Raw genomic sequence first — 115,343 nt, forward strand, 5'->3', positions numbered from 1 at the left:
GAGACTTTTTATTTAGCTTTTGAGGGGGATGAAAAAAAGAGCCGGTATAACCAATTGTTACCCCAGTAGAACCAACGAATAAATAGTAATCCCGCCAAAATCACTGAATACATGACAGGCTCCCCAACATCAGTTCTGGAAAGCCAAAAAAAATGGACCATAACCAATACTGCTATAACATAGATAATGTTGTGTAGTTTTTTCCAAGATTTACCTAATCGTCGAACCATTGCTTTTGGGGAAGTCACACCCAAAGTAATTAACCCAAGCAGCGCTATAAAGCCAACAACAATATAAGGACGCTTAACCAGATCTTGTAGTAAATCATTCCATTGCCACGCCAGCATAAAAGCTAAATAAGCCAATACATGCAAAACCGCATAAAAAAGACTAAATAACCCCAGCATACGGCGATAACGAATAACAAAGGACTTTTTGAGTATTAGCTTGATGGGCGACAGTGCCAGAGTAACCCACAGAAAGTTTAATGCCCATGTTGCTAAAAAAAGCACAACCTCTTTAGCTGGATCGGGTCCTAACTGTTGTCCAATGATCAGCCAGATTAAATACCCCGCGGGGAAAAGTGCCAAACTAAATACGGCTATTTTATCAAGCTTAATGGTTAAACCCACATGACTCTCCCAGATTTTAAAACCCACTCAATTTAAAAGTATTTCCTTAAATCCATTCCTTTATAGAGAGACGCCACCTCATCGGCATATCCATTAAAAGGCATAGTATCGATATAATTTGGTGCAAAAAGGGACGACGGTAAGCGTCGTTCTCGCTTTTGGCTCCAACGTGGGTGATCTACAGCTGGATTAACATTGGCATAAAAACCATATTCATTGGGAGCCAGACTCTGCCATGTTGTCTTCGGCTGCATATCGGTGAAGGTAATTTTGACGATAGACTTAATACTTTTAAAGCCATACTTCCAAGGCAACATTAAACGAAGTGGAGCACCATTTTGCGGTGGCAGCGTTTTACCATAAAGCCCAACCACCATCATAGCCAGAGGATGCATAGCCTCATCAATACGCAGCCCCTCAACATATGGCCAGTCAATTAAACTAAATTGGCTTCTTTGACCAAGCATCTGCTCTGGATCATACAATGTTTCAAACAGTACATATTTTGCTTTTGAGGTAGGCTGAAATCTACGCAATAAATCAGCCAACGAAAAACCAAGCCAAGGCACTACCATTGACCAGGCTTCTACACAACGAAATCGATAAATACGCTCTTCAATGGCATGAACTTTTAAAATATCTTCTAATAAATACCTGCCCGTTTTTTCGGCCTCACCTTCCACTGTCACAGACCAGGGATCAGTAATAAAGTCCTTTGCGAGTCGAGCAGGATCTTTTTTACCAGTACCAAACTCATAAAAGTTGTTGTAGGAAGTAACATCCTGATAAGGCGTTAATGGATCGCTAGCTCGAAAGTGAGAGGGTTTGGCTTTTGATACGTGCTGTTGTAACCAATCTGGAGCAGGATATTGCTTTCCTGCCAAGTGAATTTTGTCCAATAGAGCTACCGGCGTTGCTTCAACTGCTTGTGAAGGCTCATCAGCTTCGCCACATCCAGCCAACACGGCAGAAGCACCTAAAATGAACTGACCACTACGCTGCATGAACTGTCGGCGGTTTACATAAGCTCGCTCAGAGGTTATTTCATAACTACGTACAGGGGATGGCTTCTTGATAATCATAAGCTTTAACCTAAAAAAAGGAGCAATGCTGCTCCTTTTTAAGAACGGGTTAAGGCTAATTATATTTCATGAAGTCGTTTTCGACCTTTTCCATAGCCGCCAAAGTGCTAGTGCAGGACCTGAAGTTGCGTAAAGCATAAATACTGAAAGCAGTGTTCTCGGTGGATCAATTGATACAACAGCAAATATCAGCACTAAAGCAAAAATCATCACAAAAGGCACACGCCCTTTGATGTCCAGATCTTTAAAGCTGTGATAGCGCACATTGCTAACCATCAAGATACCCACACCTGCGGTTATCAGTGCTGCCAATATACTGATTCCTGGTTCTGCTGGATAAAAGCCAAAATCAGTACATACCCAGGTCATTCCTGTTACTACAGCCGCAGCCGAAGGACATGGCAGACCTGTAAAGTAACGCTTGTCAGCCGAACTTATTTGCGTATTAAATCTTGCCAACCTAAGTGCAGTACACGCTACATAAATAAATGCGACCATCCATCCGGCCTTTCCAAGACTATGCAAGGTCCAGCTATAACACAAAATTGCTGGCGCAAAGCCAAAGGCAATCATGTCAGATAAACTATCGTATTCAGCGCCAAATGCACTTTGTGTGTTCGTCAGCCGTGCAACACGTCCGTCCAAACCATCAAGAATCATCGCCACAAAAATAGCTATTGCTGCATGCTCAAACTTAAATTGCGTGGCAGCAACAGCACTATAGAAACCACAAAACAAGGCTGCCGTTGTAAATAAATTGGGTAATAAGTAGACCCCACGACGTCTAACCTTACGACCGTTTTCCGCTACCTCTTCTACATGCTCATCAATGGGTAAAATGGTTTCTCCAATCTGTTCTTCATGCTCATCATTACTAGTAACAGAGTGCTTTTCCTCGTTCATAGGTCAATATCTTCTGCCAGAAAATGAATCAGGGATTATAGCAAACCCCACTCAAATGTATCGGTACTCATCACAACAAGTGCCGTTTTAACCGATTAGCTTATTCTGTAGATAAACATGCCACATCCCAAAATGCTTTAACCAAGGGGTCCTGCAGCCGTTTAGTCTGCACGCAGACACCAATAGCAAACGGCTCCAAAGGCGGATCAACAGTCAAAGTACGAATCTTAGCTGAAGCTGGGCTATTCACCACAACCAATTCAGGCACCACCCCCACTCCTAACCCTAAGTTCACCATACTTACAATGGCTTCATGCCCACCCACTTGCGCATAAATATTGGGTTTTATTCCTTTTATGCGAAACCAGTATTGTAGCCTTTTTCGAGACAGCCCTTGCTCAGCAAAAATCATTGGTACTTTTCGCCAGTCTATCTCGGACTGTTGTATTGTTAAATCTCTAACCAGCCCTGGTTGCTGGGGGGCAATAAACTGTAAGGGTGTATGAGCAATGGTTTTAAAGTATAAATTGCTAGAAAGATGATCTGGTTTAGCAGCAATAGCTAAGTCTTCTTCACCGTCCTGTACTTTTTGTAGCGCTAACGCCGCATCCCCCGTTCTTAACTTAATCTCAATACTTGGATAGCGTTGACGAAAGCGCATCAACAACTCTGAAAGGAAACTATAACTGGCCGTTACCGAGCAAAATAAATTAACCTCACCCTGTAGAAGCATGGTTTGCTCATGGACTCGACTTTGCATTTCCTGCCATAGCTGAAGGACTCGTTGTGCATAAGTTTGAAACTCCCTACCTGCAACGGTAAGCACAACCGATCGATTATCACGCTCAAATAACACTTCCCCAACTTCATCTTCCAATCGCCTAATGGCACGACTTAATGTCGAGGGACTGACATGGCAAGCTTGACTCGTTCGCGCAAAGTGAAGCGTATCAGCTAAGTGTAAAAATAACCTCAAGGCATGATGATCCATAACACAGGTATCTCACAATATTGCAAAATATGACATGTAGTATTTCAAATATATCATTTTACGCAATATTTGTTTTACGCTAGGCTACATACAGCTTTTAGCCCAAGGCTGTAGCCATATCAATCCTAAAATAACTTAGTCGTTCAGTTTTGACGCAACAAAACCGAATTAATAACTAAGGAGTGTCTACCACAGGTTACTGCACAGCAAAACTATAATTAGTGCAATTTAACTGTGGTGCTTTATGTCCTTGTCGAGGCAAGGCCAGTCACTTGCCTCGACAAGACTGCTTTTTACAAAAATTATCGCCACTACTTTTTATTGCCAGGAGCCCACTCATGAATTACTTCAATAGCCTGCCTCTGCGCATTCAATTAGAAGAGTTAGGTAAATGCCGTTTTATGGATCGCAGCGAGTTTGCGGATGAAACCCAAAAACTCCAAGGTAAAAAAATTGTTATTGTTGGCTGTGGCTCCCAAGGCCTTAACCAAGGACTGAACTTACGTGATAGCGGCTTAGATGTTTCTTTTGCGCTTAGAGAATCAGCGATCACAGAAAAACGCCAATCCTGGAAGAATGCTACAGATAATAGCTTTACTGTAGGCTCTTATGAGACATTGATTCCTCAAGCAGACCTTGTATGTAACTTAACGCCAGACAAACAGCACTCTAGTGTTGTTGAGCAAGTGATGCCCCTAATGAAGAAAGGTGCAACCCTTTCATACTCTCACGGTTTTAATATCGTTGAAGAAGGCATGCAAATTCGTCAAGACCTAACAGTTATCATGGTTGCACCTAAGTGTCCTGGCACAGAGGTTCGCGAAGAATACAAGCGTGGTTTTGGTGTTCCAACACTGATCGCTGTCCACCGGGAAAATGATCCACAAGGTGAAGGTCTTGAGTTAGCCAAAGCCTATGCAGCTGGCTTAGGAAGTCACCGTGCTGGCGTCCTGGAGTCTTCTTTTATTGCAGAGGTGAAATCAGATCTACTGGGTGAGCAAACTATTCTTTGCGGCATGCTGCAAACAGGTTCAATACTATGCTATGAAAAAATGATCGTCGAAGGTGTTGAGCCAAGTTATGCATCCAAGCTTATTCAGTACGGTTGGGAAGTCACAACTGAAGCGCTGAAAATTGGTGGTATCACCAACATGATGGATCGCTTAAGCAACCCAGATAAAATTCGTACTTTCGAGCTTTCTGAAGAACTTAAAAGCATCATGCGTCCACTGTTCCAGAAACATATTGACGACATCATTAGTGGACATTTCTCTTCTACCATGATGGCCGACTGGGCAAATGATGACGCAGACCTGCTTCGCTGGAGAGCTGAAACGGCTGAAACGGCATTTGAAAAGTCCACCTCAACAGATGCAGACATCCCTGAACAAGAGTACTTTGACCATGGCTTGCTGATGGTAGCAATGGTTAAAGCAGGTGTTGAACTGGCTTTTGAAGTTATGACTCAGTCAGGCATTATTGCCGAGTCTGCTTATTATGAGTCACTGCATGAAACACCACTTATTGCTAATACAATTGCACGTCGCAAGCTGTACGAAATGAATGTAGTCATTTCTGATACGGCTGAATATGGTTGCTACTTGTTTGCGAACGCTTGCGTACCTTTACTGCAAGACTTTATGAAAAAGGTTGATGCAACGATCATCGGCAAAGGTACAGCTCAAGCAAGTTTCTCTGTAGATAATGCAAAACTTGTTGAAGTAAATGATGCCATTCGCAACCATCCCGTTGAAGTAACTGGCCGTGAGTTACGCAGCTACATGAAGGATATGAAGAAGATTATCTGATAAACATTTCACTGATGTAATCAGCTTACCAATAGGCGTTAATTTAGCGCCTATAAAAAAATCCCTAAAAGTCTGACTGACCCTGAGCGCATTTATGCGCTCTTTTTTATCATTCTGAACTTTTAAAAATTAATACCCATAAAAAAGGCAGTGATTAACACTGCCTTTTTTATTTCTGTATTTTGCCTGGTAATAACACAAAAGCACTACAAACTGAGCACTTTTTCTCCTCTTGCTATACCAGAAACACCCGTACGCACTACTTCAAGAACAGTGGACGAGCCAATAGCCTGAATAAAGGCATCCAACTTAGCGCTATCACCCGCGAGTTGTACAACATAAGTATTCGCTGTGACATCAACAATTTGCCCACGGAAAATATCTGTCGTACGTTTCACCTCTGCTCGTTGTCCACCTGTAGCTTTCACTTTAACGAACATCAGTTCACGCTCAATGTGGGCACCTTCAGTCAGATCAACTACCTTCACAACATCAATTAATTTATTGAGTTGTTTGGTGATTTGCTCAATTTTATGATCAGCGCCAATTGTCGTGAGTGTTAGCCGAGATAATGTTGCGTCTTCAGTTGGAGCAACATTAAGGCTTTCAATATTGTAGTTACGCTGAGCAAATAACCCTACGACCCGAGATAATGCACCTGGTTCGTTTTCCATTAATACTGAAATAATATGCCGCATTAGGTTCGCTCCGTCTTACTTAACCACATATCTCTCATAGAGCCATCTTTAATTTGCATAGGGTATACATGCTCGTTAGGGTCAACCCGAATATCTAAAAAGACCAAGCGATCTTTTATCGACAGCGCTTTTTCCATAGCAGGCTTAAGCTCTTCAGGTTTTTCGACCCGGATGCCTACATGACCATAAGCTTCTGCCAACTTCACAAAGTCAGGTAGTGAATCCATATAAGAGTGAGAGTAACGGCTGTTGTACTGCATATCCTGCCATTGACGCACCATACCCAGCGCCTGATTATTCAAGTTAATAATCTTGATGGGCAAGTCATACTGCATACAGGTAGACAGCTCCTGAATATTCATTTGAATACTCCCCTCTCCTGTTACACAGACCACCATCTCATCAGGGAAGCTTAACTTCACCCCCATTGCGGAAGGTAAACCGAACCCCATCGTGCCAAGCCCACCAGAATTAATCCAATGATTGGGCTTATCAAATTTATAGTACTGTGCGGTAAACATCTGATGCTGACCAACGTCAGATGTTACATAAGCTTTGCCTTTAGTCACCTCACACAAAGTTTCAATAACCATTTGTGACTTAATGACTGAACCATCACCTTTATCATAAGGAAATGTGCCACGAGACGAACGCCATTCTTCGATTTGCTTCCACCAGGCATTAATTGCCTCTTCATTTAGAGCGCTTTTACCCTCTTTCAACAGTGAGAGCATCTCGCTTAAGACAGGTTGTACAGGTCCCACAATGGGTATATCTGCACGAACATTTTTAGAGATACTTGCCGGATCAATATCGATATGAATTATTTTTGCTGTTGGGCAAAATTTAGAAATACCATTAGTCACCCTGTCATCAAAGCGAACACCGACAGCTAAAATCAGGTCACTATGGTGCATAGCCAGGTTTGCTGAATAGCTGCCATGCATTCCTAACATGCCTAAAAATTGGTTGTCTGTGCCCGGAAAACCACCCAGCCCCATTAACGTATTGGTCACAGGTAAACGAAGCTGTTTAGCTAATTGAGTAAGTTCATTCGCTGCTTTGCCAAGGATTACGCCACCACCGCTATAAATAATTGGCCGCTTAGCTTCAAGCAGCATATTTAGTGCTTTGCGAATTTGTCCTGAGTGACCTTTAAGTGGTGGTGTATAAGAACGAAGTTTGACTTTTTTAGGATAAATATACTCGTACTTATCACTGGGATTGGTAATATCTTTTGGGATATCCACCACAACAGGCCCTGGCCGCCCAGATTGAGCAATATGAAATGCTTTTTTAATTGTGGCTGGAATGTCTTGGGCCTGTTTCACTAGAAAACTATGTTTAACGATTGGACGAGAAATACCCACCATGTCCGTTTCCTGAAACATATCTGTACCAATAAAATCTGAAGGTACCTGCCCAGAAATTATAACCATAGGTACAGAATCCATATAAGCCGTGGCAATACCGGTAATGGTATTTGTCGCTCCAGGCCCGGATGTCACTAATACCACTCCAGCCTTTCCTGAAGCACGCGCATAGCCATCAGCCATATGCGTCGCAGCCTGCTCATGGCGAACTAAAATATGAGTGACTTTATTTTGCTGGAATAAAGCATCATACACATGGAGTAAGGCTCCTCCAGGATAGCCATAAATATACTCCACTCCCTCATCCGCTAATGCGCGGATAACCATTTCTGCACCAGATAATAGCTCCACGAAATACCCCTTTCCAAACGTGATATTTTCCAACAAATACTACACTTGCATTCTATACTGCCAGATATAGTTGAGCGAGGCTGGGCTTGGTTAGGATAAACGGGTATCGCTTGCTCAGGAACTCACGCAACCTCGCTATAACTCATGAATGCTAATTATCCAATGGATTACCAGACACTATCATTTAAATGAAGTGACATATAATTAGCAGAGCTATTCAGTTAAAACAAATACACGGGTACGTACCTGTTTTCCCGACCCGAGGTAACGTGGTCTAGGGAATCAGCCAGATATCGGGTTACGACTCTGGGCCTGACAGAAAATTGATAACATAGCCATCAACACATACATGTTATTGTCCAGCAATAATATGTCAATAGAGGAAAAGAGCTATGTGTGTTTCATTATGATAGTAACCAAGCCCATAAAACATCTTGGCTTTTAGGTGAGTGGCAATGGTTTAACACAAATTCAGTTAGATCTTGCTTCACTATTTAGCAATAATTTTCTATACACTATACTTTAATCTGTCTGTACAGCTGCGTACTTCAGTGATAACAATAGGCCCCCGTATGAGACCATTTTTGTTAGCCAGCATTGCTTGCCTTGTTTTTTGCTTGCAAATTCAGCCATCCCATGCAGATACCTTTTATAAGTGGGTAGATGACCAGGGTGTAACCCACTATGGTACACGCCCTCCAGAAGGATCCAGTGCGGAATCAGTTAATACCCATGCTCAAAAACCTTCCAACCAAGAAAAGGCTACCAAACAGCTAGAAGAAACAAAGGCAGAACAAGCCTATCAAACAAAGGAAGAGGAAGAAGAAGAGCGCTTCCAAAAAGATTTAGCTGCGGCTAAACAGGAGCGTAAAAAACAGTGTGAAGAAGCAAGACAAAATAAAGTCCAGCTAACATTAAAAAGCCGAGTCAAAATGAAAATGGAAGATGGCTCAGTAAAAATGTTGAGTGAAGAAGAGCGTCAGAAGCAAATTAAACAGGCTGATAATGCGATTAAGGAGTTTTGCTTGTAACAACCTTTGACACTCATCTTGCAAGACACTCTTTAAAAGCTAAAGCAGAAGACTACCAAAACCACTAGAACTCAGTACCCTGGAGGACATTTCAGGGTTACAACAAGTTTACCTCGATAATAAATAGCCGGGTCAGTTTTAAGCGCAACACTAAAGTGCTTCGATTTCCCAGGTAATGGTGCAACTAACCGGGATACTTCCCAATTCATAGTTTTTTGTAGCCCCTTATTTTGGCTACTCACAACTTCTTGTAACCGATAATCCAATAAAAAAGAATCACATCCACACTGCTTGAGTGGCTCCATTGAATACAACACCCCTTCGAGAAAACTACCTTCTCTACGGTGTACAACCTGCCTTGGCGCCATGACTACACAATGATCAACATAATTTCGAATCGTTAGCTTTGAAAGCCATTGCTGATTTTTCCCCACTGTAGAAATAGGCTTGCTTGATGTTGGGAATAAACAACCAGTCAATGTAGAACAGATAAAACCCAGCAATAGCAAGCTCCTTTGCTTAATGATCATAGCGCTATCACTGAATAATGAGTTGATCGACTTTTTTGATTAAGACTAGCAGCTGAGTTGAATCGACCATCATCGACTTAAAATACTCTTCCGCTAAGACATGGATATCACTGGACTTGGGTAAAGCTGCATTGCGATCTAAAAGCGATTCTATTTTTGGTATGAAAACCCACTGTAGCCACTGGGTAAATTCCAAAGTATCAATACAAAAAGGCTGGTCACTAGCAAGTGCTTCTGCAGAAGGAGGCTCCACTTCCCAGAGTTGGAGTGCCTCCATTTCATCTTGAATAGCTTGGAGCAGGTGTCGTAAGTTTGTGGTTTTCATAATTTGCTCTGGCACTACCTTATGTATAACGATGTGACAGAGCAAATTATGTGTGCTTGCTTTACCCCTGAGTAGCAATAGTCTGCGATTCTCGAATTAAATCTCGAAAACGCGCTTTCATACCTGCATCCCGGGTCAAAGTTAAGCCTCTACGGGCTAATTGCTCTGCCTGACGGTAATTGTGCTGCATGAGTCTAACAGAAGCTAGCTCATAGTAAACATTTGGATCTTGAGGAGATACCCGAAGTGCTCGCTCAAGTGTTGCGGCTGCGCCACCTAAATTGCCTTCAGCACGTTGACGCTTCGCCGTATTAATTAACTTGCGAACTGCAGAATTACTTGATGTTGTTGACTCAGGACGAGACACATAAGCATAGCGGTCACGTTCTACCTGAGAAACACTGGCACGACGATCATACTGATCATAAGGCTGCTGTGAGTTGGCATTTTGCTCAACAGTATAACCACCATTGGTATCCCCTCGAGACTGTGGATACTCTTGAGAAGGTGGTGCCTGATTATAACGATCATCAGGATAACCCTGTTGAGGATACTGTTGCTGTGGTTGCTGTTGTGGGTAACGTCCATGCTGATCTGTTGGATAACGTGACTCAACTGGAGCCTGCTGATAACCACCTTGTCCTGGCACCATACCTGTTCCAGGATCACGATCAGCAGGCACCAGGTAAGGGTTTGATCGACAGCCAGCTAAAGCTACCAATATGCCCAACACAATCATTAGCTTTGAATGCTGTCCATGAATTGACTGCATTTGTCTTCCCCTTATCTAAAAATAGACTTAAACCAATCAATAACTTTATTTGAACGACGGCGCTGAGGATAACCGTTGCGTCTATCATAGCCATCATTAGCACGATAGCAGCCCGCCTCCTGAAGTGGCTCAAACCCTGACACAAAAGGCAGGTACCGAGCACCAGGGCAACGTTCTTCACTTCTTAACCCTGTTGCCTCATCAACCCATAAGTAGTTTACACCCTCAGGAGTAATAGGCTGCAAAGAACGTACATTTGCCTTCTTCATAAAATCAGCCCACACTTTTAGCGCTCCAGAACTACCTGTTAATGGTGTTGACTTATTATCATCTTTCCCTATCCAAACAACACTTAATAAATTCTCACCATACCCAGCAAACCAGCTATCACGCCTGTCATTAGTTGTACCCGTTTTACCTGCTAGCCTTAAGTTTCTTGGCAATACACTATAAGCTCCTCGCCCAGTGCCCTCACGCATTACTTCTTGCATAGCATATTGAACAAGGTGGACAAAACGCTCATCGACTTTCTGTTCCAACGCTAATTCATAACGTTGCAGTGTAATGCCATTCGCGGTTAATACTGCACGAATTGTTCGCATTGGGGTTTGGAAACCACCTGCTGCAACCGTTTGATAAACTTGAGCAACTTGTATGGGGGTTAAATTAATGGCGCCTAATAACATTGCCGGAAAAGGCTTAAGCTCTTCACCTACCCCAAGCTGTTGCAAGGTATGAATGACTTCTGTTAAGCCAACTTCCATACCAACTCGCACTGTACTTAAGTTATAACTTTTCGCTAAAGCTCGGTGTAAAGGCACCCAGCCATGACTTTTACGGTCATAGTTTTTAGGCTCCCACACATCGCCTGTATCAGACCTAATTGTTATAGTGTCATCATCAATTAAAGTGGCTAAGTTGAACTGCTCAGGAAAACTTAACGCTGTCAAATAGACTGCAGGTTTGACTAAAGAGCCTATGGAACGTTCAGCATCCAGTGCACGATTAAAACCTGCATAACCAGGTTTAACTGCACCAACAATTGCAAGCACATCTCCACTATTAGGAGCAGTAACTACCATAGCCCCTTGTAAGTCTTTATGTTTAGGATAAGCTTTTTTTAGTCTACCAATAGTTTGACTAACACTTGTTTGTGCTTTCATTTGGATAACAGGATCCAAATTAGTAAAAATGCTCAGTCCTTCTGAGGTTAAGTCTTCATCGTTGTATTCTTCACGAAGTTGTCTTTTCACAAGATCAAGGTAAGCATACGCATTAGCTAAGTAAGACTTATTGGACTTTACAATATCCAAGGGCTTTTCAATGGCTTTTTTGGCTTGCTCTTGTGTGATATGACCTAGTTTAGCCATAACCTTTAAAACAAGATTACGACGCTTGAGTACTTTTTCAGGATGACGTCTTGGGTCGTATTCTGAAGGACCTTTTACAATACCGACTAATAGCGCTACTTGATGTAATTCCAGCTCACTAATTGGCTTACCAAAATAAAATTGGCTGGCCAACCCAAAACCATGAATTGCACGTTTACCCTCTTGTCCTAGATAGACTTCATTAAGGTAGGTTTCTAAGATATCGTCCTTGCTGTAATGCATTTCCAGCAAAAAAGCCATAGCGGCTTCTGATAGCTTACGCTTTAACGATCGCTCACTACTTAGATAGAAGTTTTTAACCAACTGCTGCGTTAAAGTACTTCCACCTTGTACCGTTGATCCTGAGCGGAAGTTAATCCATGCAGCACGAGCAATAGCTTTAAATGAAACACCATAATGTTGATAAAATTTACGATCTTCTACAGCAAGCAGTGTAGGAATTAACATATCCGGAAGCTCTTCCAGCCGGGTAATAATCCGGTCTTCATTACTATCTGGATAAATTCCACCAATGAGTAAAGGCTCCAGTCTTAGCAAAGCAACTGGCTTTCCTTCAGTATTTTTAAGCGCCTTTACACTATGCTGGTTAAAGTTCACTGTAACCAGCTGAGCAGGCTCCGCACCATCTTCAAACTGAAAACCACGCGTATACAGCGTATATGTTGTGCCCTTTCTCATCACTTCACCAGGGCTATCAACAGTGTCTTTGCGTTGATAACCTAGCTGCTTAAGCTGAAGGGCAAATGTATCTGGCGACAGTTGTAATCCTTCATAAAGCTCTAAAGGGCGAGCATATACTTTGGCTGGAATATCCCACTTTTTGCCTTCAAACTTTGCTGTGACAACAGCATCAAGACGATAAAGGTATACCCCACCAACAACGCCTATCACTAACATAACCAGCAAACAAAGCTTGATCAGTGTACGGAAAAGACGGAATTTTTTTATGGGCTTTTGAGGTTGGGAATTTTTACTGTTAGGGTCTGATTTGCTCATGGGCTGGATTATACGGACTCAGTCACTTACTCCATAATGTTCTTAGCTGATTCGAGAACTTCTACCCGTTATTGGTTCCTTAAGCAGTGGCTCAAAATGCCACCAAACAGACATTAAAAATGCCTTACAACACCAATAACCGTTGAAATTATTAAGTTTAATTCACATACGGCTAGTCATAAAATCACCAATGCATCAAACAATCAACAAAACATCCTGACTAGTGATTTAGTCTATGAAGTAATAAAAATGTTTTAAACTCATGTGGTTATATAGAAACACCCTATCATCAGGGCATATTCTTGAAGGTTATTTTACCAAAATGAAATAAGAATTTAGTGTAATTAACAAACAGTTTTGAATTATTGGCTATTATTAGAACAAGAGTGCTCCCTGATCGCCTTATTCATAACAATAACTATACGCTTCTTCATTTGCTGGTTATTCATTCGGGCAAGGATAATGACAATGGCTACCGACTTAATCGAATTGAAAAACCTGGGTAAAACATCTGTACAGTGGCTTAATGCTGTAGGTATTAGAGATAAAGAAACCCTAGAACAGATAGGCTCAGTTGAAGCTTATCGAAAAATCAAAACTCGAGGCTTCAAAGTCTCTAAAGTATTGCTTTACGCACTGGAAGGTGCACTGCTTGATGCACACTGGAATCAACTAGCCCCTGACCTTAAAGCCAAACTAATTAAAGAGGCAGAAAGTAATGGGCAACACCAGCCAGAAAACTGAGCTAACGACATCTTTTCATTTTTAATAGGCCAAAAAGTCCTTATTTTTCACGACCTCAAAAAAAGTGTACTACATAAGAATTAATTGCTTGACTCTGATAATGAGAATTATTATCATTTAAACCGTTGTCACATGGCAACGGTAATCTGTAAACGGCTTTACTTGGCGGTAAACAGCTAAACAGATTATCTCCTCATCAGGCTAATCACGGTTTAAGCTGCCTCTAACCCAGGCAGCTTTTTTTTGCCTTAAAAATACTGCAAGTTTACCGTAATAAATATGGCCGAACCTTTAACGCTTCGCGCTTTCAAACTGTGTTAATAAGACTCTTCTTCCATATCATCAGCAAAAATTAGTTCATCATCAAATAACTCAGACTGGAAGACTTCCACATGACGTGCAATTTCTGAAACTTTCTCATAAAGCGCCACATGGAATAATGCTTCTCCTTCGTTAACGAGCGGTATATTGGTCCTTGCAATCACAATACCTGAAGCAGGAGCTAGTACAGTAAGCTCTGCGTCTCCAAAGGGAGCACTAATGGTTGCAAGTGGTTGATGTTTTTTAACACTGGCACCAAGTTCAACAAGGGGGCGAAATACACCATCTGTTTCTGCTCGCACCCACTGAGACTGGTTAGCTATGACGGGACTTCTATTCGATTTTTTCTTCGACTTATGAGACCGTAACATACCCAACATACGCATTACATTAATAATGCCTCGAATACCCGCATAAATAGACAGCTCATTAAAACGTAAAGCTTCACCCGCTTCATAAGTAATGACAGGTATATTAATACTCTCAGCAAAAGACCTTAATGATCCATCAGGTAGCGTGGCATCTAATACCACAGGTGTACCAAATGCGCGAGCCATTTCATTAGAGCCACTACTGTTCATGGCTCCCCATACTTGAGGTAAATTAGACCGGTGGACAGCACCTGTGTGTAAATCAACAACATGAGTACATTTACGCACAACACTTTCACAAAAAAGATTAGCGATTCGAGCACCCAGAGATCCTTTTTTAATGCCAGGAAAGCATCGATTTAAATCACGTCGGTCTGGTAAATAACGTGAGCGCTGAATAAAACCAAATACATTAACAATTGGTACTGCCACAAGTGTTCCCTTTAATTGAGACATCACTTTTAGCTTTAGTAAACGACGAATAATTTCGACGCCGTTCAGCTCATCTCCGTGAATAGCTGCACATACTAAAAGCACAGGACCATCTTGCCGACCATGAACAATTTGTACTGGTATATTAAGAGGGGTATGGGTATACAGCTGGGCCACAGCCAAGTCTACAGTTGCACGCTTGCCTGCCTCCACTTTTACACCATTTATTTCAAACGGAGCACGTTGCATCCCATCCATCCTATTACTTTCTTTTTTAAAGCACGTTAGTTACTGCGAGTTATCACCCAACTTTTATCTAGGTAAAACAAAACAACTGTCGACCATCCTCAACCATCAAAAACGGGCCTGATAGCATAACGAGTTATTATAGGGTTGCGATACAGTGAAAGAATTGAGTCATCATTAAGTGGTTCACAACTCTGGTAAATGATAATCAACTTTTCACATTAGTTGAGCAGTCTTTATACAAGTGGTGTTTAGTTGATCACGACAAATGAAAAATCTCTGTCTGGATGAGACATGATTGTCACATCAAGCGAGAAAACATTTGCGATTTGTTCAGGTATGAGGACATCCGCAGGCTTTCCCCAGGCAACAGCTTTACCTTCATTTAGCAATAAAACCTTATCGGCAAAACGCATGGCCATATTCATATCATGCAGTACCATTACCACTACATGACCCGCATGAGCAAACTGTCTTGCTTCATTCATAAGCTGCAACTGATGTTTAGGGTCCAGTGCAGCGAGTGGTTCATCTAGTAATAAGCATCTTGTATCAGTTTTTTCTGCCTGCAACTGTACCCAAACTCTTGCCAGCTGAACCCGCTGCTGCTCCCCACCAGAAAGTGAAAGGTAGTTACGATTTTGTAGATGGATAATATCAAAACACTGCAAGGCTAATTTAACCCATTGAAAGCTTTCTGTAGAAGATGTATTCCATGGCAAGCGACCTAAAGCGACCACTTCTTCAACGGTAAATGCAAACTGCAACTGATGCTGCTGCCCTAAAAGCGCAATATGCTGAGATTTAAACTGACGAGATAACTGTGTGTAAGGTTGTTGTTGCCAGTAAAGGTCTCCTGCGCTATCAGGTACTCCTCCTGCAAGACAATGTAATAGCGTTGACTTACCCGCTCCATTAGGCCCAAGTAATACAACAAGTTCACCAGGATTAAAGGTCACACTGACAGGGTGTAGTAAGGTTTTATTAAACCTGTGAACTGAAACATTTGTTGCTTGCAACATTTATTAACTAACCATGCGTTGCCGTTGTTGAATTAAAAGCCAAATAAAAACGGGGGCACCTATCAGCGCTGTTACAATTCCAATTGGTAACTCTAAAGGGGCAAGTAACCAACGCGATAAAGTATCCGCGATCAACAACAACCAAGCACCACCCAGTGTCACAGCTGGCAGTAACGTCTGATGGTTAGGGCCAGCACACTGACGCACAATATGCGGTACCACTAATCCAACAAATGCCACAATGCCCACTGCGGCTACAGCAACACCAACGCCTAACGAAGCAACACAAATCACCGTCCGCTTTAACTTCTCAACAGGAACGCCTAAATAACCTGCTTCCTGCTCTCCTAGCAATAAAGCATTCAACCCCTGGCCTAGCCATGGAATAAGCAAGACCTGTAAAACCAAAACGGCTAAGCATGTTGAAACTGCCCACCACTGTGCACCACTCAACTGCCCCAGTTGCCAGTACATAAAGGAACGAAGCGTTAAGTCATCAGCCAAATAGTTTATAGCGGCTAGAGCAGCCATAGCCATGGAAGAAATAGCAACCCCCGCCAACAGCATAGTGGGTACTGAAATACCCCAAATTGTTACTCCCAGTCGATATACCACCCAAGTAGCCAACGTGCCACCTAAAAAAGCAAAACAAGGCACAAGGAGGCTACCCAGCGTTATCGCCACTGAAGGAAAAAGCTGATTGAGAATTAACATCGCCAAAGCTGCACCCACAGCGGAGCCACTAGAAATACCCAAAACCCCTGGATCAGCCAATGGATTCCGTAGTAATCCCTGCAATAGGGCACCACTATTGGCCAAAATAGCTCCAACCACAAGTGCAAGCAGAACTCTTGGTAAGCGAATCTCAAAGATAATGGTATTAATATGGGCAGGTAGCTGCCCCCGGCTCTTCTCTGAACCAGGCATCAAAATACTGCTCCATGGCGTTTCAACCACTCCAATGCTAAGCGACCAAAAAACGGTTACTAACATCACAAGCAAAAATGAAATCCACCACCATCTTTTGTTATGACACAATCTCATAAAACATTTTTCTTTTAATTTGGCACATAAGCCTTTCGAATAATTACGCATTTTCTATGCATACATAAAATCCGAGCAATTACATTGCTAACCTAAATCAGCAGCGTCACAATAGTGAAAGATGCTCTCAAACAAACCGTTTTTTTATGAACGAAGAAACCATTACGCTGTGCACAATAGATGAGATTCCCACAAATTCCAGCAAGGGCTTTACCGTTGGCAAGCACACTATCTTTGTTGTGAACCATGCAGGGCAGTTTCATGCCTACCTAAACCGGTGCCCTCACTTGGGCATTCGCCTGGAGTGGCAACCTGATCAGTTTTTGGATACTGATGCACGGCTCATTCAATGCGCTACTCATGGTGCTCTATTTTTAATAGAAACAGGTCTCTGTATTGCGGGTCCTTGTGCAGGGCAACGCCTAACCAAGTTAGCTTGTCACTTAGCCAACCAGCAACTTTGTGTAACACTGCCCTGTTCACCTACTTAAGTTTTATTAAGCCTTATCGAATAAGGCTTTCAATTCCGGATCATAACTTAAATAAACAGGAAGCTGTCGATCTAAAACAAGTGAAGATAGGGTTATGTTAACGCCATAAGCATATACCTCAACGCCAGCTGCAACAGCCTCACGAAGCGCTTTGCCATAAGCACTGTCTATATGGTCAGCAGGAGCCACTTGCTCAATCAAGGTATTTTGCACACAAAAAACCAATACAGCTCTATGCCCTTCTGCACACATAGCTGACAGCTCACGAAGGTGCTTTGTTCCTCTTGCAGACACTGCGTCAGGAAAGAGCCCCCACCCATGGCCTACCGCCAAGGTAACACTCTTAACTTCTACATAGCATGAAGGCTTACCAACTGACTCAAGCAGTAAATCAATGCGGCTTTTTTCAGAACCATATTTAACTTCTTTGCGAATTGTTTCATAACCACTAAGAGGCTCAATAACACCCGCCTGAATCCCTTCATAGACAACAGTATTCGCCCGTCCAGTATTAATACAGGCGAGTCCTTTACTTTGGCCACTTTCACCTGGCTCAGCTTGAACTTCAACAAGCTCCCAAGTACCCGGATATTTGCGCTTTGGATTATCAGACCAGGAAAACCAAACCTGACTTTCAGGCTTGGCACAGTTCAACATAGAACCCGTATTTGGGCAGTGAAGTGTTAACTTTTTTCCACATGGTTGACTAATATCTGCTAAAAAACGTTTATAGCGTTTAATTAGTACACCGTTTTTTAATGGCTGCTCAAACTTCAAAATTAATTACCCACAAACTGAATTACAACCTAATTGAACAGTCTATAGCGTTTGTTATGAACAAAAAATATTGCAGCTATAGCAAAATGCGATTAACTATACATGATGTTTTTTGTTTGACGACAAAAAAATATTGAAATACCAGTAGCGTCTTTTAATGGTATCTGGTAATTTCACCGCTTCGTGAAATTTAAGCTGGTCATTTTTTCAGCATTTTCACGATTTTACTGCGCTATTAAAGTATTTAAGCGCGCCTTAAGGAAAATGTTCACTTTTGTGAGGCTGTAAAAATGTCAGCACAAAACAAAACTGAATCCAGTTATTTAATGAAAACATTCACACCTTACGAATTAAAAGAAGGTGAGGAATACATGAATGAGCAGCAGCGTGCTCACTTTTCAGACATCCTTCGTAACTGGAAACAGGAGCTCATGGAAGAAGTGGACCGTACGGTTACTCACATGAAAGACGAAGCGGCTAACTTTCCTGACCCTGCCGACCGTGCAAGCCAGGAAGAAGAGTTTAGCTTAGAGCTTCGCGCACGGGACCGTGAGCGCAAACTGATAAAAAAAATCGAGCAGACACTTACACGTATAGATGAAGACGACTACGGCTTTTGTGATACCTGTGGTGTTGAGATTGGTATTCGCCGTTTAGAAGCTCGTCCAACTGCAACATTGTGTATTGACTGCAAAACCCTGGCAGAAATAAAAGAAAGACAAGTCGGCGGCTAATAGCAGCTGTCACTTAACTTTTACAGGGCGTTATATTCATAGAGGCTATCAGCATCCTACGCTGAGGATTTGCTACAGATGCTGATTGAGACTAATTTACAATAACTTCACCCGTTATTAATAGAAGGGCTATGATAAGCCAAAAGAGCTAGCGCTCTTATCCAGGCAACCACTTCAATAAAACCTCATTTTTTATTATGGTAACGACCATGAGTAAGGTACGTTATCGAGGGCGCTTTGCCCCATCTCCAACAGGACCTCTGCACTTTGGCTCTCTGGTCAGTGCCCTTGCCAGCTATTTGGATGCTAAAGCCAACCAAGGTGAATGGTTGGTGCGTATCGAAGATATAGACCCACCCCGAGAACAAGCTGGTGCAACTGAATGTATTCTCAAAGCGCTGGAATGTTACGGTTTGCACTGGGACCATTCCATTATTTATCAGTCATCACGCCAAACCATTTATCAGGAGCACATTGATCAACTTTGTACACAGCAGCAAGCCTACCCCTGTACCTGCTCTCGCAAAGAACTAAGTGCTTATAATGGCCAATATCCAGGTACCTGTCGAAGTCAGCGTAAAACACCAACTACCCCATTTGCTATCAGACTCAAAACCCACCCCACCGCCATTGAGTTTGTTGATGGTATCCAAGGTAAGCAATCTTTTAACTTAGAAGAAGCTGGTGGTGACTTCATTATTAAACGTAAAGATGGCCTATTTGCTTATCAGTTAGCTGTTGTTGTTGATGATTTTCTACAAGAAATAACCCACATTATTCGCGGATCAGACTTATTGGACTCAACGCCACGACAATACTACCTTCAATCTGTCTTAGCGTTTTCACATCCAAATTATGCCCACATTCCAGCGATCATCGCCAATGATGGAAAAAAGCTGTCTAAACAAAACCTAGCCGATCCACTTCCACTGAAGCAACCCCAACCCTTGTTATTACGAGCACTACATGCGCTTAACCAACATCCTCTCCCAGAGCTTAGTGATGCAACAGTGTCTGAAATTTTACAATGGGCCACAACCCACTGGAATGCGAGTGCAATTCCACAAACTTTGACCATTCCAGAAGCCTGCTTGCCCACAATAGTCGTATAAAAATACTATTCTCAGTTCAATAAAATTTCTTCTGAGTCATTAGAATCAGTTGCAGCTTTGCAAGACAAACACTTCTTGCAGTACTATCGAAAGACTAATTATCTATATACGACACTTATGTATATATATCGCCTTGTTCTCTTATTGGTAGTAGGGATTTACTTGTTTTCCCCAGCCATCATGGAGTGGTGGATTGAAATGCCTACGCTTTGGTATAGACCCTATCTGTTGTGGATAGGCCTCATTATTGTCGGTTATATTCTACACCGGCAACGAGGTGCTGATGACATTTGAGCTAAGTCATCTGGTTATTATCAGTATCAGCTATCTGCTGCTGTTATTTTTAACGGCATTTGCAACTGAACGAGGTTATCTCCCAGCCAAAATTGCCAACCACCCTGTTACCTATGTTTTGTCATTAGGCGTTTATGCCAGTGCATGGGCTTTTTATGGCACGATTGGTTTAGCTCATCAATATGGTTTTTTATTTTTAGCTTATTACTTGGGTATATGCGGTGCTTTTCTATTAGCACCTGTCCTGTTAATCCCCATCCTCAGAATTACACAAACTTATCAGCTTACGTCTTTAGCTGACCTTTTTACTTTTCGTTTTCGTAGCAGCTGGGCAGGCACACTAACCACACTTTTTATGTTACTTACCGTGCTACCGCTTTTAGCGCTACAAATACAAGCCGTTACTGATACAGCACAAATCCTCACCCGACATGCTATGCCGGAAAAACTCGCACTGGGCTTTTGCCTAATTATTATCACTTTTGCGATTTTATTTGGGGCTCGACATATTGCCTGTGGCAAAAAACATGCTGGTTTAGTCGTAGCGATTGCCTTTGAAACACTCATTAAGCTCATCGCCATTTTGATTATTGGTGGTTATGCTTTATTTGTCGTGTTTTCAGGGCCTACTGACATGCAAGGCTGGCTAAATGACCATACAAGTGCACTTGCAGCGTTGCAAACACCATTAGATGAAGGGCCATGGCGCACTCTACTACTGGTCTTTTTTGCTTCAGCTATTGTGATGCCACATATGTTTCATATGTGTTTTACTGAGAATCAAAGTCGGAATGCGTTATCAGTCGCTAGCTGGGGTCTACCACTTCTTTTGTTACTCTTAAGTATCTCGATTCCTCCCATACTGTGGGCAGGACTCAAACTCAACAACCCAACACACCCTGAATACTTTACTATAGGTATCGGCTTAGCAAGTCAGGCTCCATGGCTGTCATTACTTGGCTATATTGGCGGATTATCTGCAGCAAGTGCGCTTATCATTGTGACCACACTAGCATTATCCGCAATGGTTCTTAACCATATTGTACTGCCAACAGTACAGCCTCAGGGCAACCAAAATCTTTATCAGTGGCTGCTCAATGTCAGGCGTATTCTCATAGTCCTCATTATTCTTGCAGGGTATGGTTTTTACCGCCTTTTAGGAGCAGAGCAAGACTTATCAAACTTAGGAATTGTTGCTTTTGTTGGTGCACTTCAGTTTTTACCTGGCGTACTCAGCGTACTGTATTGGCCTCAAGGTAATCATAAAGGCTTTATCTGTGGTTTAATCATTGGTTTTATTGTCTGGGTCATTACTTTACTGGCACCACTCCTAACTGACCTTCCACAACCCAGCCTAATAAATTCCTTATTGAATTACTGGGGACTGGGCTCAAATACTGAGCCTTGGCATATTGCGGCAATTGGCTCACTTCTAATTAATACCTTGGTATTCATAGTAGTATCGCTGATTACCCACATGCCTGATGCTGAACTCAGTGCCGCAAATGCCTGTGCTGTTGATAATATACATCGACCAGCCCGTAAAGAACTTGTTGTATGTACACCTCAGGATTTTCAAGCTGCTCTCAGCAAACCTCTGGGTTCTCACATGGCTCAACAGGAGGTTGACCGAGCGCTTGGTGACCTTAGCTATTCCTATGATGAAAGAAGGCCTTATGCATTACGTCGGTTACGGGATCGGTTAGAAGCAAATCTATCAGGATTAATGGGACCCGCTGTTGCAAAAGATATTGTTGATACTTTCCTGCCTTTTAAGCACAACAGCGAAGGCTATGTATCAGAGGACATTCAGTTTATTGAGAGCCGCTTAGAGCGTTATCGTTCCCAACTAACAGGCTTAGCTGCTGAACTTGATGGCTTACGCCGTTATCACCGACAAACTTTGGAATCATTGCCTTTAGCGATTTGTACGTTAGGTAAGGATAATGAAGTGTTGATGTGGAATGAGGCCATGAGCCAACTCACAGGTATTAAAACCCACCAGATTATTGGCTCCTATCTCGAAGATGTCAGTGAACCTTGGCAATCACTACTACATCGTACTATTCAAGATACCAACAACCATTTACACAAACAGCAGCTTGTCATCAATAACGAACCTCGCTGGATAAACGCACATAAAGCAGCAATTCCTTCAATAACAAGCTTTTCCAGCCAAAACTCAATGACCGCAAACTCTCATCAGGAAGCGCCTGACCAAAATACCTCTCTCCAACAAGTCAATATTGGAGGTTTTGTCATCCTATTAGAAGACCAAACAGAGGCTCAGCTCATGGCTGAAAAGCTACTGCACAGTCAACGACTAGCATCTATTGGTCAGCTAGCTGCGGGCGTAGCTCATGAAATAGGTAACCCCGTCACAGCGATTGCTTGTTTAGCTCAAGAGCTTGAAGCTGAATCAACAGACCCAGTAACAACAGAAATGGCAGGCCAGATTGTCACCCAAACCAAACGCATCAGTAATATTGTGCAATCTCTGGTCAACTTTGCACATTCAGGTTCAACCCCCAAGCTCATTCCTAATGTTGAACAAGTTAACTTATCCACAACCATTGATGAGGCAATAAAACTTATCTCATTAAAACAACAGGACAAAGTTGTTCATTTTACGAATGCGTGTGATCGATCCATTGTGATTAAAGGCATTGCCCAGCGACTACTACAAGTATTCATTAACTTACTTAACAATGCTCGGGATGCATCTCCTGATCAGGGAAAAATCACCATCACTAGTAGTATTTACCAACAAGGCTTATCTACACAGCTAAAGAAATACGCCATCATCAGTGTAATTGATCAAGGGGGTGGTATTTCTGAGGCCAATCAACGCCATGTTTTTGAGCCTTTCTTCACGACCAAAGACCCAGGAGAAGGCACAGGATTGGGACTTGCTATGGTATTCAACATTGTCCGAGAACATTCTGGTAGAATAACCATAAAGAGTCCATTACAGCAGACTTCCCCCTTAGGTACTCAGGTCAGTGTCTGGCTGCCTATTGACATGGAGCGTTAGAACCTGACTACTTAACTTTTGGAAAATATGTATCCCTAGCGACTTAACCTTTATTAGAGACAACAGGCTGTGGCTATGAAGCAAATTTTGATTGTCGAAGATGAAAAGGTTATCCGTGCAGCACTAAAGCGGTTATTAGAGCGGCACAAATATGCGGTTGAAGAAGCTGAGTCGGTACAACATGCACTCGAAACATTCAACCTGGATAGCTTCGACCTTGTGATTACTGACCAGCGGCTACCAGGTGGCCAAGGAACAAATCTGATTGCCCACGCAGGTGATACCCCTGTGTTGGTAATGACCAGTTATGCCAGTTTGCGATCAGCAGTGGAAGCCATGAAAAAGGGTGCCATTGATTATATTGCCAAGCCTTTTGATCACGATGAAATGATTACGACAGTTACAGGTATCATCGAGTCAAACCCCAAAGCACCTACTCAACATGGCACTCATAGCGTGGGTGAAACGGTATCAACGGGGAAAGACAATCAACAAACCAGTCAAAGCCATATTATTGGCAAGTGCCCTGCCATGCAGGAGCTTTCACGGCGCATACAAAAAGTCTCCCCAACAGATTCCACAGTACTTATTTTAGGAGAGTCTGGCACAGGAAAAGAACTAGTGGCCAAAGCCATTCATGACCAAAGTAAACGGCAGCATGCACCAATGATATCTGTAAACTGTGCAGCTATCCCTGAAACACTGATTGAGTCTGAATTATTTGGTCATGAAAAAGGGGCTTTTACAGGAGCCACTGCAGCACGCCATGGCTTAGTAGAAGCGGCTGATGGCGGCACCTTATTTCTGGATGAAATTGGTGAACTCCCCCTAGAAGCTCAAGCACGCCTACTTCGGGTTCTACAGGAAGGTGAAATTAGACGAGTCGGTTCTGTTAATTCACAACGGGTCAGTGTCCGGCTGATCGCAGCAACACACAGAAATTTAAAAAGTCTTGCGCAAAAAGGTGAGTTTCGAGAAGACCTATACTACCGGCTAAATGTTATTGAAATTCGCTTGCCTCCCTTACGTGAGCGCGGCAGTGATGTCACAGATATTGCCGAACGTTTTCTTGAAAGACAGTGCGCTAAACTTGGTCGTAAGAGACATTACTTCGCTCCTGAGACCTATCAAGCGATTAATGAGTACGACTGGCCAGGCAATGTAAGGGAGCTTGAAAACGCTATAGAACGAGCAGTGATTTTATGTGATAGCGACATAATCAGCCCTGACCTTCTAAGTATTGATATTATCAAACCAGCTACTGACTTCTCACCAGATATAACCAGAGTAGAACAGCATGAAGAACTCTCATTGGAAGACTACTTTCAGCACTTTGTTTTAGAGCATCAGGATCAAATGACTGAAACAGAACTTGCTCAAAAACTTGGTATCAGCCGAAAATGTTTGTGGGAGCGGCGCCAACGTCTGGGAATTCCACGCAAAAAAAACAGCCTGAACTAATACACATCGATTGGTCTCCTGCCCCAATATTTTCGGGGCAAACATTCCATATCAAATAACCAGTAAAATGAGACCAAGCACTCACTTTTATTCTGTTAAGCAATAGCATATTCCAAATTGATGCATGAAAAAACGCTCATTTGTTACCGTTGCAGCTGATAAGTAACACATACAAGCGTACAAGTACGTAGAAAGGTAACACTTAATAAGTATTTATACCTATAAGAGCGCTCGTTTTTTAGCTGTTTTTTATAACCCATTGTTTTTATTGAAAAATAAAAAACTGGCACACTGCCTGCAATATATTCAGTATAAAAACAATAAAAACAATACTTACTAACAATAAGAATAATAATTTGGACTCAGTAACAATAATAATAACAGGAGTCCGCAAATTGATTGTTTTGGCGAGCGGTCTTTTTAAGTGGTACGAAATCCTCACCACTCCGTCTCCAAAAGAATCCGTTTGCACTATGCAGGGAACCCCGCTTGGTTCCAGGATGAGGTCAAAATAACAGTAAGGGATGTAATTCCTGTTACCTATAAAAATAATAATGAAAACAATAACAACAGCTTTAGCTTTCCTCAAAAAGGGCATATGCCCTTTTTTTATTGCTTAAAACTTAGTAAATCACTTAGCTTATGAGTGATATCCTTCTGTATTTAGCATTCCTGGCGCCAGCGCTTACTATTAAGAGTAAACACTTCACTTAAAGAAAACTGGCATCCATCATGAACAGTGTTATCATAGCCGCTCTTTTTTTGAACCTTAGGTTATTTTTAGCGACACTGTGGATGTTTTCTGACTTTCATGAAGCTCAATGAACGGTTTGGCTGGCTGAATGCCCTGTTAAGTAAAATACCTGGTAAAACTGGCAAAACAGCCCCTCAACAGAAGCCTACTTTTACCAAGTTTACTCGCGAAAATCACTCTGTCTCTCGTAAGCAGATCAGTCATAATGCACTGAAGGTGATTTATCGTCTACAAGATGGTGGCTATGAAGCCTACCTAGTCGGTGGCTGTATACGCGACTTATTACTTGGTAAGCAGCCAAAAGACTTTGATGTAGTCACCAGCGCAACACCTGAAGAAGCTCGACGCTTATTCCGTAACTCCCGGCTGATCGGTCGGCGCTTTAAGCTAGTGCACGTGCAGTTTGGGCGGGAGATTATTGAAGTAGCGACATTCCGTGCCCATCACAGCACTAATAACGAGCTTGATCAAACCTCTTCTAAGCATGCTCTGCAAGCAGAAACTGGACGTATACTACGAGATAACGTCTACGGCACCATTGAAGATGACGCCATGCGTCGCGACTTCACCATGAATGCCTTGTATTACACAACACGAGGCTTTGCCATCCATGACTATGCTAATGGTGTCAAAGATATCCAGGCTCGCACAGTTCGCCTGATTGGTGACCCTACAACCCGCTACCAGGAAGACCCTGTGCGCATGCTACGGGCCATTCGCTTTGCGGCCAAACTAGACTTTACCATTGAGCGATCAACAGCAGCCCCGATCCCTGAGCTGGCAAGCTTGCTCAGTGATATACCTTCTGCTCGCTTATTTGATGAAGTATTAAAGCTTTTCCTTGGCGGCGCAGCAGAACAAACCTTTCACATGCTTCGTAAGTATGGGTTATTTAAACAGCTCTTCCCAATGACGGATGCACTGATTGATCAGGATGACGGGTTTGGTTTGCGCTTCATTACCTTGGCTCTAAAAAACACTGACCAGCGTATTCGCCAGAATAAAACCGTGCACCCTGCATTCTTGTTTGCAGCTTTATTATGGGTACCTATGGTTCACTATGCCCATGATATTCGCCATCAAGGTGTTCCACCGATTCCAGCAATGATTCAAGCCGGTCTGCATGTAATCGACAGTCAGTCAGCACATACTGCTATTCCTAAGCGGTTTGCGATCCCGATGAGAGAGATTTGGGAAATACAGCATCGCCTGACTGTTCGCCACGGCAAGCGAACAGAGGCAACTTTGAACCATCCCCGCTTTCGTGCTGGATATGACTTTTTACTCATTCGTGAACAAGCGGGTGAACAGCTGGATAACTTAGGACAATGGTGGTCTCAATATCAACAGGGTAATGAGCAACAACGCCGACAAATGCTGAAAAAACTCAATCCTCAGCCTAGAAAACGTCGTCGCACCACTCATCGTCGCCGTCCTTCACACCTTTCAAAACCTAGTTCATGATTAGTAGCTATATTGCACTAGGCAGTAACCTTGATGAGCCTTTAACCCATATTATTGCCGGACTTCAAGGCCTACACCAGTTACCTGACACCACGATTGAAGCGGTATCAGGGCTTTACTCTACCCCGCCATTAGGTCCAGAAGGACAACAAAATTACCTAAATGCTGTTGCTCAAATAAATACCACTCATCCACCACTAGCTCTGCTCGATGCATTGCAATCAATTGAACAGCAACAAGGTAGAAAGAGGCTAGTACGTTGGGGACCACGTACTCTTGACTTAGATATTCTGCTTTATGGTAATCAGGTGATTAACCACGAACGGCTTGTAGTGCCTCATGCTGAGATGAACAATCGGAGCTTTGTCTTACTTCCATTAGCGGATATAGCCAAAGACTTAGTGTTACCTTCGGGAACAACTGTCCGACAACTAGCCACAAACATAGATAAAACTGGCATTACTCTGTTACCAACCAATCTTATAACATTAATGAAGACAGCCCAGGAACAGTAACCCTATTACCAATGTAAAGGATTGCTTTTTCACGGGTGTATTGCTGTTAGTCAGTGTGTTTATTGGATCAACTGTTACCAGCCACTCGGAATCTGTAACATTTGGCGTATAATCAGCCTAATAAGCACAGTTACACATGAGAGTTAAGCATGGCCAAAATCACTCTTACCACATTAAATAAAATGAAAGCCAGCCGTGAGAAGTTTTCTGTACTCACCTCGTACGATGCCACATTTTCCCATGTCGTCAGTAATGCGGGCATTGAAGCTATATTAGTAGGCGACTCATTGGGTATGGTATTACAAGGCCATGATAGTACATTACCTGTCACCCTGGAGGCGATGGTATACCACACTGAGTGTGTAAGCCGGGGTAATCAGGGAGCTCTGATTATTGCCGATATGCCCTTTATGTCGTTTGCCAATCCAGAAATGACTCTTCTAAATGCGGCTAAACTCATGGCTGTAGGAGCCAATATTGTGAAGCTCGAAGGTGGAGCATGGCTCAAAGATACCGTTCAACAACTTAATCGCAATGGTATTCCCTGCTGTATTCATATGGGTTTAACCCCTCAATCGGTTAATGTTTTTGGCGGTTATAAAGTGCAAGGTCGAGGCGGTGCTGCAGCTCAATTATTAGCCGATGCAGAGCAACTAGCAGAAGCGGGTGCAGCTTTATTCGTTCTGGAGTGTGTACCCTCTCCATTAGCCAAACAAATCACTGAACGAGTCAATGTTCCCGTCATTGGTATTGGCGCAGGACCTGATACTGATGGACAAGTATTAGTACTACACGACATGCTCGGTATTTCTCCCGGAAAGCCTGCACGCTTTGTTAAAAACTTTTTAGCAGAAGCTGATTCTATTCCTGCAGCAATTAAAGCTTTCGCCCTGGCAGTGAAAAGCGGAACCTATCCTGCAGAAGAACATGGGTTTCAAGAATGAAAACAGTCCACTCCATTCAAGCCATTCGAGATTTTGTGCAAGCAGCTAAGGCTGAGGGGAAGAGCATTGCTTTTGTACCCACGATGGGTAATTTGCATGCTGGCCACTTATCCCTGGTTCATAAAGCACAAGAGCAAGCTGATGCGGTGATTGTCAGTATTTATGTGAATCCTCTGCAGTTTGGTGCCAGTGAAGACTTAGAGTCCTACCCCCGCACGCTGGCAGAAGATCAGGCCCAATTAAAAAATGAGAAAGTAGATCTACTGTTTGCACCCAGTACTGAAGAAATTTACCCAGAGGGTATGGATCACCATACCACTGTTGCTGTAGACAGTTTGTCCAATATGCACTGTGGCAAAAGCCGACCAGGCCATTTTACTGGGGTAGCGACTATTGTGTGTAAGCTGTTAAATATTGTTCAGCCTGATATTGCTGTATTTGGTATTAAAGACTTTCAGCAGCTAGCCGTTATTCGAAAAATGGTGGATGACCTCTACATTCCCATTAAAATTGTTGGCGCCGATATTGCGCGCGATGAGCATGGGCTTGCCTTAAGCTCTCGTAATGGTTATCTAACCCAAGAAGAATTAGCCATAGCCCCCAAACTATATGCCACTTTATGTGATGTAAAAGAAGCGATAAAAACCGGCATCCCTTTTGATATCATCCTTAAAGATGCAACTGCCAACCTGGCTCGGGCTGGCTTTAAACCCGACTACATAGATATCTGCAATCAGCATTCTTTATTACCCGCCTCCTCCAAAGATAAAGAACTCGTTGTCTTGGCTGCTGCTTATTTAGGTAAAGCTCGCTTAATTGACAATATTGTGATTAATCTGAACTAGTGGAAAACTAAACAATGCAAACAACGATGCTTAAGGCCAAGCTGCATCAAGCGCGTGTGACTCACGCAGTACTCGAGTATGAAGGCTCATGTGCCATTGATGGTAAATTACTAGATATGGCAGGTATACGAGAGTATGAGCAAATTCAGATTTACAATATTGAAAATGGTGAGCGTTTTACAACCTACGCTATTCGTGGTGAAGATGGCTCCGGCATTATTTCAGTAAACGGAGCCGCAGCACATAAAGCTCAGGTGGGTGATCGTGTAATTATTTGTGCCTATGCGCAATACGACGAGAGCGAACTAACAGAGTTTAAACCTGCCTTAATTTACCTGTTAGAAGACAACGCTGTCAGCCATAGTGCGAACGCCATCCCTGTACAAATTGCCTGAAATCAACTTGGTGGGTTTTGTTACTTAGTGTTACTAGGCCCACCCCCCTTCTGTTGCCTATAATCACCTTGCCTTCTACGCTTTCCCAGCTATTTTTATGGTTTTGTAGGGGCTTTTTTCTGCACACTCGTGCATTAATCCTGATTAACATAACCAAAGAGAAACTGTGTCAATGATGAACAATCGTACGCTGCAAGGGCCAACACCTCTTGATGCTTTTGCTCATAATGAGGACCTGTTAAAACAACGTGAGTTGCTCCAACAAACCACCCTCAAACAGTTATTTGCAGAAGACCCGGATCGCTTTAATCGATATTCATTACAAGCCGCATCGCTGTTTCTCGACTACTCAAAAAACCTGATTACAGAGGATACCTTCAAAGCCCTCATCAATCTTGCCAACGATGCTAAGCTCAGCGATGGTATTCAAGCGCTATTTAACGGCGAAAAAGTGAATAACACAGAGCATCGGCCAGCACTACACACGGCACTGCGTAATCGTGGTGACCGTGAAATCAAGGTTGATGGTCAAGATGTAATGCCAGCCATTAAAGACACCTTACGCCGTATGCAGGCTTTGACTGAAAAAGTGCATAGTGGCGAATGGTTAGGCTACACAGGCAAGCCTATTAAACACATTATCAATATAGGTATTGGTGGTTCTTTCCTTGGCCCGAAAATGGTTATTGAAGGACTGACCCCCTACATTAAAGAAGGCATTAAGCACCACTACATTGCCAACGTTGACCCCAGTGACGCAGCTGAAGTTCTCAAACAAGTAGATCCAGAAACGTCACTGTTCATCATCGCATCAAAATCGTTTTCCACCTTGGAAACTAAATTAAACGCCGAAACCTGTCGCCAATGGTTAATTGATCAAGGTGCTAAACAAGAAGATGTTCAAAAACATTTTCTTGCGGTTTCCAGTAATGTTGAAAAAGCCGTTGCTTTTGGTATTTGTGAAGAAAATATTTACCCGATGTGGGACTGGGTCGGTGGCCGCTACTCTTTATGGTCAGCTATTGGTATGCCTATTGCGCTAACCCTTGGCTTTGACAACTTCCTTGCGTTATTGGAAGGTGCTTATGCAATGGATGAGCACTTTCGTACCGCACCATTAGCTGAAAATATGCCAGTACTCATGGGCTTATTGGGTGTTTGGTATCATAACTATATGGGAGCAGCCTCTCATGCTGTACTACCCTATGACAAGTACCTCGGTGAGTTACCAAATCATTTACAACAGCTAGATATGGAAAGTAATGGTAAATCTGTCAATAAAGCAGGTGAAACCGTTACTTATACCACAGGTCCTGTCATTTGGGGTGATGTGGGTACCAATGGACAACACGCTTACCACCAGTTACTTCACCAAGGCACTGCTTTAATTCCAGTGGATTTCGTTGCACCTGTTGAAACTCACAACCCAATGGGTGAGCATCATCGTTGGCTTTACGCAAATGCACTAAGCCAAAGCCGTGCACTAATGACAGGAAAAAGTCTGGATGAAGCTAAAGCAGAACTTTTGGCTGCAGGGAAAAGCGAGACTGAAGCGGATCAAATTGCATCACACAAAGTTCACCCAGGTAACCGTCCAAGCAACATGCTAGTACTACCCAAAGTAACACCTGAAGTCATGGGTGCACTCGTTGCACTTTATGAGCACAAAGTCTTTGTGCAAGGACACATATGGCAAATCAACTCTTTCGACCAATGGGGTGTCGAGTTAGGTAAACAACTTGGTGACACCATCTACCCTACACTATTGGCTGGTGCTGAAGCCCCTGAATTTGACAGTTCAACCAATGCACTAATCAATATGTTTCGGGAAAAAAATGACTGATTGATGATTTAAAATAGTCAGTATTCTTTTTGAGAACGGCAGGTTAATTCCTGCCGTTTTTCTTTGCATTTCAGTTTTCTCTCGCTAACATGGAACACTCAGGCTCTGTTAACGCTTTCTACTCATAGGTATTTTATCGCTACCCCAAAAAAATATACACAATGATGGGTATACCTATAGTGTTAAATCATTCTATTACAAAGCAATTTTATTAAGTTATTTAGGTAATCTCAGCAGAGAACCACACTATATTTACACAACAAAGATTAAATAATTGAACACACAATAAACTAAAATAGTATTAACAGAACTTTTCTTAATAAAAATAATACATAAGAAATACAACGAGCGATGTAAACCCTCGCCAAGGGGTTAACAACAAGGATACGACATGTTTAAAATAAAAAATCATGCGATAAAGGAATCCTTTAAATCCGCATATATTAATGAGCAGAACTACCAAGAGCTGTACCAGGAATCAATCAACAATCCAGATGCATTCTGGGGCGAGCAAGCAAAAGTTCACCTCCACTGGTTTTCACCTTGGGAAAAGGTATTTGAAGGGGACTTTGCTCAAGGCAACGTGTCCTGGTTTGTTGGTGGCAAACTCAATATCACCTACAACTGTATTGACCGTCACTTACCCACCAAAGCCAATCAAACTGCGATTATTTGGGAAGCCGATGAACCCGGCCAGTCACTGAACATTACCTATCAGATGTTGTATGACAACGTATGCCGTATGGCTAATGTATTAAAAGAACGTGGTGTTAAAAAAGGGGATCGGGTTTGTATTTATATGCCCATGATCCCAGAAGCAGCCTATGCCATGTTAGCCTGCGCCCGCATAGGCGCTATTCACTCAGTGGTATTTGGTGGTTTTTCTCCAGAGTCCTTGAAAGAACGTATTTTAGATGCCGATTGCTCTGTCGTCATTACTGCTGACGAAGGCGTTCGTGGTGGTAAATTCATACCACTGAAACAAAATACAGATGCAGCCTTAGAAAGCTGCCCTGATGTTCATTCAGTGATTGTTATCAAACGCAATGGTGGGAACATCGCCTGGAAAGCGAATCGAGATGTGTGGTATCACGAACTTGCTGCAAAAGTAGCCTCCAGTTGCCCTCCAGAGACGATGGATGCTGAAGATCCACTATTTATTCTTTATACGTCAGGTTCTACAGGCAAGCCGAAAGGGGTGCTTCATACAACAGGTGGTTACCTGCTCCAAGCAACCATGAGTTTCAAATATATCTTTGACTATCAGCCTGGTGAAATTTACTGGTGTACCGCTGATATCGGTTGGGTTACAGGTCATTCTTATATTATTTATGGACCACTCGCTAATGGTGCAACCACCTTAATGTTTGAAGGTGTACCAACCTACCCTACTCCAGCCCGCTGCTGGGAAATCGTCGACAAACACAACGTTAATATTTTTTACACAGCACCAACAGCCATCCGTGCCCTCATGGCTCAGGGACATGAGTATGTAACCCCCTCATCTCGTGAGTCGCTTAGACTGCTTGGTACTGTTGGAGAACCCATAAACCCTGAAGCCTGGGAGTGGTACTACCATGTCGTTGGTGATGGACGTTGCCCTATTGTTGATACTTGGTGGCAAACTGAAACAGGCGCTATTCTGATCTCGCCATTCCCCGGAGCAAATACACTCAAGCCAGGTTCTGCTACTAAGCCTTTTTTTGGCGTAAAACCTGCACTTGTGGATAACAATGGTAAGCTTCAGGAAGGTGCAGCTTCAGGTAATTTAGTGATTACAGGTAGCTGGCCCAGCCAAATCAGAACAGTCTATGGCAACCACCAACGCATGCTAGACACTTACTTTTCCTCGTATCCTGGCTACTACTTTACAGGGGATGGAGCAAAACGTGATGAAGATGGAGATTACTGGATAACAGGGCGCGTTGATGATGTACTCAATGTTTCAGGTCATCGTATGGGTACAGCAGAAGTTGAAAGTGCACTCGTGTTACACGATGCCGTTGCTGAAGCGGCAGTGGTGGGCTATCCACATGATATTAAAGGACAAGGAATTTACGCATTTATCAGCCCAATGCATGATATTGAGCCAAGCCCACAGCTGGATGCAGAGTTACGGAGTTTTGTCGCCAAGGAAATTGGCCCTATTGCCAAACCAGACGTTTTGCACTGGGCACCTGCATTACCCAAAACACGCTCAGGAAAAATTATGCGGCGGATTTTACGAAAAATTGCCTGTAATGAACTCGACTCACTGGGCGATACTACTACACTTGCAGATCCTGATGTAGTAAACAACCTTATCGAAGAACGCCACGAATAGACTTAGCCTTGTTAGGTTTAAATAAGTGTGCCTGATACTCAACAGGCACACCTATTAAAGAAATCATCACCGATTAATTGCTAAAAGAACTCTAAATAAATGACTGATAATTTAAAAGCCAACCTAAATTATTGAGCACAATATTGCTGTACTTGCTCTCTCAACTGTTTAGCTTTCGCTTCTCGCTCTTTTTCCGATATATTTACAGGATTACCTTCTTTATCCAGTAGCTGAACAGGCCCTTCTAATGTCTTCAATCTACTTCTTAGTTTTTGACACAGATTGAGTTTTTGTTTTTCCTGTTTTTCCTGTTTGCCCTTTTCTTCACCAACAAGCTCATCACGTACACTTTTATTCTGCTCTTGTCGACGCAATGCTTCCATCCTGCTTTCATCCATGTAGTCAAAGTCATTATTTTTAACCCTGATATCAACTTTATCTACCTGTTGCTCAGCACTAGCAGGCGGCTTATCACTATAATGAACTCGCCCTTGTTCATCACGCCATTGATACATTTCTGCCTGAACCAAGCAGCTAGCCACTAATAGCAACACGGACACTACTACTTGTTGACAGCTTTTAGGCATTTTATTAACCACTTTGCCCTACTCCTGCACAAACTAATCTGGTCTTGCTGTTCTTGCCTACTTATAAAGTATGCTGACTCATTCCCATATTGCCAAGTAAAACTCGCTTTGATTTTTATAACTCATATTAATGAATCCTCAACAAACAATTTTAGGGGTTAGCTTGTTAAGTTATAGGAAGTTGCAACAGCCTAAAAGCATAGGGAGTTTAGAAGTAGTTCTCGAAGGATATAGTCTTAACTCAAACCGTTACTTTATAACATGCTCACTAATAAGCCATAGTAAACAAGTGTCCGACTTATTTTATAAATGAAGAATAATGGCAAGGCCATAAACATGCCAAATATGATGTAGGTTCGCGGAGAGTTCGGCTTGGGCAAAGGCCCAAATTGATTAATTTCACAAGAACCAGACCTAGCCAGAAGAAGATATAAAATATAAAGGTTATAACCTGGTATAAGTAACGTCCAAACCCACCACCCCGAACGATTAAGATCATGAAACCGCATCAAGGCAATAGGCAAGAGAAAAACAACCACATAACCCACAAGGTAAGGCCAAACAAGGTATAAATAAATCTCGACCAGTTTGCTGTACTGCGTTTCTTTAGCAATACTCGCCACATCCACCGCCATCAGCACTGGTGCAATGATAAGCAAAAAATAGGTTGCGAATCGTAATCTACCTATACGGCCAATTCTCAACCACTTTTGCGTATGGATATCACAATGATTATCAGACCTAGTTGCTGTGATCTGATCTGACTCACTGCCTAATACGGGATCACGGCGTACCACTACTTATTATCCACTTACCTTAATGTTATTACTTTTATTTAACATGCAGTGTTTGCTGTCTTGGTGTTACTTGGCAAGTGTATTCTATTCAGCTGTTCAAGAGAGATAATTGGCTAGCAAAATAAAAAAAAGGCTATCTGTTACAGATAGCCAAACATCAACGCTAGGTTTAGGGAAGTAAATAATTACAGGAGGAGGTTTAAAGCTAAAATACTTTAACAACGATTCATCAACTGGCTAGCTGATCTCTCTCAATCATCAGCTAATCCAAATTAGTAGTGAAATAAGTGCTACAAAAACAGTGATTAGCACTTCGAACCACCTGATAAACTATACGACAATTATAGTAGATCAGTGGGATAAAACCGCTAACCAGTTCAAATTATTGGCATTCGTTATAACTAATATCAATAAAAAACTTATTGTCCAAAAAATATACATATAAGTATTGCACATTTTCAAGAAGCTAAAGCATAACAACATGCTCCAGCTACAAGGAGTATAGTGGGTAATATGTTTACTCTGTGCTTTACTTATAAATACCTCAGCAAAAAAAAATTATGAGGAAACATTCTACATTCAATTATAAGAAACAGGGGTTCAATGTTATTATTTTTGATTAATGATTAAATCTTCAACTCATAAATATTTAACTCTATGTTCAAAACGGCTATTAATGCACTATGGTACCTTGGCAATATTCCTAACTCTTATGCATTCAGAAAAGCAGCACTTCATCCTGAACGAGTTCAACTTGCCAAATTATTCCACTACCTCAAAAGCAATGCATATACCGAATTTGGCCAGCAACATAATTTTAAACACATAAAAACCTTTAGCGATTATCAAAAGTGTGTTCCTATTAGGGACTACAATGAGTTTAGGCCTTGGATACAGAACATCATTGAAGGAAAAGCAAATATCCTAACCTCAGATAATGTACTTTGCTTAATGCCAACCAGTGGTGCAACTGGAGATATAAAACTAATTCCCTACACCCATGAGCTCCAAAAGGAATTTAGCCAAGGGGTTGCGCCTTGGATCAATAATGTTTTCAAATTAAAGCCAACCATTATGTCAGGTTCATCTTATTGGTCTATTGCACCTAATTTAATAGAATATAATCAAAAGTCAGCCGTGAAAATTGGTTACGCCGAAGAAAGCACTTACCTAACCAACAAAATCCACGAACTCATAAACTCTGTTATTGCTGTACCCAATTCACTTATTAAACTCAGCTCTGTTGATTCATTTAATTATTTGACATTACTTTATCTAATAGCATGCAATGATCTCCGTTTCATCTCAGTTTGGCATCCATATTATTTTTCTCAACTATTAGAACAATTAGAAGGTTACTGGCAATCCTTACTTCATGATCTTGCTACAGGGTCTATTTCACTCAATGAAAAAATAGATATTAAAGAGTTTCGAATTCAACCAGTACCAAAACGTAGTGAAGAGTTAGCTAAGCTTTCAGCCAACCAATACAGCCGCATTTGGCCAGAGCTTTCCTTAATAAGCTGTTGGGGAGAAGGTAACAGTGTCTATGCATTAAAAAGTTTAGCGCAAAAATTCCCTCAAGCGATTATCCAAGAAAAAGGGCTTATAGCTACAGAAGCATTTATTTCATTTCCACTAGGCGTTAACCAAAATATTAAACCTATTAGCGTGAACTCACACTTTTTTGAGTTTATTAATGATAAAGGACAATCAAAGCTCGTCAATGAGTTACGACAAGGAGAAGAATATAATTTGGTTGTCAGCACGGCAGGTGGACTATACAGATATTTTCTACAAGATCGTATAAAAGTCGTAGATTTTTTCTATAATTTACCCTGTCTTAGATTTATTGGAAAGCCTGCTGTAAACTAACTCTCACTCTATATACTCTTTATTGTTGATATTTTTTTGATACTGCACACTTAAACTAATAAATAAAGAATGCTGTATTTAACCCAAGATAATATGAGGTAAATAACGGGATAAATCCTGTGTCACCAAAGAACTGTCTTCTCGGACAGAAATACCTGCAGGTTCATCATTAATAAGCCATGAACCAATAAGCGTGTAATTGTCACCAAACTTTGGTAATGGATAATATCCTTGAATAATTTTTCCCTCTTCCCCATAAGGTCCATCTACAATAGCTGTTTGTTTACCATCTTGGTAAACTTCGATATTACTGCCTTCCCGTGAAAAAATGGGTTTAACCACATAATGTTGCAAATCTATATTCTTATCACCTTCAAAATAGCTAGGTAATAAATTGGGGTGATTGGGGAATAAACGCCAAAGCATTGGTAATAATGCTTTATTCGATAGAATAGACTTCCAGGGTGGCTCTAACCAAGCTGTTTTATTATCAAGTAAATGTGGCGCATATTCTTCCCTTAACATGAACTCCCACGGGTAGAGTTTAAACATCCAGCGCACAGCATGATCTTCAAGATCGGTGAAATCACCTTCCTCTGAAAGACCAATATCTTCCATATAGACAAAATAGGTATCAATGCCAGCCTGTTCTGCACAGTCTTGTAAATACTGTACTGTTCCTCGATCTTCATCAGTATCCTTACTACATGAAAAAAACAAGGGTGATCCCACACGCTCCTTTGCAAGTTCAACAAATCGGTTAATTAGTTTTTCTTGTAAAGAATTAAACTGATCAGCCTGGCGAGATAACTTACCAGAATTTACACACTCTTCTAACCACAGCCACTGCCAAAATCCCGTTTCATATAAACTGGTGGGTGTATCTGCATTATTTTCATATAACTTAGCTTCACCTTTTCCGTTGTAGGCAAAATCCAATCTTGAATACAGACAAGCGTCTTTTCGTTGCCAGGATGAAGCAATAAAATCCCAGTGAGTTTCTGGAATACAGAATCGCTGCATTAACGCTTCTGAGCGTATAACTTTATCCACCACATCAAGACACATTTCATGAATTTCTGCAGTCGGATCTTCTATATCTTGCTCAATTTGTTGTAGTGTGAATTGATAATAGGCTGTTTCATCCCAATAAGGCTCACCATACATAGTATGAAATTTAAAGCCAAACTCATCTGCTCTTTTTCGCCAATCGGCACGTTCTGCTATCGGAATCCGTAACATATAAATACAACCATTAAGCTTGTGTTACTTCACGTTATGGGTTGGCTGGAGACTAACCGCCCCAACCTCCACTCGATGATGAACGCGAACTCCAGGAAGACGTTGCTTTAGCTTTAGAGCCAAAACCACCACGACTAATCGTGCGTGTTACTTTAGGGGGTTCCTTTTTAAAGGAGTCTTTTGCAACATAAACGCTTTTGTTATATCGGCTACCATAAGTACGTCCATCCGTCGTCATCCAATGGTCCCGAATATCCGAATATGGCGAATATGATGTGATTAAAGGACGACTATAATGAAAGTCTAAATCCCTATCATTATTTAATGCTTTCGCCAGGGCAAAGCCTGCCATTAACGGAATCCAATTATCACTTTTCGGATGTTGAATACACTGTCCGTAGCCAAACTCATACTCACAATCAGCTAAGCTTGTATATTGGGGAGCTGTTTTATACAACGATTTTAATGCACGTTGATACGCAAATTCACATTGAGACTCATAATTTGGATTTGCTGTCTTACATTCATCTAAGGTTCGATAAACCACTGCGTTAGGTTGATCTGAGCAACCTACTAACAAACTCGTACCAAGCCCAATGCTGCCAAAAGTCTTAACTTTGCGCATCACCTCTAAATTTATAAAACGAGTGCGTTTCATGCTTCCTGCCTCCTCTTTAGTAAGTCATGCAGGCAGCATTAAGAATGCCTATTGCGATAGATACGCCCCCAAGCACAATACCTGCAGATACTTCAGCCTTTTCAATACGAGAAGCAATTAACGGCATAAGCACACGCACAATTAAATAAGCTAGCACTTGTGTAATTAGCGCAACGACAGCCCATACGATAAAATCAACATAATTTACCGAGTTTTTTGCTGCACTACCCAAAGCAATCGCATACCCAATGAGTGTTCCTGTTAAGGCAATCGCTGCTGCTGAATTATTACTCTTAACCAATGCCCACTCATCGTAAGGCGTAATCATCGTATAAATAAATTTAAATGCTAATAACACAACAACCGAGCTGATAAAGTAAAGCGCAAAGCCCCCCAGCCCTTGGATTGAGGTAATAATCATGTCCATGCTTGGTTCCCCTTAACCAATAATTTCAATATCTGATGATGTGATATTAATGCCTACTGATTCTACTAAACAACGACCATATTGATTATCAATAATTTTTTCTTCACCAGAAACTAACAAAAATTCAAATAAATTATCGTCAACCTCTCGCTCATAAAGCATGATAAACTGGTCAGTAATTGAGGTTGAACCATCTTGCATATACGTCTTTTCTGTCATCGCCACCGGCGGAGATGACTCCCCCATTTCTTCCCATACACGAGTAAATGTGTGGTTCTCTAATAAATAGGTAGGTTGACTAACATGCTCATCAAGCACCTTATCCCATTGACTTTGAGAAGAAATACCTTGTGTATTATGGAAAAAAAACAATTTCACATCATCAATATGATTTTCTGTTAAACCGCCTTTACACACAACTTGCAAAAAGCCATCATCATCCGTATAGAATCGTAATAATGTCGTACTTTCATCCAGTTTTACTTCGCCAATAGCTTGAATTAATTGATTCCGATGTGCATTAGCAAATGTCAGCTTATCTTCAATCAACCGTAACTTGAGATCATTTAACTGGAAAGATCCATTAATATATAAGCCCATTATTTCAGGTGCTTTAACCTCAGCAGACTCCTCTTTTTTCTTTTTCTTAAAGAAATCAAACATGACTTAACGTCTCCCAGTTAATCTGTAAAACTCTTTTTTCTGCAATATAGTAAACTCGATTACCTGGTAATACTTGATGATCTAGGGCAGGATTAACCATAAGCTGACCATCTTGTTCAAGACCAATAGCTGTTGCTTTATGCTTTTCTTTAAAAACATGAAATATTTTACTGAATGCAATAGAAGTGCATCCTTCTGGGTAGGTTACGGAATACTGGGTCATACCATGTGCTACGCTTAGTAATTGGTGGTGAAGCTGGCTTGAACCAGGATCCATCGCAGATTTGACCATTAATTCCGTCGCTATAGAAGGCATACATTCAGCCCTAGGGCAATGCAGTTTAAGCAGTTCGCTTAACTGTTCTTCTTGAAAATAAGCAATTAAATTAGCTGTGGTATTTACTTTTGCACAGTACAAAGCTGTCGTTAGTGTTGTATCATCCGCCTCAGTATCAAGAATAATAATGTCAGCATCTGCAACACAAGCTCTTTGTAGCTCTTTACTGCTACTGAAGCTTTCAACTTGAACGAATTGAACTCTATCAGGAAGTGGGTTTTCTATTGCTTTGTCTACACATAACACGACTTTTCTATGTAAGTTTTGCTGTGTCTCTCGCAATAACAGCTCTAATAAATGAATTGTCCGTTGCCCTCGCCACCCAAGGACAAGGATGTGATTTTTCATACTCAACGCTCTCAGTCCATTTATGCTTTTTTGCCACTGATCTAGTGCTAATGCTGCAACTTTTCCAACGGTCATGGCAAACATACTTAGCCCACAGGGTATGACAAAAGCTGCCGTAAATAACTGACCTCCTGAGGTAGTAGGTGAAAAATCACCATACCCGACAGTAGACGCGGTAACCAATAACCAGTAAAAAAATACAGGTATTTCAGTAATCGCTTTTTCTTGGAAAAAATTAAGCCCGATCCAGCTGATCAACATATAAGCAAAGAGGGTTAAAAATAACCCTCGTACGCTCATTTGAATTACATGATTTACAAAAAAGCTTCTTAATCGTTGTATAATAACCATTGATTACTGTTTTTTTGCTTTCAAGCGCTCTAAGACACTTTGTGCACTTTGATTTTCCACAATACCTGCAGCTTTAAGCTTTTCTTGTAAACCTCGCCCTTCTTCCTCAGAAGCAAGATCATTAGCCGCCTCAATTTCTGCCGCGCGTTGTTTCTGCTTTTCTTGAATCCGTTGTAGTGACTCAGCAGCCGTTTTCATCTTTGAGTTAGCGCCCAGGTGACGAGAAGAAACCGCTTCTTGCGCTTTATGTAACGAAGCTGTCGCTTTAATATTATCAACTTGGGTCTGCATCTGTCGTAGTTTTAATTTAGCATCTTTTATTGATGCTTTCAGTGATCTGACCGAACTATTTAACTGGTCAAGCATGCCTTGCTCAGTCGTCAAAGCGCCCTCAAACTCAGCAATTTTTTCAGCAATTTCAACCGCCAAGGCTTCATCGCCTTTCTCCATGGCTTGCATAGCATAATTTTCATGTTCTGCAATTGAAGCTTTTAGATCTTTTGTCTTCTGATCAGCTAACTTTTGTTTAGCCAGTATAGTGGTTAGTGACGCTTCCGACCTACGCAACTGTTCCTTTGCTTCTCTCATTTCCTGGTCAAGAATGCGCAATGCTTGGCTGTCAGCAACTGCCTCAGCCGCCTCATTTGCACCACCTTTAATTGCAGTAAATAACTTTTTCCAAACACTCATGACGACAACCTCAATTAAAAAAATTCTTAGATAAAGTTACTATTTCAAGAAATGCTCGTAACTTTCTAACATACCTTCAACATTGGTAAACAACATATCAAGCTCCAACACAATGCTATCTGCTTTGGAATTTGCTGATAAAGCCCCAAATGCTGAGTAATACTGTTCACCATTAATGGTTTCAAGTGAAATAGTTGTCAATGGGAACAGTTTATGTGTCTCAAGAATCGTTTTATTTAATTCGTCACAGTTATTAACTTGTGCGACAGGAAACAAAAGTGATTCAACTAATATTTGCTCTCCACTTACTGTCAAAAAAGCTTCAATTTCTTCTTCATTTTTAACTTTTATGACATCACCTTCCTGAGTAACACTCCAACGAGGATCTTCAGCAAGCAGCTTTTCAATATCGTTTAAAGTCCATGCCATTCTTGATCTCCTACTCTAAAACTAGAAATGAATTAAAAATATTTACACACAACAACGTTAGCTGAAAAGGATAGCATTCATGTTAAGCTCTACTTATTAGATGAAGAGAGTCTCTTGAAAATACATACTGACACGTCCGACATATTATGTCAACAACCGTTAGCCGCTAGTATTTCAAGCCCCAGCAGTTTATTAGCTTAAACTTAATAAGACTCTCCCCCCTCCATACACTAGGTATGCCTGTAACATGGCATTATTGACAGATAACTTAGAGAAAAGTTTTTAACCACCGTTTATCCAAAGAGCTCTACTTGGTTGTAATTGGGGACTCATTCTTGACGGCTGCCCCCTTGTGCCCTAAGGGTATAGATAACCTCTTCCCAATGATTTTTTTCAAAAACTGATGTAATTCAGTGCCAAACAATTAACTCAACTTGTTGAAAGTAGTATCTTCTGGATTATTATTCGTTTCTTAACTTTGAACTAAGCTCTAGGAATATCATGAGTGTTGGCAAACCTGGAGAGATAAGTTGATTTTTTTTATTCGCTTTAAATATTGGCTCAGCATATTATCTAAAACCATTATTAGCAATAACAGCCAACATTACGATCAAGGTGTGCTTAACATACATAAAAGCTAGTTTTTTGTACCAAATAAATATTTATGTAAGTTAATAAATATTGCAGTTATAGATGTTAGTTGAACGTATACCCACTGTAACTTCTTCACTGTAGGTATATTACGTCAATACCCGTTGCTATCCCTACAATACCATCGACAATGTATGACTTAAGAAAAATTTACTCACAGCTCAGGCATTATGCGCGGTGCACTTGTATCATAACTTTCACCTACATTATCACCTGCTCGACGAATGCAGGTGTTTATAAATGGGTTGATGAGCAAGGCAATATCCATTTTTCTGACTCTCATCCCGAAGCATCAAGTGCTGACCAAGGGTTTGAAACAGTTAGATCGAATAAAACACTCTCAAGATTACCCTCTGTCAAAGTATTTTATCCAAAAGCTTATAATAAAAATATCCCAGCTTCCCCCTTGGCTGTAGCGCCACTCAAAGTAGAACTACCTGATGCACAATATGGTGAAATTTCTGTTGGTACTCAATGGGCAGGGTACCAGTGTGATAAAAGAATAGGGCATTTCGTCTGGAAAGCAGGTAACAGTTATTTAGCCGATGAATCTCTACAAAAAATGATTAAGGATGCCCTTATCAAGAATAATTATAGAGTCACAGATAATTTCGAAACACGCTTTCTATTAGCAAGTAAACTAAAAAAAATTATTGTGGACACCTGTGATGACTATAATGAAGGCACCGTAACAAGTGATGCTTTTGTGCATATTGAGTGGTCAGTTTTTGATTCTTTATATAGGAAAAAGCTTGTCTCTATAGAGACAGATGGTGCGAGCTATGCCTCCTCATATGGAAATACAAATCAGAATACATCTCAGGCTATTCTTTCTGCAGCCCAAGTTGCCTTTGATAATTTTCTAGCAAATGAGCAAGTGGCAGACGCTGTTGCAATCAATATTAAATTATTGGATACCCCCAATAAATTTGAACTCATTAAAATTCCTTTAATTTATCCAGAAGAAGAATTCACCTTTAAGCAGCGCAGTGCAGTTATTAAAAAAACAGCGGCTACGATACGTAATGTTTCAGGTCATGGCAGTGGTGTTCTTATCAGTTCACAAGGGCATATATTGACCAATGCCCATGTCATTTCAGAAGGAGAACAGTTTTTAGTTTTTTTAAATAACGAAGAGTATATAGCACAATTATTAAGAAAAGATGTGAAGCGAGATGTTGCATTACTACAAACAACAACACCTCCTAACATAAACTCAACGGTTATTAGCCAAGCATTACCCGAAGTGGGAGATACAATTTATGTAGTTGGCTCTCCCCTTTCGGAGTCACTGAAATATACAGTAACCAGTGGTATTATTTCCGCACAACGAGAGCGAAAAGGCCTGAGCTACTATCAAACCGATACTGTTATTCATCCTGGTAATTCAGGTGGACCCGTTTACAATAAGCAGGGTGAACTCATAGCAATTAGTGTTTCAGGACTCATAAGCAAAGCAGGAACATCAATGGGTATTAATTACCTCATTCCCATTAATGATGCACTTGCGACCTTGGGCATAATTCAAGGAGAAGCTTCAGAAAAGGCTGGCTATGAAACAAACGGCATAGAAGGACAAGCTAAATCAGCATTTGGATTTAAAACAACTCATGCAGCTAAAACGAAAAGCCCCCCATCGAGCAAAACCCACAGTCAAAATACCTCGGAATCAACAACGTTATCCAGTAATAGCACGACTGCTGAAGATAAAGCCTTCGATCTATACCAAAGTGCACTGAACGCGAAAACAAATAAAGAGTTCCAACGTGCAATACATTTACTGCAACAGGCTTTAGAAGTTGCAACAATAAAACAAAGACAGGTGATCTTTGATGAACTGTATATCGATACGCCTTATGCGTACGGGCAGTATCTCATTCAGCAACGAAACATTGATGAAGTAACCGCTATCATACACAGGATGAAAAAATACGTTTCACAAACAAGAAACCGTATGGCAAATTTAAAGAAAATTGAGCAGTTAGAAACTACGTTACAACACCTTAGTTATGCTGCACAAACAAACATGAAGGCAACCTTATCTCCCGTAAAACTTACTATCATTGAAGCCTATTTAGCGACGGGTCTCACACCTCAAACTTTAAACGAAATGAGACTTTTTTTTATAAATAATATTAGTAATGATATAACCTCAAAATTCACGATTTCAAATTATGACCGTAAGGGCAACTCTATTCATATTACTTTTGCAGATCATTCAGGAAATGAAACGACACTTAACTTTACACTCCCTTCTCAATAAATCCCTGCTTACTACAGGTCATCGCTATTTAAAACTGCTGAAAAAATTCCCTCTTTTTTTGCTATTTTACTTCATTTAATTTCTATTCTCTCCTCCAAAATACCTTGGCAAAAAAAGAGCATACTGATGAATACGGATATTGATTATACTTCTAAAACTTGCGCAACCTGTGCTGACACAATGGTAAAAGCGTCGCCCATTTTAACACTGGTAAACTGTACATCTTATTTACCACTCGATATGTCATTACGGCATATTTTACTACCCCAAGGCATGGCATTAGCTAAAACACCGCGTTTAGTCGTCCCTAGTGGTGAAACCATTGAAACTTATATCGTTTCAAACAACGAGTCCAAAGTACAATTTTCCTTAAGCCATGTTGTATATGATTACCCAGCAAACTATAAAACTATTGTCTTCATTAGTTACGAGTGGCAACCAACATCAGGTGAACGGCTAGATGTACAGTATGATATATGGAAAGGCACAAACCGAATTGCCACCGAGAAAAGACGCGTACAAAAGAACTATATGGTAGATATGTACAATGATAATTATAACCTACGTATATTGACTATTATGTCAGTGGACCAGATTGCAGTTGCCCTTGCACCTTGGGACAAAAGCTGGCGTTAGAATTATCATTACTTCTAAAGCAAAAAAGAGCGGAGAACCGCTCTTTTTTATTGCAGCGCTTAAAAATTAACTACCCATTAAGCAGCCGGCTGCTTAGCAATAGGGATAGGATACTTAGTGACATCTGAACGCGCTACTAAGGCTAATCCTTCTCTAAAGTACTCAGTACTTTGCTGATGATCCCCCAAATGTGCTAACAAGCGTCCTAATTCATTATACACTTCAGGTGTCTTACGTATTTTTAATGTTGACTCAAAGTAATTTCTTGCTTTTCCCCACATTTCACTACGTAAACATAAGCGACCCAGTGCTAACATTATTTCTGGGTTATCAGAATAACTTGCCAATAACTGATCGCACAAAGCCAACTGTTTTTTCACATCTTTTCCAGCTGTTAACCCATAAAGCTTAATGAGTCGATCATCATACTTACGGTTAAGTGTCTCACGCACCACTTTTTCAGCAACAACATGAGCATTCAGTTTTAATAAACAACGTACATAGACTTCAACAACAGACACTTCATGCTTTGCTTGGCGTGGAAAACTATCCCAAACTGCTTGAATGGCAGATGCTCTATCTTCCTCCTTATCCTCAGCTTTATTGCGCTGACATGCTCGCTCAAGCAATGCTTTCCAAGTTCGTTGCTGTAAGTCTTTCAGCTCATCATCTGAAATCACTTTTCGGCGTTCTAATATGGGTAACAGTTCTGCAAGTTGATCCCAGTCATTGAGACGAATACATACCTGTTTCAAGAGTTTCAATACATATTGATGCCTGGGGACTTTACGGCGCAACTCTTGTAAAGTTGCCAAAGCTTGCTCAAATTGTCCTGCTGATAACTGGAGTTGTGCTTGGGCTATTCCTACCCCGACTTTAGCACCAGATACACTTTTATCTGCCTTTCTTAAATATTCACTGACACTGTCACTATCACCCGCTTCAAATGCTGCTCGCGCTGCAGCCAGATAATTAATTAAAGGGGCTTCACCTTGTTCTGCAGACTTTGATAGCAATCGTTGAGCATTATCCCACTGCCCATTTATAAGACAGTTTAATCCTCTGACTGACTGTCGCTTGGCACGTTGTTGACGGCTTGATGAAGTGATTGGCACAACCCAGCCCGTTGTGTTTAATAGCAGCGCTATAAGCCAACGCAGCACTTTGTAACCAAGAAAGGTAATGCCAATAAAGACAAAGAACATCCAGACAGTACTTTCAAAGACCATTCCATCCCAAGCTATGCGAACATAGCCTTGATCCTGGTTCATACCAGTAATAACTGCAGCTATAGACAGTAATAACAATAAAAAATAAAAGAATATTTTCATTTTACCCCGCCCTTAATTTAGTGTCCGTTGTACTTCAGACATTAAGGCGTTGCTATTGCTGGCCTCAGCAGAAGTGTCACTATCTGATTTGTTTTTAGGTAATTTACCTTCATGGTAACGGTGTAAATTATCAATATAAGCTTTTATAGCCTTCAAAGAACCAGAAATATCAGGCATTTTTTGTGTAAGCTTAACGTCTTGCAGTTCATCTAACTGCCCCAACATAGACTCTGCATCACGATTTGAAAGTGAGAAGTAAGTTTTTATCCACAGCTCAGCTTTACTTAAACTATTCAAATAGATTTCCTGCTGTCCCTGTAACAAAGCAAGCTGTGCCTGTTCCAGCATTAACCGTAAATTATGGCGTAAATAAAGCTCTTCGTTAGGGGTTAAAAGTAACTCTACTGGCTTATCGCGGTCTGTGGAAAAACGAAAATACTGTGTAAATCCATTCCATAAGCCTTCAATACGGCTTTTGGCGTGTTCTAATATGCCTTTCTCTCCACTTTCTTCATTGATAGCTGCAACTTGAGCCGGTGCTTCTGGCTCATAACCTGCGGGTGGTATCAGCGGTAACCTAGTAATGGCCCCTTCTAATGCTGACAACTGTAAATAGAGTCCTTCAAGATCAATACTGGGAATCGCACGAACCGCCACTAAATCCTTGGCAAGCGCTTCACGAACAGGATAAAGTGAGTAATTATCCAAACCCGCTAATATCTTATCTGCACTCGCCAGAATAGCTTCTACACCGTTAGCATCTTTTTCAGTCAGAAGCCTCTGATTCGCTAGTCGTAACATATACTCCACTTCAGCTAACTGCCAATCATCACGACTTGTGCCTTGCATTTGATTAAACTGTTGGCGCAGGTTGCTCAAACTTTCTGATAAATCATTTGCCTGATTACGCACCGATTGCGTTTGTTGCTGTTGCTTGTTCACCAGTTGTTGTAATTGTTGTTGCGATTGACGGCTCACATTTTTAATTTGCTGTATATCTCCACCCACTTTCTTATCTAATTGATCAACCGCTGTTGATGCCGCTAACTCAGGGTTGAACTTTGTCCCTTCATGCTTAAGGTAATAACCCACATCATAATCAATGTAAGCTATCGCACCCACCAAACCCAATGTGATGACACTGGTTGTAAGTGCAATAAAACTGACTAAATTACGTTTTTTAGGCAATTGCCCTGCTGTGACTGGCTGCTCAGGAGGCGTACTTTGTGCAGATGTTTGCTGATTAGTAGATACAGTTGACTGGGGCGTCTGTTGACTTGTAGTTTGCTCCCCTTGCTGTGGCTGATCGACCTTTTTTGGGTCTACTGTATCCGCCTGTTCATTGGCATCATGCTTTCCTTTTGCACCTGAACTCGATGCCTCATTCGGCGTGTTATTTCCATCTTTCTTCGTTGTCATGAGCAAATTACCAAACTTTACATTCAAAAAAACTGCTGAACAGGTTCAACAGATTCAATTGTACATTAATCTTTCACAACTCGATGTGGACATATTTTAACTCAGGAAAACTACACTCGCTGTGAAAGGCTGACCAAGCCTATCGCAAACTATACGCTTGCTTTTTTTATTCGCATGACTCTTACATACTATTACTGGCTGAACTGGGCAGCTAGAGAGAAATACACATTCCAAAAAGGTCAAATTTGGATTTAAAGAATATGTCGTTGTATGCATTTCAAAATAGCTTGGTCACTTGCCCCCTCTGCCACAAAAATATCAGCCCATTGCTGTTTTTGCTGGAGTAATGCCACACGCTCACTTGGTACAATGAGTTGCAAATTGGCAGCCATCGTCCCGTCAATATACTCTAATAAGTTACTGGCGATTTCTCCACTTGTGGCAATTATGGTTGTGACGCCTTGGTCTTTAATGAGTCGTTCAACATCTTGAACATGATATAAGGGCTCAACACGCTCATACACACAACACGTTGTCACATCAGCCCCTCTCGACTCAAGCGTTTGTTGAATCAGTGAACGTCCTCCTTTTCCCTTAATAAGCAGAACTCGTTGCTGTTGTACGTCTTGTAATACAGGCAAAGCTAACAATGCTTCGCTATCAACGCCTTGGTCTGATAAAGCACTATCAATTGACAACTGTCGCATAACAGCTGCCGTTGCTTGACCAATGGCAAACCACGCTAAACCAACAGGCCACTGTGGCCAATACTGCTCAGCTTGATACAAACCAATTTGTGCTGCAGCAGTACTGGTTACAATTACTTTATCGAACTGAGCTAAATTCTGCCAAGTTGCTCGTAGCTGAGCAGACTCTGGTAATGGCTGAATAGCAATCATGGGTAAAGCAAGCGCACAAAGTCCAGCCAACTCCATGCTATGGACCAGTTGACTGGCTTGAGGTTCGGGACGAGTCACTAAAAATACTGGCGTAGTCATAATTTTATCAGTTATGTGCTATCTTCCAGATTGAAGGCTTATTTTTTATCCAGTGGATTAGTCCAATTCTCCAATAATTTCTGCAAAATATCACCCGCTCCTTGCTTTATTAAATCTTTTGCGACAGTTTCACCTAGCAGTTTAGCTTGGCTGATATCGCCTTCAATCTCACTCATATGCACTTTACTAGCATCAGGCTCTGCAACAATCGCTGTCAAACTAAGCTTGTCATGGTGTAGGGTTGCGTAAGCACCAATTGGAACCTGACAGCCACCTTTCAAAAATGTCACGACAGCACGTTCTGCAGTAACACATGCGGCCGTCTCAGAATCATGTAAGACACTTAGTGCATTTTTCAGTTCGGTATCAGCTTCACGACACTCAATGCCTAAAGCACCTTGACCTGCAGCAGGAATCATATTATTTGGAGATAAATAATCCGTTATGCGCGCTTCCAGCTCCAACCTTTTCAATCCTGCGGCTGCAAGGATAATTGCGTCATATTCGCCAGCGTCCAGCTTACCCAAACGCGTATTCACATTACCACGCAAAAAATTAACTTTTAAATCGGGCCGGTGCATTAAAAGCTGACATTGTCGGCGCAGGCTGGATGTTCCTACAACAGCCCCTTGTGGCAACTCGTTTAAGCTGCTCGCACAGTGACTGACAAACGCATCACGGGGATCTTCTCGCTGACCAATGACCGGCAAGCACAGTCCTTCAGGAAACTCCATTGGAACATCTTTCATGGAGTGAACTGCAATATCCGCTTCTCCAGAAAGTAGTGCTTTTTCTAACTCTTTAACAAATAACCCTTTACCCCCTATTTTGGCTAAAGGCGCATCAAGCAGTTTATCCCCTTGACTCATCATTGCGACAAGCTCAACGTTTACTTCTGGATAAACATTTTCAAGTTGTTGTTTAACATGATTTGCTTGCCAAAGGGCAAGTGCGCTTTTACGGGTGGCAATTCGAATGGTTTTCACGTCAACACTTCCGGTTAAGAGCTATTCACACCGTTAGTGTAACAATTTGAGCCATAACAAACAGCCCAGGTAATTCTGAGCTGTTCAATAAACACAAACAAATATTAAGGAAGTGTTATAAAGACTTTAGCAATCGACGCATTTCTGCAACATGCCGACGGCTAACCTGTAACGGCTTCATAACATCACGTAAATGAATTTCATAAGAACCTTGATCATTACGCGTCATACTTTCAATTGCACGACGAGCAACTAAAGCATTTCGATGAATTCGAACAAATACATCAGAAAACTCATTTTCTAATTCTTTTAGTGTTTCATCAATTAGTACCTCACCTTTGATATGGTTTACGGTCACATATTTATTATCCGCCTGAAAAAAACGCACATCATTCAATGGAATGAGTTCAATGCCTTTATAAGTTCGTGCACTGATATGTGTTCTTTTTTGTAGCTCATTTTCTGAAAGTCGTTCATTTAAAGCTGCTAATTGGGAGCGGTTGGTACGTTGTGCATTTTGAAGTGCTTTGCAAAGGGCATCTTGCTTAACAGGCTTTAATAAATAGCCCACAGCCTGTACATGAAACGCTTCTAAAGCATACTGATCGTATGCAGTGCAAAAAATAATGGCTGGAGGGCAGTCCATTTGACACAACGCCATAGCAGCTTCCAACCCATCCATCATTGGCATACGAATATCTAACAGAACAACATCAGGTTTGCGCTGATGAGCAATTGCAATTGCCTCAGCCCCTGTTCGCGCTTCATCTTCGAGGACACAATACCCCTCAATGCCCTCTGTCATACGGCGCAAACGGTCCCTGGCTAAAGGCTCATCATCAGCAATCAACACTTTGATCATTACTGCTCACTCTCCCCGACCAGCCTCAACTCCTGGCTGGCATGGATATTTTAACTCCGTCACAAACATATTGTCGGACTTGCTAGCAGACAGCAGGGCTCGATACCCATACAGGGCTTGTAAACGGGCTTGAATATTAGCCATCGCTAAACGATTACCTTTTCCCGGCTGTTGTTGATAATACATAGCTAACGGGTTAACAACACGCAAGAGAAGTAGACCATTTAAATATTCTAACGTGACCTCTATCACACCTCCATCTGGGATTGGTTGAATTCCATGCAGTATCGCGTTCTCTAAAATAGGCTGGATGGTTAACAAAGGAATTGGTAAATCCATTGGCACACCATTCATATGCCATTTCACAGTTAAACGCTCCCCAAACCGGTGCTGTTCAATTCGAACATACTGCTGACAAATTTCAACTTCCCGCTGTAATGTGACTTCCAAGGTTACATCATCAAGTGTAGCTCGAAGCAACCCCGCCAAGTCCTCAACAGCTTGTTCAGCTTTATCAGGGTTTATTACTATCAGGCTAGCAATACTATTGAGACTATTAAACAAAAAATGTGGATGAATACGCGACTGAAGCGCTTGTAATCGAGCCTGCAACTCTGCTTGTTGTTGATAGTATAGTTGTTGGTGAACGTAAAAATAACGCAAAAATAAACTGGCTAATATCACTGCCAGCAGTACATGCTTACCCAGCTTTGTAAAATCAATGCCTTGCCAAAAAGGTTGAAACCCCCTTGGTAAATATAATGCCCATTCTGCTGCTAAGGCAAACGTTACAGTAACGAAAACCACAATGCTATAGCAGCACGCCAGTGTAAGCCATAATGGTTTTCTAGCTAACCAAGCACGAAGCCAACAAAGCAGTGCCGCACTCACCAACACAATCCACTGAACAAAAAAAGATGCCAACGCCAACCGATTCCAATCAAATGTAGCTTCCTGTGGAAGTGCAAGCACCCAAACAAATACAATGAGTTCTGCCAAAAGGACCAATAAAAATACAGCTTTTGTAGTGCACAAGTCTGGCAAAAAAAAGTCATCTTTCAATGTACCCGCTTGTTCTAAATCAGTTTTATGCGCCATAAAAAAATAACTTACTTAGTGGATGAGTGTTGGCTATAAATGGGTATTCTTTAGAACGAATATTCCAGTTAATAGCTTAGATACTCTGTTGTTTAACAGCGAAAGATATTCCACTTAGAGTACATAATGCATCTCAAAAGAGTTTCTACATGGATATTTTAATCGTGTTATAGAATAACTCTAAAAAATAACTAATTTTTCAAGGTGATATCATTGTCACCCTATAAAGACAGAATACCTTAGTGACCTGATGATCACCTAACAAAGCCACAAATAAAAAGCGTACTTTTAAAAGCTCCAAGGTTTTGGCAGATTAGAAATATACGTTATTATCATTCCTCTACGGTGGAGTGCGATCAGAACAAACGCAGATATAAAGGCCAACTTAATGAGTAACTCAAATAAAACACAAACCCATCAGTCTTCAACTAATCAGCAGTGGGGCGGACGGTTCAGTGAAGCAACTGACGCCTTCGTTGCCGCATTTACGGCCTCTATTCATTTTGATCATCGCCTCTACCGACAAGACATTAATGGCTCGATTGCTCATGCAAAAATGCTAACGAAAGTAGGCATCTTGACGGAGACAGAGAGTGACGCAATTATTTCTGGCTTACAAGAAATAGCAGATGAGATAGCCTCAGGTAAAATTGAATGGTCAATTGCACTTGAAGATATTCATATGAATATTGAGGCACGTCTTACTGATAAAATTGGTATTGCAGGAAAAAAACTTCATACCGGACGCTCAAGAAACGATCAGGTTGCTACAGATATACGACTGTACTTGCGGGACCAAATTAATGACATTTTGTTCGCTATTACACGAGTTCAGCAAGCACTTGTTGAGTTAGCAGCACAAGAAGCAAATACCATCATGCCAGGTTTTACCCATTTACAAACCGCCCAACCAGTTACCTTTGGCCACCACTTAATGGCATGGTATGAAATGTTAGAACGTGACTATTCACGACTTGAAGACTGTCAGCGTCGGATGAACCAATGTCCTTTAGGTGCTGCTGCGCTTGCAGGAACAACATATCCAATCGATCGGCATTATACAGCACAAGCACTCAATTTCGATCAACCCACTGGCAACTCACTAGACTCAGTAAGTGACCGTGATTTTGCAATTGAGTTTACGGCTGCCGCCAGTATCATCATGATGCATTTATCTCGTATGTCAGAAGAACTGATTATCTGGACATCAGCACAGTTTAATTTTATTGATTTGCCTGATCGTTTTTGTACTGGTTCTTCAATCATGCCACAAAAGAAAAACCCTGATGTGCCTGAACTTATTCGGGGTAAAACAGGCCGTGTTTATGGGCACCTCAATGCATTATTAACATTAATGAAAGCGCAACCACTCGCCTATAACAAAGATAACCAAGAGGACAAAGAACCTCTTTTTGATACAGTGGATACTCTGCTTGGTTGTTTGAGAGCCTATGGTGATATGATTCCAGCGATACGTGCTAACAATGACATTATGTACGAAGCTGCCCGCAAAGGCTTTGCAACTGCAACAGATTTAGCCGATTACTTAGTCAAAAAGGGTGTTGCCTTCCGTGATGCACATGAAATTGTCGGTCAATCTGTCGCTTATGCACTCAAAAAGCAACAAGATCTTTCAGAGTTATCCCTAGAAGAACTACAACAATTTTCGACAGTGATAACCAATGACGTTTACGATGTCTTGACACTAGAGGGTTCTGTCAGTGCACGTAATCATTTTGGCGGAACAGCACCCTCACAGGTAATAGAGGCTACACAACGTGCCGAAAAAAGCCTCACTAAACGTTTAGCTCCCCTCTCTAACAATTAGCATTATGGAATAGCGCCTTAACTTTAAATAATAGAAAAGCAACAAGAATACTCACTTTGAAGGGTATTCTTGTTGCTTGCTCAATAGCGCTACCATCAAAGTGTCATCATAATTTTATCTGAATGCAATATAGCACTATACTGTTAGTACAACCTCTCGTTGGAAAAATATTGATAGCAACAATCTTTTGTAACCAGGAGTAGTACGGTGTGAAACCGGCTCAACATCAAACGCAGATCCACGCTTTTTTAAATTTAAGCTCAACCCAAATTGATCGTTTTACCCTTTGTTCACAAGAACAAAGTAAGCTTCCTAAAGGCTTTTTAGCTATTGAACCTTATATACAGCAAAAAACACAAAAAGGGGTTCTTCAGTTTTTTTTCCAGACAGATAATCAACGCGCTTTCATTTATTGCAGTGATGAAATGGGTGAGTTTTATTATTTTCATGTGCCGTACATTAATCACCACTTATTTCTCAATAAACTACAACGCTTTATTAGTCACTGGCTAGAGCAAAGGGATGCTGATCTAAAGCCAGGAACACCCATACAAAAAGTACAGTTCTGGGAGATTGAGAGCTTAAATAATGACCAACCCAAGATTACACCTATCACCATAAAAGGCTTTTATGAAAATACTTACAATGAGTTTGATATACAAGTGAAAGTCATACTTGATCATACAAAAAAGATTTCATTAAAAATAAGCTGTGGTCATAAAGAGTATGATCAATATCACCTAGGAAAAGTGACATTCATTAAGGTCGCACAAGAAATTTTAAACCACCGAGAAATGTCTCTACCCTACCCAGTTTATATTGCTAAACTTGATTTGTCACCTTTACAACACACCGTATTTAAAGGAGTATTTCCCAGTATTATTGACCATATACAATACAAATTACTGGTTGAACAACTTCTCAATGCAGCCTTGCAAAAAGAGGCTATGCAAACGCCAAGCGATATTGAATTACCAGAATAAAGCCTAGTGGTTAGAAAGTCATTTTAACTGACAAGTAGAAAAGCTATTTGTAAAATAGCCATAGAATTAAAAAAAATAAAGTACATTTCTAATCAGTGCACAAACATTTCCCAATGAGGCCTATTACTAAATCTATTTCTCAAAAACTCCATTTGATCCACTAATACGTGGTGATTTGCTAAATATAAAAACTCATAAATATTAGGTTGAAAAGGCACAGCTAATAATTCCATATCAGCTTCTTCAGGCGTTTTATTGCCCTTACGCATGTTACACCGCTTACAAGCAGTAACAACATTTGTCCAATGATCTTTTCCACCTAAACATTTTGGTTTGACATGATCTCTTGATAAATCACTGTAGCCAAATTGTTTACCACAGTACATACAAATGAAGTAATCACGCCTGAATAGATATATATTTTTGAGAGGAGGTGCGTTACTTTTATCCTGCACTTTACCATCAACAGCCATAATACTTGGTAGGTAAATGATTGAACGCTGTCCAGTGCGAGATATCCCTCCTCTCATTACAAATGTTTTTTCACCTATGCTCCATAAAATTTGCTGCTTAACATGTAAGATAACGGCTTCTTCAGTTGTAAGCCATCGCACAGGTTTTCCTGATTTATCGAGTTTCAGTATTTTATGGGCCGTATCCATAACGCTACCTTTTATTTCACAAATAAGCACTCCAAATAAAAAAGCCCAGTGAGAAAACTCAACTGGGCCTTAAACAACAGCCAAGACAGATGATATGCCTGTAAGCATCATACTGGAGCATAACGATTTCAACTTGACTTAACATGTTTAAACCTACTTACTGGTATAACCACGTATTCCACTTATACACTCAGTGATGTACCTCTACTTAAAGGTATACCCTTCACGAATCATTTTTAGGGTTTGTTGTCAGCGTTCTTCACCCCAGTTCACTTATTAATATAAGCTCCTGAGGCTTCATCACTTGACGGCCACACCCTTGTGCCCTAGGGGTATAAAAACCCTTCGTTATGGATATATACATCATATCTTAGTTATTTTTTAGCGTTATTATTGCAACACTTATATTACATAAGTATATATTGCTTTTAGCTAGTCGTGTATATAGAAATCAGAAATATACCGGTTTTATCCGGTACATCTCTTTTTTATTACAATTTATTATCAGCAGCCATTTTCATATATTTATCTATAAAGCGAAGCTTAACATTCTTCTTATTACCTAACACTTCACCATTAGAAAATTCTATTCCGACAAAGTCTGGAGAAGAAGCATTTGCGCCAAATAAACCTTTATCAAATGAAAACTGTCTAACGTGCTCCATGGTCTTCTTCACATCACCACTGTTCGCTAGCTCTGAAGCTTCTTTTGCTGTATAAAACATGCGAGTTGTCTTTAACTGCGCATTAAACTCTGCTTCTGTAGCACCGGAATTACTCGCCATAAACTGTATAGCTTCTTTCCCTTCTTTATCACGCTTAGACATAATCGCCATTGTTTCATACCAGGCACCCGTTAATGCTTTCTTTAATCGCTCATCAGCGCCGGTTTTAACGATCATTAGATCTAAAATTTCACCTGGGATTTTTGAAGAGTCAAACACCAGGTTTGCACCTTTACTATTTCTTACTTGCTGCAAAGGTGGATTCCAAGTGACAGTCGCTGCATTTTCATTGGCTATAAAAAGTGAAGCTATATCAGAATCTGAAGTATTCACTACCTTAACATCCCGCTCTGACATGCCATTCATGTCAAGTGCTCTTGCTAAAAGATAGTGGGAAACAGAAAGCTCAACCAAAGTTACTTTACGATCTTTGAGATCTTTCACTGATTTGCCATTTTTAAGCACAATACCATCATTACCATTCGAGTAATCGCCAATGATAATAGCTGTTGAATCAATTCCACCTACGGCAGGTATAGTTAAGGCATCCATATTTGTCATCGAGCAAGCATCAAACTTACCTCCGGTATAGAGATTGATTGACTCTATATAGTCATTTACCAGGGTCAGTTTAATTTCAATGTCATATTTATCAGCCCATTTTTTTAAAATACCTTTTTCTTCTGCAAATGCCCAAGGCTCCCAGCCAGTGTAGTGAGACCAGGCAACATTAAACGTATCTGCAGCCTGTATTAATGTACTTAATAGCGATGCTGCGCCAAAGAGAATAGCCTTTTTACAAAATTTAATCATTTTTGCTCCTTAATTTTTTCATAAAATCTTTTAGCGACCATTTTCGACATCAACTATTTCTAGACCAAATTCTTGCTCAACAGCTTTACCTTTTTGGAGTTTTGCAATAGCTTTACCTGCTCTTTCATTTAATTGATCCATCTCCAATACTGTTTTTGCCATTTTTGGAAGTGCTTCTTGACGGAAAGTAGATAAGTCTTCAATTGCAGCATTCACATCATCAAATGCTTTTTTCAATGTTTCCATATTTAATTGCGTGGATGCTGCTTGCTTATGAATTTCAGCTCCCTGCTGACGTAAACGTGCGGCAGTACCTGCTATAAGGTTGTTGGTAGTTTCATTAACAGCTGCAACCTTCTTAAGCACTATACGCTGATTTTCCAATGCAAGCGCTAATGTCACAGCAACCTGCAATGCCTGTACCGTAACGCTTACAGCACGGTTAACACCACGAATTAATTCTTTATTATTTCGAATAATCACTTCAATGGTGAGAATACCTTGTTGATTAACAGCAAGCTGCTGTTGCAAGTCCATAATACGCTGAGTCAACGGAAACAAAATTTCTTCTTTAATAAAGTTATGTTTTGGATCATCTGTTGGGATTTCTGTTTCCAGCTTTTCATTCAGCTTATCTGCTATTGCTTGCGCTAACGAAATAGCTTTTTTCAAACGTACCGTGAGATCATGCATAGCTGTCTGATCTTTTTGCAGCGTAATATTATCTCGCTTCAGTTGTTCACGGCCTTTTTCCAAGCTTTCAACAATGTCATCAATAACACGTCCCGAGCTTTGATACATTGCAAAATAGCGCGCTAAAGGAGACCCCACAAAAGGCAGTTTACATAACAGTCGACGAATAAAACTGGATGAAAATTCAAACTTATTTGGATCAAGTGATTCTACTGTATTACGTAGCTGCAACAATGAATCAGCAACAGGCCCGCCATCTTCACCCGCTTGCGCTAAACTATGAATGGGTTGCTTTAACATATCAGAACGCGTAGCAGCTTCACGTTGAAGCTTTCCGCCAACCTGCTCAACTGCAGCTATTGCTTGATTTTTCTGATTTAAATCTGCAGGGCTCACGCTAAGTAAATTATCAACAACAGATGCCGCTTGTATCATTAACTCACTGGATACATCTGTTTTTTCCGCTTCATCTCCAGTCATTAATTCTTTACGAACGGTATCCACATCAAAGGTATTCAACGATTGCTCAGTTGACACTTGTACCATAACTATATGCTCCAACTATTGCTGCAAATTATAATCTGTTGCGCGCTCTGCTACTTGTTGTAACTCTTGCATTGCTATATCCATATCGACTTTGGCTCTCCCACTCGTTGTCTTAATATTTGCAAGCTGGGTCGAGACATTATCAATTTGAGTTAACGCTTGTTCATTCGTCACTAACAAATCATGCATTCGTTGCAACTGACTTTCATACATATCCAGACGACTTTGCAACGTTTTTCTTTCCAATTCAGAATTTGCTGAGCCGTCTTCATTTAACTTAACGATCTTTTTACGTAAGCTTTCAGTATCCATTGCACTTACACTTTTCAAGCCAAGTGCCACGCCTTCTAAGTTATCCAATCCAGCCAAAAATACCTGTTCAGCAATCGCCAAGTATCGACTAAACGTCAACTCGGTTGAAGTAAACTTTTTCTGTAAGATATCCTGAAAATTATCAAATTTCTTTTTAAATAATTCTAATTGTCTAATCCCCTCTTTTGAGTCAACGCTACTCAGTTCACTCTCCAGTTTTTTGAGCATTTCATTGCGTTTAACAACCATGGATTCATGGATTTGCCCTAAAAAAGCAATAATATGATTGTTCTCTTGGATAAAATATTCATATATCCACCCTAAGGATGCACCCGCAAAGCCCGTAATTGCACCCACTAATGCAATGGTTGAAAAGTCAAAAAATAACATTGCTGCAGTGGAGAGTACCCCCACAACGGTGGGGTATAATAAAAATGGACTTTGTAAAGAACGCTTTAAAACCGCTTTACTAATTGCCTTTTTAGATAGGTCTACTTTTTTACCTACCAACATGAGATATACCTACTGTTATATACTTCAGCAATCATCGCTTTCATAATGCCTATAATTTTTTTGTGTGATCTTTATAGTTCATTCTGCATGAAATTGCGTTAAAAATTCTCACCCACTAATACAAGTTCAACACGAGGTAACCTATAATAATAGGCTCTAGAAGACTCACCTGGACGCTTAGCAAGTGGTTTTGTTCCTCCAAACCCTTTTGCACGTATACGATGTTCATCAATGGCATGAGTAATTAATAAATAACGACGAACGGCATCAGCACGTTCTTGAGAGAGCCTTAAATTAGCCTCTTTGTCGCCTCTCGTAGATGTATGACCACGAACCTCAATACGAAAACGAGGATAGTGCTTTAAGTTTTCTGCAGCACGATCAAGTTGCTCTTTCCCTTCCAAGGTGAGTTGATCTGTACCCGACGAAAATACGACAGGACGCACTTTTAAGGTACCCACTCCCACCAAACGATCCCACTGCTTATCCGTTAATGCTGTAAATGTCGGGGTTGCCATATTTTGAGGTGCATGTTCCAGTTGCCCTTGCTGTGAAAACTGATCGAATAAGCTGGCTACAAACTGGCTGTTGGTAATCCGATAAGGGTCTTCATCTGGTAAAGGATTCTGGGTAACATCTCCATACTCCCGCAAGATATCAATTGTGCCTTCAATGGTATTGATTAATGCTTCATTCGCATAACCTTGAGCATGAGTACCAAACCAAATACGCGCATTATCAGTCAATGAAATCCAGCGCACCCCATCAAGCACAGTACTAATTTCATCGTCATCAAGCCGTAGGCTTTTTTTCAAATCTTTTTGTAACTGTTTAGGATTATCACGATAATACTTTTGTGTTTGATAGTAGGCTTGTAAAAATAATTTTACTTTTTCAGGTTGGTCTTTTGATAATTCTCTATTTACCAAAAGGACATCCACTATTAATTGCGCAGTTTGGTCACTCCCAAGTATTCGAATAATACCATCTTCTTTTAATGCTTTACTGACATGTGGTTCCCAAAGCACTGCAGCATCTACATCACTGTCTAACAAATGATCCAAAGCTTGTGATGAACCTTCCGCAGTTACTGCCCAATCATCCCTCTGGCGAAGATGGGGAATATCAAAGTGAACTGAAAGCGCCTTGAGTAAATGATCACTGGGTGAGTCAGGTGTAAATGCAATTCTTACATTAGTTTTCGTTTTTAATTCATCCAATGATGCCAATTTATTTTCTCGTGCAACCAGCGCATCTCCCCCCTTTGACTCATCAATCACATTGATAATGGTTCCAGGGTAATTCGCATCACTTCCAGTAAGTACATAAGCATCAACCGTAGCCACAGCAAAATCCAGCTTACCTTTAGCGAGACCTTTCATCCGTTGGGCATAATCGGCCTTATCATTTATACAGTTTAACCGATAACCTTCCTGACGCAGTCGTGACTTAATATGAGGTGAGCATAATGGAAAATAACCCACCCAGTCATCAACAGCAATACTGATTTCACCTTTAGTTTCCCGTGCATCACTTGTCTTCTTTTGCTCCCATTCCGAAAACCAGGGTTTTATCAGGCTGGTTATTCCCATAACAATCAGCCCTAAAATTATTAAAAAAATGGTTGCTTTAACGTGCTTTGACATAACTACTCACCAAACGTATCAAGCGGAAAATCCTCTGACTCAGCAAGCACTTGCTCTAAACTACGCTGTAAACTTTGCGGATTATTTGCGGCTTTATAGTCAATAATACCGGGTTGATTCAATGAGTGAGCTTCATTAATACAAAACCCTATAGTATGAATCATAATGGGAGATTCACGTCCAATTTTTTCAACTATTGACTCAGGTTCTTCACCAAGATTTGCTTCACCATCAGTAACAATCACTAAGTGATATTCACCGTACCCTAACTGTGCTTTTGCTTGTTGTGACAGCGCTTGATAACCCGTACGAATGGCTGATAGTAAAGGCGTACCCCCTTCAACAATGACAGACTTGACGGCTTTCACGAACTGATCGTTGTTATTAGAAGATAATGCAACCCGCTCAGAGAGCCCAGCTTTATCAAATACTAATAATCCCAAATTAGCACTGACGGGGATCTGGCTGGCAAATACTTCTAAAGCATCCATAGCTGCATATATTTTTAGTTTTCCACCACCGCATTCCCCACCCGCCATTGAGCCACTACCATCAAGCACAACATAATAATTTGTTTGTAATAAATCCTCAGCTACTCGATTATTTTCTGGCAGCGTTGGCCAAGTGTTGAGTAAAGGCTGCATATTATAGGGACGTCCATCATCACGCGTTGACTGGATAGACTGACTATCGCCCTCATGAGCAGCAGAAGTTGTTGCTGGACTACTTGCGGCTGAATTATTTTGTGCTGTGTTTGTTCCTGACTCTTCACAAGCCGTTAGCCAAAACGACAACACAAGCAGTATAAATAAGCGTTTATCCATGTGACCATTCCTTACCTTGACTACTTTTCAGATTGCCTATAATGGCCTAAACACGGATGACTCTGCTTCTACTTGCAAAATTCTAAACTGCACCCGCATATTTGACCGCCATTGCTTTTCTGTTTTTGGTACACAAGGATCAGCGCCACACACTCCTGTTTTTGGAGCACTAATACCATGGCCGATAACAGCAAACTGGGAAGGATCTAGTGAAACACCTTTATTTTTTGAAAAATCAATAATGTTATCACGCACTTCTTGCGCCCGACTCAAACTTAAATTACGTGCAGCTTGTTTTATCCGACCTAATACCATTCGCGAAGCATTAGCTTTTCGCTTTCGCAAATAATTCATCGGATCACTGTGCCCTTCTATGGTGATAATAGCGCCACCATAAGTACTGGCTAAATCCATTACCTTTTTAAATGCATCTTCATACAATTCAGCAGAAAAAGTTTTTTGGTTTGGCTTAAAGAATACTTCAAAAGAAAATAACTCTCCTTGATCAAGACTTCCCTGTTGCTGTTTTTGAGTAACCAGTGCAGCGACCTTGCTTTCATCAAACTTAGGCACTTCAGCCACATTTATTTGTGATAATCCCTTTTTAAGCTTGTCATAATCCCATCTTGCTTGTGCAACTTCTTGTTGTTGCTGTAATAAACCGACTTGATGTAATCCATGTTGACTTTCTTTAACAATAACTGCAAAGCGGCGAGGGTAAGCATTGTTTTTAAAAAACTTAACATTTCCATCATATCCCACATGGCGAGCATCCTGATACATGCCCTCAGCATCAGCAAGTGCCTGCTCACTATCCAGCAGCCCTTTCGCTGCTGCCCGCATCATTTGTTCATACGCTTTGCTATCCGCTGTACGTTGCTGGACAACATTACTCATAGACTCTTGTCCAAGTAATAAGCTGCGTGCAAATTTTTCTACCACATCACGATGTTGTTTGAAAAAATCGCTACGCACTGCATAAACATCTGCAATTACTGTATCTGCAGTTTTTGTAGATAATAAAATTTTTGCACCTTTAACTGAATCCTCTGCACCTGTTCCTACACTACCACCAGAGGTCAGTGCCAATGCATCAGGAATAATAACAAATGCAGCATCAATATCTTTTTCATATAATGCAGCCATAGGACTATTGTCAGTACCTGTTAGATCTTTGACCCAACGGACATTAATATCCTTAAACGTTAAACCTGCATCAGCAAGAATCCGTGATAAATAATCAACATGAGGACCATAAGCTTGTAATACGACTGTTTTGCCTCTTAAATCTTTAACCGTTTTAATCCCGGATTTAACGACAAGTGCATCCCCACCAGCTGAATCGGTTAATTTGTAAATAACAATGGGCTTTGTCTTAGCGTCTTTACTAATAACATCCATTGCCATGTTCAACATACCAATAGTGCCTCGGAGAAAAGGTGAATCACCCTTCAAATAATGTTGAACTTGTTTTGCAAAATCATCTTCACGGGTTAACTTTAATTTGAGTCCCTGCTGTGAAACAATCGAATTTGCTTGAGTAGAAAGGTTATTACCATTGGCATGAATAACGGCAATGTCTCCCCCCCAACTAATAAAAGGCACCTGCAATACATCACCTTCCACAGGCCCTACTTGGGCTGACACCACTTGGTTTAAAGGCTTAATATTTATGTATTCAACCGCTACAGCTAAACTGCTTAATAGTAGGCTTGCGGTCACTACTAATGCTCGCAGCATATGCCTCTCCTTCATTTTGAATCTTGTTGTTATCAATCTTTAATATGCAGTATTTTTTGCGGATACAAATTGATTTATTACAGCCTTTGTACTGACAGGCCCATTCTCAATCATGGTATTCAACCCTTCACATTGAGTATATGATCTACACTATAGCTGTTTTAAGGTACTTCTTAGCGAAATAAAACTGCGAAATCATACGCTGTTTACTTTTTTAAGACAGTGAAAGGCACAAATTTTTACATATTTCTTAATTTTTAATCGCAAAAAAGCAAATCTAAACAATTACTAACAATAACAGTGTATGTATGCTTAAAATATGTCACTTATTTCGTATCTAATACTCATTTAGCGTTCTAAATGAGTCAGGGTGATTTAAGTTAAAAGTATCAACGTGTTGTCTTATTTCTGGATTGAACCCTTCTCTCCGTACAGATTCAATAAGATCTCTAAACTCCATTTGATCTTTAATCACTGTACTGCCTGCAATATTTTTAAGTGGGTGATCGGCTACTATCTTGCCACCCCGGTTCACATCAGGATCATTACCTCGATCATCAGTATAATACTGAGACAACACTAATAGTCGTGAACCTAAAAAGCAGGCTTCTTCCAAGTCATGAGTCACAAAAAATATTGTTAGCTGCTCTTTTTCCCAAATATCCAATAAAAAAATCTGTAAATCTTCACGTGTATCAGGGTCTAAAGCACCAAATGGCTCATCCATCAACAATACGGGATGTTTCATAATGAGTGCTTGGGCAATGGCTGCACGTTGTTGCATTCCCCCTGAAAGTTCATGAGGGTATTTTTCTGCTGCCTCAGTCAGGCGTACTCTTTCAAGTAAACTCATTGCTTCTTCTTTCCACCCTGACTGACGTCGCCATGGCATCCACCAACGTTGATGAGTAAGGTGTTTTCCTAACAAAACATTATCTAAAACCGATAAATGAGGGAAAAGTGAATACCTCTGAAAGACAATCCCTCGATATGGATCAGGAAAACCAGCAGGTTGTCCTTCAACCAAAATTGATCCCTGATTGGCCTGTTCCTGTCCAAGTATCAGACGTAGCAATGTGGACTTTCCACAACCACTTGGTCCCACTAATGTACAAAACTCACCGTGTGATACGTGCAGGTCAATATCATCTAACACACACTTGGAGCCATAGTTTTTAACTACATCTGTTATTTCAAGCTTTTTGAAAGCTGCACCAGATCCTGTTGAAGTCATACGATTTACCTTTACTTTTTGCTCTCTGCGTACCAGCTAAACATTTTCCGATTAAGCAGGCTTAACAGGAAATCAAGGGTAAAACCCAGAAAAGTAATCCAGGCAACATACGGGATAATGACATCCATTGCTAAATATCGGCGCATAAGGAATATACGATACCCTAGCCCTTCTGTTGCAGCTATCGCTTCTGAAGCAATTAAAAAGAGCCATGCAGCACCAAGGCACAAACGTAACGAGTCAATAGCCCTAGGCAATACCTGCGGTAAAATAATGCGATAGGTTAAAGCCATTGACGATGCCCCCATAGTCAGTGATTTTACCAACTGCTCACTTGGAACCTTGATCACCGATAAATATATATCCCGAGTCATTATTGGAAACGTACCAATAAAAATAAGTGCAACTTTTCCAAACTCATCAACGCCAAATGCAATGAATAAAATGGGTAAAATCGCCAATGGAGGAACCATTGCAATCATTGTAATAAACGCTAACAATACAGACCTAAAACCAACAAACAAGCCAATATTCAAGCCTAATAAAATGGCAACAAGTAACGCACTACCTACTCCAATAACAATTCTCGTCAAACTGGCGAGCGTATCTTGCCACAACAAATAATCTCCAGTTCGACGGTCAGGAGCAAAAGCCATCCGCTGAATAGCATCTCCCATTTGCGATAAACTTGGCAGAATCTTATCTGCAGGGTTTTCAGCCAAACGTGCATCTGAGGCCCATAAGTAAACAACTATTACTAGGACAAAAGGTAATAATATTAGCAAACGCTTTAGCCATGCAGGTGGACTGGCATGTAGGCCTATGACTAATGGTGGTTTATTCATGAAATAACACCTTATAAACGATCACTATGTTTGTACATACTACACTATAAAGGTAGTCATTGATCACTCACTGAAGAAACTCATCAACATTTTGAGGTTACTCACATATTGTTTAAATAGCTTTTATCAATCCTCTTTGCGGTAAGCCACATCATGTGATGCCTAAATACTTCAATCACTCCAAAGCGAAGCAATTTTCAAACATTAAGAACGTGAATCTCTATTGAACGTGGGGCTAATCTACTAGAACTAATGAATATGAAAACGCTAGTCGGGGTTTATTAAGAATTAAGAAAATAATTAATATAAAAAGGTAACGTAATTATAATAATTAAAACGTTATGCTCTACGTAATAGAATGGTTACACTCTAAAACTCTGTAACAATAGAATGCCTACAATCCCCTGTTATGACAAACAAACTTCATCAAATCTTTATGTCACATTATTTTAACAAAAAATGTCGATTATGCGCAATAATTATAGAAGGAACTGACGCCACAAAAAAACAAAACCACCGTGCAGGGTATTGTGGTATTAGTCTTATAGCTGCTTATAACGTAAGGAGTAGTCCAATCACTACCTACAATAACAACTTTTACTCAATAACTATTGATCCAATCTCTACAAATAACACTTCCACTACGATCATAAACAAGAGGAATGCTAGAGATAACTGATTAATAATCAACCAACCCAAATACATACATAAAGTTAATTATACGTATTTAATAAACAAAGAAATAGGATATGGGATATCTGTAAAATATAAAAGCCTAAAATCGGTTCCACTGAAACAGTTTAATATACACATAAATACTTTTTACTCGGATTTATTCATATAAATATGTTTAACCTGAGCAAAGTTTCCCATTGGCTTCAACCACTTTAATTCTTTTGCAGTCAAGGTAGGTAAATTACTTGTGTCCATATTACTAATTAGCGCTCGATCAAAAACCATCCAGTAGTTTTTCTTATTGATAAAAATTACACCAGAATACAACTCACTATTTGCTAAAGCAAAACCTTGAACAAACTCTGGTAACGCCTTAGCCACTGTATCAGCTATAGTCTGAGCAATCACGCTGTATCCTGACAACACAGGATGACCATTTCCATCTTTTGGATATAACATAACGCGACGTGAAGCTGCCACCTGTAAGGGCTCAACAATATCCACATACTTACTGCCAGCCCCAAGCTTACTTAACTCACCACTTAACCATTTTATTCTTGTTTCTTCATTTGTGATTAGATTCTTATAATGGGCTGGAATGTCTAGCCCAACTTCTGCATTTATTTTATTTTTATAAACTAATTCTTTTGTAGGAATAATAGTGTAAAACACTTTAATATTTAAAGGTCTTAAAATGCTTCTTATATCTTTAGCGACTTGTAGCATTATTTTGTAACCTACATCAACTACAGGTGATTGTAGGTTATTCTCACCTCGCAATTTAGGAGTAAAAATGGTGGAAACACCATCAGAAAAATTAACTGGCCACTGATACTTTTTAGGCTCCGGAAATTCAACCATAGGAGCATCGCTAGAGGATAAGTTGGTATCAAGCCTATACCGTACCCAAAGGTCAGATCCATACGCCAAACTAAAGGACTCTAAAGGATCATTACCCGTATAAAAAGCGACAATAAGAATGATGGGCTGGAAAACTGAAGCATTTCTCGCAGCCTCAAAGTATTGAATTGCCCCCCAGCCACCAGTAGCCATTGCGTATTGAGTTACATATTTTTGATTAGATGCTAAGTAATTATTAAAGATATGTGGCCAATTATATATAATAGGAGCATTATTACCATAAGTTTGACTATCTCCTACAATCACTATTTCTGCTTGATTGGGTACCCCAAAGTTTCTAAACCCTAAAATATCATGAGGACCAACACCACTCACCTCAGGTAATAACGGCTTAGCTCTCACTTTGAAAACGGGATCTTGTATGAGAAAATCCACAGACTTAATGTCCTCTTCCCTAAAAATATTGTCAAAGAAAGGTGGGACTTTCTTATCTATTTGAACTAACTGTAAGTCAGTTCCTTTACCAAGCAGACCTGGCGACAAATACCTCAATATAAGCAAAGCGATAGCTAGTAACAGTAAAGTTATTAAGCCAATGGCCGTATACTCTTTTAGCTTTTCGTTCATAATCAAAATAATGTATAAATAAAAGGAGCAATAGCTGAGCCTTGGGATAGAACGATCAAGGCTCCCAATAATATAAATACTGTAATAATTGGCATTAACCAGTATTTTTTTCGGGTTTTCATCAATCCCCATAGGTCTTTCATTAAGTCCCACATTAGAAAGGCCTCTCAAAGTCAAATACTTTCATATGGTCAGACTGTACAATATAGCTATTTTTAGGCTCACCTTGATCAGGTATAATTTCTAGCTTATTCAACTTTCTCAAAACAAACCCAAAAGGTGTTATTACAATAAAAAAAAGTAACCCTAATATTAAGAAAGTATTAATTTTACCCAGAACTCCAGCAAACCTCATCCACCCATTAAATAACTTCTTTTTGATACCAAAGCTCGCAAATAGCACTAAACAAGATATTATAGCAATAATAAAAGGCCATACCGGAATACTATATTCAAAAAGCCATGGAAAGAAAAAGCCAAAAATCAGTATTACCACACCACCAAAGAGAACAAAAAAAGTATTGATCTCTTTCTTATTAATCTGGTTCATAGTTCTTTTTCCAATTTCTTGCTAAAAGTTCTTTGGACTGTTTATTTTTATAAATAACAACGTGCTCTAAAACCAATATATCCATATCTGTGGCCATAAAACATTCAAAGGCATCCTTTGGAGAACATACTGGAGGCTCTCCTCGCACATTAAAAGATGTATTAATTAGCATCGGAACACCTGTAAGTTGGTAAAAGCTATAAATAAGCTTATGAAATTTTGGGTTAGTTTCTTTATTGACTGTTTGCAATCTTGCTGAGTAGTCTGCATGAGTTATAGCAGGCACATCAGACTTTTCAATATTTAACAACTCTAACCCTTTTACATGATCAGGAATTTTTCTCCGATGATTTTCTTTTACTGGAGCAGTAAATAACATGTAAGGGCTTATCTGTGCGAAGTCAAAATAATCTTCAGTGTATTCTTCCAATACTGCAGGAGCAAATGGTCTAAATGACTCTCTAAATTTAATCTTCATATTCATTTTCATTTGCATATCAGGAGAACGAGGATCTCCAATGATAGACCTACCACCTAAAGCCCTTGGCCCAAACTCCATTGGCCCTTGATACCAGCCAACAACATTTTGATTATTAATTTCACTTGCTACTTCAACAAACAGCTCATCTTCAGATCTAAGTGAATAAACAGCATTAACACTATCCAGATACTGCGTTATCTCTGCTACTGAGTATGAATTTCCAAGAAATGCCCCCCTCATACTATCTTTATCATTAATACTTCTTTCTTTTTTAAAATGTAAATGCCACAACGCTAATGCCGCACCTAGAGAGCCTCCTGCATCTCCTGAAGCAGGTTGAACCCAAATGTTAGAAAAGGGTCCATTATTTAATAAAGCACTATTAGCAACACAGTTAAGTGCCACACCACCTGCCAAACAAATGGAATTTGTTGGCTCCTCTTTATTGACGGTATAGGCAAGTTTTAAAACAACATCTTCAGTCACTTCCTGTATTGATGCTGCAATATCAAGATCTAGCTGCCGAATAGGCTGATCCGACTTTCTTGGTTCAGCGTTAAATAACTTTGAAAATGAATCATTTGTCATCCTAAGCCCAGTAACATAATCAAAGTACTCCATGTTTAATTTATATGATCCATCTTTTTTTATCTCAATAATTTTTTCTCGTATTAATTTACTATACTTTGCCTCCCCGTAAGGAGCTAACCCCATTAATTTATACTCACCACTATTAACCCTAAAGCCCGTAAAATATGTAAACGCAGAATAAAGTAACCCAACAGAGTGAGGGAAATTTATTTGCCATAAAGGTGTAATTTTATCTTTTTCTCCTAACCATGCACTCGACGTAGCCCACTCGCCAACCCCATCGAGACAAAGAATAACTGACCGTTCAAATGGGGAAGGATAAAATGCTGAAGCGGCATGAGATAAATGATGTTCAGAAAAGAGTAATTTTCCTTTAAACTTTTCTTCGGCAATGCTATGAAGCTGCTGTTTAATTTCCTTTTTAAGATAAAGCTTTTCCTTAAGCCAGATAGGCATTGAGGTTTTAAATGACTGCCACCCCTTTGGAGCATATGCCAAGTAACTTTCCACCAAGCGTTCGAACTTCAACAATGGCTTATCATAAAAAACCACACAGTCAATATCCGACAAAAGAATACCTGCTGATGATAAACACATCTTTATCGCATTCACAGGAAACCCTGCATCATGCTTTACGCGACTAAATCTCTCCTCTTGTAAAGCATATAAAATCCTTCCATTTTTTAATAAGGCCGCAGCACTATCATGATAATAAGCAGAAATACCCAATATATATGTCATTACACTTTTCTTTCGTCCAAGCACTTATATTCATAAATATAGTTAATACTCTAGTTCAATGAATGACACCTGTTATATTTTTACAGAAACGTGAATAAAACGTATTAAAGAAATGAATAGCTATTTAGTACAGTATTAAAAAATAGTGTCACACTAATGAAAAAGGGGCCATAAGGCCCCTTTTAGAATAGCTAAACTAAATTGTTTAGATATTTTTACCCAGCGAAGTATTTTCAGAACGCAAGTCACGACATGCTTGAGCAATACGCTCAGCCATACCTTGCTCTGCAGCTTTACCCCAAGAGCGAGGATCGTAAACTTTCTTGTTGCCTACTTCACCTTCAACTTTCAATACACCGTCATAGTTTTTAAACATATGATCTACAACAGGACGTGTAAATGCATATTGTGTATCAGTGTCGATATTCATTTTAATAACACCGTACCCCAGTGTTTCATGAATTTCGTGTAATTCGGAGCCTGAACCACCATGAAATACTAAGTCTAAACGAGTATCTTCACCTAGCGCTTTTGCTACAGCATCCTGTCCATCACGCAAAATAGTAGGTTTCAGTTTAACGTTACCAGGCTTGTAAACACCATGTACGTTACCAAACGTGGCTGCTAACAAGAAACGGCCCATTGAACCAATTTCTTTCGCTGCCATAACCATATCTTCTGGAGTAGTGTAAAGCTTGTCAGCCGAAACACCTGAAGTGTCGTGGCCGTCTTCTTCACCACCCACAACACCTGTTTCAATTTCCAGAATAATTTCGTTAGCAACACAGTCAGCCATGATTTTTTTAGACTCTGCAATGTTTTGCTCCATTGGCAATGCAGAACCGTCATACATATGAGAGTTAAACAGATTTGGTAAACCTGCCGCGCGACGCTTTTTCGTTTCTTCAATCAGCGGTTTTAAAAATGAATCAACATACTCTGGGTGACAGTGGTCTGTATGCAGTGCAATGTTAATATCATATTCTTCAGCAAGAATATGTACATAAACAGCCAACGCAATGGCACCTTTAGCCATTGAGCCTACAGCCTGACCTGAAGCGAACTTTCCACCACCAGTTGATACTTGAATAATGCCATCAGAGTTTGCCATTTTAAAACCCAGCAATGCTGCATTAGCTGTTTCACTGGAAGACACATTAATAGCAGGATAAGCAAATTTATTTTTCTTGGCATTATCCAGCATTTGACAATACTGTTGGTAATTAACCACTGGCATGATGCGTTTTCTCCAATTATTTTAAAAAGTTGGCAGCGTAATGGATTCAGTTTAGTGAAAAAACCATTACCTTAAATTCTAACAACCAAGCGCAAAGCACTTGGTTATAGATGCTATCAATAATTAACTTTTTTGAGCACGCTCTTCAAGCATTGCTACAGCAGGCAGTTTTTTGCCTTCTACAAATTCTAAAAAAGCCCCACCACCTGTAGAGATGTAAGATACTTTCTCAGCAATATCATATTTATCAATTGCTGCAAGCGTATCGCCACCACCAGCTAAAGAAAAAGCATCACTATTCGCAATGGCAAGTGAAAGTGCTTTTGTACCTTCGCCAAACTGGTCAAACTCGAAAACACCTACAGGTCCATTCCAGATAATGGTTTTAGTTTCTGCCAGCAATGCAGCAAACTGTTTTGCAGTTTCAGGACCAATATCTAAAATCATATCGTCATCGGCAACATCATCCACAGACTTAATGGTGGCTTCAGCGGACTCAGAAAATTCTTTAGCGGTGACAACATCAACAGGCAATGGAATGTTGGTTTTTGCCATTAGCTTTTTAGCTTCAGAAATCAAGTCATGCTCACAGAGAGACTTACCTACTGGTTTGCCTGCAGCTGCTAAAAATGTATTAGCGATACCACCACCCACAATCAATTGATCAACTACATTTGATAGTGACTCAAGTACTGTCAGCTTAGTGGATACCTTAGAACCACCCACAATAGCAGCAACAGGTTTAGCTGGACTCAGCAGTGCTTTTGCTAAAGCATCCAATTCATTTGCTAGCAAAGGTCCTGCACACGCTACTGGAGCATATTGTCCAACGCCATGGGTAGAGGCTTGAGCACGGTGAGCTGTACCGAACGCATCCATAACGTATACATCACACAGCGCAGCCATTTTTTTAGCTAACGCTTCATCATTCTTTTTCTCGCCTTTGTTAAAGCGAACATTTTCTAGCAGTACAACTTCTCCAGCACTTAATTCTACGCCATCAAGCCAGTCTTTAACCAAGCGAACTGGTTGGCCTAGTTTTTCACTCATATATTCTGCAACAGGCGCTAAAGAAAACTCTTCAGCATATTCGCCTTCTGTTGGACGACCCAAGTGGGACATCAGCATCACTTTTGCACCGGCAGCGATGGCTTGCTTAACCGTTGGCAAAGAAGCCATGATACGAGCATCACTGGCTACCTTTCCATTTTTTACGGGAACGTTTAGATCTTCACGGATAAGTACTCGCTTGCCCGCCAGATCAAGATCAGTCATTTTCGATATGGTCATGCTGTTTCCTATATACCTTCTTGTTGCAACGTATTACTCGACACACATCTGTTATTTGCGACATTGTCTATGAAGGCTCCTTATTCACTGTATTTATTAGTTTATGTGATATCTCAGGAACACTCGACAACATCATAAGATGTAGTGTAATAGAGAATTTTTATGTTGTTTCAAGCCATCTGCTTAAGCCAATGTAAACTGACGTCCAGCATACGATTGGCAAATCCCCACTCGTTATCAAACCAGGTGACCATTTTCACCATCTGACCACGAATAACTTTGGTTTGGGTCAAGTCAACTATAGATGAGTGTGAATCATGGTTAAAATCACACGAAACAAGTGGCTCTTCAACATATCTCATCAGCCCTCTTAATGGGCCTCGAGCCGTTTGACGGATCATTTCATTAATTTCCGCCACGGTTGTTGTACGTTTTACCTGTACCGTTAAATCCATTGCCGACACATTAATTGTAGGCACACGCATTGATAAGGCAGCAAAGCACCCAGCTAAATGTGGCATCAGTCGATCAATGCCCTTAGCCAATCCAGTATCTCTCGGAATAATTGATTGCATAGCACTTCGCGTTAGACGTAAGTCTGTATGGTGATAGGCATCAATAACCGGTTGATCATTCATAGCTGAATGGATTGTCGTGATGGAGCCATGCTCAATACCAAAATGGTCGTCTAATGTTTTTAGTACAGGAACAATACAATTGGTGGTGCAAGACGCATTGGAAACAATTCTGTGGAAAGGTTTTAATTGTACTTCGTTGATACCGTAAACAATCGTGGCATCAACTGTAGGTTCTGCTGGTTGTGAAAACAGTAGCCGTTTAGCACCACTTTGCAGATGCACTTCGGCAGTCTCTCTATCCGAATAGGTGCCCGTACATTCCAAAACCAAATCAATCCCGAGTGCCTCCCAAGGCAAATTTTTAGGCTCAGGATGATTAAGTAGCTGAATTTGGTCCCCATTAACAACCAAAGAATTATTTTCTTGTCTGACTTGAGCAGGGAAATAACCATGCGTAGTATCAAAACGGGTAAGATAGGCAATTGTTTCAGGGTCAGCTAACTCATTAATGGCTACTACTTGCAGGTGCTGGCGATATCGATTTTCATATAGCGCCCTTAATACGCACTGCCCAATTCGACCATAACCATTAATTGCTATACGGTGGGCCATTAAGTTACTGGATACCTCACTCTAAGTTTCACTTCTGAAAATAAACTCCAATCAGGTAAACACTTTATTTAGGAGCGACTCGCCTATTATATGTTGTTGTTAATAGCCGCGTAATGTTTGCATTAGACTACTTAGTAGTACTTATTAGTCACTGTCAAGCTTAGCAAAGTAACGAATTAACCTCTACTAAATGCTTTGTTATTGAGCTTTAGAAAAACTGCCCCATAACTAAAATGGGCGACTAACGCCGCCCATTTCTGCTTGTCTGTATTAAATATCAGAAAGTAAATCTTCTGCGGTATTAACGACATGATCGACTGTAAAGCCGAACATCTCAAATAATTCACCTGCAGGTGCTGATTCACCATAGGTTGTCATACCAACAATACGACCATCCAAGCCAACATATTTATACCAGAAGTCAGCATGAGCTGCTTCAATGGCAATTCTTGCGGTGATTTCTAAAGGCAGAACTGACTGTTTGTATTCAACTGACTGCTCATCAAACACATCAGTAGATGGCATTGATACAACACGTACCTTATGACCTTTATTAGATAGTGCATCAGCGGCATCCATCGCCAAGCCAACTTCAGAACCTGTTGCAATTAAAATCAAATCAGGGGTTCCTTCGCTATCACGCAGAACATAACCACCTTTAGCTACATCAGCCACCTGAGCTTCTGTACGTTCTTGATGAGGAAGATTTTGACGAGAGAAAATCAATGCTGAAGGGCCATCAGCACGTTCTATGGCAGATTTCCATGCTACCGCCGTTTCAACGGTATCACATGGGCGCCACATTGCCAGGTTGGGTGTTGATCTTAAGTTAGCCAGCTGTTCAATTGGTTGATGGGTAGGACCATCTTCACCAAGGCCAATAGAGTCATGAGTGTATACAAAAATACTGCGCGTTTTCATCAAAGCAGCCATACGTACTGCATTACGTGCATATTCCATGAATACCAGGAATGTCGCACCATAAGGTACAAAACCACCATGCAGTGCTAAGCCATTCATGATCGCAGACATACCGAACTCACGAACCCCATAAAACAGGTAGTTACCTGCAGGCATGTCTTTGCTTACACCCACACAGCCTTTCCATAGGGTCAAGTTAGAACCCGCAAGGTCAGCTGAACCACCCATAAATTCTGGCAGTAATGGGCCAAAAGCATTGAGTGTATTTTGCGATGCTTTACGACTAGCAATAGTCTCGCCAGTCAATTGGCAGTCACGAATATACTGATCAGCTTTAGCAGAAAAGTCAGCTGGCAATTCATTACTCATACGACGGCTAAACTCAACAGCTAAATCTGGGTATTCTTTTTGATAAGCAGCAAATAAGTCATTCCACTGTTTTTCACGGCTAGCTCCTGCTTCTTTAGCATCCCATGCGCTATAAATGCTTTCAGGTACCTCAAAAGGCGCATGCTGCCAACCCAGCTGTTGACGAGTTAAAGCAATTTCATCATCTCCCAGTGGCGCACCATGACATTCTTCTTTACCAGACTTATTAGGAGAGCCGTAGCCAATAATGGTTTTACAACAAATTAAAGTAGGTTGTTCAGTGTTAGCACGTGCTTGCTCAATCGCCGCTTTAATAGCTTCAGGGTCATGTCCATCAACACCAGAAATAACCTGCCAGCCATAAGCTTCAAAGCGTTTGGCGGTATTATCAGTGAACCAGCCTTCAACCTCACCATCAATGGAAATACCATTATCATCATAAAAGGCAATCAGCTTACCAAGTCCCAGAGTACCAGCCAGCGAGCATACTTCATGAGAGATACCTTCCATGAGGCAGCCATCACCTAAGAATGCATAAGTATAGTGGTCAACAATCGAAAAGTTTGAGCGGTTGAATTGGCCTGCTAATACTTTTTCTGCAACAGCAAAACCTACTGCATTGGCAACACCTTGTCCCAAAGGACCCGTTGTTGTCTCAACGCCAGGCGCATAACCATACTCTGGATGCCCTGCTGTTTTAGAGTGTAATTGGCGGAAGTTTTTCAAGTCATCAATAGACAACTCATAACCGCTCAAATGCAATAAAGAGTACAACAGCATGGAGCCGTGACCATTAGATAATACAAAACGGTCACGATTACTCCACTTAGGATTCACAGGATTATGTTGCAGGTAATCGCGCCAAAGTACTTCTGCGATATCTGCCATGCCCATGGGGGCACCCGGATGACCACTTTTAGCCTTCTGTACTGCATCCATGCTAAGTGCACGAATTGCATTAGCACATTCTTTCCGAGGTGACATGGCTTCACTAGACGGCATGGAAAACTCCTAGGATGTTCAAGTAGCAACCAAAGAACGGCATTTTCGCTTTTTCTGGCCTTTACAGCAAATTTCTTGCACGTTAAAACCACCTATCAACCATCAAATATTGAAAGCTGCAAATTAATAAATAATATCTATATCAATGAGATTAGATATAGATATTGTTATCACATTTTAATGTTGCTAGACTGCCTCTCATGAAATCCCAAGACCTACTACCCAATGATACTCACACCCTTTCGATTGATCGGCTGGTCAGGCTTTGCAAAGCCTGTGCTGACCCTCAACGAATAGCTATTTTGCGGGTGTTGAAAAATAACTCATTTGGGGTTCTTGAGTTATCGGCTGTTTTGGATTGTCGACAATCTGGTGTCAGTCATCACCTAAAAGTATTAGTTCAAGCTGAATTAATTACGCACCATCGTGAAGGTAATTCGATTTTTTACCGACGAGCGGTGATTCCTCAAAGGCATCCCCTTAGATCTGTTATTCAAGGCTTATTCAATAATCTCGATCAGCTACTACTGGAAGAAAAATTCCAGCAAGGGGTTGATATGATTCGTGCTCAACGTGCTGAGTCTTCACAAGCTTTTTTTGCTCGTCATGCAGACCGGTTTAATGAGCAACAAGTACTGATTGCAGAATATGGGCAATATGCGCGGGTTGCAGCCGATGCCGTCCATGGCCTTCATTTCAAGTCAAAAAAGACAGCTATTGAGATAGGTCCAGGTGAAGGCGTATTTCTCGCAGAGCTAGCCCCACAGTTTTCACAGGTTTATGCCGTTGATAACTCACAACAAATGTTAGATCGTGCTCAAGCATTTGCTCAGGCTAATTGTCTTACCAATATTGAATTTATTCATGGGGAAGCTCAGCAAGCACTTGAGCTTGGAGTACAAGCAGACTGCGTAGTGATGAACATGGTATTACATCATGTTCCCTCACCCGCTGAACTGTTTATAACCATTGGCAAACTTCTAAAGCCAGAAGGGCATCTGGTGGTATGTGACCTTTGTCGCCATGACCAAAGCTGGGTCAGGGATAATTGTGGCGACTTATGGTTAGGGTTTGCCAGTGAAGACTTTTCTGAGTGGGCACAAAATGCTCAGTTGGAAACAGGAGAAAGCCTGTACCTTGGGCTGCGTAATGGTTTCCAGATCCAGGTACGCTGCTTTCGTAAACAATCAAAGCCAAATGAATCAAGTATCACTTAATTTCTAGAAAAGGATATGCCGTTATGGCTGAATACTCTTTGTTTACGTCAGAATCCGTCTCAGAAGGACATCCTGATAAAGTAGCGGACCAGATATCCGATGCCATTCTTGATGCCATTATAAAAGACGATCCTAATGCACGTGTAGCTGTTGAAACATTAGTTAAAACAGGCATGGTGTTGGTAGCAGGCGAAGTCCGCACTGAAACCTATGTTGATATTGAAGACCTCGTTCGCGACGTTGTACTAAAAATTGGTTATGACCATTCAGACATGGGTTTTGATGGTGCCTCTTGTGCCGTATTAAATGCGATCGGTAAACAGTCTGCTGATATCGCAATAGGTGTAGATGAAAACGATAGCAAAAAGCTAGGTGCTGGAGACCAAGGCCTGATGTTCGGCTATGCATCTAATGAAACAGATGTGCTGATGCCAGCTCCGATTACTTATGCTCACAGGTTAGTAGAACGTCAAGCCCATGTCCGTAAAAGTGGCATTTTGCCTTGGTTGCGTCCCGATGCCAAAAGCCAGGTAACCTTCCACTATGACAGCTATGGTAAACCTGTTGGTATTGATGCTGTCGTCCTTTCTACCCAGCACGAAGATGGTATTAGCCAAGAGAATATTCGTGAAGCGGTACTTGAAGAAATTATTAAACCTGTTTTACCTGCTGAGTGGCTAGGCAAACAAACAAAATACTTTATCAACCCAACAGGTAAGTTTGTTATTGGCGGGCCTGTCGGTGACTGTGGTTTAACTGGTCGGAAGATCATCGTTGATACCTATGGCGGCATGGCACGTCATGGCGGAGGAGCATTCTCTGGTAAAGATCCATCAAAAGTAGACCGTAGTGCTGCTTATGCTGGTCGCTATGTTGCCAAGAATATTGTTGCTGCAGGCCTGGCTGACCGCTGTGAAATTCAGGTTTCTTACGCTATTGGTGTCTCTGATCCAACCTCTATCAGTATTAATACCTTTGGTACAGGCAAAACATCTGATGAGAAAATTGAGGCTCTGGTACGCGAGCATTTTGACTTAACGCCACAAGGCTTAATCGACATGTTGAATTTATGTCGTCCTATTTACCAGAAAACGGCAGCCTACGGACACTTCGGCCGTGAAGAACCTGAATTTTCTTGGGAACAAACAGACAAAGCACAAATTCTTCGTGATGCCGTAAGCTGATTGCGAACTGATCAAGGACGACCGTGTTGCAACAATATATACAGCACCAAGCTTTAATTTAGTCATAAGCATTTTAATAAAACACTGCTGTAACTGTATTTTTGCAACACACTAACCTGCGCTAATACAACAAACATTGCACGTTAAATCATAAAAGGACGAATCACAGGACAAAACCTATGGCACATAATGATTACAAAGTGGCTGATATTTCTCTGGCAAATTGGGGGCACCAGGAAATAGCGATTGCAGAAACAGAAATGCCAGCCCTTATGGCTATTCGCGCCCAATACAAAAATCAAAAGCCCTTAGCAGGTGCGAAGATCTTGGGCTGTATCCACATGACTATCCAAACTGCCGTATTAATTGACACACTAATTGACCTTGGTGCTGAAGTACGCTGGTCGTCATGTAATATTTTCTCAACACAAGATCATGCTGCTGCCGCTATGGCGGATAAAGGTGTCCCGGTTTTTGCCTGGAAGGGTGAAACGGAAGAAGAATACCTGTGGTGTATTGAGCAAACCATTCTCAAGGATGGAAAGCCCTGGGGTGGAAACATGATTCTTGATGATGGTGGCGACCTCACTGAAGTACTACACAACAAATACCCTGAATTATTAGATGCTGTACATGGTATTTCTGAAGAAACCACCACAGGCGTACATCGTTTACTTGAAATGCTTGAGCAAGGCACCTTAAAAGTACCCGCCATTAACGTTAACGATGCCATCACCAAGTCCAAAAATGACAATAAATATGGCTGCCGCCATAGTTTGAATGATGCCATTAAGCGTGGAACAGATCATTTATTAGCGGGTAAAAAAGCACTTGTCATTGGTTATGGAGACGTGGGTAAAGGTTCAGCCGCGTCCCTTAGACAAGAAGGCATGATTGTTAAAGTCACCGAAATTGATCCAATCTGTGCAATGCAAGCCTGCATGGATGGCTTCGAGGTTGTATCCCCCTACATCAACGGCAAAAACACTGGCAATGCTGATGGCATTAATCAATCCCTGTTAAATACCATTGACTTAATTGTAACAACAACGGGTAATGCTGATGTTTGTGATCGTTTCATGCTTGCAGCTCTCAAGCCTGGTGCCGTTGTCAGCAACATAGGTCACTTTGATATTGAAATTGATACAGCTTACATGCGCCAGCACTGGCGTTGGGAAGAGGTTAAACCTCAGGTACATAAGATTTATCGCAGTGATAATGCCAAAGACTTCATTCTACTGCTTTCCGAAGGACGACTTGTAAACCTGGGTAATGCTACGGGTCACCCCTCTCGCATTATGGATGGCTCCTTTGCTAATCAGGTTTTAGCACAAATTCATTTATTCCAAGCTAAGTTTGCAGACCTATCCCCCACAGAAAAGACCAAAAGTCTTTATGTACGAGTGCTTCCTAAAAAACTGGATGAAGAAGTGGCTCGTTATATGGTGGAAGGTTTTGGTGGTGTTATTACCCAACTTACGCCCAAACAAGCTGAATATATTAATGTAGCTGTAGAAGGTCCTTATAAACCCGACAGCTATAAATATTAATTATATACCAGAGCACTTCCTGGCCAATCGCCTTATCTGGCCAGGAGTACATGGTAAAACTGTCGTATAGCCACAACTATGGAATCACAAAAACAGCATCCGAAACGCTTTAGTTTTGAATTTTTCCCTGCCAAAACACCCGCTGGCCAAGAAAAGCTATTAACAACGGCTAAGCGATTGGCAGAATATAAGCCTGATTTTTTTTCTGTCACCTATGGAGCTGCAGGCTCTACTCGTGATAGAACCAAAGAAACCGTACTAGCGATCACTAAAGCAACACAAGTAGATACTGCACCTCACCTATCGTGTATTGGTGCAAATAAAGAAGAAATCGCTGAGTTATTAAGTGATTATAAAGAACACCAAATTAAGCGTATTGTTGCCCTTAGGGGAGATATGCCTTCAGGTATGGGGCTGGCGTCTGGAGAACTACGTTATGCGAATGAGCTTGTCAGCTTTATTCGGGAAACAACCCAACAACAGTTTATTTTAGAGGTAGCTGCCTACCCAGAAATTCACCCTCAGGCGCCTAATGCAGAAAAAGATCTGGAGAACTTTAAACGTAAAGTTGATGCAGGCGCTAATGCAGCAATTACTCAGTATTTCTATAATGCTGACAGTTATTTTTATTTTGTTGAGCGCTGTGAAAAAATGGGAATAACCATTCCAATTACACCTGGCATTATGCCAATCACTAACTACACCAAGTTGGCTCGGTTCAGTGATGCTTGTGGTGCAGAATTACCTCGCTGGATAAGAAAACAACTAGAGGCTTATGGAGATGATATAACAAGTATTCGCCAGTTTGGTGAAGATGTTATCACTCGACTTTGTGAGCGACTCATGGATGCTGGAGCACCAGGTATTCACTTTTATACACTTAACCAAGCTGATCCCAGCCTAGCTGTGTGGAATAACCTCGACCTTTCAAATCGACGTTAATCAGGATCACTCACTATGCTATAGTTGCCGTTCTGGCAATATAGCTTAGTGATTGACCTCATGCGAATTCCTCGAATATATACATCCCAACCACTTTCTCCTACTGAATTTCTAACACTTGACTCCTTAGCCGCCAATCATGTGGGTAAAGTGCTAAGAATGAAACCAGGAGAGCAAATATATTTATTTAATGGCACTGGAGACTGTTATTTAGCAGAACTCACAGAAGTCTCTAAGAAGACAGTTGCCGTCAATGTGCTGAAAAAAAACTCAGTGCAATGTGAATCACCTTTATCAACTCACATAGGTCAGTGTTTATCTCGGGGTGAGCGTATGGACTATGCTATCCAGAAAGCTACGGAAATGGGGGTTTCGCAAATTACTCCACTATTCAGTACACGCTGTGAAGTCAAGTTACCCAAAGAACGGCAAGAAAAAAAACTACTACATTGGCGACAAATCGCCATAAGCGCCTGTGAGCAATGTGGCCGTAATGTTTTGCCAGAAATCCATGCTCCCTTACCTATTGATAAATGGCTTGCTCAGCGGACAGAAGCTCTACGCCTTGTGCTACACCATCATGCCGCAACGCCACTGGGCAACCATGAACGACCCAGCAATATTGCACTACTCATCGGACCTGAAGGTGGACTAACTGAAGAAGAAGTCAGCCTGGCAAATCAGTACAAATTTTATTCAACAACTTTTGGTCCCCGTGTCTTAAGAACTGAAACGACACCAGTAGCCGCACTCGCAGTGCTCCAATATTGCTGGGGTGATTGGCAGTAAACAGCACGCAGCTCTAAAAACCTAAAAAGCCTGCAAACTGCAGGCTTTTTAGGTTTGAAAGACTATATAGCAAGCTTAAGCTAAACCATAAGCCAAAATCATTGTTTCTAAGCTATCAAGTTTTGGAATGATCGCTGGCTCACCATGGGCAAGCACATGCATTGCTTCAAGCTCACCTTGGTTCGGTTCATCCTGAGCAATAACATCTGACTCAGTCAGTCGAACCGAATGAGGAATCCCTTGCACTACGATAGCAAAAAAAGGTAACTCTCGATTACCACTGATACTGTTAATAATCGCTACCCTAGCGTTTCGACTGGTGCCTCGATACTCTTCACCATTAGCGACTTCAAATGAAATCACAGGGATTGACTGTTCCCGCCAATTGATTTGCCCAAAATGCCACTCTGGAGTATCGCTTGAAGATGAAGGCTGCTGAAAGCCTATAATTTCAGCCACACTCACGTTTGGTAGTAGCAACATTTTATCTTGGATGGGAATTAGTAAGCTTGAAAGAACTTCATCCCGATCTTGGGTTAACTGTGCTTTTGCCATAGGGCGTTATCTCTTACTCTCTCGCATCAAATCATTTCTAGGCTGTTAGTCCAGGATTTTTTTTTATATCAGCTACTAATGTTTCAACCAATTGTTGAGCAAGCAGTTGAGGTGTACCACTAAAAGCACTAAGCCCCTTAGCCACTATCGCATCAGGCATCGTACTACTCGCACAACTTTCTTTACACTGTGTCCATAGCGGTAGTTTACGTTCAGCATAAAACTCAGCTGCATCAGCACCATCCTGGCCCATGCCGCTAAAAATTATGGCGCCACATTTTTCCTGAAAACCTGCCAACACATTGAGCATCACCTGGTCTATTGAGGGGTTATAGGGACCAGGCCAGGTCTCTCCAGTGAACTGAACCGTCTGATCAAAATCGAAGACAATTTCTTGTTCTATAGGTACCACAAGCACTTCACCACTCCGGAGCCTATCCCCTTCAATGACATTTTTCACTTTTAAACAGCTATGCCGGCCAACAGAGTTAACTAATACTTCTTCAAAGCTTACATCGATATGTTGTGCATAAACAAAGGCAATGGGTAAATCACTTGGCAGACAGTCTAAAAATGCTTTAACAGCACTCGGCCCACCCAGCGATGCGCCTAACACCCATATTCGTTGTGGATCTTCTGATGCAAAATCCCTATTCGGCAAGTCAGGTAACTCGATAACCTTTTCCCGAGCCTTAAAATCAAGCTTTACAGGGGCTGATAGCGTAGGAATGGTTGGCCGCTCAACAGATTGCTTATCTTCAACCTGCTCTTGCAATGTGGGAATGACTTCTTGCTCAAACTTTGCCAGTATTCGCCTTTCCCAGCGCGGGTATAGCTCTGAAGTTCTGGCAGGAGCCTCACCTTCACCAAATAACACGGGCACTTCACTTGTATCCAGCAAGTCATCAAGTGGTTCAGCCCAGCCATCCTCTCCAATTATATCAATGAACCACGCATCAACCTTTAGTTCATGGTGGCTTGGCTCAAGACGGTCAGGTGAGGTATTGATTAACACATCATAGTGATGGGTTTGCATCAACACTTGTAGTAGATGCCGTTGCAGCGATGAATCTGCAACAACACCTATTTTTCCCCGCCATCCACTTTTGCCTTCATTAGGCATCCGTTTTTACCATTCGCTCAATTGTTTCCAGTAAGGGTCCTTCCTGGAAGGGTTTACCTAAGTATTCATTGACTCCAATGGCCAATGCACGCTCCCGGTGTTTCTCGCCAGTACGCGAGGTTATCATAATAATAGGTACGCTCTTTAAACGTCTGTCATTTCGTACGGTACTGGCAACCTCAAAGCCATCCATTCTTGGCATTTCAATATCCAGCAACATGACGTCTGGCTTGCGATCTTGCAACAAGGAAATGGCTTCAACACCATCCCTAGCCAGTAAGACCTCATAACCATTACGCTCTAACAATCGAGAGGTTACTTTACGTACCGTTACTGAGTCATCAACAACCATAACAAGTGGTGCACGATCAACTTTAGCAACAGGTACTTCAACCTCTTCAACCACTTCTGCAGTAAGAAGCAAGCCTTGATGAGCGAAGTCAGAACGTATCAGTGCGACCACATCAAGGATGATTACAACGCGACCATCACCCAAAATAGTAGCACCAGATACACCAGGTAAGCTCGCAAACTGGAAGCCAAGACTTTTTACAACTATCTCCCGGCTACCCGCTAAGCTATCGACTTGAAGTGCAACACTGTGTTCAGCACCACGTGTCAAAATCACGGGTAAGGGTGCCAACGCACCCTGTAAATTAGGCTTGCCAGATCGATGTAACAAGTCGCCCAGGTACTTCAGCTTGTAATCCTGGCCAGCATATTCGAAGTCTGGAGCATCATCTTCATAATACGCTTCAAGCTCATAAGGACTAACCCGAACGACCCCTTCAATGCTGTTTAAAGGAATAGCATATAAGTCCTCACCAATGTACACCATCAATGCACGGTTAACCGATACCGTGAAAGGTAGTCGAACTCGAAATGTTGTTCCTTTACCTGGTGCTGAGTGAATCGTGACTGAGCCACCCAGTTGTTTTATCTCGCTATGCACAACATCCATACCCACACCACGACCTGAAATCTGGGTAACAGCGCGAGCCGTACTAAAGCCTGCTTCCAAAATAAACTGCAGTATCTCATTATCGGAAAGGTCCGCCTCTGGGTCCATGAGTCCGCGTTCAATCGCTTTCGCTCTGACTGCATCAAGGTTAACCCCACTGCCGTCATCACTCATCTCCAGCAGAATATCACCGCCTTCACGAGATAAACTTAATGTGACTTGCCCTACAGCATCTTTACCTGATGCCTTACGCAGCTCTTCTGACTCTATACCATGGTCAACCGCATTACGTAGCATATGTTCTAAAGGCGCAACCATACGCTCTAAAACGGTTCGGTCCATTTCACCTTCAGCGTTCTCAACATTAAACTCAACTTGCTTGTCCAGCTCGCTGGAAATCTGCCTGACAATTCGGCGTAGCCGCGGCATTAACCGGTTAAAAGGTACCATGCGTGTCTGCATTAACCCTTCTTGCAGCTCAGTATTAACGCGAGCCTGCTGCAGTAGAAGTGTTTCAGCATCACGGTTTTTATCAACAAGTGCTTCCTTTAAGTCCATCAAGTCACTGGCAGACTCAAAGAGTGAACGAGATAGCTGGGTCAGCTCGGAGTATTGGTCCATTTCTAATGGGTCAAACTCTAAGGCCATTGATGCAGCCTCTGCTTCGTGCTTAGAGATAATTTGAGTTTGTGTCTCAATATCAAGACGGCGAAGCTGCTCACGTACCCGCTCAATAGTGGTATGCATTTCCTCAAGCGTAAAACTAATATCGGAGATTTGCTGCTCAACCCGACCTCTCGAAATACTGGTTTCCCCTGCGAGGTTAACCAGGCTTTCCAATAAGTCAGCAGGTACTTTTACCATTTCTTGGGGCTGGCGACCTTTAGCACCCGCTCGCTTTGCCGCTGAAATTGGTTTCACTTTGGCAGGAATGGTATCCCCTGGTGATACCACTTCTGGCACCTTGGGCTTTGGCGTAAAGGGTAAAATCTCTGCTGATGGCTCTGCTGCAGGGGAAGGTTTTTCAACAGGTGCAGGCTCTTCACCTGACATATGTTTTTTCACATGATCAGCATGCGTTTGTAGCTGATCTTGCCGAGAGAAAACATCAGCAAAAAAAGCACCTTCCAAATCAGGTAAGCGATTTTGAGCTTGGGTAATAAACATCTCAAACTCATGAGTAAAATCACCCAACTTAGAAAGCCCTGCGAGACGGGCTCCCCCTTTCAGTGTATGAAGCAGACGTAACAACTCATCTGCATATTGGCCATTAGCAGGGTCTTTCCGCCAAGCATCCGTTGATCGCTCTACACCATCGACTAAGTCAACAGCTTCTTCCAAGAATATATCCAGCACATCAGTATCCGCCAGCGCTAGATCATCTAGATCTTGAGTAATTTCAGGCTCATGAGGACTAACCTCCGCCAGCTCACCAGTACCTGACGGAGCCTGGCCCTGTTCTAGCTTTGGAGGGCTGGCTTCCTCAAGCTCACTCGACTGCGATAACAGTTTGTGAATATTTGGAATACCGCTATCAGGATTGGCTCGGTAGGTTTTTAATGAGTCAATAAGCCAGTCGACATTTCGACAGCGCCCTTGAGTTTGAAGCTCATCAAGCATATCTGCTAGTAAGTCATGGCATGCCAGCAGCAGATCAAAGAGTGGCGTTTCTGTCTTCAAACGACCATCACTTAAACCTTCATAGATAAACTCCAACTCATGGCTAAAATCACCAATCGGGGTGATCTCTGCCATTCTGGCACCACCTTTTAACGTATGCAGATCTCGTTGTAGTTCTTTCACTTCCATGGTGCTTTCTGGATTTTCAATCCACTTTTGCAAAGAGCTAGCTGTGCTTTCCATAATATCGCCAGCTTCTTCCAGAAAGATCTCAACAAGTTCAGGGTCTATCGAAGGGCCTTTTTCTTCTTCAGTGACCACTACAGCGGGTGGAGGTACAGGTGCTTGTTCAACAGGTGTAGGCTCTTGAGTGCTTAACTCTAATGCTTCTTCACCTAGCTCACCCAATTGAATTGGCTCTTCTGGAACTTCTTCTGCCTCAATATTTAAGGTTTCCAGCTCTCCTTCTGGTAACCCCATATCTATATCGGTATCTACTTCAATAATTGGTAGCGTTTCTTCATCAAGGCTTAAAGACTCTTCTAGATCTGCATTCAGATCAATTTCTTCTACTTCAGCAGGCTCAGCCAGCTCAATACTTTCTTCCTGCTCCATTGTTAATCGATGGAGCTGCTGAATACACTCAGTAGCAGGCTCTACTGTTTGCACTGCAGCTATGCTATCCATCATGCTTATTAGCTGTTCATGGCCATCACGAACAGCTTTGAAAAAGTCATCACTTAATGGGCATCGTCCTTCAACCACGGCTTTATAAGCATCAATCAGTGCTTCACAGAGCTCCGCAACAGGGTCTAACTCAGCAATTTCTGCGCCTTTAGCCAGAGTTTCCAGCTCCTCTAGGAGCATATTCAACTCATCACCTGCAACTGGGTTACGACTCCATTCCTCAAGAATCTCCCCGGCATCCAGCAGTACTTCCATGCCTTCAGCTAAAAACATAGAGATAACTTGGGTATCTTGTTCTACAGTCTCATCTTCAGATGCTTCTTCAGCAAACAGTCGCTTATGGATCTGCGCTACATCGTGCAAAAACTGATCAAGCCCATCAAGTTGCAACAGAGGGTTAGCTTTCATTGATGCTAAAGCAACTTCACCAAGATCAGTCGCTCTTTGAAGGATAAGAACAACCTCTTGATCCGCTTTAGCCAAATTCGCTCGTAAATCCTTAATCAACTGTTCCAGGGGTGAAACAAGTTGAGCGATACAAACAACACCCGCCATATGAGCACTACCTTTTAGGGTATGAAGTGCTCGCTGCAATGCTTCATCAATAGCAATAGGTTGTTTGACTTCATGATACTGGGCGACAAACTGCTTAAGCGTTTCAAAGTGAGAAACCGCTTCATCATGGAAAATATCAAGCAAGACAGGATCAAACTCAGGTACTGCCTCACTGGGTAATGATACTTCCACTTCTTCTGTTTCTGGAAAATCTTCCTCAGTCAATCCCATCTGTAGCAGCTCAAGCTCTTCTGCTACTCCACCTTTCTCTTCTTCTGGCAGTGGAATTGCTTCAACTTCCTCAACAGACTCAGCTTTAGTTTCCTCATCTTCAGCAGGTAACTCCTGCTCATCCTCCGTTAATGTTTGAACTGAGGATTCCCAAATAGCTTCACTTGGTGTTAACTCCTCAGCCTCAAGTGTTGCCTGCTCTTCAGCGAAGTCTTCTTCAGTTATAAGTGGCTCTTCTGCTGGCTCCTCAACTGCTACGGGCTTTTCAAAAGGTAACCCTTTAGCATAAGCCTCCGCTTCAGCAATAAATGCATCAACATCAGGTGTTTGTTTCTGCTGCTTGTTTTCAAAGTCTTTAACCAGTCCTGGCAGCCTATTAGTAACTCTCCTGGCCAGATCGAAAATATCATCACTAATGCTGATGGTATTATCGATCACTCGATTTAGCATGTTTTCAATAGCCCAGGCAAGTTCACCAACCACAGTGGCTCCTACCAAACGACCACTACCTTTTAAGGTATGAAATGCTCGCCTAACCTCACCACGTGCATCAGCATCATCAAGGTTATGCTGCCATTTAGGTAAGTATTCATTAATGGTTTCTAAAACCTCACCTGCTTCTTCGATGAAGATTTCAATCACCTCATCATCGATCAGGCTTTCTTCTTCTTCATCAACAGGCTCAGGTTCTGCTGTAACGGTTACAGGCTCTTCAGGAGGCGCTTCCAAAATACCTTCAACTGGCATCTCTTGAGCAACTTCTTCCAGTGCTATGGCTTCTTCTGGCTCTTCTTGAGCCTCTTCAAGAGTTATAGCCTCAGGCTCTTCAACAGGTAGTACTTCTTCAAGCGCTTCAGGTTCTTCAGACTCCTTCAGTACTGGGCCTTCTTCTTCATCACCTGAGGTGTCTGCAGCTTCTTCCGCTTGACGGGCTTCAGCTTCTGCCAGTACTTCAGCTTCTGGTCTTACTGGGGACTGACGCAAGTCATCACTACTAAAACCTAAGTGAACAAGACTTTCTTCCGCAACATCAAGAATCAATTCATTCTGACTGGTATTACCTTCAGAAAGCCGCTCTAAATAATATTCCACGCTGGTTATAGCATCAGCCAGAGTATCCAGCGCTTGCCATTGAGGTACTTGTTTCTTATCGAGTAATTGTTCTTTTACATAACGTCGACAGGCTGCAATTAATGTTGCAGCCCTTTCTAACGGAATCATGACCAAGCCGCCACGAACAGCATCCAGAACTTCAGGTACGTTTAATAAGTTCTGATGATTCCACTGTGAAGCAATAAACTCGATAATCGCATCTTTGGCTTGTTCTAACCCATTCCTTGCTTCTCGAATAACCGCTTCATGTGCCTCACTCATCTCAGAGACAGGCACAACACTCTCTGTCACCCGCTGCTTGCCAGTAGAGCTATCAATAATCCCTGTCAGGGTTGCTTCGACATAAAGCAAAGAACCCGCAATATCCATGAGAGCAGCATCATCCATCTCTCTGCTACCAGCAACCATCTGTTGCATGATATCAAGCTGCTCCATAAGCACTTTACGAGGGATTCCAAGCCCTAAAACTGCTATTGTATCTGCTATACGTTTAAGTACAGGCACTTGCTCTTCAAAGTGCGTCATATCCCGACGGTCACTACGAACAAAAAGATCCAGCGCCTCTTTGATACTTGTCAGCTCATCAGTTAAGACAGTAACCACAGAAGCCATTGCTTCTTTATCTGGCCCTGAGAACAAGTCTCTTTCCTGATTCAGGGTATCTTCATCGGGCAGTGCATCAACAAGGTTAAAGGCTTCTTTAAGTGCTCTAATACGTGGTGTTTCATTATCAGCTTTTGCAACGTAGTAGAGTAGATTCTTGAGTAAATCATCAGGTGCTGGCTGATTGAGTGACTCTGGACCTTCTTCAGTGACCCGTTTTAACTCAATATCAATTTGTCTTAGTAATGCGCGTATGGTTGAGCTGTTATGAATCGATCCATTATTGAGCCCATCAATTACACCTGATGCAATCCACCATAATTGCCCCAAAGGGGTTTTCATGAAGAGCTGCTCAAGCCGATTAAAAACTTTTGCCATATAGCCTAGGTTTTCTGCCATATGCTGGTCGCGCAAAATACCTACCATGGCAAACTGATACATCTGTCGTAGCTTACGCACCAATGTATTAAAGCTTTCCCCCTTTAACTTGGCTAAAGCGGCATCACTCAGCTTTGGGTTTCTTTGGCTTAAATCAGGAGAAAATAATGATGTTTCTGAAAGGAGACTTTCACCACGAGCAGCACGAATATCATTAAGAATAGGTAGCAGAATAACAGGTAAGTCACGGCGTCCACTTTGGACCCTATCCAGATACATGGGTAACTGGAGCATTGCCTGCATGAGTACTTCGTGTGCTTCCCCCTTATTAGAGACAGTTTCATCCAGTAAGCTTTTAGCAAGCGCCTCCATTTCTTCTGCAAGCAACGCAGCTCCATAAAACTCCACCATTTGCAAAGTACCATGCACCTGGTGAATATAATTCAAGCAAAAGCGAAGCTTAGTAGAATCCTGGGGGTTTTCCGCATAAGCCTCTAGCGCTTGCCGTGCTTGTTTAAGCGTTTCTTCTATTTCACCTTTAACCCAGTCCAGGGCTACATAGTCGTGGCGATCACCCATAACTACTCCACTTGTCATCAATTCGCAGCCTTATGCTTGATAAAAGCTAAAGCACGATCAGTGTATGCGCGCCGCAGATCTGAGTGCTTCCAATCTACAATTTCCCCTAGCCCTAGCACCAATAACCCCCCTGGTACTAAACGCTCAACTAGGCAATTCACGATCATCTTGCGCCGCCAACGTCGGAAATAAATCAGTAGGTTTTGGCAAAAAATAATATCCATACCGTACATTGGGGCCTTATTAAGCTCCAAAACATTAACACGGGAAAAACAAACCCGCTCTTTAAGCTCTGGATTTACCTCAAATTTTTGCTGCCCAATACTTCTAAAGTATTGATCACGAATGTCTGCATCTATATTTTCTAGTTTACGCTGACTATAGATTCCCTGCCTGGCTTTAGCCAAAGCAGGCACACTAATATCCGTTCCAGTTACACCAAAATATTGAGATTTGCCTTGTTTACCGAGAACTGCATTTGCGAGCATCGCCAGAGAATATGGCTCTTCACCGGTTGCGCAGCCAACACTCCAAATTTCAATAGGCTTGTTGAACTCGCTTACACGTTGGCTTAAGTATTCTTCAACGACTTCAAAGGATGGACGGTGCCGAAAGAAGCTGGTTTCTTGAACAGTCAAACGATCTACAAGAGTTGTCCACTCTTGTGCTGCAGCAGGGCCATTCATGATCTCTTCAAAATAGGTTTGATAATCTGAATACCCCAACTCACGCATGCGTATACCAACACTGGTTTGTAAGAACGACTTTCTTTGCTCAGATATACGCATGCCAGTCCTATCTTCAAGAAGAGACTGCCACTGCTCAAACTGTTGTTGGTCCATGTCAGGCAGTGACTGCATTGACCAATCTTTAGTTATCATGCTCACTTACTTCAGGCGACCCACCTTTGAATTAAACTAAACGATGTCATATACCAAAGGGGTTATTAACCTTCTGGCAGTTTAAAACCTGCTACCGATTTCCGCATTTCAGTAGCCAGTTCAGCAAGGTGTCCGATAGAGTTAGCAGTCGCATTGGTACCCGCAGAGGTTTGTGCTGTAATCTCTTGAATTACGTTCATCGTATTAGAGATATGACCTGCTGATGAGGCCTGTTGACGTGCTGCGTTAGAAATGTTTTGAATCAAGTCAGCAAGGTTTTTCGATACTTTCTCAATTTCTTCCAGTGCCACCCCCGCATCTTGTGCCAAGCGAGCACCTTTTACCACTTCTGAAGTTGTTTGCTCCATCGAGATTACTGCTTCGTTGGTATCGGTCTGAATGGTTTTAACCAACGCTTCAATCTGTTTGGTTGCAGCAGATGCACGTTCCGCCAAGCGCTGTACCTCATCGGCAACAACCGCGAAACCACGTCCTGCGTCCCCAGCCATCGATGCCTGAATCGCCGCATTCAATGCCAGAATGTTCGTTTGGTCGGCGATGTCATTAATCAGCGATACGATATCCCCGATTTCTTGAGATGATTCACCCAGACGCTTAATACGCTTAGATGTATCCTGAATCTGTTCACGAATCGTATCCATCCCGGCAATGGTATTTTGTACAACCTCATTACCTTTATTCGCAATAGCCACCGACCGCTCCGCTACCGCAGCTGACTCAGAGGCGTTAGCAGATACCTGGTCAATCGAAACAGCCATTTCATTAACCGCTGCAGACGCGCCTGCAATTTCCTGCGCCTGGTGTTCTGCCGCTTCAGCAAGATGCATTGCTGTTGCCTGAGTTTCTTGGGCTGCAGAAGCCACTTGTACCGCAGTATTGTTAATGGTTGATACCAGCTGCCTCAGCTGGTCGATAGAGAAGTTGATAGAGTCCGCAATCGCACCCGTGAAATCTTCTGTTACCGTCGCCGATACGGTTAAGTCACCATCCGCCAGGTCAGCAAGTTCATCAAGTAGACGTAATATAGCGGCCTGGTTTTGCTCGTTATGTTCTGCTTGTTCCTGTAAGCGTTGGCGGGTATCACGAACCATAACCAAACCAATCAAGACAATTGATAATACAGCCAACAAACCAAATAATGCCCCAGTTTGTGTACTGATTACCCGCTCACCCTCTAAGTCTTCAAACAGCGTTACTAACTTAGATGCTTCTTGTAGCAGTAATTGTGAGTCAGCGAAGATCTGGTCTGACGCTTCACGTACCTGAAACAGCTCAGGGGAAGTCTCAAGAATTTCATCCACACTACCATCAACAAACTCAAACAAGTCAGAAATTTCATTTAACCGGTCGATAGCCTCGCTGTCAGTTACTCGTGTAATACCCAGCTCGCTATCACCATTGATCATTCCACGTAAAACGCGACCAAATAAGCTTGCATCTCGACCGAAGCTATCAGCGGCCATAACTGAGTCTTCAGTACCTTCCAAAACTTTGTTTACACTACCCAGAATACGTTCTGCCAACCAAGATTGCTTTTGTGCTAGTGCAACCTGTGCTGCAGGTGCATTAGTTTCCAAAAGGATTTCTACCACCTCATCATATTCAATTTGTAGCTGTGGGACTGTTTCAGATAAGGTGCCTGCCACATCATGCAGTGAGAGTACAGTATCTTCTGTATTCATGATGTCATTAGCGTTTTTACTCACTCGCTGCCATATCGTCGCTAGGGAATTCATCTGCTGATTTAGAGTTTCTGAATTCTGCTGCACTACTGCAGGTAATTCATCAGAACCCTTCTGCAATGTAGTGAAACTAGAATTGAAAGCGTCATGGGCTTTACGCAGCAGTTTAAATGCATCACCCTTACCTGCTGCAGCCTCTGTAGAGTTTTTCGCTATCTGCTGAGAAAGTACCCGCAACTCCCCTGAGTGACCTATATATTCCTTGTCTTCAGAGGCTTTGTTATTTACATAAAAGAAGTTTGCGATCATCGCAACTAATGAGACAATTAACAGCACAAACAATGCAGCGATTATTTGGCTGGTTTGGTTCTTCGCAGATATACCCTTCATATGTATTTGGCCCCCACATGGCCTACAGCTTCTTGTTATGGCACAGTGTTAAACAAAATAATGGTGGTTACGCCACCCTGCTGCTTCCTACTACTTCAATTCCTATACAGCAACTTTTGAAAAGCTTGGGTGCTCTGCCAGAGCATACAGGCTAAAAATCAGCCAGCGACCATCTTCTCTCTCATAAGAGCCCGTCACAAAAGACTGAAGCGCTTCTGGTGTGTTGCGTGGTATTTGATCTGAGTAGCCATCCACAGGGAAATGCTGCATCCCCATGACCTCATCAACCACTAATCCGCTAAACAGCTCACCATGTTCAACAACCAGTATGCGCCGGCTTTTTCGTGCAGAAGCCAGCTGATGTCCGAGAAAAGTTGGTAAATCCATTATGGGTAACAATCGTCCACGAACATTCGCGATTCCCTTTACCCAACTTTGTACTCCTGGCAATTGAGTATAGTTAGGAACTGGTAAGATTTCTGCCACTTCACCCATTGGGGCCACAAAGTTCAAGTTAGCAAGACGGAAACCTATTCCACTCCACTGGGCTTTAACTTCAGTTTGGGCTGGAAGACCCGCCGCATGTTGACGGCAACGTCTAGCAATCGATTGAAGAAGCTCAAAAGGATGTTGCACTTCTGACATGATTTAAACCACTCTTACAACCAGCCTCAAAGTACATTATTGAGTGTTTTTACCAAAACAGATTCCTCGACAGGTTTCGTAAGATAATCTTTTGCACCCTGACGTTTACCCCATACACGATCTGTCTCCTGATCTTTTGTCGTAACAATAATCACAGGTATATGACTAGTATCAGGATCTTTCGTCAACTGTCGTGTAGCCTGAAAACCATTTAATCCAGGCATAACAATGTCCATTAATACGGCATCTGGCTTCTGATCTCGTGCTAGTGCAACACCATCAGCGCCGTTATCAGCTTCCAAAACTTCATGGCCGTGCTTTTCTAGCATTTCTTTAAGCTTGTACCGTTCAGTAGGAGAGTCTTCAACAATTAATACTCGAGCCATAAATCCCCCAGCTACAAACATTACCAAGACCACTCCACTATAAAGGAATGGCTCTTTAAAATTACTTAAATCAAATTACGCATTGGCAGAGGCGCTAGAACTCGTATTTACATGCGCCCGAATTGCCCCAAGTAGCTCTTCTTTGCTAAAAGGCTTAGTGAGATACTGGTCAGAGCCAACAATGCGGCCTTTTGCCTTATCAAACAAACCATCTTTGCTTGATAGCATAATCACAGGTGTCGATTTAAATGCACTGTTATTTTTGATCAGTGCACAGGTCTGATAACCATCAAGGCGTGGCATCATGATATCAACAAAGATGATGTTTGGCTGCGTATCTGCAATTTTAGCCAGGGCATCAAAACCATCAGTCGCAGTCACGACTGTACACCCAACTTTTTTGAGCAGAGTTTCCGCTGTGCGACGAATAGTCTTACTATCGTCAATCACCATCACCTTCAAACTCTTAAAATCATCTTCCATATCTTAAGCCTTCAGCCCAAAGGAAATTACTTTTGTCTCATTAGCAGTGGTTTGACCACTAAAAGTTAGACAGAATTCCATGCCGTCAAATGTTTTAACACACATTCCTAGTGCAATCTATAAGAAACGTTACGTGTTCAACATTCCTTTATTGTAGCCTCTTGACAAGTATATGAGGGAGCTTCTATTCCTTGAAGCATATTTGCATATAGCTAGCAACTGTTTACCTTATAAATAGTTTAGCTATCAAATGGCAATAAGGGTAAACTTCATCACCTTAAACATATCTTTAAACTGAAGGCAACACTAGGGTGTGTATATGACAGTACGGCTCGGAATAGTGATGGACCCTATTAAAACTATCAATTATAAAAAAGATAGTTCACTAGCAATGTTAATTGCCGCACAAAAACGCGGCTGGTCCCTATTCTACCTGGAGCCTGAAGATATCTACCAAAACCAAGGTCAAAGCATGGGCATTGCCAGCCCATTAACCGTGTTTGAAGACCCCAACCACTGGTTTTCTTTGGAGGAACCACAACGCATTCCTTTATCAAGCCTTGATGTTATTTTAATGCGTAAGGATCCACCTTTTGATAATGAATATATTTATGCCACTTATTTATTAGAGCAAGCCCATAACCAAGGCACCCTGGTTGTCAATAACCCACAAAGTCTTAGGGATTGCAATGAAAAGTTCTTTGCAACTCAATTCCCCCAATGTGCACCTCCAACGTGTATCTCACGACGAGTAGACTTACTTAAAGAGTTTGCAGCTACTTATGGTGATGTTATTTACAAGCCGTTAGATGGTATGGGAGGAAGTTCTATTTTTCGTGTACAACCCAATGACTCCAACTTAAGTGTCATCATTGAAACGCTAACACTACATGGCCAGCGGCAGATCATGGCACAACAATATATTCCTGCTATAAAAGAAGGCGATAAGCGGATTCTCCTTATAGATGGCAAGCCGATACCCTACGCACTTGCTCGGGTACCAGCCAAAGGTGAGCTACGTGGCAACCTGGCCGCAGGGGGCTCTGGTGTTGGTCAGCCTCTCTCTGAACGAGACTTATGGATTGCTGAACAAGTTGGCCCTGTTTTACAGGAAAAAGGGCTTATTTTTGTGGGTCTTGATGTTATTGGCGACTTTTTGACAGAAATAAATGTCACAAGTCCTACCTGTATTCGAGAACTTGACGCTATATTTCAATTAGATATCGCTTACGAACTGATGAATTGCATAGAAAAAAAGCTCCAAGCGCGGAGTACTTCATAGACTTTTTCATACAGGGTTGGCAAACTTGCCCCTTTTATCAGCCTCCTGCAGGTTAATATGGGGCAAGGCGCTTCAAACCAAATGGAAGTAAACTAAGCTGGATGAGTAACGGTATGGTTCAAGCGAAAACTCTAGTATCTGCCAATGATCGCCTGCTATTTAATCTATTTATTGCGTTAGTAATTCATGCGCTGGTAATTTATTGCGTAGGTTTCAAGTCACCTGATAAACCTGCTCCTACTCAGACACTAGAGATCACTTTAGCAAATTACAAAAGTAGTCAAAAAATCAAAGATGCAGACTTTTTGGCTCAAGCAAACCAAGAAGGTAGTGGAACACAAAAAGAGAAAGCACTTCCCACAACAAATCGGAAAGCACAATTTCGTGATAATCAGGTAAGGAAAGTAGTCCCCCAACCACAACCTCAAGCAGCTCCTACCCAAAAGCAGCAAAAATCCAATATAGTCACGACCACCCAAAGTAGTACTCAAAAAATTCACAAGCAGCAAGAAGAAAAAAAGAAACTTAAGAAAAGCAGCCAAGAGAAAACACGCCGCCGCATAGACTTAAGTTCAGAAATTGCATCTCTTGAAGCTCAGTTTGACCAGCAAGTTCAAACCTATGCCAAGCGTCCTCGCATCCATCGCTTAACTGCAGCCTCTACAATGCAGGACAAAGGTGCATACTATAAAGATGCTTGGCGCCGTAAGGTTGAACGTGTGGGTAACTTAAACTATCCCCAAGAAGCCAGAGAACGCAAACTGTACGGTAGCCTTCGCTTACTGGTAGCCATCAATGCAGATGGCAGCCTTCATAACATTCAAGTTATGAAATCATCAGGTCATAAGATTCTTGACTCTGCAGCAATAAAGATTGTTAAAGCTGCAGCACCATACCCTCCTTTCACAGGAGACCTCAACGACATTGATATCCTTGAGATTATCCGCACATGGCGGTTTGAAAAGGGTAACTACCTTTCAAGTTTTTAGTTTTTCTTTCCTTGGGGCTTGTATTAAAAGAATGAAGCCCCAATACTTTTAATATGAATACTACACCTACCCAAAGCTTCAAGGATCACTTTTTAATTGCCATGCCGCACTTAAAAGATCCAAACTTTGCTGACTCTGTGACTTATATTTGTGAACATAACGAGCAGGGAGCAATGGGTATTGTAATTAATCGCCCAACAGGCTTAACCTTGGATGAGATCTTCCGCCAAGTGGGTATTACCCCTTCTCATGGCAATGCTCATGTCAGTGATATCATCTGTGCAGGCGGTCCTGTTGAACTTGAACGAGGCTTTGTACTTCACCCCCCCAGTGATAGTAGTTGGGATGCCACCCTGCAAGTCGCGCCTGGTATTCAGCTAACAACGTCAAAAGATATATTATTAGCTATCGCCCAAAATGAAGGTCCTGAAAATGCACTTATCGCACTAGGTTATTCTGGGTGGGATAAAGGTCAACTTGAGCAGGAAATTCTCGATAACTCTTGGCTGGTTTGTAAAGCTGACCCAAATATTCTATTCAAAACACCCATTGGTGACCGTTTGAATGCAGCTGTTGCCGCATTAGGTATTAATCGCAGTATGCTTTCTCCTGTTGCCGGCCACGCCTGATCTACGTTGAATACCCCAGAAATTAAAATGACTATACCCTCTACCATAAAGAGTCTTTTGGCTTTTGACTTTGGGACGCAATCAATAGGTGTGGCAACAGGTCAGCGCCTTGTTGGAACAGCCTCTGTTTTACCCCCTATCAAAGCACGTGATGGTATTCCAAACTGGGATGTAATAGCTGATATCATCAAAGAATGGCAGCCTGATGCTTTTGTGGTAGGTATTCCTTGCAATATGGATGGTACCGAGAGCGAAATGAGCCGAAGGGCAAGAAAGTTTGGTAACCGACTTCACGGCCGCTTCAATAAGCCTTGGTTTCCTATGGATGAGCGACTAAGTAGTTTCGAAGCAAAGCAATATGCTGCAGAACTAGGACATAAGGGAGATTATGCGGCAAAGCCTATAGACAGTCTTGCTGCACAGCTTATTCTTGAGACCTGGCTGGCTCTGCATCCTATCTAAACCAGCACTTGCAAGATCATGGGCTTTTTTTATTCATCAAATGATAATTATTGAACAAGCTATCCCTTTCTTACCTCTAAAACAGGCGCTGTCTATCTGTGTCTTCTTCTTGAATACTAAGGCCACCAGCAACACTATTCAGGTGCTCAGAGTCTGTTTCAGAACCTAGTTTAATCATTAAACGTAAGTCATTGGGTGAGTCAGCGTGTGCCAGTGCATCTTCATACGTTATTTCACCATGCACATACAAACTATAAAGCGCTTGGTCAAATGTCTGCATACCCAACTCAGTTGACTTAGTCATTAAAGGTTTTAACTCATGCACAGCACCTTTACGAATAATATCAGATGCTAATGGTGTATTGAGTAATACCTCAATAACTGCACGTCGTCCTTTTCCATCCGGTGTAGGCACCAATTGTTGTGCAATAATTGCACGTAAGTTTAACGATAAGTCCATCCAGATCTGCCCATGCCGATCAGCAGGGAAAAAGTGGATAATCCGATCAAGCGCCTGGTTAGCATTATTTGCGTGTAATGTTGCAAGGCACAAGTGTCCTGTTTCAGCAAATGCAACAGCGTACTCCATGGTTTCTCGGCTTCGAACCTCACCAATCATAATGACATCAGGAGCCTGACGTAATGTGTTTTTCAATGCTATTTCAAAACTATCGGTATCAAGGCCCACTTCTCGCTGAGAAATAATACAACCACGATGTTGATGAATGTACTCGATAGGATCCTCAATACTGATAATGTGCCCAGAGCTATTGGCATTTCTGTGGCCAATCATTGAAGCCAATGAGGTTGACTTACCTGTTCCTGTTGCACCCACAAAAATAATTAAGCCACGCTTAGCCATAGCTAAGTCTTTAATCACATCAGGAAGGCCTAAGTCATCCACTTTTGGAATACTTGTTTCAATACGCCGCAGCACCATGCCAACAAGGTTACGCTGATAAAAGGCGCTTGCCCGAAAACGACCAATACCTCGCGCACTTATAGCAAAGTTACATTCATGGTTTTCCAAAAACTCTTGCTGTTGCTTTTCATTCATTACCCCCAAAACAGTTTCTCTGGTTTTTTCAGGAGACATTGCTGTTTTGGTTACAGGCACTATACGTCCATGAACTTTAATACTGGGTGGCACACCTGCGGTAATAAATAAGTCAGAAGCCGCTTTTTCCACCATTACACGTAATAACTTCTCAATTTCCATAAAACCAACTCCAATGAAAATGCTGAAAACTCAACAGCAAATATATCTTTAAAAGTTCTCAGGTATTTTGGCTTTTTCTTTGGCTGATTCTTTGGAAATCAGGCCACGCTGTAGCAAGTCTTTAAGACACTGATCCAGTGTTTGCATCCCCACACTGGCACCCGTTTGAATCGCTGAGTACATCTGAGCTATCTTATCCTCACGAATCAGGTTTCGAATAGCTGGTGTACCAATCATGATTTCATGGGCTGCAATACGACCACCACCAACTCGCTTTAACAACGTCTGAGAGATAACCGCCTGCAAAGATTCGGATAACATAGAACGAACCATAGATTTTTCTTGAGCAGGGAATACGTCAACCACCCGGTCAATCGTTTTTGCTGCTGAGGTTGTATGCAAAGTCCCAAATACTAAGTGACCCGTTTCTGCTGCTGTCAGGGCTAAGCGGATAGTCTCCAAGTCCCGCATCTCACCTACCAGAATAATATCGGGATCTTCCCGCAACGCTGAACGCAAGGCCTCGGCGAAGCCTAATGTATCTCGGTGAACTTCCCGCTGGTTAACCAAGCATTTTTTTGACTCATGAACAAACTCAATGGGGTCCTCAATTGTCAAAATATGCTCGTAACGATGCTCATTAATGTAGTCCAACATAGCCGCAAGTGTTGTACTCTTACCTGAACCGGTTGGCCCCGTTACCAGTACGATTCCCCGAGGAATGGCACAAATATTTTTAAATGTTTGCCCCATTCCCAGCTCTTCCATCGTGAGTACTTTAGAAGGGATGGTCCGAAATACCGCACCTGCACCGCGGTTTTGGTTAAATGCATTAACCCTAAAGCGTGCTACACCTGGCACCTCAAATGAAAAGTCTGTTTCCATAAACTCTTCATAGTCACGCCGTTGCTTATCGTTCATGATATCGTAAATCAAACCATGAACTGTTTTATGCTCCATAGGTGGAAGATTGATGCGACGAACATCGCCATCAATCCTAATCATAGGAGGCAATCCTGCAGAAATATGAAGGTCTGATGCCCCCTGTTTTGCACTAAATGCCAACAACTCAGTGATATCCATTTGAGTTCCCCAAACATTTATAACTTCTTTTTTTACAGCTTAGCTCTGTCTTTCCAAAAGCCCTAATCTACCTGTACAGCTAGCTATCCAGCTTAAGACCAGCCTCGCCATAACACACTTTTTTTCAAGGATAAGTATGGCTTCTTTTTGAAGTGAAAGCCTTTGTGAATATTTTGATTTAAGATGACATGGTTTATTATCCTCTTACCAAGCAGTCTGAATCGTGGTTTACCATGTCAAACATAGCTAATAACCTACAGGCCATACGCCAACGAATAAGTACTGCTCAGCAGCTAGCTGGGCGAAGTGAAAACGATGTACAACTATTAGCTGTAAGTAAAAACCAGCCTCTCGAGTCATTAGAAGAAGCCTATGCAGCAGGCCAGACCTTGTTTGGTGAAAATTATCTACAGGAAGCCCTGCTCAAAATAAGTAAACTGTCCCACCTAGATATTAGTTGGCATTTTATTGGACCTATTCAGTCCAATAAAACCAAAACAATTGCTCAACATTTTTCTTGGGTACATAGTGTAGATCGTTTAAAAATAGCACAACGCTTAAATAATGCCCGCCTGGGCATGGTTCCGCTTAATATATGTATTCAAGTAAATATTAGTGAAGAACCATCTAAGTCAGGGGTTTTACTCGACCAACTGGAGCCTTTAGCGGCTGAAATACTACAACTGTCTAATTTGTCTTTGCGCGGACTAATGGCAATTCCTTTAGCCTCCGCAGACCCAATAGTTCAACAGCAACAGTTTCATCGACTGGCCCAAGCCTTAAAGCACCTTCAGCACACATTCCCTGAAGCAAAGCTAGATACATTATCCATGGGGATGAGTAATGATATGGAAGTAGCCATAAAAGAGGGAGCCACTATTGTGCGAATTGGTACAGCCCTATTTGGTGCCAGAAAATAACCAGCCTGCAACAAGTAACCAAAAAGGAGTTCTCATGCACAAACCAACGCTTGCTTTTATTGGTGCAGGCAATATGGCTAAAAGCATCATAAACGGGTTATTAACACAAGGTTATTCGCCTAACTTAATCTGGGCTACAGATACTAAAGTGGAAACTTTAACATCTCTTGCTTCAAACTTGGGTATCAACACCAGTAGTGATAACAATGAAGCAGTGAAACATGCTGATATCGTCATCTTGGCTGTTAAGCCTCAAGTAATGTCAGGTGTGCTAAATGGATTAAGTGACCAGCCATCTTTAGATAAAACATTGTTTTTATCCATTGCCGCAGGTATTACAACATCATCCATTCAACAACACTTTAACATTGAACTCCCCATTATTAGAGCAATGCCTAATACACCAGCAATGATTGGCTGTGGAGCAACAGGACTATATGCTAATGACTATGTCTCTGATGAACAAAAAGCTTATTGTGAGTCAATATTTAACGCTGTGGGCATCACTTGCTGGGTAGATGACGAAAATACGCTTGATACTATTACCGCCATTTCAGGCAGTGGCCCCGCTTATTTCTTTCTTTTCATGGAATCTCTCATTGATGCAGCTATTCAACATGGGCTCTCTCCTGATATAGCAAAACAATTGGTTATGCAAACAGCCAAAGGAGCAGCCTTAATAGCCAGTGAAAGTGACCAGGAAATAGCCACTTTACGACAAAATGTGACTTCACCAGGAGGAACCACAGCTCAGGCGTTAAGTGTGTTTGAACAAAATAATTTGCGACAACTGGTCAATAAAGCAACCACTGCCGCAAAACAACGCGCCCAAGAACTTAATGACCCTAAGTAACACTACTATTGAAAATAAAGGCTAACATCCTTATTTGATTAATCACTAAAGGTCAGTAGTCAACAATAATGGTGACACAACATGGTAAAAAGCTGACCTAACAAGAATATGCGCTCCAGAAATCAGCAAGGATTAATAAATCTATGCATTCGCCTATACTCAGTTCACTAAACTACATCTTACAGACCGTAGTAGGACTCTATATTTTAGCTGTTCTGCTTCGCCTTATATTGCAGCTTGTTCGTGCAGACTTTTACAACCCCATTTCGCAGTTTATTGTTAAAGCCACTAATCCTCTTTTGATACCTTTGCGTCGCATTGTTCCTAGTGTAGGAGGCATTGATACGGCGAGTTTGGCACTGGCTTTTATTATTCAAATACTTCTGTTGTATATCATTGCTGCTTTTGATGGAATTCTTCCCTCAGATTTAAGTGTTTTTGCAGTAATATTTACTGCGTTTCTATGTTTATTGGCCGCTATTCTTAAATTTTATTTTTTTGCACTTATTATTATTGCGATAGCAAGCTGGGTTGCACCAGGAAGCTACAATCCTGCCTTGATTATTCTCCACCAAATGACTGAGCCAGTAACACGTATAGTGAGAAGAGTAATTCCACCATTAGGAGGGCTCGATTTTTCTGTCATGGTGATCATTTTTATCATTTTCTTTGTTGAGCAAGGGTTATTAGTCAGCCTGGCAAGTATCAACAGTGAAGTGCTTTCTTTAAGTATCCGCAGTGTTGTAATGCCACTTCATTAATCACAAAACAGTTAACGTTATTTCTTTTTACCATAAGCGCTTGTTAAGAGCGCTTTTTTATTACAGATACAAACAACATGCTTACAGGATGGACTCAACATATATACAAGACACTTGCACTATGACTTTTACGCCAACTCAAAGAAACCTATGCCTTTTCTTTCAATGTTGATTGAATATTTTTATTAGAAAACACAACAAGTGACTTAAAAAATAAGATTAGACGTCAATTATTTGACAATTTTGCGCAGCTCGTCACATTACCCCCCTACTTACATTGACCAATTCGCTTCCGCTTCGTTTAATTGATATGACATGCCTGAAAATGGCGGGAATCTCTTTGCTTGGATGTAAGGCAGCGGCAACAGGATAAGAAGGTAGTCATCGATGAGTCGTGGCCAACTAGTATGCCAAATAGAAAACTATATTCAATGGAAGCTTGACCTCAAAAATCAGCTAGCCCGTTATAATGCTTGGTTAAAAAATAATAAACTTGATAACCAAGAGTTAGAGCAACGTATTTCTCGAACCACTCGGCTTCTCAATGAAGACCGTATAGGGTTGGTTTTCACGGGTGAAAACTCCAGAGGTAAAACAGAACTGGTCAATGCATTATTTTTCGCCACGTATGGACAACGATTGCTGCCCAGCGAGGTAGGCCGCACAACCATGTGCCCCACAGAGCTAACCTTTGACCCAGCATTACAGCCAGCAATTCGATTGCTTCCAATCGAAACCCGTAAAAGTGACCAACCAATAGAATACTATCAAGCGGTGCTCAGTCACTGGACGACTATTCCACTCCGCTCTAATAATACTGAAGAGCTAACAAAAGCCTTCAATGAAGTATCACGTACAAAGCAAGTCTCAGTGGAAGAAGCTATCGCATTAGGCTTTTCCCCCGGAGCACTCGAAACTAATGAAGCCAAACCTGGCACTGTATTTGTTCCCAGTTGGCGTTATGCCGTCATTAACTTTGATCACCCCCTTCTGCACCATGGCATTCGAATCTTTGATATGCCCAGCTTAGATGCCTATGGTAACGAGCCAGAAGTAGCACTGAATATACTAAATACTGCACAAGCTATTTGTTTTGTTGTTAGTTCTGATAACGGTGTTGGGCTGGGGGATTTAACATTATGGCGCCAGCATATACGTACATTTCTTGACGAAACGGATAAGTCACTCATTCCTGTTCTGAATAAAATAGATTTATTGTGGGATGAGCTTGAAGGTGAGCGGTTTACCAATTTAACCATTGACCACCGTAGTCGTACAGTGGCTAAAAAATTGTCACTTGAAGCTACACAAATACTTCCTGTATCAGCCAAACACGCCATCTTGGGTAAAACCAAGAATAATGCTCGATTCCTAGAGCGAAGCCGAATTCAGTCTTTGGAAGAAGAGATTTCCAACGCGATTAGCCAACATAAGGAAGGCTTACTAAACCAGAATGTTTTACGGGGTACACTCGATCTGATGCATAACAGCCGAAATAGTATGGTTGAGCGTCACAATGAGCTCCGCGAACAACAACAAAAAATCAGTAGTGACCATAATAACGCCATTATTGATTCATTTAACCAACAAACAAAGCAAGAACACGATCTCTTCCACAAACGTTTACTAACACTGCGCTCAAATCGACGAATGCTAGCCAGACAGTCTGAGCTCCTCCAGGCAGCAGCAGAAACAAAACAGTTTGAACAATACCTATTTAAAATAAAGCAAGACTTAGTCAATAACTGGCAGCCTGGCGCAAGCCTTGCCCAAGGCATCTCAGAGTTCTTTAGAATGATTTACCTTGATTTAAGCTCTCTGCAAATGGAGGTTGGCATGGCAAATAAGCTCGCAGCCTCACTTTATAGAAAGCATGGGAATCATGATAAAAATACAGCTAGTGTATCAAATACAGAAAGCTTTAAGCCTCCTCAATTTGACCTCAACCGCTTTATTCGTCAGTTAAGGGCGTTACAAAGTCGTGCAGAAGGCATTAACCTCCAGTTAAAGGATTACATCACTAAAGATGGATTAACTGTTCAACGCTTTTTCAATGCACTGCTATTGAACACAAAAAAAGTGCTTAATGCCCTACAGAAAGAAGTACTTTACTGGGACGAAGATGTTCTGTTACCCCTTACTCAGCATACCCTGGAGCAAAAGCAACTTATTGAACAACAAATGGTCCAGCTGAAAAACCTTATGATTGATACTGGCCAACAATGGCGTGCTGAGAAGTTAGGCCTATTTATCAATGACCGAGAAAAACAACTTGCTGTTGCAGATACTTTTATGGGCAGTGACTTATCACCAACGGGTAATACAGACTTTAATGGCAATCTGCCGTTTTAATATTCATCACTAAAAAGTAATTCCACAGGCCATAGTTCAAATAGTCAAACCTTAACAAAGCTCATGGCCTACCTTCCTGCCTTTTAACTGATCTGGCGCTTAGCTGATACAGTATTAACTTGCTTGTTGTGTCATAGGCTTTCAACCGCTATGGTATTGTTTCAGTTGATGTTATGCTGTGATATGCGAATATCACTCGCAAGCTGAAAGTATACCCTCCATGCAGGGTATAGCATGTGCTTGTTACACTCATCATTGGTTTTTGAAGTATATGCCAGAATCAATTCCTGCCGATTCCGTAGGCCTTGTTACGCCCGAAACGATCACTTTTGATGATCCACTAACACTCGCTTGTGGTAGAACATTAAAGGGCTATCAGCTTAAAGTAGAAACCTATGGAAACCTCAACACCAAAAAAACCAATGCTGTACTTATTTGTCATGCACTGAGTGGGCACCACCATGCAGCAGGCTACCACTCCATGTCAGACCGAAAGCCTGGCTGGTGGGATAATTACATAGGCCCAGGCAAGCCTATTGATACGAATGAGCTGTTTGTTGTTTCTCTGAATAATATTGGAGGCTGCCATGGCTCCACAGGACCCACCTCTTTTAACCCTGAAACAGGTAAGCCTTTTGGTCCTGACTTTCCCGTGGTAACCGTCACTGACTGGGTAAATACTCAAGCAGCACTAGCAAACTACTTTGCTATTGAACAGTGGGCTGCTGTTATTGGTGGTAGCTTAGGTGGAATGCAAGCACTACAGTGGAGTATGACTTACCCTGAACGACTCCGGTACGCACTAATTATTGCTTCAGCACCAAAACTATCAGCACAAAATATTGCCTTTAATGAAGTTGCCCGCCAAGCCATTATGAAAGATGAAGACTTTTATGGTGGACGTTATCTTGAAAACTCAACGTATCCCAAAAGTGGCTTGATGTTAGCGCGCATGGTTGGCCATATCACTTACCTTTCAGATGCAGCCATGCGAAGCAAGTTTGGTCGCGATCTACGCAGTGGACATCTCAACTTTAACTATGAAGTAGACTTTCAAGTAGAAAGCTATCTGCGCTATCAAGGCGAAGTCTTTTCAGAAGGTTTTGATGCGAATAGCTATTTATTAATGACTAAAGCCTTAGACTATTTTGACCCAGCAGCCGAATTTGATGGAGACCTTACGACAGCACTAGAGCAGACACAGTGTAAATTTTTACTGATTTCGTTCACGACAGATTGGCGGTTCTCTCCTGAGCGCTCTAAAGAAATTGTTGATGCCCTGCTAAATGCCAAAAAAGATGTCAGCTATCTGGAGGTCGATGCCCCAGAAGGCCACGACGCATTTTTATTACCAATAGCCCGTTACAAACAAGCTTTTTACGCATACATGAATCGTATCATTAGGGAAGTAGCATAATATGCGTAACGACTTCGCCATTATTGAGCCCTGGATTACACCCAACAGCCGAGTACTCGACTTAGGCTGTGGTGATGGAACTCTTCTTCAACACTTGCAGACTCACAAGGACATACAAGGATATGGCCTGGAAATAGATGAAATCTATATCAACGAATGCCTGACTAAAGGCGTCAATGTTATACAGCAAAACCTTGACCAAGGTTTATCAAATTTTACTGATAATAGTTTTGATACTGTTGTAATGACCCAAGCACTGCAAGCAGTTCACTATCCACATCTTGTGCTTGATGAAATGATGCGTGTTGGCCATGAATGTATTGTTACATTTCCTAACTTTGGACACTGGCGTTGTCGACTTTACCTTGCTCAGCGAGGCAGAATGCCCGTGTCAAAGTTTATGCCATATACTTGGTATGACACGCCCAATATCCACTTCTGTACCTTCAAAGACTTTGAGGAATTGTGCCGAACAAAGCGTCTGCGAATTTTAAATAGGACTGTTGTAGACCAATCTCACCAAGGCCACTGGCTATTTCATATTTTACCTAATGTATTTGGTGAAATCGCCATTTACCGCCTAGCAAGAAGTTAGACATAACATTCAACTAGATGACAGAAGAGAAGCCTAATGCTAGCTATACTTTCTTTTTGAAAACGCTTACTTATAACGCCATTAAATAGGTAGCTGCTGTTTGGGGACAGTACCGATATTGAAAAGTAACTCGCTATTATGTCATAAAGTAGAATTAAATCTAAATATACTAGTAATAACAATCACTCTAATGAAAACAGTGTATTGGAATAACAACAGAGCTCTGCTCATGCTGGCTGAAATTAAAAATCAACAGATTATTATATGTTTTCCCTACCAACACACTGCAAACATTCTTGTCTTAACACCCTGAGGTTGGTCATGTTCAAGCACCCTAACTTTTCAAAAACGTATTTATATTCACAGGATTTCTCTGTAAGCAACAAGCTGTTGCAAGTGTTTACTATGATCGTTTTGATGCTTTTCTGGTTACCAAACACTTATGCTGAAGAAAGTAACAGCAAAACACAGGGTGACTATACTGTCCACTACAGTGCTTTTCCTAGCACCTTTCTTAAACCTGAGATAGCAAAGCGTTACAATATACCTAGAAGTGGAGCATCTGGTGTTATCAATATTTCCGTACAACACAAAACAAATACTGGATCAGAAGCTGTATCAGCCAAAGTTTCTGGCTCAACAGTGAATCTATTACAACAAAAAAACACATTAGCATTTAATGAAGTAAAAGAACAAAAAGCTATTTATTACTTAGCCACATTTCCTTACACCAACGAAGAAATTCTTCACTTCAATATTTCTGTGACAGCTAGCGAAAACTCATCTCCCATCTCTATTAAATTTACCAAGAAGTTTTATAAGGATTAGTCTGAACTATGTCTGGAGATATCCAACAAGTTGTATTAGCCAGTAATAATAAAGGTAAGCTAAATGAGCTACAGCATTTACTTGGCAGTCTAAATATAAAAATGCTACCTCAAAAACAAATGGGTGTTTCCGAGGTTGCAGAGACAGGTCTGTCATTTGTTGAAAATGCCATCATCAAAGCACGCCATGCTTCTCGCATTACTGGTCTCCCAGCAATCGCTGATGATTCTGGTTTGGAAGTTGATGCATTGGATGGTGCTCCAGGTATTTACTCTGCTCGTTATGCAGGTGAACAAGCCTCAGATGCAGAGAATATTGAAAAACTACTCAGAGAACTCGCTACCGTCTCAACACAGCAACGTACAGCACGCTTTCAATGTCTTCTTGTTTTCTTAAAACATGCAAATGACCCCACCCCTTTGATTTGTCAGGGAACATGGGAAGGTCTTATTTTAGAAGAACCCCGTGGTGAACATGGATTTGGCTATGATCCTTTATTTTTTGTGCCTAGTGAACACTGCTCTGCAGCCGAATTACCAGCAGGCATTAAGAATGAACTTAGCCACCGAGCCAAAGCAATGGCCTATCTATTGCGTGAATTAAAAAAGTAGTGAATTCACTATGTCATTAAAGTTACCGCCTCTAAGCTTATATATTCATATACCCTGGTGTATAAAAAAGTGCCCATATTGTGACTTTAACTCACATACAGCTCAGGATAGCCTCCCCGAAAGGGAATATTGTCAGGCGCTTATTGATGATTTAACGGCTGATCTATACTTAGCTCAAGGGCGTCCACTACAAAGTATTTTTATCGGAGGCGGAACTCCCAGTTTATTTTCAGCAAAAAGTTTTAATTATTTGCTAAAAGAAATACAGCAGAAAATTCCTTTTACCGATGATATTGAAATCACCCTTGAAGCAAACCCAGGAACCTTTGAGCAAGCGAAGTTTAGTAGCTATTACCAAATAGGTATTAACCGTTTATCAATTGGCGTGCAAAGTTTTCAGTCCCAACAATTACAACGCTTGGGTAGAATTCATAATTCTCAGGAAGCGCTGCGAGCCATCGACATGGCGAAAAAAGCAGGTTTTGACAATATCAACATAGATCTTATGTTTGGCTTGCCACAACAGTCGATAGATGACGCCCTCTTTGATTTAAACCAGGCTATTTCATTATCACCTATGCATATTTCCTGGTATCAACTGACAATAGAACCCAATACAGTTTTCTTTTCAAAACCGCCAAAACTACCCGATGATGATAGTCTATTTGCAATCCAGCAAGCTGGTCAGAACCTGCTTCATAAAGCAGGTTTTCAACAGTATGAAATTTCAGCTTATGCAAAAGAAAAGCATAAATCTGCACATAATATGAATTATTGGGAATTTGGTGACTACTTGGGAATTGGTGCTGGCGCACATGGCAAAATAACCTTACCCGACAAAAATAAAATATATCGTTTCTGGAAAACCAGGATGCCCAAAGACTATCTGGACCTTAGTAAAAGTTACTTGGCAGGTAATCGAGATGTTCTACCAGAAGAACGTCCATTAGAATTTTTAATGAATACTCTACGACTTAATAATGGTGTACCAAGTCACTATTTTTTAGACAGAACTGGCGAACCATTGCAATCAATTTATAATCAATTAGACTCTGCACAAAAGCAATCTTTGTTAATGCCATTTTCAAATCAACTACAGGCAACTCCAAAAGGACTGCTATACCTTAATACACTATTAGAAAACTTTATGTAATTAATATGAATGTAATCATTAGTACAGTAACTTCAATGTCACAGTGGGCACGATCTTATCTTGATGAGATATCCTTAAGCATTATTGCTGTGCTATTGATGATGTTTGGTAGTCAACTTTCCCGCTACTTACGTAAACGTTTATCATCATTAAATAGTTTCTTAAGGTCATTACTACTTATTACTCTTTGTTTAATCTTTAGTGGCCTAGCGATTATCGTTTTTCCTTCATACTTACATGCCGCAATTTCATCATTTAATAACCAAACTTTATTCCCTGTACTGCTCATCATCTTATGTTTATTGGGTGTTTTGGCTGATAAAAATAATTAGATACAGCCCTATAAATAGGCAGTCTAATATTTTTTTAATTGCTGGATTGATAAACATCTTAATAGTGTTTATTTACTATAAACTTTCAAACCAACAACTAAAAAATCCAGGAAAACACTCTGGTTCTAAATAGTCACACATCACAACAGGAAAAGCCATTTAATAAAATGGACTTATGCTTTTTAAATGCATATCGATGCTGATTTGAAACTAATCTCACACTACTAAGAATATCTAAAACAAGTTGTTTTGGAGCACCATCATCAATTATTTTTAGATATTTATTTTGCTCATTTATTGTAGTCACAATTGTTACTCTATACTTAACTTTTCCACGCTTAACTTCCATCATATAAGCTGAAATATTATCAATAGTATAATACTCTGGAACACTGATAAGCTGCTCTGACGCTTTATACAAAAATGCCAACCGCCAAATTGTTTTTTGATATAAATTTTTAGGCTCTTTTATTTTTTTAGTATTCAAATAAGCAATCTTAAAAAGATCAACAGGAACCAATTGATTTTTACCTTGTTTTTCTTTTGCCGATTTTATCAGGTCCGCATGTTTACCTGCTATAGGTTCTGGCGTCTGTTTTACAGAAATACCAATTCTAAAATCATCATAAAGTAATGAGTAAGAAGGAAGTCCACCGTAAATATGCTGATAATTAAATCCCTGTGGAATGCTCACCTCAAAAAGCTCATTCGAAATCTTGAGCAAAGATTTACTACTTCTAGCCTGTGGCCAGTTTTTCTTAACAGCAATCCAATCACACCATTTTACACCTTCACAGGTTTCGTCTGGTGTCGGAAGCTGCAGAACCTTATCGGGCTCTACTGAGAATGCAGCTCCCTTGGTGGCAAGCAGCATCAATAATATAGGCAGTAAAAGTTTAAATTTTATACACTTCATATAGTAACTACTATCCGTAATGGTTTGAACTTCCTTATTGGCGTGATTCTATAGTAGCATTAATTCAATAAAACTGTTACATTATACATTGTTAGTTGTGTATATCTATACACTGAGTAATTCTTAGGCAACACTCATTTTACTGGATATTCACAAATCTTATACAATAAATTCATATAATTGGTTACAAATTCTCATACTCTCGAAACAAATCATTCTTTTGATTATAATCGAGCAGTAAGTGCCAAGTACTAGTATGCAGGTAACTCGATTGAAACAAAAACAAAACTCAGGTTAACCTGGCACTTCTCACTTTATCTTAAAGGTGCAGGGTACCGAAACTTGCAATGGGTATTTTTGTATACAGAGCCGGATATGCTGCTGTAGTGCCAGTTCCCATTCCCTGAATATATTGATATCTCTTACTTCTACATTACTGAGTATATGTCTGTAACAGCTTATATCTTAGAGATAATAAACACATACTTGCAGGACATATAAACCAGGAGTGGATAGCTATCAAAAGAAACCTGCCCTGCTCTTTAACACTTAATTTGTCGTACATAAAGTAATTAAAGAGTATTTGCATAGTCATTTTGTATGCGGTCTTGAGAATTTAATAACGCAAACTAAATAGTTACAAGGAATACAAACCATGTAATCAGAGGAATCATTTTGAACGGGAGAGTCAATATACGCCCAGGACAGCTATTATTTAACCTGCCATACTTAGCCGTAAAATAAATCGGTTAAAGTTAATGGTATTAACTTAGTTAAGCACATTCTTGGACAAGATTGATGATACTTAACATACAAACCACTTTTAACTATTTAAAGTAATCACCAATTTTTTTATCTGTTTCTGTTTGCATAGATAAGGAAGTATTTTCGCAGCAGGTGTATCATGAAGGCTTTAGTAAAATCAAAACCTGAACCCGGCCTTTGGATGGAAGATGTGCCCGTACCAACAATTGATCCACATGAAGTTCTTGTGGAAGTTGATGTTACTGCAATTTGTGGCACAGATTTACATATCTATAACTGGGACAAATGGGCACAAAAAACAATTCCCGTGCCAATGCATATTGGACATGAATTTGTAGGTCATGTTGTTGAAGTGGGGAAAGATGTCAAAAATATTAAAGTAGGTGAGCGTGTTTCAGGAGAAGGCCATATCACCTGCGATTATTGTAAAAATTGCAGAACCGGCAAGTCACACCTATGTGCACATACTGTCGGCTTAGGTGTAAACCGTCCAGGTGCTTTTGCGGAGTATGTTTCTCTTCCTGCCAAAAATATTATAAAAGTACCTAAAGAAATCCCTGATGAAATTGCCGCTATTTTTGATCCTTTAGGGAATTCAGTACATACAGCCCTTTCCTTTGACCTTATTGGTGAATCCGTATTTATCTCTGGAGCAGGCCCTACAGGATTAATGTCTACTCAAATAGCCAAGTATGTTGGTGCAAAAAACATTATTGTTTCAGATGTGAACGAATATCGCTTAGCATTAGCTGATAAAATGGGTGCAACCCACACTGTAAATGTACTACATACCCCCCTAGACAGTGTAGAGCATGAATATGATATTGCTCTAGAAATGTCAGGCAATGCCTACGCATTGCAAACCCTTATAAAAAATATAAGTCATGGCGGCAAAATAGCCTTACTTGGTATATTTCCAGAACATGTTTCTATTGATTGGGACAATGTTATTTTTAAAGGACTTCACCTAAAAGGGATTTATGGCAGAGAGATGTTTACAACCTGGCATAAAATGCTGGCTCTACTACAAAGCGGTTTGCCTATTTCTCCAGTCATTACTCACCATTATCACATAGATGAGTTCCAGTCTGGTTTTGAAATTATGAACTCCAGAAACTGCGGAAAAGTAATTTTAAACTGGAAGAAATAGAATATCTTACTTTGAAAGGATATTTGTACAATACAGCATCTTTACAGCTGTTGAGTATAAATTAATCAACAAGGACGTTTAGCAACACTCATTCTTCCCCCTCAATGAGTGTATAAATATTATCCAATATTGGCTAAAAAGATTACCGATGATAGTTAACAGTAACAACCCCAAAGACAATAGTTGACCCACACCTAAACAACACATCGAACCAGTTCAAATTAAAAATTATTTTGTTGATTTGATTCAACCTATCAGAATGAACTAGTTTCAAGTCGTAGGCCTATATTGTCTAATAGTCATCAGTTGTTAGACCACAATATATCGTGTGACATTTTTGTAGTAGAAGCAAGCAGCTATCAAAACTAATGCTTCACTTTCCTACAAAGCGTAACCAAAAAAAACATACGTGTATTAGCTACTATTGATTAGATTGATTTTAGCAATAAGAGACCTTTGATAAGGCAGTACAATGAATAAAACCATTGATAATATTAATAGCTCACTTTCTAATCAACAGGTAAACATACCACTAGCCCCAGTCAATCCTTTACAATCAGACCAACGATCTCTCATCATTGGGGATAGCTTATGTGCTTCAAAGTTACTGGAGATACTCAGTAATCACTTACCTATTGATGTTTTAGTTGCAACCGACTCAACTTCAGCAATTAAAATGTTAGCCTCTTACCAACCTACCCTTATTTTCATTTGCTCTGATATAAAAGGACTTACCTGCTTAAGCATGCTTAAAATGCTGAAAGATAATCTTAGCAACAAAGAAACACCCATTATCATTATCAACGAACGTGGAGAAAACTACTTAAGCGAACTTGCCCCCATTCTAGGAGCCAGTGCATGTGTTAATATTCCTTTCAGATCCAAAGAAATTACTGACTTAGTTACTCAATACTTACCTGAAGCGACACACAGCAATACATACAACGTAAGATTACTAATTCAGTGTACAGAGAAAAGACAAAAAGTTGCTCGCTCTTTAACTCAATATGGCTACCAACCTCATTTTTACGATGTAAATAATCTAAACATTCCGCAACTTGAGTCAGTGAGTGGTGTGTGGATAGTTGACTACGAAGATGATGAGGTCTTCGGCTTTGTGGAAGAACTACTTGAGTACGAAAATACTTCTGTTCTTTTTGGAGTAGACGAACCACCAATGGGTACTGAAAATAAACACCTTTTTACATTATGGCAGCAGCGACTTATTAACAAAGTGCTCTCTGCGAGTAGTAATTAAATTATTGATTAAAATATTGCTCTCGTATTTTCAATTTTTGTGCATTCGAAGTATTCCACTGATAATTATATAATGCTCCCTCCCAGTCCCCATAAACAGGATTAGGCAACATAATAAAACGCTTACCAAACTCACTACCCATCATATCAACAGCATCATTTCGTTGTATCGTCGGTTTATCAGTAAAAATCAATGAAAAATCATTTAAATTATCGCCTATTAATAAAATAACTTCATGAGTTTGTTCAACTCTATCTCTTCTTGGTTGTTTATTCCCTGAAGCTTTCTTTAACAATAAGTGATGCTGATCAGCAAATGGGAACTCCATTTTCACCATGTTATCAATTGTTGCTGTCAGTCCATCCCTCATAGATCTATTACTAATATAAAAGACCTCAACGCCTCGAAACCTTGCGTATTTCAAAAATGCTAAAGCTCCAGGCACAGCTTGTGCGGTTGATTCCCCCACCCATGCTTTCCAACCACTGGGAAATGCCTCTCCTTCAGCAATAAGACGATTAAAGTAGGGAACATTTGACAATACTGTTTCATCTATATCAACAATAATAGCCAATGGCTTATCTATACCCCGATGGT

At 41.2% G+C, this 115,343-nt stretch carries 97 protein-coding genes and 2 pseudogenes (1 of these 99 running past the window's edge); 42 read left to right on the forward strand and 57 right to left on the reverse strand.

Features of this window, described 5'->3' with window-relative positions; translation table 11 throughout:
* Positions 1–8: 8 nt before the first annotated feature.
* From msrQ to ilvY, 4 genes are all read right to left on the reverse strand, one after another.
* A complete protein-coding gene (gene msrQ, locus KCG35_RS00005; RefSeq protein WP_215817603.1) occupies positions 9–632 on the reverse strand; it encodes a protein-methionine-sulfoxide reductase heme-binding subunit MsrQ in 624 nt (207 codons plus the stop codon).
* Positions 633–664: 32 nt separating this feature from the next.
* On the reverse strand, positions 665–1,714 hold the full coding sequence (msrP, locus tag KCG35_RS00010) for a protein-methionine-sulfoxide reductase catalytic subunit MsrP (protein ID WP_215817604.1): 1,050 nt from the start codon (positions 1,712–1,714) through the stop codon (positions 665–667).
* A 66-nt stretch (positions 1,715–1,780) separates the two neighbouring features.
* The gene (gene pssA, locus KCG35_RS00015; RefSeq protein WP_215817605.1) at positions 1,781–2,617 is read right to left on the reverse strand and encodes a CDP-diacylglycerol--serine O-phosphatidyltransferase; all 837 of its coding nucleotides are present in this window, start codon (positions 2,615–2,617) and stop codon (positions 1,781–1,783) included.
* 100 nt (positions 2,618–2,717) lie between these two features.
* The gene (ilvY, locus tag KCG35_RS00020; protein WP_215817606.1) at positions 2,718–3,608 is read right to left on the reverse strand and encodes an HTH-type transcriptional activator IlvY; all 891 of its coding nucleotides are present in this window, start codon (positions 3,606–3,608) and stop codon (positions 2,718–2,720) included.
* Between the two features lie 338 nt (positions 3,609–3,946).
* Between ilvY and ilvC the strand changes: the two genes are divergently transcribed.
* A complete protein-coding gene (gene ilvC / locus KCG35_RS00025; protein WP_215817607.1) occupies positions 3,947–5,416 on the forward strand; it encodes a ketol-acid reductoisomerase in 1,470 nt (489 codons plus the stop codon).
* A 206-nt stretch (positions 5,417–5,622) separates the two neighbouring features.
* Here the strand turns inward: ilvC and ilvN are convergent, their stop codons facing one another.
* Both ilvN and KCG35_RS00035 read right to left on the reverse strand, forming a co-directional pair.
* Positions 5,623–6,114: an acetolactate synthase small subunit gene (ilvN, locus tag KCG35_RS00030; RefSeq protein ID WP_215817608.1), complete on the reverse strand. Its 492-nt coding sequence runs from the start codon at positions 6,112–6,114 to the stop codon at positions 5,623–5,625.
* The gene (locus tag KCG35_RS00035; protein WP_215817609.1) at positions 6,114–7,838 is read right to left on the reverse strand and encodes an acetolactate synthase 3 large subunit; all 1,725 of its coding nucleotides are present in this window, start codon (positions 7,836–7,838) and stop codon (positions 6,114–6,116) included. Before KCG35_RS00035 ends, ilvN begins: the two co-directional genes overlap by 1 nt.
* A 572-nt stretch (positions 7,839–8,410) precedes the next feature.
* Here KCG35_RS00035 and KCG35_RS00040 point away from each other — a divergent pair.
* A complete protein-coding gene (locus KCG35_RS00040; RefSeq protein ID WP_215817610.1) occupies positions 8,411–8,869 on the forward strand; it encodes a DUF4124 domain-containing protein in 459 nt (152 codons plus the stop codon).
* Between the two features lie 71 nt (positions 8,870–8,940).
* On the opposite strand, the gene KCG35_RS00045 is transcribed toward KCG35_RS00040, so the two are convergent.
* From KCG35_RS00045 to mrcB, 4 genes are all read right to left on the reverse strand, one after another.
* Complete coding sequence (locus KCG35_RS00045) at positions 8,941–9,399, reverse strand: DUF2195 family protein (RefSeq protein WP_215817611.1); 459 nt, start codon at positions 9,397–9,399, stop codon at positions 8,941–8,943.
* A gap of 7 nt (positions 9,400–9,406) precedes the next feature.
* A complete protein-coding gene (locus tag KCG35_RS00050) occupies positions 9,407–9,724 on the reverse strand; it encodes a YqcC family protein (protein ID WP_215817612.1) in 318 nt (105 codons plus the stop codon).
* 61 nt (positions 9,725–9,785) lie between these two features.
* Positions 9,786–10,496 (reverse strand): tetratricopeptide repeat protein, encoded by a 711-nt coding sequence (locus KCG35_RS00055; RefSeq protein WP_215817613.1) that lies wholly within the window; start codon positions 10,494–10,496, stop codon positions 9,786–9,788.
* Between the two features lie 11 nt (positions 10,497–10,507).
* Complete coding sequence (gene mrcB, locus KCG35_RS00060) at positions 10,508–12,883, reverse strand: penicillin-binding protein 1B (protein WP_215817614.1); 2,376 nt, start codon at positions 12,881–12,883, stop codon at positions 10,508–10,510.
* Between the two features lie 468 nt (positions 12,884–13,351).
* On the opposite strand from mrcB, the gene KCG35_RS00065 reads away from it, so the two are divergent.
* The gene (locus KCG35_RS00065; RefSeq protein WP_215817615.1) at positions 13,352–13,627 is read left to right on the forward strand and encodes a TfoX/Sxy family protein; all 276 of its coding nucleotides are present in this window, start codon (positions 13,352–13,354) and stop codon (positions 13,625–13,627) included.
* 317 nt (positions 13,628–13,944) lie between these two features.
* Here KCG35_RS00065 and KCG35_RS00070 read toward each other — a convergent pair whose 3' ends face one another.
* From KCG35_RS00070 to KCG35_RS00080, 3 genes are all read right to left on the reverse strand, one after another.
* Entirely contained in the window at positions 13,945–15,000 is a 1,056-nt protein-coding gene (locus tag KCG35_RS00070) for a succinylglutamate desuccinylase/aspartoacylase family protein (protein WP_215817616.1), read from the reverse strand.
* Between the two features lie 248 nt (positions 15,001–15,248).
* The gene (locus tag KCG35_RS00075; RefSeq protein ID WP_215817617.1) at positions 15,249–16,019 is read right to left on the reverse strand and encodes a heme ABC transporter ATP-binding protein; all 771 of its coding nucleotides are present in this window, start codon (positions 16,017–16,019) and stop codon (positions 15,249–15,251) included.
* A 3-nt stretch (positions 16,020–16,022) separates the two neighbouring features.
* Positions 16,023–17,063: a FecCD family ABC transporter permease gene (locus KCG35_RS00080; protein ID WP_215817618.1), complete on the reverse strand. Its 1,041-nt coding sequence runs from the start codon at positions 17,061–17,063 to the stop codon at positions 16,023–16,025.
* Positions 17,064–17,209: 146 nt separating this feature from the next.
* On the opposite strand from KCG35_RS00080, the gene KCG35_RS00085 reads away from it, so the two are divergent.
* Complete coding sequence (locus tag KCG35_RS00085) at positions 17,210–17,554, forward strand: Rieske (2Fe-2S) protein (protein ID WP_215817619.1); 345 nt, start codon at positions 17,210–17,212, stop codon at positions 17,552–17,554.
* A gap of 6 nt (positions 17,555–17,560) precedes the next feature.
* Here KCG35_RS00085 and sfsA read toward each other — a convergent pair whose 3' ends face one another.
* Positions 17,561–18,331, reverse strand: coding sequence for a DNA/RNA nuclease SfsA (gene sfsA, locus KCG35_RS00090; protein WP_215817620.1), 771 nt, complete (start codon positions 18,329–18,331; stop codon positions 17,561–17,563).
* A 290-nt stretch (positions 18,332–18,621) separates the two neighbouring features.
* Here sfsA and dksA point away from each other — a divergent pair, with 290 nt between their 5' ends.
* The 12 genes and pseudogenes from dksA (at position 18,622) to acs (ending at position 34,049) form a co-directional block, all read left to right on the forward strand.
* On the forward strand, positions 18,622–19,065 hold the full coding sequence (gene dksA / locus KCG35_RS00095) for an RNA polymerase-binding protein DksA (protein WP_215817621.1): 444 nt from the start codon (positions 18,622–18,624) through the stop codon (positions 19,063–19,065).
* Positions 19,066–19,274: 209 nt separating this feature from the next.
* A complete protein-coding gene (gene gluQRS / locus KCG35_RS00100; protein ID WP_215817622.1) occupies positions 19,275–20,177 on the forward strand; it encodes a tRNA glutamyl-Q(34) synthetase GluQRS in 903 nt (300 codons plus the stop codon).
* Positions 20,178–20,460: 283 nt separating this feature from the next.
* The gene (locus KCG35_RS00105) at positions 20,461–23,505 is read left to right on the forward strand and encodes an ATP-binding protein (protein ID WP_230408912.1); all 3,045 of its coding nucleotides are present in this window, start codon (positions 20,461–20,463) and stop codon (positions 23,503–23,505) included.
* 75 nt (positions 23,506–23,580) lie between these two features.
* A pseudogene (locus tag KCG35_RS27035) lies at positions 23,581–23,847 on the forward strand (response regulator); the annotation flags it as partial.
* 171 nt (positions 23,848–24,018) lie between these two features.
* Positions 24,019–24,966: pseudogene (locus KCG35_RS00110) on the forward strand (sigma-54 interaction domain-containing protein); the annotation flags it as partial.
* A gap of 811 nt (positions 24,967–25,777) precedes the next feature.
* Complete coding sequence (pcnB, locus tag KCG35_RS00115; protein ID WP_215817624.1) at positions 25,778–27,184, forward strand: polynucleotide adenylyltransferase PcnB; 1,407 nt, start codon at positions 25,778–25,780, stop codon at positions 27,182–27,184.
* Positions 27,181–27,699, forward strand: coding sequence for a 2-amino-4-hydroxy-6-hydroxymethyldihydropteridine diphosphokinase (gene folK / locus KCG35_RS00120; protein ID WP_215817625.1), 519 nt, complete (start codon positions 27,181–27,183; stop codon positions 27,697–27,699). Before pcnB ends, folK begins: the two co-directional genes overlap by 4 nt.
* 149 nt (positions 27,700–27,848) lie before the next feature.
* Positions 27,849–28,643, forward strand: a complete 795-nt coding sequence (gene panB / locus KCG35_RS00125; protein ID WP_215817626.1) for a 3-methyl-2-oxobutanoate hydroxymethyltransferase — start codon at positions 27,849–27,851, stop codon at positions 28,641–28,643.
* Positions 28,640–29,488 carry a pantoate--beta-alanine ligase gene (gene panC, locus KCG35_RS00130; protein ID WP_215817627.1) on the forward strand — a complete coding sequence of 283 codons (849 nt, stop codon included), beginning with the start codon at positions 28,640–28,642 and terminating at the stop codon, positions 29,486–29,488. The genes panB and panC overlap by 4 nt, the downstream gene beginning before the upstream one ends.
* Positions 29,489–29,502: 14 nt before the next feature.
* Positions 29,503–29,883 (forward strand): aspartate 1-decarboxylase, encoded by a 381-nt coding sequence (gene panD / locus KCG35_RS00135; RefSeq protein WP_215817628.1) that lies wholly within the window; start codon positions 29,503–29,505, stop codon positions 29,881–29,883.
* A 172-nt stretch (positions 29,884–30,055) separates the two neighbouring features.
* Positions 30,056–31,726, forward strand: coding sequence for a glucose-6-phosphate isomerase (gene pgi / locus KCG35_RS00140; RefSeq protein WP_230408913.1), 1,671 nt, complete (start codon positions 30,056–30,058; stop codon positions 31,724–31,726).
* Positions 31,727–32,117: 391 nt separating this feature from the next.
* Positions 32,118–34,049 carry an acetate--CoA ligase gene (gene acs / locus KCG35_RS00145; RefSeq protein ID WP_215817629.1) on the forward strand — a complete coding sequence of 644 codons (1,932 nt, stop codon included), beginning with the start codon at positions 32,118–32,120 and terminating at the stop codon, positions 34,047–34,049.
* Positions 34,050–34,177: 128 nt separating this feature from the next.
* On the opposite strand, the gene KCG35_RS00150 is transcribed toward acs, so the two are convergent.
* Both KCG35_RS00150 and KCG35_RS00155 read right to left on the reverse strand, forming a co-directional pair.
* On the reverse strand, positions 34,178–34,648 hold the full coding sequence (locus KCG35_RS00150; protein ID WP_215817630.1) for a DUF4124 domain-containing protein: 471 nt from the start codon (positions 34,646–34,648) through the stop codon (positions 34,178–34,180).
* A 242-nt stretch (positions 34,649–34,890) separates the two neighbouring features.
* Entirely contained in the window at positions 34,891–35,433 is a 543-nt protein-coding gene (locus KCG35_RS00155; RefSeq protein ID WP_215817631.1) for a DUF805 domain-containing protein, read from the reverse strand.
* A 657-nt stretch (positions 35,434–36,090) separates the two neighbouring features.
* Here KCG35_RS00155 and KCG35_RS00160 point away from each other — a divergent pair.
* Positions 36,091–37,308 (forward strand): GH3 family acyl-acid amido synthetase, encoded by a 1,218-nt coding sequence (locus KCG35_RS00160; RefSeq protein ID WP_215817632.1) that lies wholly within the window; start codon positions 36,091–36,093, stop codon positions 37,306–37,308.
* A gap of 78 nt (positions 37,309–37,386) precedes the next feature.
* Here the strand turns inward: KCG35_RS00160 and KCG35_RS00165 are convergent, their stop codons facing one another.
* The 7 genes from KCG35_RS00165 to KCG35_RS00195 are packed head-to-tail and all read right to left on the reverse strand — an operon-like array spanning position 37,387 to position 42,453.
* Complete coding sequence (locus KCG35_RS00165) at positions 37,387–38,550, reverse strand: glutathionylspermidine synthase family protein (RefSeq protein ID WP_215817633.1); 1,164 nt, start codon at positions 38,548–38,550, stop codon at positions 37,387–37,389.
* A gap of 52 nt (positions 38,551–38,602) precedes the next feature.
* Complete coding sequence (locus KCG35_RS00170; RefSeq protein WP_215817634.1) at positions 38,603–39,208, reverse strand: DUF1190 domain-containing protein; 606 nt, start codon at positions 39,206–39,208, stop codon at positions 38,603–38,605.
* A gap of 16 nt (positions 39,209–39,224) precedes the next feature.
* The gene (locus KCG35_RS00175; protein WP_215817635.1) at positions 39,225–39,635 is read right to left on the reverse strand and encodes a DUF350 domain-containing protein; all 411 of its coding nucleotides are present in this window, start codon (positions 39,633–39,635) and stop codon (positions 39,225–39,227) included.
* A gap of 12 nt (positions 39,636–39,647) precedes the next feature.
* Positions 39,648–40,298 carry a YjfK family protein gene (locus KCG35_RS00180; RefSeq protein ID WP_215817636.1) on the reverse strand — a complete coding sequence of 217 codons (651 nt, stop codon included), beginning with the start codon at positions 40,296–40,298 and terminating at the stop codon, positions 39,648–39,650.
* Complete coding sequence (locus tag KCG35_RS00185; protein ID WP_230408914.1) at positions 40,291–41,283, reverse strand: ion channel; 993 nt, start codon at positions 41,281–41,283, stop codon at positions 40,291–40,293. The genes KCG35_RS00180 and KCG35_RS00185 overlap by 8 nt, the downstream gene beginning before the upstream one ends.
* A 54-nt stretch (positions 41,284–41,337) precedes the next feature.
* On the reverse strand, positions 41,338–42,024 hold the full coding sequence (locus KCG35_RS00190) for a PspA/IM30 family protein (RefSeq protein WP_215817638.1): 687 nt from the start codon (positions 42,022–42,024) through the stop codon (positions 41,338–41,340).
* Between the two features lie 39 nt (positions 42,025–42,063).
* A complete protein-coding gene (locus KCG35_RS00195) occupies positions 42,064–42,453 on the reverse strand; it encodes a DUF2170 family protein (RefSeq protein WP_215817639.1) in 390 nt (129 codons plus the stop codon).
* 781 nt (positions 42,454–43,234) lie between these two features.
* On the opposite strand from KCG35_RS00195, the gene KCG35_RS00200 reads away from it, so the two are divergent.
* Both KCG35_RS00200 and KCG35_RS00205 read left to right on the forward strand, forming a co-directional pair.
* Positions 43,235–45,367, forward strand: coding sequence for a trypsin-like peptidase domain-containing protein (locus KCG35_RS00200; RefSeq protein ID WP_215817640.1), 2,133 nt, complete (start codon positions 43,235–43,237; stop codon positions 45,365–45,367).
* 126 nt (positions 45,368–45,493) lie between these two features.
* Positions 45,494–46,003 carry a hypothetical protein gene (locus KCG35_RS00205; RefSeq protein ID WP_215817641.1) on the forward strand — a complete coding sequence of 170 codons (510 nt, stop codon included), beginning with the start codon at positions 45,494–45,496 and terminating at the stop codon, positions 46,001–46,003.
* 77 nt (positions 46,004–46,080) lie between these two features.
* Here KCG35_RS00205 and KCG35_RS00210 read toward each other — a convergent pair whose 3' ends face one another.
* From KCG35_RS00210 to KCG35_RS00235, 6 genes are all read right to left on the reverse strand, one after another.
* On the reverse strand, positions 46,081–47,334 hold the full coding sequence (locus tag KCG35_RS00210; protein ID WP_215817642.1) for a heme biosynthesis HemY N-terminal domain-containing protein: 1,254 nt from the start codon (positions 47,332–47,334) through the stop codon (positions 46,081–46,083).
* Positions 47,335–47,346: 12 nt separating this feature from the next.
* Positions 47,347–48,753, reverse strand: coding sequence for a uroporphyrinogen-III C-methyltransferase (locus tag KCG35_RS00215; protein WP_215817643.1), 1,407 nt, complete (start codon positions 48,751–48,753; stop codon positions 47,347–47,349).
* Between the two features lie 251 nt (positions 48,754–49,004).
* Positions 49,005–49,751 carry a uroporphyrinogen-III synthase gene (locus KCG35_RS00220; protein ID WP_215817644.1) on the reverse strand — a complete coding sequence of 249 codons (747 nt, stop codon included), beginning with the start codon at positions 49,749–49,751 and terminating at the stop codon, positions 49,005–49,007.
* Between the two features lie 38 nt (positions 49,752–49,789).
* Entirely contained in the window at positions 49,790–50,737 is a 948-nt protein-coding gene (gene hemC, locus KCG35_RS00225; RefSeq protein WP_215817645.1) for a hydroxymethylbilane synthase, read from the reverse strand.
* 115 nt (positions 50,738–50,852) lie between these two features.
* Complete coding sequence (locus tag KCG35_RS00230; protein WP_230408915.1) at positions 50,853–51,599, reverse strand: LytR/AlgR family response regulator transcription factor; 747 nt, start codon at positions 51,597–51,599, stop codon at positions 50,853–50,855.
* A gap of 6 nt (positions 51,600–51,605) precedes the next feature.
* Positions 51,606–52,697 carry a sensor histidine kinase gene (locus KCG35_RS00235; RefSeq protein ID WP_215817646.1) on the reverse strand — a complete coding sequence of 364 codons (1,092 nt, stop codon included), beginning with the start codon at positions 52,695–52,697 and terminating at the stop codon, positions 51,606–51,608.
* A gap of 388 nt (positions 52,698–53,085) precedes the next feature.
* Between KCG35_RS00235 and argH the strand changes: the two genes are divergently transcribed.
* Together argH and KCG35_RS00245 are read left to right on the forward strand one after the other, a co-directional pair.
* The gene (gene argH / locus KCG35_RS00240) at positions 53,086–54,525 is read left to right on the forward strand and encodes an argininosuccinate lyase (RefSeq protein WP_215817647.1); all 1,440 of its coding nucleotides are present in this window, start codon (positions 53,086–53,088) and stop codon (positions 54,523–54,525) included.
* Positions 54,526–54,734: 209 nt separating this feature from the next.
* Positions 54,735–55,508 (forward strand): hypothetical protein, encoded by a 774-nt coding sequence (locus tag KCG35_RS00245; RefSeq protein WP_215817648.1) that lies wholly within the window; start codon positions 54,735–54,737, stop codon positions 55,506–55,508.
* 92 nt (positions 55,509–55,600) lie between these two features.
* On the opposite strand, the gene KCG35_RS00250 is transcribed toward KCG35_RS00245, so the two are convergent.
* The 16 genes from KCG35_RS00250 to tkt form a co-directional block, all read right to left on the reverse strand.
* Entirely contained in the window at positions 55,601–56,170 is a 570-nt protein-coding gene (locus KCG35_RS00250) for an HNH endonuclease (protein WP_215817649.1), read from the reverse strand.
* Between the two features lie 491 nt (positions 56,171–56,661).
* On the reverse strand, positions 56,662–57,708 hold the full coding sequence (locus KCG35_RS00255) for a putative urea ABC transporter substrate-binding protein (RefSeq protein ID WP_215817650.1): 1,047 nt from the start codon (positions 57,706–57,708) through the stop codon (positions 56,662–56,664).
* A gap of 30 nt (positions 57,709–57,738) precedes the next feature.
* The gene (locus KCG35_RS00260) at positions 57,739–58,947 is read right to left on the reverse strand and encodes a toxic anion resistance protein (RefSeq protein WP_215817651.1); all 1,209 of its coding nucleotides are present in this window, start codon (positions 58,945–58,947) and stop codon (positions 57,739–57,741) included.
* 15 nt (positions 58,948–58,962) lie between these two features.
* Positions 58,963–59,772 carry a hypothetical protein gene (locus KCG35_RS00265; RefSeq protein WP_215817652.1) on the reverse strand — a complete coding sequence of 270 codons (810 nt, stop codon included), beginning with the start codon at positions 59,770–59,772 and terminating at the stop codon, positions 58,963–58,965.
* Between the two features lie 98 nt (positions 59,773–59,870).
* Positions 59,871–61,418: an OmpA family protein gene (locus KCG35_RS00270; protein WP_215817653.1), complete on the reverse strand. Its 1,548-nt coding sequence runs from the start codon at positions 61,416–61,418 to the stop codon at positions 59,871–59,873.
* 2 nt (positions 61,419–61,420) lie between these two features.
* Positions 61,421–62,242: a vWA domain-containing protein gene (locus KCG35_RS00275; protein WP_215817654.1), complete on the reverse strand. Its 822-nt coding sequence runs from the start codon at positions 62,240–62,242 to the stop codon at positions 61,421–61,423.
* Positions 62,243–62,278: 36 nt separating this feature from the next.
* Positions 62,279–63,982 carry an ABC transporter substrate-binding protein gene (locus KCG35_RS00280; RefSeq protein ID WP_230408916.1) on the reverse strand — a complete coding sequence of 568 codons (1,704 nt, stop codon included), beginning with the start codon at positions 63,980–63,982 and terminating at the stop codon, positions 62,279–62,281.
* Between the two features lie 337 nt (positions 63,983–64,319).
* Positions 64,320–65,216, reverse strand: a complete 897-nt coding sequence (locus KCG35_RS00285) for an ABC transporter ATP-binding protein (protein WP_215817656.1) — start codon at positions 65,214–65,216, stop codon at positions 64,320–64,322.
* Positions 65,217–65,227: 11 nt separating this feature from the next.
* Entirely contained in the window at positions 65,228–66,061 is an 834-nt protein-coding gene (locus tag KCG35_RS00290; protein ID WP_215817657.1) for an ABC transporter permease, read from the reverse strand.
* A gap of 2,165 nt (positions 66,062–68,226) precedes the next feature.
* Positions 68,227–68,379, reverse strand: a complete 153-nt coding sequence (locus tag KCG35_RS26890) for a DUF5989 family protein (RefSeq protein WP_309227233.1) — start codon at positions 68,377–68,379, stop codon at positions 68,227–68,229.
* The gene (locus KCG35_RS00300; protein WP_215817659.1) at positions 68,379–68,774 is read right to left on the reverse strand and encodes an SxtJ family membrane protein; all 396 of its coding nucleotides are present in this window, start codon (positions 68,772–68,774) and stop codon (positions 68,379–68,381) included. Before KCG35_RS00300 ends, KCG35_RS26890 begins: the two co-directional genes overlap by 1 nt.
* Positions 68,761–70,587, reverse strand: a complete 1,827-nt coding sequence (locus KCG35_RS00305; RefSeq protein WP_215817660.1) for a carbamoyltransferase family protein — start codon at positions 70,585–70,587, stop codon at positions 68,761–68,763. Before KCG35_RS00305 ends, KCG35_RS00300 begins: the two co-directional genes overlap by 14 nt.
* Before the next feature lie 205 nt (positions 70,588–70,792).
* On the reverse strand, positions 70,793–71,824 hold the full coding sequence (gene fbaA / locus KCG35_RS00310; RefSeq protein WP_215817661.1) for a class II fructose-bisphosphate aldolase: 1,032 nt from the start codon (positions 71,822–71,824) through the stop codon (positions 70,793–70,795).
* Between the two features lie 123 nt (positions 71,825–71,947).
* A complete protein-coding gene (locus KCG35_RS00315; protein WP_215817662.1) occupies positions 71,948–73,114 on the reverse strand; it encodes a phosphoglycerate kinase in 1,167 nt (388 codons plus the stop codon).
* Positions 73,115–73,284: 170 nt separating this feature from the next.
* A complete protein-coding gene (gene gap, locus KCG35_RS00320; protein ID WP_215817663.1) occupies positions 73,285–74,304 on the reverse strand; it encodes a type I glyceraldehyde-3-phosphate dehydrogenase in 1,020 nt (339 codons plus the stop codon).
* Between the two features lie 270 nt (positions 74,305–74,574).
* A complete protein-coding gene (gene tkt / locus KCG35_RS00325; protein ID WP_215817788.1) occupies positions 74,575–76,578 on the reverse strand; it encodes a transketolase in 2,004 nt (667 codons plus the stop codon).
* A gap of 218 nt (positions 76,579–76,796) precedes the next feature.
* Between tkt and KCG35_RS00330 the strand changes: the two genes are divergently transcribed.
* The 5 genes from KCG35_RS00330 to KCG35_RS00350 all read left to right on the forward strand — a co-directional run bounded on the left by KCG35_RS00330 (position 76,797) and on the right by KCG35_RS00350 (position 82,278).
* Positions 76,797–77,813: an ArsR/SmtB family transcription factor gene (locus tag KCG35_RS00330; protein WP_215817664.1), complete on the forward strand. Its 1,017-nt coding sequence runs from the start codon at positions 76,797–76,799 to the stop codon at positions 77,811–77,813.
* 23 nt (positions 77,814–77,836) lie between these two features.
* The gene (gene metK / locus KCG35_RS00335; protein ID WP_215817665.1) at positions 77,837–78,997 is read left to right on the forward strand and encodes a methionine adenosyltransferase; all 1,161 of its coding nucleotides are present in this window, start codon (positions 77,837–77,839) and stop codon (positions 78,995–78,997) included.
* Between the two features lie 179 nt (positions 78,998–79,176).
* Positions 79,177–80,547, forward strand: coding sequence for an adenosylhomocysteinase (ahcY, locus tag KCG35_RS00340; RefSeq protein WP_215817666.1), 1,371 nt, complete (start codon positions 79,177–79,179; stop codon positions 80,545–80,547).
* A 78-nt stretch (positions 80,548–80,625) separates the two neighbouring features.
* Positions 80,626–81,489 (forward strand): methylenetetrahydrofolate reductase [NAD(P)H], encoded by an 864-nt coding sequence (metF, locus tag KCG35_RS00345; protein WP_215817667.1) that lies wholly within the window; start codon positions 80,626–80,628, stop codon positions 81,487–81,489.
* Between the two features lie 60 nt (positions 81,490–81,549).
* Positions 81,550–82,278, forward strand: coding sequence for a 16S rRNA (uracil(1498)-N(3))-methyltransferase (locus tag KCG35_RS00350; protein ID WP_215817668.1), 729 nt, complete (start codon positions 81,550–81,552; stop codon positions 82,276–82,278).
* 75 nt (positions 82,279–82,353) lie between these two features.
* Here KCG35_RS00350 and KCG35_RS00355 read toward each other — a convergent pair whose 3' ends face one another.
* The 8 genes from KCG35_RS00355 to pilG form a co-directional block, all read right to left on the reverse strand.
* On the reverse strand, positions 82,354–82,833 hold the full coding sequence (locus tag KCG35_RS00355; RefSeq protein ID WP_215817669.1) for a chemotaxis protein CheW: 480 nt from the start codon (positions 82,831–82,833) through the stop codon (positions 82,354–82,356).
* A gap of 37 nt (positions 82,834–82,870) precedes the next feature.
* Positions 82,871–83,956: a chemotaxis protein CheB gene (locus KCG35_RS00360; RefSeq protein WP_215817670.1), complete on the reverse strand. Its 1,086-nt coding sequence runs from the start codon at positions 83,954–83,956 to the stop codon at positions 82,871–82,873.
* Complete coding sequence (locus KCG35_RS00365) at positions 83,949–90,683, reverse strand: Hpt domain-containing protein (RefSeq protein ID WP_215817671.1); 6,735 nt, start codon at positions 90,681–90,683, stop codon at positions 83,949–83,951. Before KCG35_RS00365 ends, KCG35_RS00360 begins: the two co-directional genes overlap by 8 nt.
* Positions 90,684–90,700: 17 nt before the next feature.
* Positions 90,701–91,564 carry a CheR family methyltransferase gene (locus KCG35_RS00370; RefSeq protein ID WP_215817672.1) on the reverse strand — a complete coding sequence of 288 codons (864 nt, stop codon included), beginning with the start codon at positions 91,562–91,564 and terminating at the stop codon, positions 90,701–90,703.
* A gap of 65 nt (positions 91,565–91,629) precedes the next feature.
* Positions 91,630–93,657, reverse strand: a complete 2,028-nt coding sequence (locus KCG35_RS00375; RefSeq protein ID WP_215817673.1) for a methyl-accepting chemotaxis protein — start codon at positions 93,655–93,657, stop codon at positions 91,630–91,632.
* A gap of 102 nt (positions 93,658–93,759) precedes the next feature.
* Positions 93,760–94,302: a chemotaxis protein CheW gene (locus KCG35_RS00380; RefSeq protein WP_215817674.1), complete on the reverse strand. Its 543-nt coding sequence runs from the start codon at positions 94,300–94,302 to the stop codon at positions 93,760–93,762.
* A gap of 26 nt (positions 94,303–94,328) precedes the next feature.
* Positions 94,329–94,688, reverse strand: a complete 360-nt coding sequence (pilH, locus tag KCG35_RS00385; RefSeq protein ID WP_094789489.1) for a twitching motility response regulator PilH — start codon at positions 94,686–94,688, stop codon at positions 94,329–94,331.
* 75 nt (positions 94,689–94,763) lie between these two features.
* The gene (pilG, locus tag KCG35_RS00390) at positions 94,764–95,171 is read right to left on the reverse strand and encodes a twitching motility response regulator PilG (protein ID WP_027706675.1); all 408 of its coding nucleotides are present in this window, start codon (positions 95,169–95,171) and stop codon (positions 94,764–94,766) included.
* Between the two features lie 319 nt (positions 95,172–95,490).
* Here pilG and gshB point away from each other — a divergent pair, with 319 nt between their 5' ends.
* The 4 genes from gshB (at position 95,491) to ruvX (ending at position 98,533) form a co-directional block, all read left to right on the forward strand.
* Positions 95,491–96,453: a glutathione synthase gene (gene gshB / locus KCG35_RS00395; protein WP_215817675.1), complete on the forward strand. Its 963-nt coding sequence runs from the start codon at positions 95,491–95,493 to the stop codon at positions 96,451–96,453.
* A 113-nt stretch (positions 96,454–96,566) separates the two neighbouring features.
* Positions 96,567–97,442, forward strand: a complete 876-nt coding sequence (locus KCG35_RS00400; protein WP_230408917.1) for an energy transducer TonB — start codon at positions 96,567–96,569, stop codon at positions 97,440–97,442.
* Positions 97,443–97,495: 53 nt separating this feature from the next.
* Complete coding sequence (locus tag KCG35_RS00405) at positions 97,496–98,071, forward strand: YqgE/AlgH family protein (RefSeq protein ID WP_215817677.1); 576 nt, start codon at positions 97,496–97,498, stop codon at positions 98,069–98,071.
* Between the two features lie 27 nt (positions 98,072–98,098).
* Positions 98,099–98,533, forward strand: coding sequence for a Holliday junction resolvase RuvX (gene ruvX, locus KCG35_RS00410; RefSeq protein ID WP_215817678.1), 435 nt, complete (start codon positions 98,099–98,101; stop codon positions 98,531–98,533).
* A 76-nt stretch (positions 98,534–98,609) separates the two neighbouring features.
* Here the strand turns inward: ruvX and KCG35_RS00415 are convergent, their stop codons facing one another.
* Both KCG35_RS00415 and KCG35_RS00420 read right to left on the reverse strand, forming a co-directional pair.
* Positions 98,610–99,752: a PilT/PilU family type 4a pilus ATPase gene (locus KCG35_RS00415; RefSeq protein WP_215817679.1), complete on the reverse strand. Its 1,143-nt coding sequence runs from the start codon at positions 99,750–99,752 to the stop codon at positions 98,610–98,612.
* Between the two features lie 48 nt (positions 99,753–99,800).
* A complete protein-coding gene (locus KCG35_RS00420) occupies positions 99,801–100,835 on the reverse strand; it encodes a type IV pilus twitching motility protein PilT (protein ID WP_215817680.1) in 1,035 nt (344 codons plus the stop codon).
* Positions 100,836–101,068: 233 nt separating this feature from the next.
* Here KCG35_RS00420 and KCG35_RS00425 point away from each other — a divergent pair, with 233 nt between their 5' ends.
* The 10 genes from KCG35_RS00425 (at position 101,069) to KCG35_RS00470 (ending at position 110,657) form a co-directional block, all read left to right on the forward strand.
* On the forward strand, positions 101,069–101,755 hold the full coding sequence (locus KCG35_RS00425) for a YggS family pyridoxal phosphate-dependent enzyme (RefSeq protein WP_215817681.1): 687 nt from the start codon (positions 101,069–101,071) through the stop codon (positions 101,753–101,755).
* Between the two features lie 34 nt (positions 101,756–101,789).
* The gene (gene proC, locus KCG35_RS00430) at positions 101,790–102,608 is read left to right on the forward strand and encodes a pyrroline-5-carboxylate reductase (protein ID WP_215817682.1); all 819 of its coding nucleotides are present in this window, start codon (positions 101,790–101,792) and stop codon (positions 102,606–102,608) included.
* Between the two features lie 143 nt (positions 102,609–102,751).
* The gene (locus KCG35_RS00435) at positions 102,752–103,369 is read left to right on the forward strand and encodes a YggT family protein (RefSeq protein ID WP_215817683.1); all 618 of its coding nucleotides are present in this window, start codon (positions 102,752–102,754) and stop codon (positions 103,367–103,369) included.
* A gap of 387 nt (positions 103,370–103,756) precedes the next feature.
* Entirely contained in the window at positions 103,757–105,721 is a 1,965-nt protein-coding gene (locus KCG35_RS00440) for a dynamin family protein (protein WP_215817684.1), read from the forward strand.
* Positions 105,722–105,992: 271 nt separating this feature from the next.
* Positions 105,993–107,138 (forward strand): homoserine O-succinyltransferase MetX, encoded by a 1,146-nt coding sequence (metX, locus tag KCG35_RS00445; RefSeq protein ID WP_215817685.1) that lies wholly within the window; start codon positions 105,993–105,995, stop codon positions 107,136–107,138.
* A gap of 1 nt (position 107,139) precedes the next feature.
* Positions 107,140–107,733, forward strand: a complete 594-nt coding sequence (gene metW, locus KCG35_RS00450; RefSeq protein WP_215817686.1) for a methionine biosynthesis protein MetW — start codon at positions 107,140–107,142, stop codon at positions 107,731–107,733.
* A 405-nt stretch (positions 107,734–108,138) separates the two neighbouring features.
* Positions 108,139–108,561, forward strand: a complete 423-nt coding sequence (locus tag KCG35_RS00455) for a DUF4426 domain-containing protein (protein WP_215817687.1) — start codon at positions 108,139–108,141, stop codon at positions 108,559–108,561.
* 8 nt (positions 108,562–108,569) lie between these two features.
* Positions 108,570–109,172 (forward strand): RdgB/HAM1 family non-canonical purine NTP pyrophosphatase, encoded by a 603-nt coding sequence (gene rdgB / locus KCG35_RS00460; RefSeq protein WP_215817688.1) that lies wholly within the window; start codon positions 108,570–108,572, stop codon positions 109,170–109,172.
* 10 nt (positions 109,173–109,182) lie between these two features.
* The gene (hemW, locus tag KCG35_RS00465) at positions 109,183–110,325 is read left to right on the forward strand and encodes a radical SAM family heme chaperone HemW (protein WP_215817689.1); all 1,143 of its coding nucleotides are present in this window, start codon (positions 109,183–109,185) and stop codon (positions 110,323–110,325) included.
* 5 nt (positions 110,326–110,330) lie between these two features.
* Entirely contained in the window at positions 110,331–110,657 is a 327-nt protein-coding gene (locus tag KCG35_RS00470) for a DUF3392 family protein (protein WP_215817690.1), read from the forward strand.
* A 133-nt stretch (positions 110,658–110,790) separates the two neighbouring features.
* Here KCG35_RS00470 and KCG35_RS00475 read toward each other — a convergent pair whose 3' ends face one another.
* Positions 110,791–111,573, reverse strand: a complete 783-nt coding sequence (locus KCG35_RS00475) for a hypothetical protein (protein WP_215817691.1) — start codon at positions 111,571–111,573, stop codon at positions 110,791–110,793.
* A gap of 904 nt (positions 111,574–112,477) precedes the next feature.
* Here KCG35_RS00475 and tdh point away from each other — a divergent pair.
* On the forward strand, positions 112,478–113,488 hold the full coding sequence (tdh, locus tag KCG35_RS00480; RefSeq protein WP_215817692.1) for an L-threonine 3-dehydrogenase: 1,011 nt from the start codon (positions 112,478–112,480) through the stop codon (positions 113,486–113,488).
* Positions 113,489–113,960: 472 nt separating this feature from the next.
* On the forward strand, positions 113,961–114,746 hold the full coding sequence (locus KCG35_RS00485) for a PleD family two-component system response regulator (protein ID WP_215817693.1): 786 nt from the start codon (positions 113,961–113,963) through the stop codon (positions 114,744–114,746).
* 1 nt (position 114,747) lies between these two features.
* Here the strand turns inward: KCG35_RS00485 and KCG35_RS00490 are convergent, their stop codons facing one another.
* On the reverse strand, positions 114,748–115,343 hold the 3' portion of the coding sequence (locus KCG35_RS00490) for a 5'-nucleotidase, lipoprotein e(P4) family (RefSeq protein WP_215817694.1). Its footprint extends 241 nt past the window's final position; 596 of the gene's 837 nt are visible here — the last part of the coding sequence; its start codon lies off the right edge, out of view — the gene reads right to left on this strand; its stop codon occupies positions 114,748–114,750.

This window comes from Zooshikella harenae, assembly GCF_018837975.1.
GTDB classification, from domain to species: domain Bacteria; phylum Pseudomonadota; class Gammaproteobacteria; order Pseudomonadales; family Zooshikellaceae; genus Zooshikella; species Zooshikella harenae.

Coding starts and splice junctions, on each gene's coding strand:
- acs (WP_215817629.1), top strand. CDS start 32,118: ATGTTTAAAATAAAAAATCATGCGATAAAGGAATCCTTTAAATCCGCA.
- KCG35_RS00270 (WP_215817653.1), bottom strand. CDS start 61,418: ATGTCAAAGCACGTTAAAGCAACCATTTTTTTAATAATTTTAGGGCTG.
- ilvC (WP_215817607.1), top strand. CDS start 3,947: ATGAATTACTTCAATAGCCTGCCTCTGCGCATTCAATTAGAAGAGTTA.
- pssA (WP_215817605.1), bottom strand. CDS start 2,617: ATGAACGAGGAAAAGCACTCTGTTACTAGTAATGATGAGCATGAAGAA.
- KCG35_RS00105 (WP_230408912.1), top strand. CDS start 20,461: ATGACATTTGAGCTAAGTCATCTGGTTATTATCAGTATCAGCTATCTG.
- panB (WP_215817626.1), top strand. CDS start 27,849: ATGGCCAAAATCACTCTTACCACATTAAATAAAATGAAAGCCAGCCGT.
- pilH (WP_094789489.1), bottom strand. CDS start 94,688: ATGGCTCGAGTATTAATTGTTGAAGACTCTCCTACTGAACGGTACAAG.
- KCG35_RS00405 (WP_215817677.1), top strand. CDS start 97,496: ATGAATACTACACCTACCCAAAGCTTCAAGGATCACTTTTTAATTGCC.
- KCG35_RS00185 (WP_230408914.1), bottom strand. CDS start 41,283: ATGAGCGTACGAGGGTTATTTTTAACCCTCTTTGCTTATATGTTGATC.
- KCG35_RS00075 (WP_215817617.1), bottom strand. CDS start 16,019: ATGTTGCAAGCAACAAATGTTTCAGTTCACAGGTTTAATAAAACCTTA.
- KCG35_RS00180 (WP_215817636.1), bottom strand. CDS start 40,298: ATGTTTGATTTCTTTAAGAAAAAGAAAAAAGAGGAGTCTGCTGAGGTT.
- KCG35_RS00265 (WP_215817652.1), bottom strand. CDS start 59,772: ATGTTGGTAGGTAAAAAAGTAGACCTATCTAAAAAGGCAATTAGTAAA.
- KCG35_RS00235 (WP_215817646.1), bottom strand. CDS start 52,697: ATGGCGCATAAAACTGATTTAGAACAAGCGGGTACATTGAAAGATGAC.
- ilvY (WP_215817606.1), bottom strand. CDS start 3,608: ATGGATCATCATGCCTTGAGGTTATTTTTACACTTAGCTGATACGCTT.
- KCG35_RS00305 (WP_215817660.1), bottom strand. CDS start 70,587: ATGACATATATATTGGGTATTTCTGCTTATTATCATGATAGTGCTGCG.
- KCG35_RS00370 (WP_215817672.1), bottom strand. CDS start 91,564: ATGATAACTAAAGATTGGTCAATGCAGTCACTGCCTGACATGGACCAA.
- KCG35_RS26890 (WP_309227233.1), bottom strand. CDS start 68,379: ATGTGGGACTTAATGAAAGACCTATGGGGATTGATGAAAACCCGAAAA.
- KCG35_RS00190 (WP_215817638.1), bottom strand. CDS start 42,024: ATGAGTGTTTGGAAAAAGTTATTTACTGCAATTAAAGGTGGTGCAAAT.
- ahcY (WP_215817666.1), top strand. CDS start 79,177: ATGGCACATAATGATTACAAAGTGGCTGATATTTCTCTGGCAAATTGG.
- KCG35_RS00085 (WP_215817619.1), top strand. CDS start 17,210: ATGAACGAAGAAACCATTACGCTGTGCACAATAGATGAGATTCCCACA.
- KCG35_RS00205 (WP_215817641.1), top strand. CDS start 45,494: ATGAATACGGATATTGATTATACTTCTAAAACTTGCGCAACCTGTGCT.
- pgi (WP_230408913.1), top strand. CDS start 30,056: ATGATGAACAATCGTACGCTGCAAGGGCCAACACCTCTTGATGCTTTT.
- KCG35_RS00040 (WP_215817610.1), top strand. CDS start 8,411: ATGAGACCATTTTTGTTAGCCAGCATTGCTTGCCTTGTTTTTTGCTTG.
- KCG35_RS00220 (WP_215817644.1), bottom strand. CDS start 49,751: ATGACTACGCCAGTATTTTTAGTGACTCGTCCCGAACCTCAAGCCAGT.
- KCG35_RS00230 (WP_230408915.1), bottom strand. CDS start 51,599: ATGATCAAAGTGTTGATTGCTGATGATGAGCCTTTAGCCAGGGACCGT.
- pilG (WP_027706675.1), bottom strand. CDS start 95,171: ATGGAAGATGATTTTAAGAGTTTGAAGGTGATGGTGATTGACGATAGT.
- KCG35_RS00080 (WP_215817618.1), bottom strand. CDS start 17,063: ATGAGATTGTGTCATAACAAAAGATGGTGGTGGATTTCATTTTTGCTT.
- KCG35_RS00275 (WP_215817654.1), bottom strand. CDS start 62,242: ATGGATAAACGCTTATTTATACTGCTTGTGTTGTCGTTTTGGCTAACG.
- KCG35_RS00045 (WP_215817611.1), bottom strand. CDS start 9,399: ATGATCATTAAGCAAAGGAGCTTGCTATTGCTGGGTTTTATCTGTTCT.
- KCG35_RS00485 (WP_215817693.1), top strand. CDS start 113,961: ATGAATAAAACCATTGATAATATTAATAGCTCACTTTCTAATCAACAG.
- KCG35_RS00300 (WP_215817659.1), bottom strand. CDS start 68,774: ATGAACCAGATTAATAAGAAAGAGATCAATACTTTTTTTGTTCTCTTT.
- KCG35_RS00455 (WP_215817687.1), top strand. CDS start 108,139: ATGATCGTTTTGATGCTTTTCTGGTTACCAAACACTTATGCTGAAGAA.
- gluQRS (WP_215817622.1), top strand. CDS start 19,275: ATGAGTAAGGTACGTTATCGAGGGCGCTTTGCCCCATCTCCAACAGGA.
- KCG35_RS00165 (WP_215817633.1), bottom strand. CDS start 38,550: ATGTTACGGATTCCGATAGCAGAACGTGCCGATTGGCGAAAAAGAGCA.
- KCG35_RS00250 (WP_215817649.1), bottom strand. CDS start 56,170: ATGGATACGGCCCATAAAATACTGAAACTCGATAAATCAGGAAAACCT.
- KCG35_RS00420 (WP_215817680.1), bottom strand. CDS start 100,835: ATGGATATCACTGAGTTGTTGGCATTTAGTGCAAAACAGGGGGCATCA.
- KCG35_RS00210 (WP_215817642.1), bottom strand. CDS start 47,334: ATGAAAATATTCTTTTATTTTTTATTGTTATTACTGTCTATAGCTGCA.
- KCG35_RS00350 (WP_215817668.1), top strand. CDS start 81,550: ATGCGAATTCCTCGAATATATACATCCCAACCACTTTCTCCTACTGAA.
- KCG35_RS00200 (WP_215817640.1), top strand. CDS start 43,235: ATGTATGACTTAAGAAAAATTTACTCACAGCTCAGGCATTATGCGCGG.
- folK (WP_215817625.1), top strand. CDS start 27,181: ATGATTAGTAGCTATATTGCACTAGGCAGTAACCTTGATGAGCCTTTA.
- rdgB (WP_215817688.1), top strand. CDS start 108,570: ATGTCTGGAGATATCCAACAAGTTGTATTAGCCAGTAATAATAAAGGT.
- KCG35_RS00160 (WP_215817632.1), top strand. CDS start 36,091: ATGTTCAAAACGGCTATTAATGCACTATGGTACCTTGGCAATATTCCT.
- KCG35_RS00215 (WP_215817643.1), bottom strand. CDS start 48,753: ATGACAACGAAGAAAGATGGAAATAACACGCCGAATGAGGCATCGAGT.
- KCG35_RS00195 (WP_215817639.1), bottom strand. CDS start 42,453: ATGGCATGGACTTTAAACGATATTGAAAAGCTGCTTGCTGAAGATCCT.
- KCG35_RS00290 (WP_215817657.1), bottom strand. CDS start 66,061: ATGAATAAACCACCATTAGTCATAGGCCTACATGCCAGTCCACCTGCA.
- mrcB (WP_215817614.1), bottom strand. CDS start 12,883: ATGAGCAAATCAGACCCTAACAGTAAAAATTCCCAACCTCAAAAGCCC.
- panD (WP_215817628.1), top strand. CDS start 29,503: ATGCAAACAACGATGCTTAAGGCCAAGCTGCATCAAGCGCGTGTGACT.
- KCG35_RS00050 (WP_215817612.1), bottom strand. CDS start 9,724: ATGAAAACCACAAACTTACGACACCTGCTCCAAGCTATTCAAGATGAA.
- KCG35_RS00355 (WP_215817669.1), bottom strand. CDS start 82,833: ATGGCAAAAGCACAGTTAACCCAAGATCGGGATGAAGTTCTTTCAAGC.
- KCG35_RS00055 (WP_215817613.1), bottom strand. CDS start 10,496: ATGCAGTCAATTCATGGACAGCATTCAAAGCTAATGATTGTGTTGGGC.
- KCG35_RS00285 (WP_215817656.1), bottom strand. CDS start 65,216: ATGACTTCAACAGGATCTGGTGCAGCTTTCAAAAAGCTTGAAATAACA.
- KCG35_RS00175 (WP_215817635.1), bottom strand. CDS start 39,635: ATGGACATGATTATTACCTCAATCCAAGGGCTGGGGGGCTTTGCGCTT.
- KCG35_RS00315 (WP_215817662.1), bottom strand. CDS start 73,114: ATGACCATATCGAAAATGACTGATCTTGATCTGGCGGGCAAGCGAGTA.
- dksA (WP_215817621.1), top strand. CDS start 18,622: ATGTCAGCACAAAACAAAACTGAATCCAGTTATTTAATGAAAACATTC.
- ruvX (WP_215817678.1), top strand. CDS start 98,099: ATGACTATACCCTCTACCATAAAGAGTCTTTTGGCTTTTGACTTTGGG.
- KCG35_RS00440 (WP_215817684.1), top strand. CDS start 103,757: ATGAGTCGTGGCCAACTAGTATGCCAAATAGAAAACTATATTCAATGG.
- proC (WP_215817682.1), top strand. CDS start 101,790: ATGCACAAACCAACGCTTGCTTTTATTGGTGCAGGCAATATGGCTAAA.
- msrP (WP_215817604.1), bottom strand. CDS start 1,714: ATGATTATCAAGAAGCCATCCCCTGTACGTAGTTATGAAATAACCTCT.
- KCG35_RS00070 (WP_215817616.1), bottom strand. CDS start 15,000: ATGCAACGTGCTCCGTTTGAAATAAATGGTGTAAAAGTGGAGGCAGGC.
- panC (WP_215817627.1), top strand. CDS start 28,640: ATGAAAACAGTCCACTCCATTCAAGCCATTCGAGATTTTGTGCAAGCA.
- KCG35_RS00360 (WP_215817670.1), bottom strand. CDS start 83,956: ATGCCTAATGAAGGCAAAAGTGGATGGCGGGGAAAAATAGGTGTTGTT.
- metF (WP_215817667.1), top strand. CDS start 80,626: ATGGAATCACAAAAACAGCATCCGAAACGCTTTAGTTTTGAATTTTTC.
- pcnB (WP_215817624.1), top strand. CDS start 25,778: ATGAAGCTCAATGAACGGTTTGGCTGGCTGAATGCCCTGTTAAGTAAA.
- KCG35_RS00280 (WP_230408916.1), bottom strand. CDS start 63,982: ATGCTGCGAGCATTAGTAGTGACCGCAAGCCTACTATTAAGCAGTTTA.
- KCG35_RS00475 (WP_215817691.1), bottom strand. CDS start 111,573: ATGAAGTGTATAAAATTTAAACTTTTACTGCCTATATTATTGATGCTG.
- KCG35_RS00380 (WP_215817674.1), bottom strand. CDS start 94,302: ATGTCAGAAGTGCAACATCCTTTTGAGCTTCTTCAATCGATTGCTAGA.
- KCG35_RS00375 (WP_215817673.1), bottom strand. CDS start 93,657: ATGAAGGGTATATCTGCGAAGAACCAAACCAGCCAAATAATCGCTGCA.
- KCG35_RS00170 (WP_215817634.1), bottom strand. CDS start 39,208: ATGAAACGCACTCGTTTTATAAATTTAGAGGTGATGCGCAAAGTTAAG.
- ilvN (WP_215817608.1), bottom strand. CDS start 6,114: ATGCGGCATATTATTTCAGTATTAATGGAAAACGAACCAGGTGCATTA.
- KCG35_RS00415 (WP_215817679.1), bottom strand. CDS start 99,752: ATGGAAATTGAGAAGTTATTACGTGTAATGGTGGAAAAAGCGGCTTCT.
- tdh (WP_215817692.1), top strand. CDS start 112,478: ATGAAGGCTTTAGTAAAATCAAAACCTGAACCCGGCCTTTGGATGGAA.
- argH (WP_215817647.1), top strand. CDS start 53,086: ATGAGTAACTCAAATAAAACACAAACCCATCAGTCTTCAACTAATCAG.
- gshB (WP_215817675.1), top strand. CDS start 95,491: ATGACAGTACGGCTCGGAATAGTGATGGACCCTATTAAAACTATCAAT.
- metW (WP_215817686.1), top strand. CDS start 107,140: ATGCGTAACGACTTCGCCATTATTGAGCCCTGGATTACACCCAACAGC.
- KCG35_RS00425 (WP_215817681.1), top strand. CDS start 101,069: ATGTCAAACATAGCTAATAACCTACAGGCCATACGCCAACGAATAAGT.
- metK (WP_215817665.1), top strand. CDS start 77,837: ATGGCTGAATACTCTTTGTTTACGTCAGAATCCGTCTCAGAAGGACAT.
- KCG35_RS00470 (WP_215817690.1), top strand. CDS start 110,331: ATGAATGTAATCATTAGTACAGTAACTTCAATGTCACAGTGGGCACGA.
- KCG35_RS00365 (WP_215817671.1), bottom strand. CDS start 90,683: ATGGGTGATCGCCACGACTATGTAGCCCTGGACTGGGTTAAAGGTGAA.
- KCG35_RS00065 (WP_215817615.1), top strand. CDS start 13,352: ATGGCTACCGACTTAATCGAATTGAAAAACCTGGGTAAAACATCTGTA.
- gap (WP_215817663.1), bottom strand. CDS start 74,304: ATGGCCCACCGTATAGCAATTAATGGTTATGGTCGAATTGGGCAGTGC.
- tkt (WP_215817788.1), bottom strand. CDS start 76,578: ATGTCACCTCGGAAAGAATGTGCTAATGCAATTCGTGCACTTAGCATG.
- KCG35_RS00255 (WP_215817650.1), bottom strand. CDS start 57,708: ATGATTAAATTTTGTAAAAAGGCTATTCTCTTTGGCGCAGCATCGCTA.
- KCG35_RS00330 (WP_215817664.1), top strand. CDS start 76,797: ATGAAATCCCAAGACCTACTACCCAATGATACTCACACCCTTTCGATT.
- hemW (WP_215817689.1), top strand. CDS start 109,183: ATGTCATTAAAGTTACCGCCTCTAAGCTTATATATTCATATACCCTGG.
- metX (WP_215817685.1), top strand. CDS start 105,993: ATGCCAGAATCAATTCCTGCCGATTCCGTAGGCCTTGTTACGCCCGAA.
- KCG35_RS00260 (WP_215817651.1), bottom strand. CDS start 58,947: ATGGTACAAGTGTCAACTGAGCAATCGTTGAATACCTTTGATGTGGAT.
- fbaA (WP_215817661.1), bottom strand. CDS start 71,824: ATGCCAGTGGTTAATTACCAACAGTATTGTCAAATGCTGGATAATGCC.
- KCG35_RS00400 (WP_230408917.1), top strand. CDS start 96,567: ATGGTTCAAGCGAAAACTCTAGTATCTGCCAATGATCGCCTGCTATTT.
- KCG35_RS00435 (WP_215817683.1), top strand. CDS start 102,752: ATGCATTCGCCTATACTCAGTTCACTAAACTACATCTTACAGACCGTA.